The 115,343-nt window shown below is 38.9% G+C and carries 120 protein-coding genes, 2 rRNA genes, 2 riboswitches and 2 other annotated features; of the genes, 107 read left to right on the top strand and 15 right to left on the bottom strand.

Features of this window, described 5'->3' with window-relative positions:
• Nucleotides 1–134: 134 nt before the first annotated feature.
• Nucleotides 135–236, bottom strand: a riboswitch (purine riboswitch).
• A gap of 418 nt (nucleotides 237–654) precedes the next feature.
• A riboswitch (cyclic di-GMP riboswitch) is annotated at nucleotides 655–765 on the top strand.
• A 350-nt stretch (nucleotides 766–1,115) separates the two neighbouring features.
• From MHI10_RS21045 to MHI10_RS21025, 5 genes are all read left to right on the top strand, one after another.
• Nucleotides 1,116–2,966, top strand: a complete 1,851-nt coding sequence (locus tag MHI10_RS21045; RefSeq protein WP_340788976.1) for a methyl-accepting chemotaxis protein — start codon at nucleotides 1,116–1,118, stop codon at nucleotides 2,964–2,966.
• A gap of 264 nt (nucleotides 2,967–3,230) precedes the next feature.
• Nucleotides 3,231–3,917, top strand: a complete 687-nt coding sequence (locus tag MHI10_RS21040) for a response regulator transcription factor (RefSeq protein ID WP_340788975.1) — start codon at nucleotides 3,231–3,233, stop codon at nucleotides 3,915–3,917.
• Complete coding sequence (locus MHI10_RS21035) at nucleotides 3,904–5,955, top strand: HAMP domain-containing sensor histidine kinase (RefSeq protein WP_340788973.1); 2,052 nt, start codon at nucleotides 3,904–3,906, stop codon at nucleotides 5,953–5,955. The genes MHI10_RS21040 and MHI10_RS21035 overlap by 14 nt, the downstream gene beginning before the upstream one ends.
• 172 nt (nucleotides 5,956–6,127) lie before the next feature.
• Nucleotides 6,128–6,991, top strand: a complete 864-nt coding sequence (locus tag MHI10_RS21030; RefSeq protein WP_340788972.1) for a DMT family transporter — start codon at nucleotides 6,128–6,130, stop codon at nucleotides 6,989–6,991.
• A gap of 169 nt (nucleotides 6,992–7,160) precedes the next feature.
• Nucleotides 7,161–8,582 carry an alanine/glycine:cation symporter family protein gene (locus tag MHI10_RS21025; RefSeq protein WP_340788971.1) on the top strand — a complete coding sequence of 474 codons (1,422 nt, stop codon included), beginning with the start codon at nucleotides 7,161–7,163 and terminating at the stop codon, nucleotides 8,580–8,582.
• 59 nt (nucleotides 8,583–8,641) lie between these two features.
• Here the strand turns inward: MHI10_RS21025 and MHI10_RS21020 are convergent, their stop codons facing one another.
• Nucleotides 8,642–9,496, bottom strand: a complete 855-nt coding sequence (locus tag MHI10_RS21020) for a 5'-methylthioadenosine/S-adenosylhomocysteine nucleosidase (protein ID WP_340788970.1) — start codon at nucleotides 9,494–9,496, stop codon at nucleotides 8,642–8,644.
• A gap of 357 nt (nucleotides 9,497–9,853) precedes the next feature.
• Complete coding sequence (locus tag MHI10_RS21015) at nucleotides 9,854–10,333, bottom strand: GyrI-like domain-containing protein (protein ID WP_340789312.1); 480 nt, start codon at nucleotides 10,331–10,333, stop codon at nucleotides 9,854–9,856.
• A 237-nt stretch (nucleotides 10,334–10,570) separates the two neighbouring features.
• Here MHI10_RS21015 and MHI10_RS21010 point away from each other — a divergent pair, with 237 nt between their 5' ends.
• The 7 genes from MHI10_RS21010 to MHI10_RS20980 all read left to right on the top strand — a co-directional run bounded on the left by MHI10_RS21010 (nucleotide 10,571) and on the right by MHI10_RS20980 (nucleotide 17,329).
• Nucleotides 10,571–11,533 carry a helix-turn-helix transcriptional regulator gene (locus MHI10_RS21010; protein WP_340788968.1) on the top strand — a complete coding sequence of 321 codons (963 nt, stop codon included), beginning with the start codon at nucleotides 10,571–10,573 and terminating at the stop codon, nucleotides 11,531–11,533.
• A 97-nt stretch (nucleotides 11,534–11,630) separates the two neighbouring features.
• Nucleotides 11,631–12,371 carry a MerR family transcriptional regulator gene (locus MHI10_RS21005; RefSeq protein WP_340789310.1) on the top strand — a complete coding sequence of 247 codons (741 nt, stop codon included), beginning with the start codon at nucleotides 11,631–11,633 and terminating at the stop codon, nucleotides 12,369–12,371.
• The gene (locus tag MHI10_RS21000) at nucleotides 12,364–14,073 is read left to right on the top strand and encodes an ABC transporter ATP-binding protein (protein ID WP_340788967.1); all 1,710 of its coding nucleotides are present in this window, start codon (nucleotides 12,364–12,366) and stop codon (nucleotides 14,071–14,073) included. The genes MHI10_RS21005 and MHI10_RS21000 overlap by 8 nt, the downstream gene beginning before the upstream one ends.
• Before the next feature lie 50 nt (nucleotides 14,074–14,123).
• Nucleotides 14,124–14,684: a GNAT family N-acetyltransferase gene (locus MHI10_RS20995; RefSeq protein ID WP_340788964.1), complete on the top strand. Its 561-nt coding sequence runs from the start codon at nucleotides 14,124–14,126 to the stop codon at nucleotides 14,682–14,684.
• 191 nt (nucleotides 14,685–14,875) lie between these two features.
• Nucleotides 14,876–15,763, top strand: coding sequence for a pyridoxal 5'-phosphate synthase lyase subunit PdxS (gene pdxS / locus MHI10_RS20990; protein WP_340788961.1), 888 nt, complete (start codon nucleotides 14,876–14,878; stop codon nucleotides 15,761–15,763).
• 164 nt (nucleotides 15,764–15,927) lie between these two features.
• On the top strand, nucleotides 15,928–17,124 hold the full coding sequence (locus tag MHI10_RS20985; RefSeq protein ID WP_340788959.1) for a class I SAM-dependent rRNA methyltransferase: 1,197 nt from the start codon (nucleotides 15,928–15,930) through the stop codon (nucleotides 17,122–17,124).
• A 13-nt stretch (nucleotides 17,125–17,137) separates the two neighbouring features.
• A complete protein-coding gene (locus MHI10_RS20980; protein WP_340788957.1) occupies nucleotides 17,138–17,329 on the top strand; it encodes a hypothetical protein in 192 nt (63 codons plus the stop codon).
• A gap of 46 nt (nucleotides 17,330–17,375) precedes the next feature.
• Here MHI10_RS20980 and MHI10_RS20975 read toward each other — a convergent pair whose 3' ends face one another.
• The 3 genes from MHI10_RS20975 to MHI10_RS20965 all read right to left on the bottom strand — a co-directional run bounded on the left by MHI10_RS20975 (nucleotide 17,376) and on the right by MHI10_RS20965 (nucleotide 18,552).
• Complete coding sequence (locus MHI10_RS20975; protein WP_340788955.1) at nucleotides 17,376–17,705, bottom strand: DUF3147 family protein; 330 nt, start codon at nucleotides 17,703–17,705, stop codon at nucleotides 17,376–17,378.
• The gene (locus MHI10_RS20970) at nucleotides 17,689–18,099 is read right to left on the bottom strand and encodes a MarR family winged helix-turn-helix transcriptional regulator (RefSeq protein ID WP_340788953.1); all 411 of its coding nucleotides are present in this window, start codon (nucleotides 18,097–18,099) and stop codon (nucleotides 17,689–17,691) included. Before MHI10_RS20970 ends, MHI10_RS20975 begins: the two co-directional genes overlap by 17 nt.
• 123 nt (nucleotides 18,100–18,222) lie before the next feature.
• On the bottom strand, nucleotides 18,223–18,552 hold the full coding sequence (locus tag MHI10_RS20965) for a BRCT domain-containing protein (protein ID WP_340788951.1): 330 nt from the start codon (nucleotides 18,550–18,552) through the stop codon (nucleotides 18,223–18,225).
• A gap of 165 nt (nucleotides 18,553–18,717) precedes the next feature.
• On the opposite strand from MHI10_RS20965, the gene MHI10_RS20960 reads away from it, so the two are divergent.
• The 10 genes from MHI10_RS20960 (at nucleotide 18,718) to MHI10_RS20915 (ending at nucleotide 28,300) form a co-directional block, all read left to right on the top strand.
• Entirely contained in the window at nucleotides 18,718–19,620 is a 903-nt protein-coding gene (locus MHI10_RS20960; protein WP_340788948.1) for an ADP-ribosylglycohydrolase family protein, read from the top strand.
• Nucleotides 19,621–19,716: 96 nt separating this feature from the next.
• Nucleotides 19,717–20,214 carry an LURP-one-related/scramblase family protein gene (locus tag MHI10_RS20955; RefSeq protein WP_340788946.1) on the top strand — a complete coding sequence of 166 codons (498 nt, stop codon included), beginning with the start codon at nucleotides 19,717–19,719 and terminating at the stop codon, nucleotides 20,212–20,214.
• A gap of 535 nt (nucleotides 20,215–20,749) precedes the next feature.
• Nucleotides 20,750–22,234, top strand: coding sequence for a malate:quinone oxidoreductase (locus tag MHI10_RS20950; protein WP_340788944.1), 1,485 nt, complete (start codon nucleotides 20,750–20,752; stop codon nucleotides 22,232–22,234).
• A 114-nt stretch (nucleotides 22,235–22,348) separates the two neighbouring features.
• The gene (locus MHI10_RS20945; protein ID WP_340788942.1) at nucleotides 22,349–22,822 is read left to right on the top strand and encodes a methylated-DNA--[protein]-cysteine S-methyltransferase; all 474 of its coding nucleotides are present in this window, start codon (nucleotides 22,349–22,351) and stop codon (nucleotides 22,820–22,822) included.
• A gap of 10 nt (nucleotides 22,823–22,832) precedes the next feature.
• Complete coding sequence (locus tag MHI10_RS20940; RefSeq protein WP_340788939.1) at nucleotides 22,833–23,432, top strand: class I SAM-dependent methyltransferase; 600 nt, start codon at nucleotides 22,833–22,835, stop codon at nucleotides 23,430–23,432.
• A 259-nt stretch (nucleotides 23,433–23,691) separates the two neighbouring features.
• Nucleotides 23,692–24,903, top strand: a complete 1,212-nt coding sequence (locus tag MHI10_RS20935) for an ABC transporter substrate-binding protein (RefSeq protein ID WP_340788936.1) — start codon at nucleotides 23,692–23,694, stop codon at nucleotides 24,901–24,903.
• Between the two features lie 92 nt (nucleotides 24,904–24,995).
• Nucleotides 24,996–25,871: a branched-chain amino acid ABC transporter permease gene (locus MHI10_RS20930; RefSeq protein ID WP_340788933.1), complete on the top strand. Its 876-nt coding sequence runs from the start codon at nucleotides 24,996–24,998 to the stop codon at nucleotides 25,869–25,871.
• Between the two features lie 11 nt (nucleotides 25,872–25,882).
• Entirely contained in the window at nucleotides 25,883–26,821 is a 939-nt protein-coding gene (locus MHI10_RS20925; protein WP_340788930.1) for a branched-chain amino acid ABC transporter permease, read from the top strand.
• Nucleotides 26,818–27,591 (top strand): ABC transporter ATP-binding protein, encoded by a 774-nt coding sequence (locus MHI10_RS20920; protein ID WP_340788927.1) that lies wholly within the window; start codon nucleotides 26,818–26,820, stop codon nucleotides 27,589–27,591. The genes MHI10_RS20925 and MHI10_RS20920 overlap by 4 nt, the downstream gene beginning before the upstream one ends.
• Before the next feature lies 1 nt (nucleotide 27,592).
• On the top strand, nucleotides 27,593–28,300 hold the full coding sequence (locus MHI10_RS20915) for an ABC transporter ATP-binding protein (RefSeq protein WP_340788924.1): 708 nt from the start codon (nucleotides 27,593–27,595) through the stop codon (nucleotides 28,298–28,300).
• A 58-nt stretch (nucleotides 28,301–28,358) separates the two neighbouring features.
• On the opposite strand, the gene MHI10_RS20910 is transcribed toward MHI10_RS20915, so the two are convergent.
• Entirely contained in the window at nucleotides 28,359–29,084 is a 726-nt protein-coding gene (locus MHI10_RS20910; protein WP_340788922.1) for a DUF6904 family protein, read from the bottom strand.
• A gap of 54 nt (nucleotides 29,085–29,138) precedes the next feature.
• Nucleotides 29,139–29,843 carry a 23S rRNA pseudouridine(2604) synthase RluF gene (gene rluF / locus MHI10_RS20905; RefSeq protein ID WP_340788920.1) on the bottom strand — a complete coding sequence of 235 codons (705 nt, stop codon included), beginning with the start codon at nucleotides 29,841–29,843 and terminating at the stop codon, nucleotides 29,139–29,141.
• Between the two features lie 420 nt (nucleotides 29,844–30,263).
• On the opposite strand from rluF, the gene adh reads away from it, so the two are divergent.
• The 4 genes from adh (at nucleotide 30,264) to MHI10_RS20885 (ending at nucleotide 34,410) form a co-directional block, all read left to right on the top strand.
• Nucleotides 30,264–31,808: an aldehyde dehydrogenase gene (gene adh / locus MHI10_RS20900; protein WP_340788918.1), complete on the top strand. Its 1,545-nt coding sequence runs from the start codon at nucleotides 30,264–30,266 to the stop codon at nucleotides 31,806–31,808.
• Nucleotides 31,809–31,824: 16 nt separating this feature from the next.
• Nucleotides 31,825–32,181 carry a DUF779 domain-containing protein gene (locus MHI10_RS20895; protein WP_340788917.1) on the top strand — a complete coding sequence of 119 codons (357 nt, stop codon included), beginning with the start codon at nucleotides 31,825–31,827 and terminating at the stop codon, nucleotides 32,179–32,181.
• Nucleotides 32,182–32,426: 245 nt separating this feature from the next.
• Nucleotides 32,427–33,854 (top strand): aldehyde dehydrogenase family protein, encoded by a 1,428-nt coding sequence (locus MHI10_RS20890; protein WP_340788916.1) that lies wholly within the window; start codon nucleotides 32,427–32,429, stop codon nucleotides 33,852–33,854.
• A gap of 67 nt (nucleotides 33,855–33,921) precedes the next feature.
• On the top strand, nucleotides 33,922–34,410 hold the full coding sequence (locus MHI10_RS20885) for an acyl-CoA thioesterase (RefSeq protein ID WP_340788914.1): 489 nt from the start codon (nucleotides 33,922–33,924) through the stop codon (nucleotides 34,408–34,410).
• Nucleotides 34,411–34,559: 149 nt separating this feature from the next.
• Here MHI10_RS20885 and MHI10_RS20880 read toward each other — a convergent pair whose 3' ends face one another.
• Entirely contained in the window at nucleotides 34,560–35,873 is a 1,314-nt protein-coding gene (locus tag MHI10_RS20880) for a globin-coupled sensor protein (protein ID WP_340788911.1), read from the bottom strand.
• 177 nt (nucleotides 35,874–36,050) lie between these two features.
• Between MHI10_RS20880 and MHI10_RS20875 the strand changes: the two genes are divergently transcribed.
• The 7 genes from MHI10_RS20875 to radA all read left to right on the top strand — a co-directional run bounded on the left by MHI10_RS20875 (nucleotide 36,051) and on the right by radA (nucleotide 43,116).
• Complete coding sequence (locus MHI10_RS20875) at nucleotides 36,051–36,263, top strand: acyltransferase (protein ID WP_340788910.1); 213 nt, start codon at nucleotides 36,051–36,053, stop codon at nucleotides 36,261–36,263.
• A gap of 200 nt (nucleotides 36,264–36,463) precedes the next feature.
• Nucleotides 36,464–36,769 carry a DUF4870 domain-containing protein gene (locus MHI10_RS20870; RefSeq protein ID WP_340788908.1) on the top strand — a complete coding sequence of 102 codons (306 nt, stop codon included), beginning with the start codon at nucleotides 36,464–36,466 and terminating at the stop codon, nucleotides 36,767–36,769.
• Nucleotides 36,770–37,034: 265 nt separating this feature from the next.
• Nucleotides 37,035–37,499 carry a CtsR family transcriptional regulator gene (locus MHI10_RS20865; RefSeq protein ID WP_340788906.1) on the top strand — a complete coding sequence of 155 codons (465 nt, stop codon included), beginning with the start codon at nucleotides 37,035–37,037 and terminating at the stop codon, nucleotides 37,497–37,499.
• 12 nt (nucleotides 37,500–37,511) lie between these two features.
• The gene (locus MHI10_RS20860; protein WP_340788904.1) at nucleotides 37,512–38,054 is read left to right on the top strand and encodes a UvrB/UvrC motif-containing protein; all 543 of its coding nucleotides are present in this window, start codon (nucleotides 37,512–37,514) and stop codon (nucleotides 38,052–38,054) included.
• A complete protein-coding gene (locus tag MHI10_RS20855; RefSeq protein ID WP_340788902.1) occupies nucleotides 38,051–39,148 on the top strand; it encodes a protein arginine kinase in 1,098 nt (365 codons plus the stop codon). The genes MHI10_RS20860 and MHI10_RS20855 overlap by 4 nt, the downstream gene beginning before the upstream one ends.
• Nucleotides 39,145–41,592 carry an ATP-dependent Clp protease ATP-binding subunit gene (locus MHI10_RS20850; protein WP_340788899.1) on the top strand — a complete coding sequence of 816 codons (2,448 nt, stop codon included), beginning with the start codon at nucleotides 39,145–39,147 and terminating at the stop codon, nucleotides 41,590–41,592. The genes MHI10_RS20855 and MHI10_RS20850 overlap by 4 nt, the downstream gene beginning before the upstream one ends.
• 150 nt (nucleotides 41,593–41,742) lie before the next feature.
• Nucleotides 41,743–43,116 carry a DNA repair protein RadA gene (radA, locus tag MHI10_RS20845; RefSeq protein ID WP_340788897.1) on the top strand — a complete coding sequence of 458 codons (1,374 nt, stop codon included), beginning with the start codon at nucleotides 41,743–41,745 and terminating at the stop codon, nucleotides 43,114–43,116.
• 79 nt (nucleotides 43,117–43,195) lie between these two features.
• Here the strand turns inward: radA and MHI10_RS20840 are convergent, their stop codons facing one another.
• A complete protein-coding gene (locus tag MHI10_RS20840; protein WP_340788893.1) occupies nucleotides 43,196–43,843 on the bottom strand; it encodes an acetate uptake transporter in 648 nt (215 codons plus the stop codon).
• Between the two features lie 304 nt (nucleotides 43,844–44,147).
• Here MHI10_RS20840 and MHI10_RS20835 point away from each other — a divergent pair, with 304 nt between their 5' ends.
• The 25 genes from MHI10_RS20835 to tuf all read left to right on the top strand — a co-directional run bounded on the left by MHI10_RS20835 (nucleotide 44,148) and on the right by tuf (nucleotide 70,485).
• Nucleotides 44,148–45,245 carry a PIN/TRAM domain-containing protein gene (locus MHI10_RS20835; protein ID WP_340788891.1) on the top strand — a complete coding sequence of 366 codons (1,098 nt, stop codon included), beginning with the start codon at nucleotides 44,148–44,150 and terminating at the stop codon, nucleotides 45,243–45,245.
• Nucleotides 45,246–45,258: 13 nt separating this feature from the next.
• Nucleotides 45,259–45,942 carry a 2-C-methyl-D-erythritol 4-phosphate cytidylyltransferase gene (gene ispD, locus MHI10_RS20830; RefSeq protein ID WP_340788890.1) on the top strand — a complete coding sequence of 228 codons (684 nt, stop codon included), beginning with the start codon at nucleotides 45,259–45,261 and terminating at the stop codon, nucleotides 45,940–45,942.
• 327 nt (nucleotides 45,943–46,269) lie between these two features.
• On the top strand, nucleotides 46,270–46,746 hold the full coding sequence (ispF, locus tag MHI10_RS20825; RefSeq protein WP_340788887.1) for a 2-C-methyl-D-erythritol 2,4-cyclodiphosphate synthase: 477 nt from the start codon (nucleotides 46,270–46,272) through the stop codon (nucleotides 46,744–46,746).
• A 117-nt stretch (nucleotides 46,747–46,863) separates the two neighbouring features.
• Nucleotides 46,864–48,324, top strand: a complete 1,461-nt coding sequence (gene gltX, locus MHI10_RS20820) for a glutamate--tRNA ligase (protein ID WP_340788886.1) — start codon at nucleotides 46,864–46,866, stop codon at nucleotides 48,322–48,324.
• A 59-nt stretch (nucleotides 48,325–48,383) separates the two neighbouring features.
• Nucleotides 48,384–48,609: a binding site (T-box leader), on the top strand.
• A gap of 75 nt (nucleotides 48,610–48,684) precedes the next feature.
• Entirely contained in the window at nucleotides 48,685–49,329 is a 645-nt protein-coding gene (cysE, locus tag MHI10_RS20815) for a serine O-acetyltransferase (RefSeq protein ID WP_340788884.1), read from the top strand.
• 2 nt (nucleotides 49,330–49,331) lie between these two features.
• Nucleotides 49,332–50,735: a cysteine--tRNA ligase gene (cysS, locus tag MHI10_RS20810; protein ID WP_340788882.1), complete on the top strand. Its 1,404-nt coding sequence runs from the start codon at nucleotides 49,332–49,334 to the stop codon at nucleotides 50,733–50,735.
• Nucleotides 50,736–51,152, top strand: a complete 417-nt coding sequence (locus MHI10_RS20805; RefSeq protein WP_340788880.1) for a Mini-ribonuclease 3 — start codon at nucleotides 50,736–50,738, stop codon at nucleotides 51,150–51,152.
• 1 nt (nucleotide 51,153) lies between these two features.
• Nucleotides 51,154–51,906 carry a 23S rRNA (guanosine(2251)-2'-O)-methyltransferase RlmB gene (gene rlmB, locus MHI10_RS20800; protein WP_340788876.1) on the top strand — a complete coding sequence of 251 codons (753 nt, stop codon included), beginning with the start codon at nucleotides 51,154–51,156 and terminating at the stop codon, nucleotides 51,904–51,906.
• Between the two features lie 4 nt (nucleotides 51,907–51,910).
• Nucleotides 51,911–52,423: an NYN domain-containing protein gene (locus MHI10_RS20795; RefSeq protein WP_340788875.1), complete on the top strand. Its 513-nt coding sequence runs from the start codon at nucleotides 51,911–51,913 to the stop codon at nucleotides 52,421–52,423.
• 69 nt (nucleotides 52,424–52,492) lie between these two features.
• Nucleotides 52,493–53,140 (top strand): RNA polymerase sporulation sigma factor SigH, encoded by a 648-nt coding sequence (gene sigH, locus MHI10_RS20790; protein WP_340788873.1) that lies wholly within the window; start codon nucleotides 52,493–52,495, stop codon nucleotides 53,138–53,140.
• 78 nt (nucleotides 53,141–53,218) lie between these two features.
• A complete protein-coding gene (gene rpmG / locus MHI10_RS20785) occupies nucleotides 53,219–53,365 on the top strand; it encodes a 50S ribosomal protein L33 (RefSeq protein ID WP_340788872.1) in 147 nt (48 codons plus the stop codon).
• Between the two features lie 41 nt (nucleotides 53,366–53,406).
• Nucleotides 53,407–53,592, top strand: coding sequence for a preprotein translocase subunit SecE (secE, locus tag MHI10_RS20780; RefSeq protein WP_340788870.1), 186 nt, complete (start codon nucleotides 53,407–53,409; stop codon nucleotides 53,590–53,592).
• A gap of 278 nt (nucleotides 53,593–53,870) precedes the next feature.
• Nucleotides 53,871–54,410: a transcription termination/antitermination protein NusG gene (gene nusG, locus MHI10_RS20775; RefSeq protein ID WP_340788868.1), complete on the top strand. Its 540-nt coding sequence runs from the start codon at nucleotides 53,871–53,873 to the stop codon at nucleotides 54,408–54,410.
• A 179-nt stretch (nucleotides 54,411–54,589) separates the two neighbouring features.
• Nucleotides 54,590–55,015, top strand: coding sequence for a 50S ribosomal protein L11 (gene rplK / locus MHI10_RS20770; protein WP_340788867.1), 426 nt, complete (start codon nucleotides 54,590–54,592; stop codon nucleotides 55,013–55,015).
• Nucleotides 55,016–55,147: 132 nt separating this feature from the next.
• Nucleotides 55,148–55,843: a 50S ribosomal protein L1 gene (rplA, locus tag MHI10_RS20765; protein ID WP_340788863.1), complete on the top strand. Its 696-nt coding sequence runs from the start codon at nucleotides 55,148–55,150 to the stop codon at nucleotides 55,841–55,843.
• An 80-nt stretch (nucleotides 55,844–55,923) separates the two neighbouring features.
• Nucleotides 55,924–56,068, top strand: a sequence feature (ribosomal protein L10 leader region).
• 31 nt (nucleotides 56,069–56,099) lie between these two features.
• Nucleotides 56,100–56,600: a 50S ribosomal protein L10 gene (gene rplJ, locus MHI10_RS20760; RefSeq protein WP_340788861.1), complete on the top strand. Its 501-nt coding sequence runs from the start codon at nucleotides 56,100–56,102 to the stop codon at nucleotides 56,598–56,600.
• Nucleotides 56,601–56,673: 73 nt separating this feature from the next.
• Complete coding sequence (gene rplL / locus MHI10_RS20755) at nucleotides 56,674–57,033, top strand: 50S ribosomal protein L7/L12 (protein WP_057986328.1); 360 nt, start codon at nucleotides 56,674–56,676, stop codon at nucleotides 57,031–57,033.
• 239 nt (nucleotides 57,034–57,272) lie between these two features.
• Entirely contained in the window at nucleotides 57,273–57,875 is a 603-nt protein-coding gene (locus tag MHI10_RS20750) for a class I SAM-dependent methyltransferase (RefSeq protein ID WP_340788859.1), read from the top strand.
• Between the two features lie 254 nt (nucleotides 57,876–58,129).
• Nucleotides 58,130–61,690, top strand: a complete 3,561-nt coding sequence (rpoB, locus tag MHI10_RS20745; protein WP_340788857.1) for a DNA-directed RNA polymerase subunit beta — start codon at nucleotides 58,130–58,132, stop codon at nucleotides 61,688–61,690.
• Between the two features lie 158 nt (nucleotides 61,691–61,848).
• Nucleotides 61,849–65,529 carry a DNA-directed RNA polymerase subunit beta' gene (gene rpoC, locus MHI10_RS20740; RefSeq protein WP_340788855.1) on the top strand — a complete coding sequence of 1,227 codons (3,681 nt, stop codon included), beginning with the start codon at nucleotides 61,849–61,851 and terminating at the stop codon, nucleotides 65,527–65,529.
• Between the two features lie 289 nt (nucleotides 65,530–65,818).
• Nucleotides 65,819–65,968, top strand: a complete 150-nt coding sequence (locus MHI10_RS21460; protein ID WP_445683235.1) for a ribosomal L7Ae/L30e/S12e/Gadd45 family protein — start codon at nucleotides 65,819–65,821, stop codon at nucleotides 65,966–65,968.
• 103 nt (nucleotides 65,969–66,071) lie between these two features.
• Nucleotides 66,072–66,491: a 30S ribosomal protein S12 gene (rpsL, locus tag MHI10_RS20730; protein ID WP_099425604.1), complete on the top strand. Its 420-nt coding sequence runs from the start codon at nucleotides 66,072–66,074 to the stop codon at nucleotides 66,489–66,491.
• Nucleotides 66,492–66,535: 44 nt separating this feature from the next.
• On the top strand, nucleotides 66,536–67,006 hold the full coding sequence (gene rpsG, locus MHI10_RS20725; RefSeq protein ID WP_340788852.1) for a 30S ribosomal protein S7: 471 nt from the start codon (nucleotides 66,536–66,538) through the stop codon (nucleotides 67,004–67,006).
• A 76-nt stretch (nucleotides 67,007–67,082) separates the two neighbouring features.
• Nucleotides 67,083–69,161 carry an elongation factor G gene (gene fusA, locus MHI10_RS20720; RefSeq protein WP_340788850.1) on the top strand — a complete coding sequence of 693 codons (2,079 nt, stop codon included), beginning with the start codon at nucleotides 67,083–67,085 and terminating at the stop codon, nucleotides 69,159–69,161.
• Between the two features lie 136 nt (nucleotides 69,162–69,297).
• Nucleotides 69,298–70,485, top strand: a complete 1,188-nt coding sequence (gene tuf, locus MHI10_RS20715) for an elongation factor Tu (RefSeq protein WP_340788848.1) — start codon at nucleotides 69,298–69,300, stop codon at nucleotides 70,483–70,485.
• Between the two features lie 168 nt (nucleotides 70,486–70,653).
• On the opposite strand, the gene MHI10_RS20710 is transcribed toward tuf, so the two are convergent.
• Entirely contained in the window at nucleotides 70,654–70,959 is a 306-nt protein-coding gene (locus MHI10_RS20710; RefSeq protein WP_340788846.1) for a hypothetical protein, read from the bottom strand.
• Between the two features lie 297 nt (nucleotides 70,960–71,256).
• Here MHI10_RS20710 and MHI10_RS20705 point away from each other — a divergent pair, with 297 nt between their 5' ends.
• Nucleotides 71,257–73,440 carry a malate synthase G gene (locus MHI10_RS20705; protein WP_340788843.1) on the top strand — a complete coding sequence of 728 codons (2,184 nt, stop codon included), beginning with the start codon at nucleotides 71,257–71,259 and terminating at the stop codon, nucleotides 73,438–73,440.
• A gap of 54 nt (nucleotides 73,441–73,494) precedes the next feature.
• Here the strand turns inward: MHI10_RS20705 and MHI10_RS20700 are convergent, their stop codons facing one another.
• Nucleotides 73,495–74,382, bottom strand: a complete 888-nt coding sequence (locus tag MHI10_RS20700; protein WP_340788841.1) for a LysR family transcriptional regulator — start codon at nucleotides 74,380–74,382, stop codon at nucleotides 73,495–73,497.
• Nucleotides 74,383–74,540: 158 nt separating this feature from the next.
• Here MHI10_RS20700 and MHI10_RS20695 point away from each other — a divergent pair, with 158 nt between their 5' ends.
• From MHI10_RS20695 to rpsI, 40 genes are all read left to right on the top strand, one after another.
• The gene (locus MHI10_RS20695; protein ID WP_340788839.1) at nucleotides 74,541–75,218 is read left to right on the top strand and encodes a response regulator transcription factor; all 678 of its coding nucleotides are present in this window, start codon (nucleotides 74,541–74,543) and stop codon (nucleotides 75,216–75,218) included.
• Nucleotides 75,215–76,210 carry a sensor histidine kinase gene (locus tag MHI10_RS20690; protein WP_340788836.1) on the top strand — a complete coding sequence of 332 codons (996 nt, stop codon included), beginning with the start codon at nucleotides 75,215–75,217 and terminating at the stop codon, nucleotides 76,208–76,210. The genes MHI10_RS20695 and MHI10_RS20690 overlap by 4 nt, the downstream gene beginning before the upstream one ends.
• Before the next feature lie 103 nt (nucleotides 76,211–76,313).
• Entirely contained in the window at nucleotides 76,314–77,075 is a 762-nt protein-coding gene (locus tag MHI10_RS20685; protein ID WP_340788834.1) for an ABC transporter ATP-binding protein, read from the top strand.
• Nucleotides 77,065–79,047 (top strand): ABC transporter permease, encoded by a 1,983-nt coding sequence (locus tag MHI10_RS20680; protein ID WP_340788832.1) that lies wholly within the window; start codon nucleotides 77,065–77,067, stop codon nucleotides 79,045–79,047. The genes MHI10_RS20685 and MHI10_RS20680 overlap by 11 nt, the downstream gene beginning before the upstream one ends.
• A 116-nt stretch (nucleotides 79,048–79,163) precedes the next feature.
• Nucleotides 79,164–80,483: a Na+/H+ antiporter family protein gene (locus MHI10_RS20675; RefSeq protein ID WP_340788830.1), complete on the top strand. Its 1,320-nt coding sequence runs from the start codon at nucleotides 79,164–79,166 to the stop codon at nucleotides 80,481–80,483.
• A 361-nt stretch (nucleotides 80,484–80,844) separates the two neighbouring features.
• Nucleotides 80,845–81,153: a 30S ribosomal protein S10 gene (gene rpsJ, locus MHI10_RS20670; protein WP_008406970.1), complete on the top strand. Its 309-nt coding sequence runs from the start codon at nucleotides 80,845–80,847 to the stop codon at nucleotides 81,151–81,153.
• Nucleotides 81,154–81,207: 54 nt separating this feature from the next.
• The gene (rplC, locus tag MHI10_RS20665; protein ID WP_340788828.1) at nucleotides 81,208–81,837 is read left to right on the top strand and encodes a 50S ribosomal protein L3; all 630 of its coding nucleotides are present in this window, start codon (nucleotides 81,208–81,210) and stop codon (nucleotides 81,835–81,837) included.
• Nucleotides 81,838–81,864: 27 nt separating this feature from the next.
• Nucleotides 81,865–82,488: a 50S ribosomal protein L4 gene (gene rplD / locus MHI10_RS20660; RefSeq protein ID WP_340788826.1), complete on the top strand. Its 624-nt coding sequence runs from the start codon at nucleotides 81,865–81,867 to the stop codon at nucleotides 82,486–82,488.
• Complete coding sequence (gene rplW / locus MHI10_RS20655; RefSeq protein WP_340788825.1) at nucleotides 82,488–82,772, top strand: 50S ribosomal protein L23; 285 nt, start codon at nucleotides 82,488–82,490, stop codon at nucleotides 82,770–82,772. Before rplD ends, rplW begins: the two co-directional genes overlap by 1 nt.
• 38 nt (nucleotides 82,773–82,810) lie before the next feature.
• On the top strand, nucleotides 82,811–83,641 hold the full coding sequence (gene rplB, locus MHI10_RS20650) for a 50S ribosomal protein L2 (protein ID WP_340788823.1): 831 nt from the start codon (nucleotides 82,811–82,813) through the stop codon (nucleotides 83,639–83,641).
• A 60-nt stretch (nucleotides 83,642–83,701) separates the two neighbouring features.
• Nucleotides 83,702–83,980 (top strand): 30S ribosomal protein S19, encoded by a 279-nt coding sequence (gene rpsS, locus MHI10_RS20645; protein ID WP_004233637.1) that lies wholly within the window; start codon nucleotides 83,702–83,704, stop codon nucleotides 83,978–83,980.
• A 22-nt stretch (nucleotides 83,981–84,002) separates the two neighbouring features.
• The gene (rplV, locus tag MHI10_RS20640; protein ID WP_057986287.1) at nucleotides 84,003–84,347 is read left to right on the top strand and encodes a 50S ribosomal protein L22; all 345 of its coding nucleotides are present in this window, start codon (nucleotides 84,003–84,005) and stop codon (nucleotides 84,345–84,347) included.
• A 3-nt stretch (nucleotides 84,348–84,350) separates the two neighbouring features.
• The gene (gene rpsC, locus MHI10_RS20635; protein WP_340788821.1) at nucleotides 84,351–85,007 is read left to right on the top strand and encodes a 30S ribosomal protein S3; all 657 of its coding nucleotides are present in this window, start codon (nucleotides 84,351–84,353) and stop codon (nucleotides 85,005–85,007) included.
• A gap of 1 nt (nucleotide 85,008) precedes the next feature.
• Nucleotides 85,009–85,443 (top strand): 50S ribosomal protein L16, encoded by a 435-nt coding sequence (rplP, locus tag MHI10_RS20630; RefSeq protein WP_340788820.1) that lies wholly within the window; start codon nucleotides 85,009–85,011, stop codon nucleotides 85,441–85,443.
• Entirely contained in the window at nucleotides 85,433–85,633 is a 201-nt protein-coding gene (gene rpmC, locus MHI10_RS20625; protein ID WP_340788818.1) for a 50S ribosomal protein L29, read from the top strand. The genes rplP and rpmC overlap by 11 nt, the downstream gene beginning before the upstream one ends.
• An 18-nt stretch (nucleotides 85,634–85,651) precedes the next feature.
• Entirely contained in the window at nucleotides 85,652–85,915 is a 264-nt protein-coding gene (rpsQ, locus tag MHI10_RS20620) for a 30S ribosomal protein S17 (protein ID WP_340788815.1), read from the top strand.
• A 46-nt stretch (nucleotides 85,916–85,961) separates the two neighbouring features.
• The gene (gene rplN, locus MHI10_RS20615) at nucleotides 85,962–86,330 is read left to right on the top strand and encodes a 50S ribosomal protein L14 (RefSeq protein ID WP_340788814.1); all 369 of its coding nucleotides are present in this window, start codon (nucleotides 85,962–85,964) and stop codon (nucleotides 86,328–86,330) included.
• A 37-nt stretch (nucleotides 86,331–86,367) separates the two neighbouring features.
• Nucleotides 86,368–86,676 (top strand): 50S ribosomal protein L24, encoded by a 309-nt coding sequence (rplX, locus tag MHI10_RS20610; RefSeq protein ID WP_057986278.1) that lies wholly within the window; start codon nucleotides 86,368–86,370, stop codon nucleotides 86,674–86,676.
• Nucleotides 86,677–86,704: 28 nt separating this feature from the next.
• Nucleotides 86,705–87,244, top strand: coding sequence for a 50S ribosomal protein L5 (gene rplE / locus MHI10_RS20605; RefSeq protein WP_057986277.1), 540 nt, complete (start codon nucleotides 86,705–86,707; stop codon nucleotides 87,242–87,244).
• A 21-nt stretch (nucleotides 87,245–87,265) separates the two neighbouring features.
• A complete protein-coding gene (gene rpsN / locus MHI10_RS20600; protein ID WP_008406949.1) occupies nucleotides 87,266–87,451 on the top strand; it encodes a 30S ribosomal protein S14 in 186 nt (61 codons plus the stop codon).
• Between the two features lie 30 nt (nucleotides 87,452–87,481).
• Nucleotides 87,482–87,880: a 30S ribosomal protein S8 gene (gene rpsH, locus MHI10_RS20595; protein WP_340788810.1), complete on the top strand. Its 399-nt coding sequence runs from the start codon at nucleotides 87,482–87,484 to the stop codon at nucleotides 87,878–87,880.
• 31 nt (nucleotides 87,881–87,911) lie between these two features.
• Entirely contained in the window at nucleotides 87,912–88,451 is a 540-nt protein-coding gene (gene rplF, locus MHI10_RS20590) for a 50S ribosomal protein L6 (RefSeq protein ID WP_340788808.1), read from the top strand.
• Between the two features lie 41 nt (nucleotides 88,452–88,492).
• Entirely contained in the window at nucleotides 88,493–88,852 is a 360-nt protein-coding gene (gene rplR, locus MHI10_RS20585; RefSeq protein WP_340788805.1) for a 50S ribosomal protein L18, read from the top strand.
• A 21-nt stretch (nucleotides 88,853–88,873) separates the two neighbouring features.
• Nucleotides 88,874–89,374, top strand: coding sequence for a 30S ribosomal protein S5 (gene rpsE / locus MHI10_RS20580; protein WP_340788803.1), 501 nt, complete (start codon nucleotides 88,874–88,876; stop codon nucleotides 89,372–89,374).
• 11 nt (nucleotides 89,375–89,385) lie between these two features.
• Complete coding sequence (gene rpmD / locus MHI10_RS20575; RefSeq protein ID WP_340789307.1) at nucleotides 89,386–89,568, top strand: 50S ribosomal protein L30; 183 nt, start codon at nucleotides 89,386–89,388, stop codon at nucleotides 89,566–89,568.
• Nucleotides 89,569–89,601: 33 nt separating this feature from the next.
• A complete protein-coding gene (rplO, locus tag MHI10_RS20570) occupies nucleotides 89,602–90,042 on the top strand; it encodes a 50S ribosomal protein L15 (protein ID WP_340788800.1) in 441 nt (146 codons plus the stop codon).
• Nucleotides 90,042–91,337 (top strand): preprotein translocase subunit SecY, encoded by a 1,296-nt coding sequence (gene secY / locus MHI10_RS20565; protein WP_340788798.1) that lies wholly within the window; start codon nucleotides 90,042–90,044, stop codon nucleotides 91,335–91,337. The genes rplO and secY overlap by 1 nt, the downstream gene beginning before the upstream one ends.
• A 61-nt stretch (nucleotides 91,338–91,398) precedes the next feature.
• Complete coding sequence (locus MHI10_RS20560) at nucleotides 91,399–92,052, top strand: adenylate kinase (RefSeq protein ID WP_340788797.1); 654 nt, start codon at nucleotides 91,399–91,401, stop codon at nucleotides 92,050–92,052.
• 420 nt (nucleotides 92,053–92,472) lie between these two features.
• On the top strand, nucleotides 92,473–92,691 hold the full coding sequence (infA, locus tag MHI10_RS20555; RefSeq protein WP_016839390.1) for a translation initiation factor IF-1: 219 nt from the start codon (nucleotides 92,473–92,475) through the stop codon (nucleotides 92,689–92,691).
• 37 nt (nucleotides 92,692–92,728) lie between these two features.
• Nucleotides 92,729–92,842: a 50S ribosomal protein L36 gene (gene rpmJ / locus MHI10_RS20550; RefSeq protein ID WP_000868344.1), complete on the top strand. Its 114-nt coding sequence runs from the start codon at nucleotides 92,729–92,731 to the stop codon at nucleotides 92,840–92,842.
• Nucleotides 92,843–92,867: 25 nt separating this feature from the next.
• Nucleotides 92,868–93,233, top strand: coding sequence for a 30S ribosomal protein S13 (rpsM, locus tag MHI10_RS20545; protein WP_057986258.1), 366 nt, complete (start codon nucleotides 92,868–92,870; stop codon nucleotides 93,231–93,233).
• A 26-nt stretch (nucleotides 93,234–93,259) separates the two neighbouring features.
• Nucleotides 93,260–93,649 (top strand): 30S ribosomal protein S11, encoded by a 390-nt coding sequence (gene rpsK / locus MHI10_RS20540; RefSeq protein ID WP_099425578.1) that lies wholly within the window; start codon nucleotides 93,260–93,262, stop codon nucleotides 93,647–93,649.
• 143 nt (nucleotides 93,650–93,792) lie between these two features.
• Entirely contained in the window at nucleotides 93,793–94,737 is a 945-nt protein-coding gene (locus MHI10_RS20535) for a DNA-directed RNA polymerase subunit alpha (RefSeq protein ID WP_057986254.1), read from the top strand.
• A gap of 54 nt (nucleotides 94,738–94,791) precedes the next feature.
• Nucleotides 94,792–95,169 carry a 50S ribosomal protein L17 gene (gene rplQ, locus MHI10_RS20530; protein ID WP_057986252.1) on the top strand — a complete coding sequence of 126 codons (378 nt, stop codon included), beginning with the start codon at nucleotides 94,792–94,794 and terminating at the stop codon, nucleotides 95,167–95,169.
• A gap of 480 nt (nucleotides 95,170–95,649) precedes the next feature.
• Nucleotides 95,650–96,495: an energy-coupling factor ABC transporter ATP-binding protein gene (locus MHI10_RS20525; protein ID WP_340788792.1), complete on the top strand. Its 846-nt coding sequence runs from the start codon at nucleotides 95,650–95,652 to the stop codon at nucleotides 96,493–96,495.
• A complete protein-coding gene (locus MHI10_RS20520; protein WP_340788789.1) occupies nucleotides 96,471–97,343 on the top strand; it encodes an energy-coupling factor ABC transporter ATP-binding protein in 873 nt (290 codons plus the stop codon). The genes MHI10_RS20525 and MHI10_RS20520 overlap by 25 nt, the downstream gene beginning before the upstream one ends.
• Nucleotides 97,340–98,137 carry an energy-coupling factor transporter transmembrane component T family protein gene (locus MHI10_RS20515; protein WP_340788786.1) on the top strand — a complete coding sequence of 266 codons (798 nt, stop codon included), beginning with the start codon at nucleotides 97,340–97,342 and terminating at the stop codon, nucleotides 98,135–98,137. Before MHI10_RS20520 ends, MHI10_RS20515 begins: the two co-directional genes overlap by 4 nt.
• A 12-nt stretch (nucleotides 98,138–98,149) precedes the next feature.
• Complete coding sequence (gene truA / locus MHI10_RS20510) at nucleotides 98,150–98,899, top strand: tRNA pseudouridine(38-40) synthase TruA (protein WP_340788785.1); 750 nt, start codon at nucleotides 98,150–98,152, stop codon at nucleotides 98,897–98,899.
• Nucleotides 98,900–99,129: 230 nt separating this feature from the next.
• The gene (rplM, locus tag MHI10_RS20505) at nucleotides 99,130–99,567 is read left to right on the top strand and encodes a 50S ribosomal protein L13 (protein ID WP_340788784.1); all 438 of its coding nucleotides are present in this window, start codon (nucleotides 99,130–99,132) and stop codon (nucleotides 99,565–99,567) included.
• Nucleotides 99,568–99,592: 25 nt separating this feature from the next.
• Nucleotides 99,593–99,985, top strand: a complete 393-nt coding sequence (gene rpsI, locus MHI10_RS20500) for a 30S ribosomal protein S9 (RefSeq protein WP_340788781.1) — start codon at nucleotides 99,593–99,595, stop codon at nucleotides 99,983–99,985.
• Between the two features lie 76 nt (nucleotides 99,986–100,061).
• Here rpsI and MHI10_RS20495 read toward each other — a convergent pair whose 3' ends face one another.
• Together MHI10_RS20495 and MHI10_RS20490 are read right to left on the bottom strand one after the other, a co-directional pair.
• Complete coding sequence (locus MHI10_RS20495; protein ID WP_340788779.1) at nucleotides 100,062–101,096, bottom strand: C45 family peptidase; 1,035 nt, start codon at nucleotides 101,094–101,096, stop codon at nucleotides 100,062–100,064.
• A gap of 110 nt (nucleotides 101,097–101,206) precedes the next feature.
• Complete coding sequence (locus MHI10_RS20490; RefSeq protein WP_340788778.1) at nucleotides 101,207–102,031, bottom strand: methyl-accepting chemotaxis protein; 825 nt, start codon at nucleotides 102,029–102,031, stop codon at nucleotides 101,207–101,209.
• A gap of 194 nt (nucleotides 102,032–102,225) precedes the next feature.
• On the opposite strand from MHI10_RS20490, the gene MHI10_RS20485 reads away from it, so the two are divergent.
• From MHI10_RS20485 to MHI10_RS20465, 5 genes are all read left to right on the top strand, one after another.
• Nucleotides 102,226–102,495, top strand: a complete 270-nt coding sequence (locus MHI10_RS20485; RefSeq protein WP_340788776.1) for a 2-keto-3-deoxygluconate kinase — start codon at nucleotides 102,226–102,228, stop codon at nucleotides 102,493–102,495.
• Between the two features lie 18 nt (nucleotides 102,496–102,513).
• Nucleotides 102,514–104,253 carry an ABC transporter ATP-binding protein gene (locus tag MHI10_RS20480; protein ID WP_340788775.1) on the top strand — a complete coding sequence of 580 codons (1,740 nt, stop codon included), beginning with the start codon at nucleotides 102,514–102,516 and terminating at the stop codon, nucleotides 104,251–104,253.
• Entirely contained in the window at nucleotides 104,246–106,051 is a 1,806-nt protein-coding gene (locus MHI10_RS20475; RefSeq protein ID WP_340788773.1) for an ABC transporter ATP-binding protein, read from the top strand. The genes MHI10_RS20480 and MHI10_RS20475 overlap by 8 nt, the downstream gene beginning before the upstream one ends.
• A 56-nt stretch (nucleotides 106,052–106,107) precedes the next feature.
• On the top strand, nucleotides 106,108–106,821 hold the full coding sequence (locus tag MHI10_RS20470) for an N-acetylmuramoyl-L-alanine amidase (protein WP_340788772.1): 714 nt from the start codon (nucleotides 106,108–106,110) through the stop codon (nucleotides 106,819–106,821).
• Nucleotides 106,822–106,894: 73 nt separating this feature from the next.
• Nucleotides 106,895–107,950, top strand: a complete 1,056-nt coding sequence (locus MHI10_RS20465; RefSeq protein ID WP_340788769.1) for an Mrp/NBP35 family ATP-binding protein — start codon at nucleotides 106,895–106,897, stop codon at nucleotides 107,948–107,950.
• A 92-nt stretch (nucleotides 107,951–108,042) separates the two neighbouring features.
• Here the strand turns inward: MHI10_RS20465 and gerD are convergent, their stop codons facing one another.
• Nucleotides 108,043–108,639 carry a spore germination lipoprotein GerD gene (gerD, locus tag MHI10_RS20460; RefSeq protein WP_340788767.1) on the bottom strand — a complete coding sequence of 199 codons (597 nt, stop codon included), beginning with the start codon at nucleotides 108,637–108,639 and terminating at the stop codon, nucleotides 108,043–108,045.
• A gap of 147 nt (nucleotides 108,640–108,786) precedes the next feature.
• On the opposite strand from gerD, the gene MHI10_RS20455 reads away from it, so the two are divergent.
• Complete coding sequence (locus MHI10_RS20455; protein ID WP_340788765.1) at nucleotides 108,787–109,467, top strand: KinB-signaling pathway activation protein; 681 nt, start codon at nucleotides 108,787–108,789, stop codon at nucleotides 109,465–109,467.
• A gap of 147 nt (nucleotides 109,468–109,614) precedes the next feature.
• Here the strand turns inward: MHI10_RS20455 and MHI10_RS20450 are convergent, their stop codons facing one another.
• The gene (locus tag MHI10_RS20450; RefSeq protein WP_340788761.1) at nucleotides 109,615–110,262 is read right to left on the bottom strand and encodes a hypothetical protein; all 648 of its coding nucleotides are present in this window, start codon (nucleotides 110,260–110,262) and stop codon (nucleotides 109,615–109,617) included.
• A 268-nt stretch (nucleotides 110,263–110,530) separates the two neighbouring features.
• Between MHI10_RS20450 and MHI10_RS20445 the strand changes: the two genes are divergently transcribed.
• Nucleotides 110,531–112,086, top strand: a 16S ribosomal RNA gene (locus MHI10_RS20445).
• A 299-nt stretch (nucleotides 112,087–112,385) separates the two neighbouring features.
• Nucleotides 112,386–115,312 (top strand): 23S ribosomal RNA (locus MHI10_RS20440).
• The 16S and 23S rRNA genes sit together here, the layout of an rRNA operon.
• Nucleotides 115,313–115,343: the final 31 nt, after the last annotated feature.

Genomic DNA, 115,343 nt, shown 5'->3' with positions numbered 1-115,343 from the left:
CAAAATAATTCGGTATAAATGTGAGTAAAAAGAGAAAACCCCGGTTAATTAACCAGGGTTTGACATAAAAGAAAAACAAAAAACAAGAAATAGCCCTAAACAAAAGCAATGGATCTGCCTAGTGTTAAGAACATATCGTTTTTGTTATTCCTCATAGTCAAACTATTCACGGTAGTTTGGTAGAAACTTTTGGACCATATCTCCAAATTTATACGAAGAACTCAAAAGGCGAACATTAACGTTGAACTTTATAGTTATCGTTCGCGTGTATATCAATTTACATTCTTTTTATAAGAAAGTCAAAGTCTTTTTGAATCCATTTATAAAATATAAAGCTAATTATTATGAGGCGATAGTTAGTAACTAAATGGATTTGTATGAATTTATTGAAAAAGAGCATGGAAACCACAACATAAGTTAGCGAAACTTTCAGAAATGCATTTCCAAACGCCTACAAACCACTTTAGGTATTTTTTGAATAGTTCGTAACGGTTTTGCTACTACCTTCCTGTGATCTACCAAAAACTATGAATTTGAAATGTGTTCATGAAGAAATTACAAAGAGCTATTAAAGCAATTAGGATTGATCAAAAACCTTGAAGTTTGTTATGCGAAGTGAGATTATAAGTAGGTGTGATTTTAAACTAAAATTATAGAAGATTAGGGCAAACTGTTCCGAAAGGGCAGGACGCAAAGCCTAGGGTCTAAAGTTTAGGGGACTATTAAAAGTCCTGTAATTTAAACAATGATCGCCTGGTTACCGAATTTATGAGTTAATATATAAATTCTTTGGCTACTCTATATTAAATAGAATAGCCTTTTTGAGCGTTTAAAACTATCTGGAATTAGGGAAAGGTCATAGTTAGAAGGGGTTAAGGGATTCTTGAAATTAGTAGCTTTAGCAGCAGGGAATCTACGCTTGATTCACTAGTATGTAAATGGAGAGGATTGTAAAAATGAATAAGAAGAAAATATCGTTTAAGGCAAAGTTATTAGTTTTCTCTTTATTACTATCATTAGTACCGATAGTTTTTATTGGAGTTTTAGTTAACGGAACCGTTAGCAAAAAAACGAAGGACGATTATATTACTTTCAGTGAAAGAGAAATTAAATAAGTGGATAACGGAATTGCTCTATACTTTGAAACGATTAGGGAAAACGTCAATTTATTAGCGAATGACCGTTTCGTTGTAGATGCTGATTCGAGTATTACTTCTTATAAAGACATTGCGGGAGAAGGTTCACTCGATATGACACCTTCAGCAAATGGGGATAAGGAGAAAGCTATTTTTGATGTGTTTTCTCGTTTTAGTGATAGTCATCCTAATGCCCCTTATGTTTATATGGGTACATCGGATGGCGGTTATATTCAATATCCAGAAGGCCCCGTGCCAGCTGGTTTTGATCCGAGAGATCGCCCTTGGTACAGCGCGGGTGTTGAAGAACCAGGAAAAGTAAAATTAACAAGTGCTTATGCAGCAACGGGTATAGAAGGAATTATCGTAAGTAATGTTGTATCGATTGAAAAAGATGGCAAACAAATAGGTGTGTTAGGCTTAGATGTAAGTTTAGACGGCTTAACAGATATTATTAAGGAAGTAAGTATCGGTGAAAATGGGTATGTCATTCTTGCACAAGAAGATGGGACAATCCTTGCACATCCAAGAGATCCTGAATTGAATTTCCAACCAATTTCTTCATTAAATATCCCTTCATTAGAATTTTCCGAAGAGGATGGCATATTTGAAACGAAATTAGATGGAGAAGACTATGTGTTCAATACAATCTCTTCAGAAATTGATGGCTGGAAGTATATTGCTGTCATCGAGAAGGCTGAAATTTTAAGTACAGCGACTTTCATAAGAACAATGCTTTTCGTAATAGGTGGAGTTATTGCAATCCTTGCTGTCATCGCTTCTATTATTATGAGTTTACGTATAACGAATAGAATTAATAGTATTAGTGATTTATCTTTAGCGATGTCTAAAGGTGATTTAACGCAACAAGTTACGGTAAAGGTAAATGATGAAATTGGGGATATGGGTAGGAATTTCAATACGATGTCAAACAGTTTGAAAGAAACGATGCAAAAAATTGCGCATGAATCGCAACAATTATCAGCTACATCTGAGGAGCTAGCAGCGTCTTCAATCCAAAATCAATCAGCTTCTAATGAAATATCTGAATCGATTCAACTTGTTGCGACTGGAACAGATGAACAAGATGCTGCGATGAAAAAAGCAGTTGGTATTATTAATGAAGTATTTAAGCATGTAGATGATGTGACAGTAAGTATGAATAATGTAAAAGATTCGATACAATATTCGACGGAAACGGCTAAACAAGGTAGTGATGTCGTTGAACAAACAGTAAATCAGATGAGTGAAATTGATAAAAATGTAAGTTCTTCTGCTGAAAAGATTAGCATGTTAAATGAAAAATCAAATGAAGTTAGACAAATTAGTTTAATGATACAATCTATTTCAGAGCAAACGAATTTATTAGCTTTAAATGCTGCTATTGAAGCGGCAAGAGCGGGTGAACATGGAAAAGGATTTGCAGTAGTAGCAGATGAAGTTCGAAAACTAGCTGAGCAATCTAGCAACTCAGCATTGCAAATCAATGAAATTATTCAAGATATCGGTCGAGGTATTGAAGATTCAATGGGCCTTGTCAATGAAAGCGGGAAAGCATTTGGAGAAATTAACGAATCCATTCTCGCGGGTACAACAAAAATCACCGAAGCTAGCATAGCAATGGAAAACATGAAAAATCATATAGCTGAAGTAGTCGTTCATATAGAAAAGGTTTCAAAAACGAGTATTGAAGTAAATAATTATTCTCAAAACGTAGCCGCCTCTTCTGAAGAAATGAGTGCCTCCATGGAAGAAGTTTCAGCAGTTTCTCAAGAGCTAGCTAGAATGTCAAATGAATTGGAAATGGCCGTTCAGCAATTTAAATTGTAATCGTGTATATGATTTACAACAGAAAAATATGTAAATCATATAGGGAAGAAAGAAATATATAAATGATTGAGGCTTGTCATAAGGGTTTTATACTTATGACGAGCCTTTTGTATTTCTTATTAACTGTACATACTTAGAGAAAAATAATAAGAAAACATTAAGAATTGATGTGCGTGTTTGTTAAGATTTTATTAGTATCATAACCTTATACGAATCCTATAGGGGTGATCACAGGAACCTAAAGAGTTGGAGGAGTGAGTGGGATTGAACATTTTAGTATGTGATGATGATAAAGAAATTGTAAGAGCAATTAGCATTTATTTAGAAAATGAAGGATACCAGGTATTCAAAGCTTACGATGGGCTTGAGGCAATTGAGCTTGTACGGGATCATACAATCCACCTTATTATTATGGATATTATGATGCCCAAAATGGATGGGATTACGGCGACGATGAAAATTCGACAAGACAATATGATTCCGTTAATTATGCTTTCTGCTAAATCAGAGGATCATGATAAAATACTCGGATTAAATATTGGTGCAGATGATTATATCGGCAAGCCATTCAATCCGTTAGAGCTTGTGGCCAGAGTAAAATCACAGCTAAGAAGGTATACGACATTTGGCAGCCTTGAAGTAAGTAATCATGTCTTTCAATCGGGCGGCCTCACGATTGATGATGAGCAAAAGGTTATTACGGTCGATAATGCTGAAGTTCATTTAACACCGGTGCAATACAAAATTGTAAAGCTCCTTACAGCCAATGCGGGGAGAGTGTTCACCATCGAAGAGATTTATGAAAAAGTGTGGAATGAAAGGGCCGTAAATCCAGAAAATACAGTGGCGGTGCATATTCGTAAGATTCGCGAAAAAATTGAAATTAATCCGAAAGAGCCAAAATATTTAAAAGTTGTATGGGGAGTGGGGTATAAAATTGAGAAATATTAGTCATGCACTTATTACGAAAGTGGTAGTATTTTTATTTGCCGTTGTTTGTATAACAGGTATAGCGAAGACGATAATAAATATGGAAACAAATGAGGTGCATCTTGATAGTATCAATCACAAAAATTATTTTGAAAGTGGAGCATTCGCGGATGAAAGTTACGGCATTATTTCCCCTTTAGCGCAATTAATCGGGAAATATAAAAGTGAAGAGTATATTTTAAGCGGTAAGGTACTAACGGAAGAAGAGATTATAGAAATTGAAGAAAATTTGTATAATGATTTCCGTTATTCAAACAAATATGATCATAGTTTGGGTGAAAGGGATAATAAGCGCATCTATCGAGAAACAGCTGATGATAACATCAATCGTAAAAAAGATGAAGTTATGAGCGCTCAAGTAAGGGAATTTTACCGGTTACTCAGCACATTAAAAGCAAATAAAGGAATCATCTATTATGCAAGTAACGGTGAGCAAGTATTTTCTAATAGCGGATTCGATAAGCAAAAGGATTTTGAAGAGTATAACACGTATATGCTATTTGAGGATTATCAACATAAGATTGTCCCAAATGAAGCGAAAGAAAGCCGGTACTTCGATTACTTTACTGAAGGAGTTAACAGGCTGAATCCACAAACGGATGTCATTTATTTGGCGTACAAAGAACCTTACTTACAAGAGAAAATACAGGAGTGGGAAAAGGAAAAAGTGCTTGCTAAAAAATTGCTTACTGAATTCATTGTATTTTTAGCAGGATTTATTGTATCGATTGTTTATTTAATCATTGTGATTGGCAGAAAGTCATTTAAAGATAAAGAAATCCATTTGAATGTGATTGATAAATTATATAATGACCTCAATATTGCCATTATTGCTAGTTTAATCTTTATGTCGATTGCATTGATGATTGAATTACTCCGGGGTCTTTACATCCTACTTACAGTTCCTATTTTCGCCATTGCATTACTGTTGATTTTATCGCTCGTTAAGCATATTAAGAATCGAACAATATTTTCGCACACACTTATCTATCAAATTTTGAAAAAGGTCTTTCTTGCTGTAAAACAGGTCTTTGATAATGGCAGTATTGGTGTGAAAGTCGTGTTACTTGTTATCGGCTATCCAGTAATTGTTGTAGCAACATTTTTCATATTCCCAATTACGATGGGGGTTGCAGCTTGGCTTGCGCTAAAAAAGGTGAAGTCGTTTAATCGCATTAAAGAGGGCGTAGAGCAAATTAAAAATGGCGACCTCCATCATCGAATTGAAGTAGATGGCAAAGGTGAATTTAGTCGACTAGCAACGAATATTAACAGCATTACCGATGGGTTAAAAAATTCGGTGGATAGTGAAATTAAGAGTGAGCGGTTAAAAACAGAGCTCATTACGAATGTTTCGCATGATATTCGAACGCCATTAACATCCATTATTACGTATGTTGATTTATTAAAAATTGAAAAGGATCCTGAAAAAATTATTGAGTATATAGACGTGTTAGATCAAAAGTCGACAAGGCTGAAGCATTTAACAGATGATTTATTTGAAGCGGCTAAAGCGTCAAGCGGGAGCATACCTGTTCAATTAGAACAAATTGATATTTTATCGTTGTTAACGCAAGGCATAGGAGAAATGGATGAAAAAATTGAAGCATCGGCATTAGACTTTAAGTTAACTCACCCAACAGAAAAGGTGTATGTGAAGGCGGATGGCAAACTTTTATGGCGCTCCGTTGAAAATTTATTCTCGAATATTTTTAAATACGCACAGCCTGCATCAAGAGTATATATTGATGTAGAAGATTTAGGAAATGAAATACGCGTAACCTTTAAAAACATCTCAGCATATGAATTAAATATTTCAGCGGATGAACTAATGGAACGTTTCAAACGCGGAGATGAATCAAGAACAAGCCAAGGTAGCGGATTAGGGTTGTCGATTGCTGAAAGTCTGATCAACATCCAGCAAGGAAAGTTCAGCGTTCAAGTTGATGGTGATTTATTTAAAGTGATGATTAATTTACCGAAATTTCTAATTGAATAATTTAGCGAAGGAATAGGATATCAGTGTCCTATTCCTTTTTCTGTTATTAAATATAGTGTTAAAAAATTAGTACAGGTATGCTCATCATTCTCTTCAAACAAAAATGTATACTATAAACCCTAGTAAGTATAAAATAGGACAGTTAGCATTTGGTGTAGGAAGGGTGATCAATATGTTCAAAGCATATGCTTGGCTAACAATTTGTGTAATGGTGTGGGGAAGTAACTTTGTGTTTGGAAAGATGTTAGTTCAAGACTTTTCTCCATCATTATTAACGATGCTTAGACTGCTATTTATTGTACTATTTTTATTTGGTATCGCTTTATACAAAAAGCACTTTAAACGATTGAATAAATCGGATTTACTTATAATTATTTTACTAGGTGTTATTGGTGTTTTTATAAATCAATGGTCATTCTTTGTTGGATTACAAACAGCTGATCCAACGACATCTGCCCTAATTTTAGCAATGACGCCTATTTTAACGGCTGTTTTAGCTGCTATTTTCTTAAAAGAGAAATTAACAACGCGCATGTTTTTGGGATCAATTGTAGCAATATTAGGTATTTACTTTGTTGTAGCAAAAGGAGACATCTCTTCTTTGCATATTGATAAAGGGCTATTTTGGATTGTTCTAACGATGATAACATTCGCCATTATGATTATTATGACGCGGCTTCTTTCTCATAGAATTGACCCGCTTACGATTACGTTATATTCCAATGTTGTCGGTTTCATTGTGTCGATTCCTTTTGCCTTCACATTAGACAAGCCTTTGCATGTAAGTACACAGGTGTCAGATTGGTTATTTTTGATTGGAACGGCTGTTGTTGTACATGGGATTGCAACATTGATTTGGAATAATAATATTAGACATGTCGATGCTTCAAAGGCTTCAATACTATCCAATCTAGAGCCTTTTGTAGCAATGGTCATGGGATTGATCTTGCTATACAAACCAATAACAGGATCAGAAATTTTAGGGTCATTATTTATAGTTGGCGGTGTAGTGCTGTCGACGTATCAACGAAAGTGAAAAACCATCTCGGGGTAATTTCATTGTTATAGCTCTATTAGGCGATATAGGCCAAAATACGGATAAATATGTTAATATAATAACCTGCATGTTATAATCTTTTTGTTGTAATTTTGTGCCGATGTTTTTAAATGGCAGTTAGTTACTCTTAAATAGAGGAAGTGAATTGATGGATTGGTTTAGCAGTATATTGGGTGAAATAAATACAGTTTTATATTCCTATATATTAATTATTTTATTAGTGGGAACGGGTATATTTGTAACTTTAAAAACAAAGTTTATTCAATTTAGATTACTCCCAGAAATGTTTAAGCTTATTACAGAGGCCGCGCCAACAGATAAATCGGGGAAAAAGGGAATTTCCTCTTTCCAAGCCTTTACAATATCTGCTGCTTCTCGTATCGGAACGGGTAATATAGCGGGCGTTGCGACAGCAATTGCACTTGGTGGTCCTGGTGCGATATTTTGGATGTGGATGATTGCGCTAATTGGTGCGGCATCTGCGTTAATTGAAAGTACATTAGCTCAAGTATATAAAATAAAAGATAAAGATACAGGAGCGTTCCGTGGTGGCCCTGCCTATTACATGGAAAAGGGTTTAAATAAAAGGTGGATGGGTATTCTTTTTGCCATCGCGATTACAATTACTTACGGTTTTATTTTTAATGCGGTACAAGCAAATACAATTTCGATTGCTTTTGAAGATAGCTTTGGTATGAATCGTGTTGTTGTAGGGTTAGTACTAGCTGTCTTAACAGCAATTATTGTCTTTGGTGGATTAAAGAGAATTGTCAGCTTTACGCAAGTGGTGGTTCCAGTTATGGCCATTTTGTACATTGTACTTGCACTTATTGTTGTAGTTTTAAATATTTCTGAACTTCCGGGTGTGTTTGTCCTAATCATTAAATCTGCTTTCGGTTTGGAAGAGGCTTTTGCCGGAATGATAGGGTCAGCTATTATGAATGGGATTAAACGTGGTTTATTCTCCAATGAGGCAGGGATGGGTTCTGCACCGAATGCAGCAGCAACTGCCTCTGTTTCTCACCCAGTAAAACAAGGTTTGATTCAAGCGCTTGGTGTATTTATTGACACATTAGTAGTATGTACGGCAACTGCTGCCATCGTATTACTAGGCGATGCGTATCTTCAATCTGACGCAACTTCTGTCAATTTAACGCAAGCTTCTTTAGTTGGAAATTTAGGTGAGTGGGCAGGAATATTCCTGGCGATTATTGTATTTATGTTTGCTTTCAGTACAGTTATTGGAAATTACTACTATGGCGAATCAAATATTCGATTTATTAAAGAGTCAAAGATGGGCTTATTAGTATTCCGTATAGTTGCCGTATTTTTTGTTATGTTTGGTTCTATTGCAAAAGTACAAATTGTGTGGGATTTAGCGGATTTATTTATGGGTATTATGGCGCTAATCAATTTAATTGCAATTTTATTACTTTGGAAAGTGGCGAAACCTGTTATTGATGACTATTTAAAACAACGTAAGCAAGGTAAAGACCCCGTTTTCTATAAGAAGAACGTACCTAATATGGGGGATGTTGAATGTTGGGGAGACGATGAAGACAATCGCTAAATGAAAGAGAGTGCCCAAGCTTTTGGGGCACTCTCTTTTTAATATCGATTAAATTAGATTTACTTTGCAATTTCCTTTACAACATCGATTGTAAATTCTGCCCCGTAATGACCGGCTTTTTCTAAGTCTTCAATATTGTCATCTGTTACTTCAGAGTTAGAAATTGTTCGTAATGAAAGGAATGGAACATCTAGTAAATGAGCAACTTGAGCTACAGCAAATGCCTCCATCTCTTCACCGCTCGTTCCAAAGTTCTCGTGGAACCATTGGATACGGTCGATTTCTCGATTCCACCAGTCACCACTTCCGATAACTCCTTCTACAACGTTCCCATGTTTATATTTGTCAGCTGCATTTTTAGCGGCTTCAACAAGTTTTGGGTCACTTGGTAATGAAGAATAGTTTTGTGTTTCTCCATTTGCATCTTTAAGTTCTGTTGCCATATGAATCCAGTTTTCTGGTTTCATCCCTTGCCCATCTTCCATACGTTCAGAACGGAAGCTTCCGATATTGATAACTTCTGTAGCAATTACTGTATCGAATACGTGAATATCTGGATCATGTCCTCCAGCTGTTCCTTGATTGATTATTACTTTAGGATTATATTTTTCAATTAATAATGTTGTTGATGCAGCTGCATTAACCATTCCCACTTCTGTTTGGGATACTACAACTGGAATACCTTCAATTTCGCCTATATAAAAGGAATAATTACCGTGTTTCTCCTCTTTATAATCGCCCATTGCTTTTAAAAATTCTGAAACTTCAACAGCCATTGCTCCTTGAACAGCAATTGGTTGTTCTTTTGTCTGTTGCTTGTCTAAATCAGTAGACTTTTCTTCATTGGCTGAACATCCAACCAATAATAAAAGTAAGACAGCAATATTCGCGAATAACTTAAAACTCTTGTTCATTATTTCAATTTCCTCCGTGACATTTGGATAAACACGAACATTAATACGTTTATCCTTATGATAGTTTGCATTTAGGAGTATACTATATTAGAAAAACTTTAACAAGGGAGATTTTCTAATATAATTAATAAAATCTAATAAATTTCTACTTTCTCTTGCTATGAATTATTATTAAGTTTACTTTCAATAATAGAGGGACGTTTTTAGCTGTACTAAAAAAGGGTGTTAAAATTCTTGAGGCATATTAATAAAATTTCAATAGAAAAGAACAGCATCTCTAATTTTGATGAGATGCTGTTCTTTTAATTGGAAAGCTAAATAATAGAGTAAAACGGATAAAAGAGTGTTATTCTCCAGTTATTTTCTAATAACCGGAATCCACATTTCACCAAATACTAAGCCGTCTCGCTGCCCCATTTCAACGACTGTATTTGGCCCACCAACATAGGCGAAATCCTTTGCTTCTGGTAAAGCTTGACCAAAAGCAAGACCAGTAAGCGTATTACCAAGTTCAGCAGAAGTTTTTGCTTCCCCTTTAACAACGAGATATTCACCCGTAGGAAATTCAATAATTCTTGACACTTCTTGTATAGATGATTCAGCCATAACCCCAGCATAATGCATCATTTTATTATTAACAGCTTCGTTCACGGAAAAAATATAGTCATTTGTCGCGATTGCTTTTAAAGCATCAAGTCGTCCATCTTGTGCGATAGCTGACCAAAAATCATTCTTTTCTTTGTTTATGCCCACAAAGTCTGTGTAATCACTCTTTAGTTCAACCCCAATACCTAAAACTGTAAAGCCATCTTTCTTTTCTAACGTATAATTTGTCATATTCAAAACCATCCTCCTTTAAAAAATCTGTGACATCCGCCGGGGCTTAACTTGATTCCGCCGGGGTTTGAACCCCCACGCAAGTAGAACTACCTATTTGGCATTCATCCTCCACTTATTGAAGTACGGGACTTCAGCTGAATTAAGTTAAATTATTCAAGTATTTTTTCTTTTCACTTGATACGTTTATAATAACTTTAAACCATGTCAAGAAATGATACCGTTTAGGAGAACTAGATGAAAAAAGTTGAACGAATTAATACGATCATGCGGTATATCAACAACCGTGCCCACTTTACAATTTCAGAAATCATGCGAGACTTTAACATTTCCCGTTCAACAGCCATTCGGGATATTCGAGAAATCGAAGCGATGGGGATGCCACTTGTCGCTGAAGTTGGGCGAGACGGGGGTTACTTTGTTATGAATAACTCTGTCCTACCTACTGTTCGTTTTACCGACAATGAAATTAAAGCCCTTTTTATTGCATTTATGGCCACTAGAAATCAACAACTTCCATACTTAAAAAGTCGGCAATCTTTAGCTGAAAAGTTACTAGGTCTTATTTCAGAAAACCAGCAAGATGACCTTGTCCTATTAAATAAAATCTTACTTTTTGAAGGGACGAATCCCATTAATCCTGATCTACTGGAGCTATCCGACTTGCCACATCCGATGTTGGAAAAACTTATTCAAATCCTTCTTTTGGATAGTTATTTATTAATTACGATTGAAGAAGAAGGGGCATTCAAATCTTATCCAATTTATCTTATGCACCTTTATCATGAAAAAGGGGTTTGGTTGATTGATGGCTTTATCCTAAAGGATGAAAGTAGAAGGATTTTCCCTGTCGACAATTTGATAGATGTGAAACCATCCCCTACGAAAAATAGAATAAGTAAGAAAAAAATTTTAGAAAAGCTAAGTAATCAGGAAGAAGAAACTAATCTTGTTCTTGAGCTTGGTCCAAAGGCAATAGCCCAGTTCAAAAAGTATCACCCTTTGAATGTTTCCATTTCCTATACGAATCCTTATCAAGCAACAGCCATTGTAAAAACGTTTATCAATGTTAATCATTCAGAAGAACTGGCTGATATAACAAATTGGCTGCTCTTTTTGGGTGAGGATATTAACATAAAGGAAGTGCCGGAAGAAATTTTAAAAGGCTTGCAAGAGAGATCATGCTTATACTGCCCATAATAGGTAGTAGTTAAAACTTTTAAGGCTTTAAGTTTTCCCTTTTGCTTGCATCTAACGTAACGTCAGATTTTATAATGGAGCAAAGGGAGTGAGTTTTATGTATTCGATTGGGCAATTTGCGAAAAAAACAGGATTAACAGTGCGGGCTTTACGATTTTATTCGGATAAGGGGCTACTTGACCCATGTCGTATTTCAGAAGCAGGGCATCGTTATTATAATGACGAAAGCATTGTAAGAGTACAAAAAATAATGACGTTAAAATATTTGGATTACTCACTTGAAGATATAGAGGCGTTATTTTCAAAAGGAGAAACAGGGTTAATTGAATCGTTGCAGTTTCAGCGGAAGCAGTTAGAGAAAAAAAGAAAGCACTTGGATAATATTATTGCGAATTTAGATCAAGCGATTGCAATTGGTGAACGTAGTGAATCTATTGAACCAACAATTTTTTTATCGTTCATTCATAATTTGCTGAAGGAAGAAGAGCAGAAGGAATATTTGCGCCAATATTTTCCGAAAGCACTTATTGACAAAATGTACGATTATTTTGAAGTGAATTTAATTGAGATGAATCATCAATATATTCAGCTAACACATCAACTAAAGCAAGCTTATATAGAGCCCATTCCAGATAAGTATTTGCAGTCAATAATTGAACAGTTTTCGATGATTATTCCTCAGGAAATAGCTATGGAAATTGCAGAAGCACTAAAGGATAGTGATCTTACAGAGATGGATGAGTGGCTATTTCCATCGCCATTTACTAAAGAAGAGGAAGATTGGCTTATAGAGCAAGCAAAACGTTTAGGGTTATATGGAGGTTATGATGATGAATAGTTCTATCAAGGGTATTTGGCAGCTTGTGCAAAATAGTAAGCTTTCGAAAAGGCTTATGATTGGAACGCTGTTATTAAGTATTTTCGAAACATTGATTGGGCTCGGTGTACCGCTCATTACAATGCGCATGATTAATGACTTTTCAACAATTGGTTTTTCATTGCAAGCGATTTTGCTCGTTGGATTATTTCTTATTTTCCAAGCGGTACTTGGTGGTGTGACATTTTATATGATGCGCAAATTAGGTGAGCGTATTGTTGCAAATTTACGTAGCACAGTGTGGGGGCATGTGTTGCGTTTAAAAGTACCTTATTTTGATGAGCATGAATCAGGCGAAACGATGAGCCGTATTACGCAAGATACGAATGTCATTAAGGCGCTTATTACGGATCATTTTATTAGTTTTGTTTCAGGCTTATTTGCGATTGTCGGTGCAGTTGCCATTTTAATTTGGATTGATTGGAAAATGACATTACTTATGTTAGTAGCGGTACCGTTAGCAATCGTTGTATCATTACCACTCGGTCAGCGCATGAATAAAATTGCGAAGGCGAATCAAGATGAACTGGCGAAGTTTAGTGGGCATTTAGGGCGTGTGTTAACGAATATTCGCCTTGTAAAAACAGCACAAACAGAAAGCTTCGAGCAACAAAATGGGGAACAAAAAATCCAGAAGCTTTATTTATTTGGGCTAAAAGAAGCGCGTATAATGGCCGTCTTATCACCAATCATGACGCTGATCATGATGGTTGTATTAATTTTGCTATTTGGTTATGGTGGTGCCAAAGTTTCGACAGGCGCAATTTCAGCTGGGGAACTAGTGGCAATCATGATTTACCTCGTGCAAATTATTATTCCGTTTACACAAATGGCGACATTTTTTACCGCTTTACAAAAGGCGATGGGTGCAACTGAGCGCGTGCAGGAAATTTTACAGCAACCGATTGAGACTGGTGGTAATGCTGTCATGACACAAAGTAATGAATCAATCGTATTTGACCGTGTTGCTTTTGGATACAACGATAAACCGCTTCTTGAGGAAGTATCATTTAAAATCCCAATGGGTAAAACAACTGCCTTTGTTAGTGCAAGTGGCGGAGGAAAAACGACGATGTTTTCATTAATGGAGCGTTTTTACGATACGACAAGTGGGGAGATTCGGTTTGGTCAGCAACGAATTGATCAAATGGAATTGGCCGAGTGGCGTGGTTTGTTTGGCTATGTAACGCAGGAATCCCCTTTGATGAATGGGACGATTCGTGACAATGTTATATATGGTAGTGGGCAAGTTTCAGAAGATGAGATTGAGGCGGCTTTAAAAAACGCAAATGCATGGGATTTTGTGAACCAGCTAGAAAATGGATTAGCAACAGAAGTTGGTGAAGGCGGTATTAAATTATCCGGTGGGCAACGTCAGCGAATTGCGATTGCTCGGGCATTATTAAGGAATCCTGCTATTCTATTACTAGATGAAGCAACATCTAATTTAGATAATGATGCAGAACGTGAAGTACAAAAGGCGCTCGAACAAGTGATGAAAGGGCGTACAACTGTCATTATCGCACATCGTTTATCTACAATTACACATGCCGATCAAATATTAGTATTTGAAGATGGTCGAGTGACAGGTGCAGGTACACATAATGAATTGCTTCAAAATCATGCTTATTATCAGCAACTGATACAACTGATGACTCATTAATTATTAGCTGAATGATTATGGTAAAATATAACTTTGAAGGGGTGTTATGAATGGAACAAACATTTCCATTGCTTGAAACAGAGCGGTTAGTTTTAAAAGAAATTACTGTAGAAGATGCACCGAGTATTTTAAATTATTTATCGGATAAAGAAGTAATGAAATACTATGGATTAGTGCCTTTTCAGACTGTAAATGATGCGTTAGATGAAATTTCATGGTATCAATCAATATTTCGTAATAAAACAGGTATTCGTTGGGGGATAACCGTAAAGGATGAGCAAGTGGTAATTGGAAGCTGTGGCTTTTTAAATGTGGATGCACAACACGCGAGAGCCGATATTGGATTTGAACTGCATCAAGCGTATTGGGGACAGGGTATCGCAAGTGAAACCCTTAAACCAATCATTACATATGGTTTTAATCAATTACAGCTGCAAAGAATACAAGCATTAATTGAACCAGGCAATACAGCATCTCAAAAGTTAGTGGAAAGACACGGATTTGTAAGGGAAGGCTTGTTAAGAAGTTACGAGTATACTTGCGGCAAATATGATGATCTGTATATGTATTCATTATTAAAGCGGGATTTAGAAGCGATAAATAATAAGTGATTTCCCTAATTTATAACAGAAGCTGCTCGAAAACTAATTTTGATTTTTAGTTTTCGAGCTTTTTTAAATCATTTCAATTTGAAGTAATAACTGAAAAATCTGACCCTTCCATTTTTATGTAAATTGGCTATTTAATTAAGGTTAAACATAGCTATACTAAAACTATACTAACCACAAGGAGATGTCGATAAATGAAAATTTCATTAGGGTCAGATGTAGTACAAAGAGGGATGTCACTTATAAAAAATGGCGGTGTCATTATGGATGTAATGAATGCCGAGCAAGCAAAAATTGCGGAAGCAGCAGGGGCAGTTGCTGTTATGGCATTGGAACGCGTGCCATCTGATATTCGTGCAGCTGGAGGGGTAGCTCGCATGGCTGATCCGCGTATTATGGAAGAAGTAATGAATGCAGTTTCTATTCCGGTTATGGCAAAAGCGCGTATCGGTCATATTGTGGAAGCGCGTATGTTAGAGGCGATGGGTGTTGATTTCATAGATGAAAGTGAAGTGTTAACACCTGCTGATGAGGAGTTCCACTTATTAAAAAGTAAATATACAGTTCCATTTGTTTGTGGCTGTCGCGATTTAGGAGAGGCAGCGCGCCGAATTGGTGAAGGTGCGGCAATGCTAAGAACAAAAGGCGAGCCGGGTACAGGAAATATCGTCGAAGCAGTACGCCATATGCGAAAAGTAAATGCGCAAGTACGTGCCGTTGTCGCAATGAATGATGATGAATTGATGACAGAGGCAAAAAATTTAGGTGCACCGTTTGAAGTATTACTTGCGATTAAACAAGCAGGCCGTCTACCCGTTTCGAACTTTGCAGCTGGTGGTGTATCAACACCTGCGGATGCAGCATTAATGATGGAATTAGGAGCGGACGGTGTATTCGTAGGTTCGGGTATTTTTAAAGCAGAAAACCCAGAAAGGTTTGCAACGGCAATCGTTCAAGCGACGACAAATTATCAAGATTACGAGTTAATTAATAATGTTTCACGTGGAATCGGATCACCGATGAAAGGAATTGATATTCGCGGTTTAGCACAACATGAGCGAATGCAAGACCGTGGTTGGTAATAGTAGATAAATAACCTATTATAAGTGTAAATCAAAGCTACCTTGCTACTTTGATTTACACTTTTTTATGATGATAATCATTCGTAAATTTGATACAATCAATTTCGCTTTTCCCCACAAAACATGCCATAATAGATAGATTATGAAACAGTGAGGATGACTCGATGGAACAGATACGTGAATTATATGTAAAACCAAAGTTTATTAAGCAAATGACAAATGGTTATCCGCTTATTTTAAAAGAAGCAATCGATATGCCAGAGGTGGCGATTGCAGAAGGTACGATTGTGCAATTACTTGATGCGCAAGGCGGTTATATTGCGACAGGCTATTATGGTGAGCAAAATAAAGGAATTGGCTGGGTACTATCACGTAAACAAAAAGAAGCGATTGATGTACGTTTCTTTACGAAGAAGATTCGCGAAGCCGCTGAAAAACGTGCAGATTTTTTTGCATCAGAAGATACGACCGCTTTCCGTGTATTTAACGGAGAAGGTGATGGAATTGGTGGCTTAACAATCGATTTCTTCAATGGTTTCTATATGGTGAGTTGGTATAGTGAAGGAATTTATGCATTCCGTGATGTTGTGTATGAAGCATTAAATAAAGCTCTTAACACGCGCGGCATTTATGAAAAATTGCGCTTCAATACGAACGGTCAATATGTGGAACAGGACGATTATGTATCAGGTGAAAAAGGGGAATTCCCATTAATCATTTCAGAAAACGGCATGAATTTTGCGGTTGATTTAAACGATGGGGCGATGACAGGTATATTCCTTGATCAACGTAATGTTCGTAAAGCATTACGCAATCAATTTGCTATGGATAAAACGGTATTGAATACATTCTCATACACAGGGGCATTTTCAGTAGCAGCAGCACTTGGTGGCGCAGCAGGTACAACAAGTGTTGATTTAGCAAAACGTAGCTTGCCAAAAACAATTGAACAGTTTTCAGTGAATGGAATCGACTATGAGTCACAAGATATTAAAGTGATGAACGTATTCGATTACTTTAGTTATGCAAAGCGTCATGATTTGAAGTTTGATGTTGTAGTACTTGATCCACCAAGTTTTGCACGTACAAAGAAAATGACATTTAGTACCGCAAAAGATTATCCAAAGCTATTAACAGACGCGCTTGCCATTACAAATGATGATGGAATTATTATTGCTTCCACGAATAATGCAAGCTTTGATATGAAAAAGTTTAAAACATTTATAGATAAAGCGTTTAAAGATGCAAATACTCAATATAAAATCATAGAACAACATCAGCTGCCAGAGGATTTTGCCGTACCACATAACTTCCCGGAATTTAACTATTTAAAAGTTGTGATCATTCAAGTCATAAACTAAAAGGACGAAATTAATGAAATACAATAAATCAATTATGCTAAAACTTATTAATGAACATCGTGAGTTACATGATGAGTTAAAAAAGTTAAAGGCTGAAATGGGCTTAGAGAAAAGCTTCGCAATCAAAGCATTATACCATTCACATGTTGCAGGAGATGGACCGTATATTCGAGACTATCAAGACCTAGAAAATTTAAAGAAATAATAGTAAGGAGCCGATTCAGAAATTTTGGAATCGGCTTTTTTTCAATTTAAGAGAAAAGCCATCTTTGAATGCCTAAAAACATCCCCCAACAAATAAGCCCAATTGAAATCGCTAATCCAAGATGAAGGTGATTTTTCAACGCGATATAGACAGCACCTAATAGAACAATCGTTGCGGGTAAACCGATGAGTACGCCCCAAGTAAATTGTAGAATTTGTTCATTATTTTGTCCTTGTACAGTGAGCCAAATAATACTGAGTAAACTAATGAGGGGTAATGCAGCAATGATACCGCCATATAACGGAAAGCGTCTTGCTACTTCTGTGACGACCCCGATAATAATGGCGGAGCTTAGTATTTTAATGACCGTGTACATTTTTCGCAACCTCACTTAATAATTGAAAGCTTTCTTCTATCTTTTGCTTTTGCTCCACTGTTAACTTACGGAATACATTTTCTAACTTCTCTGGATCTAACTCCGTATTTACCTTCACCACATCAAGGCCAATAGCCGTTAAGTAAAGGTTTACAATTCGTTGATCATGTTCGTCCCTTTTTTTAATGATCCAGCCGTTATTTTCAAGCTTTTTAATATGTTCGGAAGCAGTGTTATGAGAAATTCGAAACGCTTCTGCAACAAGTCGGACTGTAACGATTCCTTCTTTTTGAATGAATTGCAAAATCCGAACACTTTGATGAGAAATATTTTGTTGTTGTTCAGGGTGTAAATAATAGTAAATTGTTGTGAAATAATCATTTAAGTTCGTCATAGTTAGTAAACTCCTTTACATCTGTCTAGACGATTATATCGTATAAACAGATATAAATAAAGCTTGAATATATTCCGCATCATCTCAGCTAAAAATGGAAAAAGGGAATGTGAATCATATTGTTCACATCCCCGTTTCCATTGAAAGCAACCATAGAAAATCATCTTCAACAAGCAATTGAAGGTCAGTTCCTAGATCAATTAGTTGCTCTGCTTTTTGTTGTTTTGTGCTTATACCACGACGTTTGTTTCCAAGTATTACAAAGTCAGTTTCCGTAGTGACAGCACCTTGTAAAAATCCCCCACAGTTGCGAACTCTTTTCGCAGCTTCCGAACGGGTCATTGTAGAGAGGGCACCTGTAAAAACTAATTGTTTATTATAAAATGGATGTCTAAAACTGCCATAATGATCTTCCAAATGGACGGCTTGTAGGCTGTTATTAACTTTATGCATATGGAGCTTCCCCCTTTTCATTGATGCTACTCTTATTATGACATTTTCAATCGTTCATTGACAAAAGCATCGTATTGAAATACTAATTTTGGTAAAATGAACACAAAAGAAATAAACGGAATACTCAATGCAATATTTTGGAGTAATGAATGGGGGTACATACATATGAATAAACGTAAACGAGCATTATGGGGATTTATTATCGGTGATGCGTATGGTGTACCGATGGAATTTATGGAGCGAGATTCTTTTGAAATTCATGACATGATTGGCTATGGATGCTGGGATGTACCGGCTGGAACATGGTCGGATGATAGTGCGATGACGCTTATTACGATACAGCATTTAATTGAAGATACATCTATTGCTGATTTAAAGCGTGCCTTTTGCAATTGGGTTTATCGTGGGCATTGGTCATACAATGATGAGCCTGCATTTGATGTGGGTATGACGATTGCAGAAGTCATTAATCGATGGGAAACAAAGGGACCTTTTGAAGCAGCAAAAGACGATGAACAATGCAATGGTAATGGTGCCCTTATGCGAATTCTTCCAGTTGCCTTTTATAGCTATGGACGAGCAATTGAAGATCGTTATGTGAAAGATTATGCAACGCTAACACATGGACATATTCGTTCGACGCTTTGTTGTTTCCATTATACATATATGGTGCATGCATTAATGGATGAGTTATCATTGGAGGCGAGTTTAGCGCGTGCGAATGAACAGCTACTTATTAAATTGAATGACTATCCAGAGGAAAAGGTCCACTTTGAGCGCATTTTGAATATAGTTGCGTTATCACGAGAGGATATTCAAAGTAACGGCTATGTCATTCATACACTTGAAGCAGTTTATTGGAGCTTGCTCAATAGTGAAAGTTATTATGATGCTATTTTTAAAGCGGTACATTTAGGCAATGATACGGATACGATTGCCGCCATTACTGGTGGTCTAGCTGGTATTTACTATGAGGAATTAAATATTCCAAACGACTGGATGGCTCTCATTCCAAAGCAAGAAGAAATTGACCATCTCATTAATCGTTTTGTGAAAGTTATTTTTTAAATGTAAATTTTTTGAATCCTTTTATGTTTTCGCTCGTAATTGTATAAAGAGAAAGTAAAGCACGGTGATTTCGTTAAATTGAAGGAGGCGTATTTTATGAAGCAACTTTATATTAAACAAAAGGTGTTCAGTCTTGGTGGTAAGTTTACGGTAAAGGATCAGCAAGAAAGTGATCGATATTACGTGGAAGGTAGCTTTATGCAAATTCCAAAAACGTTTTCAATTTTCAATGCAACTCGGGATGAAATCGCACTTATTACGAAAAAGGTGTTTAGCTTTTTACCGAAGTTTTTTGTTGAGGTAAATGGTCGAGAAGTACTGACAATCCAGAAGGAGTTTTCATTTTTTAAGGCACGCTATAAGATTGAAGCAGCAGGCATCGAGATTAATGGGAATTGGTGGGACATGAATTTTCAAGTGCTGCAGCATGGAGAAGTTATTGGAAAAGTGAGCAAGGAATGGTTCACATGGGGCGATAGTTATAAGGTGGATATTTTAAATGAAGAGATGGAGACTATAATTATTGCGATTGTTGTTGCCATTGATTGTGTGAAAGCGGATCAAGCGGCCTCCTCATCAGCAGCCTCGATGTAAAGGGCATTTAATTCAATGGAAAATAATCTGTACAGGTGAAATATAATGCCCGTACAGTTTTTTTGTGTTGGAAATTTTTTTCATATTACAACCAATTATCAAAATGGACAAAATCGATGATGGATTAGTTGATAAAAAGGGAAACTCAAAGGAAATAGCGTATACAGCATTAATATTATCGATGCAAAATACGCTAATTGAAGGAATTTCAAAATATATAGGTGAAAGGATATAGTGGGAAGTAACGGATATTACGAAGTGATTTTTAATCTTTATTCGAAAATAATTTTTCAAGTATTCTTTTTGGACAAAAAATGCTCACAATTGTAAGGGATTTCTTGAAATTGGTAAACTTCTTAATAGCTTAGTGCTAAGCCATCTGAATATATTTTAATCTTTTAACAATTATGTTACACTACAATGAGTTGAAAAATGATACAGAAAAAATAGGCGCAAATATTTTTTTAGTCGAACATTAAAGTGAGCGCTTACATTATTTCTGCAAATCGTAATATATATATAAGGGAAGGTAAATATGAGTAACAAGCATATTAAATCAGACGTTATTTTAATTGGTGCCGGTATTATGAGTGCGACTTTAGGGACAATGCTTAAAGAATTAGCACCCGATTGGAAAATCACAGTATTTGAGCAGTTAGGTAAAGCAGGCGAGGAAAGCTCTCACGAATTAAACAATGCAGGTACAGGACATGCTGCATTATGTGAGCTTAACTATACAAGTGAAAAGTCAGATGGCTCTATTGATATTACAAAAGCAATTGCAGTAAATGAACAATTCCAAGATTCACTACAATTTTGGTCGCATCTTGTAAAAAAAGAACAAATTAAAAACCCTCAAGATTTCATCATGCCAATACCTCATATGAGTATGGTACAAGGGGAAAAAAATGTTGAGTATTTAAAAAAGCGTCATGAAACAATGATTGGTAATCCTTTATTCGAAGGAATGGAATACTCAGAGGATCCAGCGACATTAAAAAAATGGATTCCATTAATTATGAACGACCGTAAATCAAGTGAACCGATTGCTGCTACAAAAATCGATTCAGGTACGGATGTAAACTTCGGTGCATTAACGCGTATGTTAATCACGAATTTACAAAATCAAGATGCAGATGTGAATTATAACCATAGCGTAAAAGGTTTAAAACGTATGTCAGACGGTTCTTGGGAAGTGAAAGTGCACGATAAAGAAAGCCACAAAATGGAATACCACTCAGCTAAGTTCGTGTTCTTAGGTGCTGGTGGTGGTAGCTTAGAGTTACTACAAAAAACAGGTATTCCTGAAAGTAAGCATATCGGTGGATTCCCTATTAGTGGTCTATTCTTAGTATGTAACAATCAAGAAATCGTCGAACAACATCATGCAAAAGTGTATGGTAAAGCGGCTGTTGGTGCACCACCAATGTCAGTACCTCACTTAGATACACGTTATATCGATGGTAAAAAATCATTATTATTCGGTCCGTTCGCAGGGTTCTCACCTAAATTCTTAAAAACGGGCTCTAATATGGACTTAATTGCAACTGTAAAACCGAATAACTTATTTACATTATTAGCTTGCGGTGCGAAAAATATGGACTTAACAAGCTACTTAATCGGCCAAGTATTATTATCAAAAGAAAAGCGTGTGGAAGAATTACGTAGTTTCGTTCCAGGGGCGAAGAGTGAAGATTGGGAAGTTATCGTAGCTGGTCAACGTGTACAAGTAATTAAAGACACAGACGCTGGAAAAGGTACATTACAATTCGGTACAGAAGTTGTAAGTGCACATGACGGTTCAATTGCTGCATTACTTGGTGCATCACCAGGTGCTTCAACAGCAGTTTCAGTTATGATAAAGGTAATGAAACAATGTTTCCCAGAGGAAATGAAAAATTGGGAACCAAAACTTAAAGAAATGATTCCTTCATATGGTAAGAAGCTGGATGAAAATCCAGAGCTAATTAAACAAGTTCACGCTTCAACGGCTGAAACATTAGGCTTACACAAGTTTTAATTCATAGTAAAATAGAGAGAACCTTTTATCATATAAAGATGAAGGGTTCTCTTTTTTACATTTCAATCGGTATACGAATGTTCAAAATAAACGTGTTTAAATGGAGGAATAGATATGTATAAATTAGATTTCCCATCACCACTAGGCGTAGTTGAAATTATGAGCACAGAGAGCGCCATCAAATCAGTGTATTTTACTAATCGAGAGGTAGCAATTTATGAGCAAACGGCTGAAACACCAGCTGTATTAAAGGATTGCTACGAACAACTCATACAATATTTTAATGGTGAGCGGACAGAATTCACCGTCCGATATGAAATGCATGGCACAGACTTTCAGAAAAGTGTTTGGACCGCTTTAACGACAGTATCTTTTGCCAAAACTGAATCTTATAAAGATATTGCAATTAAAGTGGGCAATGAAAAGGCAGTGCGTGCAGTAGGAACAACGAATGGGAAAAACCCGATAAGTATTATTGTTCCGTGCCATCGTATTATTGGTGCAAATGGTAAATTAACAGGCTATGGAGGCGGCCTATGGCGAAAAGAATGGTTGCTTGAACATGAGAAAAAAACAGCGAAAGAATAGGATTGATTAAATGAACGAACAGCAATATGAAAAGCAATTAAATATTAATACATCAGGATTTCAGTACGGTTTTCCGAAATTAGTAAAATATCACCGCTATGAGCCAACTCCTTATAGCGGTTTAGATCAATTGTTTGAGCATTACACATTGCCTGAAAATGCATGCCTAGTTGATATTGGCTGTGGGAAAGGGCGTGTGCCAATTTACGTGCATTACCAATTTCAAATACCAGTAGTCGGAATTGAAATGGATCAAAAGTTTTTTATAGAGGCCGAGCATAACCGCGAGCAATATTTAAAGAAAAACAAAAAGAATAGTGCATCGATTCAATTTATGAATCAACTAGCAGAAACTTATAAAATAGCGGACAAAGACAATGTGTTTTTCTTCTTTAATCCATTTTCCATTCATGTTTTTCGTCAGGTGATGAATCATATTTTAGATTCATTGGAACAGAAAAAGAGAGTGATCGATGTTATTTTGTATTATCCTGCGCCAGAGTACATGCTTTATTTGCAGCAGGAATTAGCTTTAAATTTCCTTGTAGAAGTTAAATTGGCAGATGAGAAAAATGAAAATGAACGAATTGTTGTATTTAGAATTTCGTAAATAAAATACCGCCATATATTGAAAAGTATACAAAAATAGTAAGAGGAAAATAGTTTTAGTTAGAAAATACTAAATATACAGAAAAATCACACTAGACTAAAAATAAAGTTTCGATTACAATACAGAAGTTAGAATAAATAGATGTCAAAGGTCACGATTCGTGTATTCAGAAAATTGAAAATTTAGATTGTTAAGATGATAGATATTGGGTATAATTATCTGGAATATCTAACAACTCTAGTATTCGGGGGGAATTTTAATGACACACAAAAGCAAAATGAAAAAGTACGGCTCTCTATTTATGGCAACTGCATTACTGACAGGTGCTTTAGCTGGATGTGGTACAAATGAGGATACGAGCTCATCAGGTGGAAGTAGTAATGCTGTATCAGGTGATGTAATTAAAATTGGTGCGAACTTAGAATTATCAGGTGGTGTAGCATCATATGGTTCTTCAATTGGTGATGGTGCCAAACTTGCCGTTGAAGAAATCAATGCAGCGGGTGGTATTGACGGTAAAAAAATAGAATTAATTACAGTCGATAATAAATCAGAGAACGCTGAAGCAACAACAGCGGCGATTCGTTTAGCTGAAAAAGATAAAGTAGTAGCAATGCTTGCACCAGCTACTTCTGGTAACGCTTTAGCGACAGTTGAAATTGCGAATAAATATAAAGTTCCAATTGTAACGGGATCAGGTACTGCACCAAATGTAACGGTAAATGACAATGGTTCGGTAAATGAGTTCGCATTCCGTACATGCTTCATCGATCCATTCCAAGGAACAGTAGCCGCAAACTTTGCAACGAAAGATTTAGGTGCGAAAAATGTAGCCATTTATGCTGATAATGCATCGGATTACGCAAAGGGCTTAGCTGCTTCATTTAAAGAAACGATAGAAGCAAATGGCGGTACAGTCGTTGCTGAAGAGGCATATGTTGCAAAAGATGTTGATTTCAAATCAACATTAACAAATATTAAAGGGAAAAATCCTGACTTTGTTTTCATTCCAGGTTATTACGAAGAGGTAGGCTTAATTGTTAAACAAGCCCGTGATCTTGGTATTGATGTTCCGTTAATGGGGGCAGATGGTTGGGATTCTCCAACATTAATTGATTTAGCTGGTGCGGAAGCATTAAATAACACATACATTACAAATCACTATTCTTCTGAAGATCCTGATGCGAGCATTCAAAAATTCGTTGAAGCATTCAAAGGGAAATATAAAGAAGCACCAAATGCATTCCATGCGCTAGGCTATGATTCGATTTATTTCATTGTTGATGCGATAAAACGTGTAGATGGTGATGTGACAGGCGAAGCGATTCAACAACAACTTGCTGCTACGAAAGACTTAAGCTTAATTACAGGGACTTTCACAGTAGATGAATTCCATAACCCAGTAAAATCTGCCACAGTGTTAGAATTCGTAGATGGTAAACAAGAGTTCAACTCTAAAGTGAATCCATAATTTTTTTACAAGTGGGGGAGGGCAAACGAGCTCTCCTTTTTTAATGGATAAGAACGTATTATATTTCATCATACACATAAGGAGTGAAATTTATGGAATGGATCCAACAACTTGTTAATGGTATTTCACTCGGTAGTATCTATGCGCTTATTGCACTGGGCTATACGATGGTATACGGGATTATTAAATTAATCAACTTCGCACACGGTGACGTATTTATGCTTGGTGCCTTTATTGGCTTTTTTGCCATTGCGCGTTGGGAAATGAACGTCTTTTTAGCCTTAATTTTAGCGATGATTTTATGTGCAATTATTGGCGTTATTATAGAACGTGTTGCTTATAAACGCTTGAGAAATGCAACGCGTATAGCTGCTTTAATTACAGCAATCGGGGTTTCGTTATTGATTGAATATACGGTTATCTTCTTCCGAGGAGCATCTCCATCCGCTTATCCGACTGTTTTTGAAACGAGCAATTTTGAAATTTTAGGTGTAAAGATTAGTACGCAATCTATTTTAATTTTATCTGTATCTATTTTCTTAATGATTTTATTACAATTTATCGTTCACAAAACAAAAATCGGTAAAGCAATGCGTGCGGTATCTCATGATGCGGATGCAGCAAAATTAATGGGTATTAACGTTGATAATACCATTTCAGCAACATTTGCAATTGGTTCTGCATTAGCAGGTGCGGCAGGAGTTATTTTTGGTATTTATTACACGCGTATCGATCCATTGATGGGCGTATTACCGGGGATTAAAGCGTTCATTGCAGCTGTACTTGGTGGAATTGGCATTATTCCAGGTGCAATGGTTGGTGGTTTAGTACTAGGTGTGGTGGAAACAATCGTATCCGCATTAGGCTACTCATTATGGCGCGATGCAGCAGCATTTGTTATTTTAATTCTTATTTTAATTATACGACCATCGGGTATTTTTGGTAAAAATGCTCGAGAGAAAGTGTAGGTGGATAGCGTATGAAAAAATCAAAAGTTTTTTGGAGTTATCTCGCACTAGCGCTAGTAGTCTATGCAGTCGTGCAATTTTTAATTAACGGTAATATGGTGAGTTATGCTAGCCAGAACATGTTAATTACAATGTGTATTAATATTATGCTAGCAGTTAGTTTACATGTTGTAATTGGAATAACAGGACAGTTCTCAATTGGTCATGCAGGATTCCTTGCTGTAGGGGCTTATATTTCAGCAATTTGTACGATGAAGTTAGGGATGCCGTTCGTTACGGCGATTTTAATAGGGGCTGTTGTTGCAGCACTTGCGGGGCTTTTAGTAGGAATTCCAACTTTGCGTTTAAAAGGAGACTATTTAGCAATTGCGACGTTAGGATTTGCCGAAATTATTCGTATTGTATTTTTAAATATTGATTATGTCGGGGGAGCAGCCGGAATGCAAGTGGCGCATCAATCGACATGGACTTATGCCTTCTTTGGTGTATTTATTACGATCTTAGTCATTTCCAACTTCACAAAATCCCGTCATGGACGTGCATGTATAGCGGTACGTGAAGATGAAATCGCGGCCGATGCAATGGGAATTAATACAACATATTATAAAGTTATAGCCTTTGCAATTGGCTCATTTTTTGCAGGCGTTGCAGGTGCGATTTATGCGCATAACTTCTACATTATCCAACCAACTGCATTTGGTTTCTTAAAATCATTTGATATTTTAATTTTCGTTGTATTAGGTGGGTTAGGTAGTTTATCAGGTTCAGTAATTGCGGCCATTTTCTTAACAGCAGTATCGACTTATTTACAAGGGTTCCCAGAGACGCGTATGATTATTTATTCATTGGTATTAATTTTAGTTATGCTTTACCGTCCAAAAGGGTTGATGGGAACGAAAGAAATTACAGACCTCTTTAAGTTCGGTAAAAAAGGAGGGACACGTACATGAGTGCACTTCTTAAAGTAGAAAACTTAGGTATTCAATTTGGCGGATTAAAAGCCGTACAAAATGTGAATTTGCATATGAATCAAGGAGAGCTCATTGGTTTAATCGGTCCGAATGGTGCAGGAAAAACGACAACATTTAATATGCTGACAGGTGTTTATGCTCCGACAGAAGGAAAGGTGCTCTTTGATGGGAAATCGATTGGGGGGTTAGACCCTTATAAAGTGACAAGACAAGGAATTAGCCGGACATTCCAAAATATTCGTTTGTTTAAAGAATTGTCCGTATTAGATAACGTAAAAGTAGCGAACCACGGACTGGCAAAACATAATGTGTTATCAAGTGTTTTCCGTCTGCCAAGCCATTTTACAGGTGAGGCTAAAATGGAAGAAGAGTCATTAGCATTTCTAAAAATATTTGGATTAGATAGTTTCCGTGACGAGCTAGCTAAAAATTTGCCTTACGGGATGCAGCGTCGTTTAGAAATTGCCCGTGCGCTTGCAGCAGGACCAAAGCTACTGTTACTAGATGAGCCAGCAGCAGGGATGAACCCTCAGGAAACACATGATTTAATGGAACTCATCTCCTTCGTGCGTAAGGAATTCAATTTAACAATTTTACTGATCGAACATGATATGAATTTAGTAATGGGGATTTGTGAGCGGATTTATGTGCTGGATCATGGACAATTAATTGCGGACGGGACACCAGCAGAAATTCGTTCAAATCCAAAGGTAATTGAAGCGTATCTTGGTGAGGAGGTTACGGAGTAGTATGCTAAAAGTAAATGACATCGATGTGTATTATGGCAATATTCAAGCGTTAAAAGGAATCTCCCTCGAAGTAAATGAAGGTGAAATTGTCACATTAATTGGTGCGAATGGTGCAGGGAAAAGTACATTACTTCAAACAATTTCCGGATTATTAAAGCCAAAGCGTGGGTCGATTGAATATTTAGGTTCAGCGATTGATGGTAAGGCGGCACAATCGATTGTGAAAGCAGGCATCTCACATGTACCAGAAGGGCGTCGTGTATTTGCCAATATGACGGTAGAGGAAAACTTGGAGCTAGGTGCTTATTTAAGAAATGATCGTGAAGGCATTAAAAAAGACATGGCGCATGTTTACGAGTTATTTCCTCGTTTACTAGAGCGTCGTAAGCAGCTTTCCGGGACATTATCTGGTGGTGAACAGCAAATGGTAGCGATGGGGCGCGCGCTGATGGCTAAGCCGAAGTTAATCATCATGGATGAGCCGTCAATGGGTCTTGCACCGCTTATGGTGAAGAATATCTTTAATATTATTGAAATGGTGAATAAGGAAGGGACGACGGTACTACTTGTTGAGCAAAATGCGAATATGGCATTATCGGTTGCGCATCGTGCTTACGTTTTGGAAACAGGGAAAATCGTCCTTGCAGGAACAGCAAAAGAGCTACAAGAAAGTGATGAAGTAAAAGCAGCTTATTTAGGCGGTTTATAAAAGAAAAATGGCCCTCCATTTTAGAGGGACCACTTTTTTATTTATAAGAACCACTATATTACCATACAACATTCTCTTCATCTGGATAGTGAAGGTTGAGCGGAACTTCATGTAATGCTTGCTTTGTAATAGCAGTAACTTCAAGAAGTTGCTGTTTGAGCGTTACATACGTATTATCTTCTGTTAATAGGCGCAGTGCAAAAGCTGCAAGAAGCTCTTTACGTTGGTCTTTTGAAAGCGCCAAATATTCTAGGTTCAGCACATCAACATACTGTGTTGCATATTGATGAAACAGCGGGGACTTCGTGTGCAATGTTGTCAAAAATACTACATAATGTTCCTCTGTCATAAATACCTCAATACAACGTGCGACCTGTGCTTGAAACTTTCGAATCGTTGTTACCGTGTCATTCCATTCAGAATCATCAATCGTTTCTTTATATAAATCGATAAAGTCATTGAATGAAAGTGCGGCAAATAGTAATTCTGGTAGAAAAATTTCAACTGCAAAATAAATATTCTTTTCAAGGTAAAGCGTTTTCCTATTTTTCATAATGCCTTTATGAATGCCATTAGGGATTTCTTGAATAGTCTTTGTCCCTTTTGAAGCTTGACGTAATTTTAAGCACAGACCCAACAAACGATTGCGGGAGCCTTGAAAATGATAATAGCGCTTTTCATCCCCAATAATTTCATAAATTGCTTGAATGAGCTCTTCTATATCCCAATAATCCCCACTAATTTGAATCCCTGTTAAATGTTCCGTTGGTTGAAGTGATAGCATCGCGTTTCCTCCAAACAGTAAAACTACTTTCGTCTACCGGGAATAGTTATCTCCCTATTGTCTTGGTGTATAGTTTAATAGTTTAAATAGTTCAATTCTTTCTTTATCCGTTAAATCGCGCCATTGTCCAACTTTTAAATTGCCAATCTGAATGTTCATAATACGTATTCGTTGTAGTCGTTTGACAGAATAGCCAAGCGCAGAACACATACGTCGGATTTGACGGTTTAACCCTTGCTCTAAAATAATTTTGAAAACATTTGACGAGATTTTTTCTACACGACATGGCAGTGTTTTTGTATCTAAAATTTCAACACCTGAACGCATTCCGTGGAGGAAGTCTTCTGAAATAGGCTGATCCACTTGGACAACATATTCTTTTTCATGATGATTTTCTGCACGGAGAATTTCGTTGACGACATCCCCATCATTCGTAAGTAATAATAATCCCTCTGAATCTTTATCCAAACGGCCGATATGGAAAACACGCAATGGATGATTTACAAAATCGACAACATTTCCTTGGATATGTTTTTCCGTTGTACTCGTTATGCCGACGGGTTTGTTCAGCACAATATAAACGAGTTGCTCCTCTTTTTTAACCGGTTTCCCGTCTACGCGAACATCATCGCCGTCTGCAATTTGACTACCGATTGTTGCAAGTTTGCCATTAATTGTGATCCGTCCTTCTTCAATCCATTTATCTGCACCGCGACGAGACACGATGCCTGTTTCTGCTAAAAATTTATTGATTCGCATAATTTTCACCTACTATTAGAATATATTCAGTATACAATACATAACGTATAAATTCGCCTCGTTTATGTTTTGCACAAGTTAATCATCCCCACTTTAACGTAATTGTATCTAAATTTTGAATGAAGATATTAGCAAAACTTTAGTTGTTTCATCGTGTGTTTGAACGCCGATTGAGCAAGGTGGATTGTGCATTTCCTTCATTCCTCATTAAGGTAGGGATTTCCTGCCGAACGGAGATAAAAGTTGAGAAAAAACATTTTTTGAAAAAGTGAAGTTAAAAATTGAAATCTTTCTAGTTTTCTGACAATATAGTAATTGAAGATACCTTTTTCATAGAGTCCTCTTTTTAAAGTGAATGACACTCTATATATAATTCAGAAGGTATTGCTCAAAATATGATTGCAAAGGGGAGAATTTTCAATGACAGAGGTTAATGTAATTTCAAACGTTTATGCAAATCCAAATACGGAAGGTGCACTGGTACACTTTAAGGAAAGTTATGACAACTTTATTAATGGGGAATGGGTTGCACCAACAAATGGGGAGTATTTTGACAACGTAACACCAGTAACAGGTAAAGTATTCACAAAAGTTGCTCGTTCAACAGAAGCGGATATTGAATTAGCTTTAGATGCAGCTCATGCAGCAAAGGATGCTTGGGGAGCAACGTCAGCTACTGAGCGAAGCAATATTTTATTAAAAATTGCGGATCGTATCGAAGAAAACTTAGAAATGTTAGCCGTTGCAGAAACTTGGGACAATGGTAAAGCAGTACGTGAAACATTAAATGCAGATTTGCCACTTGCGATTGACCATTTCCGTTATTTTGCTGGAGTATTAAGAGCGCAAGAAGGTTCAATTAGCCAAATCGATGAAAATACAGTTGCCTATCATTTCCACGAACCAATTGGGGTAGTTGGTCAAATTATTCCTTGGAACTTCCCATTGCTAATGGCGGTATGGAAACTAGCACCGGCACTTGCTGCTGGAAACTGCGTTGTTCTGAAACCGGCTGAGCAAACACCGGCTTCTATTTTAGTATTAGCTGAGTTAGTTGGAGATTTATTACCTCCAGGTGTATTAAATATTGTAAATGGTTTTGGCTTAGAAGCAGGAAAGCCATTAGCATCAAGCCCGCGTATCGGTAAAATTGCTTTTACTGGTGAAACAACGACGGGACGCTTAATTATGCAATACGCATCACAAAATTTAATTCCTGCAACATTAGAGCTTGGTGGGAAATCCCCGAATATATTCTTTGAAGACATTATGGATGCAGACGATGCATTTTTAGATAAGGCAGTAGAAGGCTTTGTATTATTTGCACTAAATCAGGGAGAAGTATGTACATGCCCTTCTCGTGCACTTATTCAAGAGTCGATTTATGATAAATTTATGGAACGCGTTTTAAAGCGTGTTGAAGCGATTCAAACTGGTAACCCACTGGATCCAAACACAATGATGGGTGCTCAAGCTTCATCTGAGCAAATGGAAAAAATCCAATCTTATTTACAAATTGGTAAAGAAGAAGGTGCAGAGTGCTTAATCGGTGGTGATAAAAATGATCTTGGTGGTGATTATGCAGAAGGCTATTACATTAAGCCAACTGTATTTAAAGGTCATAATAAAATGCGTATTTTCCAAGAGGAAATCTTCGGCCCTGTTGTAGCGGTAACGACATTTAAAACGAAGGAAGAAGCGTTAGAAATTGCGAACGATACTTTATATGGCTTAGGCTCAGGTGTTTGGACGCGTGATATGAATACAGCGTATCGCTTCGGTCGTGGAATTCAAGCAGGACGCGTATGGACAAACTGTTATCATGCATATCCTGCGCATGCAGCATTTGGCGGCTATAAAATGTCGGGTGTTGGACGTGAAAATCACAAAATGATGCTAAGTCATTACCAACAAACGAAAAACTTACTAGTAAGCTATGATGAAAACCGCTTAGGCTTCTTCTAAGAGAGGAGGGTTAAAATTGGTTGAACGTGTTGTCGCAACCGATGCAGCATTGGCGTTAATTGATAAGTTGAAAGCGCGTCACGGTCCAGTTATGTTCCATCAATCCGGTGGTTGCTGTGATGGCTCCTCACCAATGTGTTACCCAGATGGTGAGTTAATTATCGGCAATCAGGATGTTCTATTAGGCTATATTGGTGAGAGTCCATTTTATATGCACAAAAATCAATATGATTATTGGAAGCATACGCAAATTATTATTGATGTTGTGGATGGACGTGGGGGCATGTTTTCTCTTGAAGGAGTCGAAGGGAAACGCTTTTTATCACGCTCTCGGGCATTTAATACAGCAGAACTAGAACAACTAAAAAGTTAATAGTAAGCACGGAAAAGTAGCAACTAATACTTTTTCGTGCTTTTTTAATGTTAAGAAACGCCACTCACTCCAGAAAAATAAGCGTATAATATTTTTAAGAGCGTGAGACAATGCAAAAAGAAGGGGATATAACCATCTTATGAGATCAATAACAAATCTGATAATTCCGTTTTCACGTGAAACAATTTTACATAAACGATGAATGGAATGAAACCGCTGAAAGAAATTATAAAGGAGCGATTGAAATGAAAGAAACGAAATTATGGATTAATGGCGCTTGGGAACAGACAAAAGAACACTATTCCTTAACCGCGCCTTATACAGGAGAAATCATTGCAAAAGTGGCAAAAGCGACACCAGCAGATGTAAGGCGTGCGATTGAAGGGGCCCACAATGTATTTCAATCATTTAAAAATGTTCCAGCCTATGAGCGTGCTGAAATTTTATATAAAGTTGTTGCGATTATGCGTGAACGAAAACAAGAATTGGCTGAAATTTTAGCAATGGAAGCTGCCAAACCGATTTCCACGGGTTTATCAGAAATCGAACGAACAATTGCCACGTATCAGTTTGCTGCTGAAGCCGCGAAGCAGTTAACGGGAGAGACGATACCAATGGATGCAGCCCCGGGTGTGACGGATCGGATTGGTTATACTAAACGCATCCCTTTAGGTGTCGTTACGGCAATTACACCATTTAATTTCCCCTTTAATTTAGTCGCGCATAAATTAGGTCCTGCCTTTGCAGTAGGAAATACGGTCGTTTTAAAACCCGCTACACAAACACCTTTAAGCTCGATTGTGATGGCTGAAATTTTTAAGGAAGCCGGATTACCAGATGGTGCGTTACAAATTGTTACAGGAAGTGGAAGCGAATTAAGCGATCAATTAGTGACGCACCCTCTCGTTAAAAAGGTAACGTTTACTGGGAGCGGTACAGTCGGCTTAAAACTGAAAGAAAAGGTTGGTTTACGCAAAATGACGCTAGAGCTTGGCTCGAATGCGGGGGTAATTATAGAGCCTTCCACACCACTTGAAAAAATAGTAAAACGCTGTGTAAGTGGGGCATTTGGTTTTGCTGGACAAGTTTGTATTTCTTTGCAACGTATTTATGTGCAACAATCGATTTATGAGGAATTTACGAAGTTATTTGTTGAAGAGACGAAAAAGCTTGTCGTAGGTGATCCGCTTCACGAAAATACAGATGTAAGTGCCATGATTCATCCTGATGAAGTGGTACGTATTAAAAAGTGGATTGAACAGGCGGAAAATGAGGGAGCAGTTGTGGAGACGGGCGCGGAATTTACAGCACGTACATGTACCCCGACAGTTATGACGAATGTACAGCCTCATATGAAAATTGTATGTGAGGAAACATTTGCACCGATTGTTTCGCTTGTCCCTTATGAAACGTTGGATGAAGCAATTGCGTTGATCAATGCATCACAGTTAGGGCTAAATGCAGCTATTTATACAAATGTACTAACAGATGCCATGAAAGCGGCAGAATTATTGGAGGCAGGTACCGTTATTATTAATGATATTCCAACCTTCCGTGTAGACAACATGCCATATGGCGGCGTGAAAATGAGTGGCTATGGTAAAGAAGGAATTAAATATGCAGTGGAAGAAATGACAGATTTAAAATTCATTACAATGAAACTTAACTTTTAAATGCCATTAGGATTATTTGACTAGGAAAATCCGAACATGAAAAAGTGAATAGGAAGGATGTTTTACAATGAATACTGTATTACCAATGAGTTTTTCTCGCACAATTCAAACTCGACTAGTGTTGCCACCTGATACAAATCATCATAATTCTATTTTTGGTGGGAAAGTATTAGCTTATATCGATGAAATTGCGGCAATTACAGCGATGAAACACGCGCAAGGGGAAGTGGTGACGGCTTCTTTTGACTCAGTTGATTTTGTTTCTGCTGCGTATGCTGGGGATATGATTGAGTTGGAGGCGATTGTAACAGGTACTGGACGTACATCGATGGAAGTGTATGTTCGCGTTGTTACCCGAAATATTAAAAATGGTTCTAAAAAACTAACGACCGAATCTTTTGTAACGATGGTTGCGATAGATGAACAAGGTAAACCGAAAGAAGTTCCCGCTGTTGAGCCAAATACGGATTTTGAAAGGCATTTATTTGATACAGGTCCGATTCGCCAAGAGCATCGGAAAGCAAAACGTGCATTATCCAAAAATAGAAGAGGCTAATATCAATTAAGCCACAGCTAACTTTAGTCCAGACTTTTTCGAGCGAGTTCACTAAGGAAGTTGAGGATGAATGCTGAATCAAATTAAATACGTAAAAATCCACCATTTCGTTCAAATGAAGTGGTGGATTTTCGCTTTTGCAACTTATTTTAATCATGTAATTCATGTACAATGCGCAACAAGGAATCCGATGAAGTGGATACAAGTGTAGCGGTTTGCGTTAAGCCAGTTATAACAGTAGAAATCGATTGAATATCTTCTGTCGTATCTTCGTATTTTGATTTAATTCCTGATACTGCTTCGGTAATGGAAGTGAAGGAGTCAGCCAAACTTTTTTGTGTTTCGACACTCATTTTTATTTGCTCATCCACACTCGTAACAGAAGTAGACATTTGTTCAATATTTACTTCGGTTTCTTGAATGAGATGAGAAACATTTTGCACGGCATTTTTTGTTTCCTCTGCTAGTTTGCGTACTTCCTCCGCAACAACTGCAAAACCTTTCCCGTGCTCGCCAGCCCTTGCTGCTTCAATTGAGGCATTTAAAGCAAGTAAGTTTGTTTGATCGGCAATTCCTGTAACGAGACCAACAATTTCAGAGATTTTTTGAGATGAACGACGCAAGTTTACCATGGAAGATTCTAAAATATCTACGCCATCTAATACCGTTGCAATCAAAGCCGTTTGGGTAGCAAGATGGGTTGTACCAACAGTAGATTTATCCTCAGTTTCTGCTACTAAATTGAGCCCTTCTTTTGTAGCGAATGTGATGTCTTCTGTTTGTCCTGCAATTTCTTGAAGGGACGCATTTGTTTCATCACTGATACTATTTAATTCCGTTGCAGTACGTTGAATACGATCGATTAACTTTTGCTTAATAAGCTCCCCTTCATTTCGAATGCGCTGCTCTTCCAGCTCGTACGCTTCAATAACGAGTTGTTGCTCAAAGTTAATAATTTTGGAGAAGGCATTGATCGCACGTCCCATATCTTGTGAAGGCATATTGACCGTTTGGATAAAGTCAATAAATGTCGTCATCAATGATTGGAATGATGCGATATACCATTTGGATTGTAAACCAATTCTTACATGAACGTGCGCAATAATTTTTCGTTCTTCAATGTAAGCAGAATCAATACGACAATTAAATATATCTTCTAAGTGCTTACGCAATGTCACTTTTAATCGTTCAATCTGTGTGGTATTTTTAATAATTTGTACTAAATCTGTGCTTAAACTAATCGCCCCATAAAATTGTTCTACCATGACAGGAATAAGGTCATGTGCATACGGTTGAAGCTGTTTAATAATTGCTAAATCTTCTCGTGTAAATTTTAATAATTGAAGCTGCTTGTTTAATTCAGGATACTTGGAAATGTCTAAATAAACTTCATTAGAATATTTCGCTGGATCAAAAAATGTTTGATTTGAAGCTTTAGATGATTTAGAGAACCAATTAACCATTGTCTTCCTCGTTTCATAATTTTCTCGCTTATAAACATAATACGCTATTTTATTTGAATAATCAGTATCTTTTTACTATATATTGTGAAAAATAGTGACATTTGTATTTTAAATTTAAACATTGTAAAATATAGGGTGAAAACATAACTTATATTGACAAGTAAAGGACGTTGTATGATGAAGTTTCATAAAGGTCGTTTAAAGTTTGTATTACCATTATCTGTTGGAGTTGCGATTGCCTCAAATATTATGTTAGTTAATAATTATCAAGAAGTGCCAGACCAAAGTCGAATATTCATCGTTATTGGTGCGACGCTTTTAACAGCAGTCATCTCGTATTTCTTGTTCCCCCAAGATGGGGATAATCCAGATGATCGCGGTCCTTATTAAAGGTGTAACACCCAAAATCTCGACGAACATAGTCGAGATTTTTTTATCTCAAAATATTGCTGGGACATAGTTAAAATTTATGAATCTTTTTTGAATGTCATACGTAAATAAAGTAGAACATAAATGAGTGTAAGCTATATAGCTTTTCGGAATGTTGAACGAAGCTAATTAATTTAAAAACAAAGTGAGGTTGATTACAAATGGAATCTAAATGGTCAAAAGTAATTATTCATGCGAGTGCATTTTTTGCTCCCTTTTTAGTACCGATTCTATTTTTCTTAATAAGTACGGAAGAAGATGTGAAACGACTTTCGATTCAAGCGTTATTATTCCAAGTGATATTCGGTATTTTAATCGCGATTGCGGGAGTACTGTCATTTATACTAATTGGACTACCATTCTTATTAGTATTCTTAGCGATTTTCTGGATTGCCCCAGTTATCGGTATTCTAAAAGCGTTATCTGACTCGGACTGGAATTACCCAATTGTAGGTCGTTGGATTTAACTTAATTCAGCATTCATTAAAGAGCGGTGAAATCTGTTATAACAGGTTTCGCCGTTTTGTTGTTTTTGAACAGATATCGTTCGAATTGAATAATAAATGTATAAATTTTCAAGGAAATCCCCATAAGTAAAGAGAGAAATTAACTTGTTTCAGCAAATTCCTTTTGTAAAGTAAGCAAGGGTTATAATTTGCATTTCGTTTTTTGTCTATTGTATATTTAAGTCAAAGATAGTCAAAGTCAGTCGGTTGTGAGGTGAGAGACAGCATGAGGAATATATCTGACATTATTGAAGGGTATTTAAAAGAGATTATTGAATTAAAAGGACAAGGACATATTGAAATTAAACGAAGTGAACTTGCCGATAAGTTTCAATGCGTACCTTCGCAAATCAACTACGTCATCAATACACGATTTACTGCTGAACATGGTTATTTAGTAGAAAGTAAGCGTGGCGGTGGAGGTTATATTCGAATTTTGCGTGTTACAATTCACTCCAAAAAGGATTTGTTAGATGAAATGGACACACAAATTGGTGATGACATTGCGCAAACAAATGCAAATCGCATAATATACCGAATGCTTGAAGAATCGATTGTTTCCGAGCGCGAGGCTATGATTATGAGAGCTGCAATGGATCGCGAGACATTGCAATTACCGTTGCCTTTACGCGATCAGCTAAGAGCGCATATTATGCGTTCCATGTTAAAAGTAATTTCGTTTGAGAAGTGAGGGGGCTGTTAGATGATATGTGGACATTGCAAGCAAAGACCTGCCAATGTGACCGTTACACAAGTTCAAAATGATCAAAAAGTTGAACGGTATTATTGCGAAATATGTGCCGCACAATTTCACCCATTTCAATTTGAGGTTAGTGAGGAACCCGTTTCAATTCAACAATTTATTTCTAATTGGCTGAATTTCTTACCAGCTTCGACTACAAAAGAAATTAAACAAGCAACAGAGAAAAAAACAACAAATTGTCCAACATGTGGTTTGACGTACCGGCAATTTTTAAAGCAAGGTAAGTTTGGGTGTGAAAACTGTTATGAAACGTTCAATGCGCAATTACCACAATTACTTGAACGGATTCAAGCAGGTACTAAACATGTTGGCTTTAAAGAACAAACAATTTCTATAGAAAAAATAAAGCACCAAATTGAAGCGCTACGGGAACAACTGCAGCAGGCCATTGTGGCGGAATACTTTGAAGATGCCGCAAAGATTCGAGATGAAATACGGTTACTTGAAAGTAAAGTTTATTCGGGAGGTGAGGAGCAGATATGAATATCGAGCACTTTTTAACGAATGCCAATCCGAGCTGGATGCAAAATGAAGATGATTCGGATATCGTCATCAGTACACGCATTCGATTTGCTCGTAATATTGCTGGGACACGATTTCCGAATAGTTTTACTGAAGAGGAAGCGCAAGGAATAGAGGATCAAGTGATGAATGCTTTATTCTCCATTGAACAGAACCCGTATCGTTTTTCTTATTTTCCTATAAAAGATTTACCGCAATTGCAACGCCAAATTTTAGTTGAAAAACATTTAATTAGCCCTAATTTAGCGAAACGTCAAAAAATTGGCTCCGTTTTTATTACAGAAGATGAAGCATTCAGCATTATGGTGAATGAAGAGGACCATATCCGAATACAATGTTTAGCCTGCGGAATGCACATTGAGGATGCATTTGAGAAAGCACGCAAAATAGACCGTTATTTAAGCCGACATATTAACTTTGCTTATCAAGAGCAATATGGCTATTTAACGAGCTGCCCAACGAATGTCGGTACAGGTTTACGCGCCTCCGTTATGCTCCATTTACCAGCCTTAACCGTTACAAAACAAATGAATGCATTAATACAAATGATGACAAGATTAGGAATGGTTGTAAGGGGTATATATGGAGAAGGAAGTGAAAATTTGGGGAGTGTTTACCAAATTTCTAACCAAATAACGCTAGGGAAATCTGAATTGGATATTTTGCAGGAGTTACGCGATGTTGTTGAACAAGTAATTCGAAAAGAGCAAAGTGCTCGAAAAGCATTACTAATTCGTGCACCATCGACATTAGAAGATCGCTTGAGTCGGTCACTAGGTACTTTAAAATACGCCAAAATTTTAACGAGTGAGGAAGCGGCAAGTTGCTTATCCAATGTTCGTCTCGGTGTAAGTTTAGGGTTATTAAAACCGATTTCTCAAAGTAGACTAAATGAATGCATGTTATTAATTCAGCCAGGATTTATCCAACAATATGTCGGTACAACGTTGCAACCAGCTGAACGCGATATGTATCGTGCCAAGCTGTTACAAGATAAATTACGACAACAAGATGAAAGTGTTAATAATGGGGAAAAAGGGGAGGATTCTATATGATGTTTAATCGATTTACACAACGCGCACAAAAGGTGTTACAACTTGCTCAAGAAGAGGCAATTCGCTGGAAGCATAAAGAAATTGGAACAGAGCATATTTTACTCGGCCTTATTCGTGAAGGTGGAGGAATTGCCGCAAAAGCTTTAGAGGCAATTAATATTAGTCCACAAATGATCGAATCAGGTATTGAAGAGCTTGTAGGAAAAGGAACAGAAGAAGTTGGTCCGATTGTTCATTACACACCAAGAGCTAAAAAAGTAATTGAGTTATCTTTAGATGAATCACGCAAGCTCGGTCATGCTTATGTTGGAACAGAGCATATTTTATTAGCGTTAATTCGTGAAGGGGAAGGCGTTGCCGCGCGAGTGTTAGCTAATACAGGCGTTAGTATTAATAAGGCACGTCAGCAAGTGTTATTACTTTTAGGGAATAACGACTCAACTAACAGCGGCGGCACACCGATGAATCAAACGGTCAATACGCCAACATTAGATAGCCTGGCGCGTGATTTAACAGTGGTGGCGCGTGAAGGTTCCCTTGACCCAGTCATTGGTCGTTCAAAGGAAATTACACGTGTTATTGAAGTGTTATCTCGCCGTACGAAAAACAATCCGGTATTAATCGGTGAGCCAGGTGTTGGTAAAACAGCGATTGCAGAAGGGTTAGCACAGCAAATTGTAAACAACGAAGTACCTGAAATTTTACGTGATAAACGCGTTATGACGTTAGATATGGGGACGGTTGTTGCAGGCACGAAATACCGTGGTGAGTTTGAAGATCGTTTGAAAAAGGTAATGGATGAAATTCGCCAAGCAGGCAATATTATTTTATTCATCGATGAGCTGCATACATTAATTGGTGCAGGTGGTGCAGAAGGTGCGATTGACGCATCAAATATTTTAAAACCATCATTAGCGCGCGGTGAATTGCAGTGTATTGGTGCAACGACATTGGATGAATACCGTAAATATATTGAAAAGGATGCAGCACTTGAACGCCGCTTCCAACCAATTCAAGTAGATGAGCCAACTGTTGAAGAAACAATTTTAATTATTAAAGGGCTACGCGATCGTTATGAAGCACATCACCGTGTAAAAATTACCGATGAAGCAGTAGAAGCGGCAGCGAAATTATCAGACCGTTACATTTCGGATCGTTTCCTACCAGACAAAGCGATTGATTTAATTGATGAGGCGGGCTCAAAAGTACGTTTACGTTCTTATACAGTGCCACCGAATTTAAAAGAGCTAGAAGATAGTTTAGAAAGTATCAAATCTGAGAAAAATGCCGCTGTATCGAGTCAGGAATTTGAAAAAGCTGCCGCACTTCGAGATTCAGAACAAAAAGAAAAAACGAAATTAGAGCAAATGAAAAAAGAGTGGAAAGAGAAACAAGGAAAAGAAGAGTCCACTGTAAATGTAGATGACATTGCACAAGTTGTGGCGATGTGGACGGGAATTCCTGTTTCAAAAATTGCTCAGGAAGAATCCGCTAAACTGTTAAATCTTGAAGAAGAATTACACAAACGTGTAGTTGGCCAAAGTGAGGCAGTAGAAGCAATCTCTCGTGCAATTCGTCGTGCTCGAGCTGGGTTGAAAGATCCAAAACGTCCAATTGGTTCATTTGTTTTCCTTGGTCCAACAGGTGTTGGTAAAACAGAGCTAGCACGTGCGTTAGCAGAGGTCATGTTCGGTGACGAAGACTCAATGATTCGTGTAGATATGTCTGAGTATATGGAAAAACACTCGACTTCTCGTTTAGTTGGTTCACCTCCAGGCTATGTAGGGTTTGATGATGGTGGTCAATTAACAGAAAAGGTTCGTCGTAAACCATATTCTGTTGTGCTTTTAGATGAAATTGAAAAGGCGCATCCAGATGTGTTTAATATTTTATTGCAAGTACTTGAAGATGGTCGATTAACAGATTCGAAAGGCCGTACAGTAGATTTCCGTAATACCGTTGTCATCATGACATCGAACGTTGGAGCAGATGCTCTTAAATTCCAAAAATATGTTGGCTTTAATGTTGGTGATACAACAACGAAAAATAAAGATATGAAAGGGACGATGCTTGCAGAATTGAAAAAGGCATTCCGTCCAGAGTTCTTAAACCGTATCGATGAAATGATTGTGTTCCATTCATTAGAAAAAGAGCACTTAAAGGAAATCGTTACGCTAATGGCGCTGTCTTTAATTAACCGTTTAAAAGAGCAAGATATCGAGTTAGAGCTAACGGATGCAACGCTGCAAAAAATTGTGGAGGAAGGCTATGATCCGCAATATGGAGCTCGCCCATTACGTCGTGCAATACAAAAACACGTAGAGGATCGCTTATCTGAAGAGTTGTTAAAAGGCGAAATTGATAAGACGCAAAAAATCGTGTTGGATTATGTGAATGAGGAATTTGTAGTGCATAGCCAAAAAAGTAGTGTGATTACAAATTAATTTCAAAAAAAATATTACGATATAAATGAAATGTGAGGTAGAATCTTTTCTACCTCGCTTTTTTGTTCAAAAAGAAACTTTAGTGAAAAGAATAGGCACTATGAATGGTTTCATGTACAATATAGGAACAAACATTCGGAGGTTTAGTACATGGCAAAGAAAAAAACAAAATTTATGTGTAATAGCTGCGGTTACGAGGCTGCAAAATGGATGGGGCGTTGTCCTGGTTGCGGCGAGTGGAATACAATGAATGAAGAAGTCGAAGTCATTTCAAAGGGACCGCGTGGGGCTTTTCAGCATTCCTCAACGACGACAAAAGCCATTCCAATAATTAATGTAGACACGCCAGAAGAAACGCGTATTGTGACACAAATGAATGAATTTAACCGCGTACTTGGTGGTGGTATTGTACCGGGTTCATTAGTGTTAATTGGAGGAGACCCCGGGATTGGGAAATCTACTTTACTACTCCAAGTTTCTGCACTGCTTTCTAATCAAGGAAAGCGCGTATTATATATTTCTGGTGAGGAATCTGTTCGCCAAACAAAGCTACGTGCAGAGCGTCTAGGTGTTAAGTCGCCGGAACTGTACATTTATTCAGAAACAAACTTAGAATTTTTAAATCAAACGATAGAAGAAGTTCAGCCGAAATTTGTCATTGTCGACTCCATTCAAACAGTGCACCATCCTGAAGTGACGAGTGCACCAGGAAGTGTTTCGCAAGTAAGGGAATGTACGGCGGAATTGATGCGAATTGCGAAAACAAAAAATATCGCTATTTTCTTAGTAGGGCATGTGACGAAGGAAGGACAAATTGCAGGACCACGTATTTTAGAACATATGGTTGATACCGTGCTTTATTTCGAAGGAGAGCGCCATCACAATCACCGTATTTTGCGCAGTCAAAAAAACCGTTTCGGATCAACAAATGAAATTGCGATTTTTGAAATGTTACATGGCGGATTGAAGGAAGTATTAAATCCATCGGAACTTTTTTTACAGGAACGTTCACAAGGCGCACCGGGTTCAACAATTGTTGCATCAATGGAAGGGACACGTCCGATTCTTGTTGAAATTCAATCACTTGTCACACCGACTAGCTTTAATTATCCAAAACGTATGGCAACAGGAGTAGACCAAAATCGTGTTCAATTGCTGATGGCTGTGTTAGAAAAGCGTATGGGCATGATGTTACAAGCGCAAGATGCGTATATTAAAGTAGCTGGTGGTGTAAAATTAGATGAACCAGCAATTGATTTAGCAGTTTTAACAAGTATTGTTTCAAGTTTTAAAGATCAGGCAGTTCGCCCGACAGATTGCTTTATTGGAGAAGTTGGCTTAACGGGGGAAGTGCGTCGTGTTTCACGTATCGAACAACGTGTACAAGAAGCGGCGAAACTAGGTTTTAAACGAGCGATTATTCCAGCATCTAATATTGGTGGATGGGAGTTTCCAGAAGGAATTCAAGTCGTTGGTGTCGAAACGATAAGTGACTCCTTAAAATCATCGTTTCGTGATTTATAACAAGGATTTTTGTACTGGGGGAATTTCCGCTGAAAAGAGTGAAAGGGAAGTTCACCGAAATGGCGACTTCCCTTTCTATCTAAGCTTTTACAGATGAAGATTTTTTCGCGAATGCATCTCTTGTGAAAATGCCTAGAGGCTTGCCAAGCTTTAAAAATGTAAAGCCTAAATGCTTGTTTAGAACATTTGCACCAGCACCATAAAATGATAAAAGGGCAATGATTAGTTCTGAATAAGCAGCTAGTAAGTGCATGCCATTTTCCATAATGCCAAATGAACTTAAAGCTAAACCAACGAAAAGGAAATCAATCATAATAAAAATAGCAAATAAAACTTTATTCGTTTCTGCTGCTCCAACTGTCATGAACAGAGTAAAGATTAAGTAACCTAAATAAACGACACCTAATTGACGAGTATCAGCAGATGCTTGTAATGCTTCGCCGAATACGCCAGCTTGTACTAACCAACTCATACCAACGCCCATCCAAAACAAACCATATGCACCAAATGCCGTTGTACCAAACGTATTATTATGTTTTGCATCTAATGCAGATGCATAAAACTGCGCGATTCCTCCTAGGAAAATTGCCCAAGGGAGTACAAAGCCTAATCCATCTGTCCATCCAAGCTTTTGAGTAGATGCAACAAATGTTACGATTGCCAATCCAAATAAACCAATGGCTGATGGATCAGCTGTTGAGATTTTTACTTCTTTTATTGTATTCAAAACGCATTCTCCTAACTCATGAAGTATTTATACTGTTATATTGCGGATAATATACTAAAATAATGTAATTAACTACAAAGTGATATAATTTTGAAGGAGGAATGTCATTAAAGAATGAATATAATACAAATTTAACAAAGATATTATCGTTAAAATATCCATTTTTGAGGAATAATAAAGATAGAGTAGCAATTTCTGTTATGAAACAGTTAAATTTGCAATTTTTGTTGTAGTACAATTTCGGGACTTGTTCGTCGCATCAAATGGGTCATACATGTATACTTATTTTTAGGAGGTGAATAGCATGTTAAAGCGAATTATTCAAGTAGCTTTTTTATTTATTGGGGGAGTATTAGGCCTTAATTTCTTACCGCCATTATACGAGTTTATGAATTTATCATCCAGTCCAGCATGGCTTAATAATCCATATATCTCAGTTACGATAGGTGCTGCTTTGTTATTTGTGTTGTCTTTTGTGTTATCCGATTATTTTGTGAGGCTCATTGCATGGTCTGAGGAGAAACTGTTTAAATTACCTGCTGCTGATTTATTATTCGGTACGTTTGGTTTGATTGTCGGATTAAGTGTCGCAACATTAGTTGGAGTGGCGATTAAACAAATGGACCTTATTGCGGTGACAGATTTCCTCGCAGTGATAGCAGTTATTCCAGTGATTTTATCGATTATTTTAGGGTACTTAGGGTTCCGACTTGGCTTTAGTAAGCGTGAAGAGCTTCTGCAAATGTTTACTGGAGGTGCTTCATCAAAGAAAAGATCAGCTGAATCACTTCCAACAGAAGTACGGGAGCTTTATAAATTGCTTGATACGAGTGTCATTATAGATGGGCGAATTGCAGACATTTCTACAACAGGATTTGTTGAAGGGATACTCGTTGTTCCACAGTTTGTGCTAACAGAACTGCAGCATATTGCAGATTCTTCAGATACATTAAAACGCACGCGTGGTCGTCGGGGCTTAGATATTTTAAAGCGTCTACAAGACGAGCGCGCTTCGAAAGTACTAATTACTGAAATTGATTTTGAAGATGTAGCAGAAGTCGATTTAAAATTAGTGCGTTTAGCGAAAAAAATGGATGCGCAAATTTTAACAAATGATTTCAATTTAAATAAAGTTTGTGAGTTACACAGTGTTCAAGTGTTGAATATTAATGACTTAGCCAATGCAGTGAAGCCAGTTGTTATTCCTGGTGAAGATATGCAAGTGGTCGTGATCAAAGATGGGAAAGAGCATAATCAAGGTGTTGCGTATTTAGATGACGGGACAATGATTGTAGTAGAAGGTGGTCGCAGCTATATAGGGCAGGCGATTACAGTAACTGTAACGAGTGTGCTTCAAACGTCAGCTGGGCGTATGATCTTTGCGAAGCCAAAAGAAGATTAGGGAAGTGGAATTTTTGCGTTATGAAGTCGTTTTACCAGCAGCAGGTAGCGGAAAGCGCATGGGTGCTGGGCAAAATAAATTATTTTTACCATTAGCAGGGAAACCGATTTTAGTGCATACATTATCGGTGTTCGAGCAAGATGGAAATTGCGCGGGAATTTGGTTGGCTGTAAAAGACGAGGAACGTGCATACATTCAAACATTGCTTGAGCAATACCAAATTACTAAAGTAAAGGGATTGCCAACAGGTGGTGCGGAACGACAGTATTCGGTTCATTCGTGCATTAAAGAGATGACGGCTGTGGAAGTTGTGCTTGTTCATGATGCAGCTCGCCCTTTTATTACGACACCTACAATTACGAAGCTTGCGCAGGTCGCATTTGAAAAAGGTGCGGCTATTGCAGGTGTTCGTGCGAAAGATACAATGAAAATTGTAAAAGAGGGGCTTATTAAAGAGACGGTAGATCGTGAATCATTATGGATGATCCAAACGCCTCAAGCATTCCGTTTTGATTTAATTGTAGAAGCGCAAGATGTTGCAGAAAAGGTAGGGTTTTTAGGAACCGATGAGGCGATGCTCGTTGAACGTTTAGGACATGCAATTCATATTGTGGAAAGCGATTATGAAAATGTCAAAATGACAACGAAAGAAGATTTGATTTTTGGTGAAGCGATATTAAATCATCGTCACATGTAAACGATTATAAGCATCTTGAGAGATTTAAAACTTTCAAGGTGCTTATATTCGTTTAATTTGCTTCAGCGGGAGTCCTCCCTTCTATAAGTGGGAATTAATACCAAGAATGACCTAAATTCAATGGGGATTCAAACCTCGGCGGATGTCACAGGTTTTAAGAAGAGCTTTTCGAGCGAGCTCGAAAAGAATCTGGATGTAATTACGCCGAGGTGTAATTGATTAAAAAAATTAGTGCTTTTATTGGAAGTTGATTATACTAAGGTTAAAGAGAAAATTAGAAAGAAGGTGAAGGCTAGTTTATCTATACAAGGTAGACTAGCGTGATATATGTTTCGAATTGGACAAGGCTTTGACGTGCACGCATTTGCAGAAGGGCGACCATTAATTATCGGCGGTATTACAATTCCACATGAGCGTGGACTTTTAGGGCATTCAGATGCTGATGTACTATTACATACGGTGACAGATGCAGCACTTGGAGCGATTGGAGAGGGTGATATTGGCCGTCACTTCCCAGATACAGACCCAGAGTGGAAGGACGCAGATTCAGCTAAGTTACTAGCGCATATTTGGAAAATGGTAGAAGAGCGCGGCTATAAATTGGGGAATGTTGACTGCACAATTATGGCGCAGCGTCCAAAGATGGCACCATATATTGTACCGATGCAAAATCGCATTGCGGAATTATTAAATGCAGAGCCATCTCAAGTGAATGTGAAGGCGACAACAACGGAGAAACTAGGCTTTGTTGGTCGTGAAGAAGGAATTGCTGCGATGGTAACGATTTTATTAATCAAAGCGTAAAATGCGAGGGGCGCCAAATTTTGGCTAGCGCAACTTTTATTTAGCTTTTGCAAATGGTAAAATGAACAATGATAAAGATCGAAAATAATTATAGAAGCAATTTTAGGAGGCATAATCATGACTAAACCAGTTCGCGTTCGTTATGCACCATCGCCAACAGGATTTTTACACATTGGTGGGGCACGTACGGCGTTATTTAACTATTTATATGCAAAACATCATAACGGTACTTTCGTAGTACGTATTGAAGATACAGATATCGATCGTAATGTAGAAGGTGGCGAAGCATCGCAACTTGATAATTTACGCTGGTTAGGTATTACGCCAGATGAGTCAATCGATATTGGTGGACCTTATGCACCGTATCGTCAAATGGAGCGTTTAGATATTTACAAAGAACATGCAGAAAAAATGCTTGATGCAGGTCAAGCATATAAATGTTTCTGTTCTTCAGAAGAATTAGAAGCTTCACGTGAAACTCAAAAGGCAAATGGTGTAGCAGCACCTATGTATGATGGTAAATGTCGTCACTTATCAGTAGAAGAAGTCGCACAAAAAGAAGCAGCGGGCATTCCATATACAATTCGTATGCGCGTTCCAGCAAATGTAACGTACAAGTTCACAGACTTAGTTCGCGGTAACGTATCATTCGAATCGAAGGATGTTGGTGACTGGGTATTAGTAAAAGCAAATGGCATCCCAACGTATAACTATGCGGTTGTATTAGATGATCATTTCATGGACATTACACATGTATTCCGTGGGGAAGAGCATTTATCAAATACACCAAAGCAAATGATGGTTTTTGATGCATTTGGTTGGGAATATCCACAATACGGCCATATGACGCTAATCGTAAACGAAGACCGTAAAAAATTATCAAAACGTGATGAATCGATTATTCAATTCGTTACACAGTATAAAGACATGGGTTACTTACCAGAAGCTATGTTCAACTTCTTTGCCCTACTTGGCTGGTCTCCAGAAGGGGAAGAAGAAATCTTTACGCATGATGAGTTCGTTCAATTATTTGATGAAAAGCGATTATCAAAATCACCATCAATGTTTGATAAAACGAAGCTTACTTGGATGAATAACCAATACATTAAAAAGTTGTCTCACGAAGAAGTAGTAGCACTTGCACTACCGCATTTACAAAAAGCGAATATATTGCCAGAAACGTTAACAGAAGAGCAATATGCTTGGGCTTCTGCAGTAATTGGTCTTTACCATGAGCAAATGAGTTTTGGTTCGGAAATTGTAGAACTTTCTAGCCTATTCTTCACGGAAGAAATTGAATATGATGAAGCAGCTAAAGAAGTGTTAGCGGGTGAAATGGTACCGACAGTAATGGCATCATTTAAAACACAATTAGAGGCATTAGAATTATTTGATGCAGCTTCAATTAAGGCAGCGATTAAAGCAGTTCAAAAGGACACTGGGGCAAAAGGCAAAAACTTATTCATGCCAGTGCGTGTTGTCACAACAGGTCAAACACATGGTCCTGAACTAGCAGATGCAATTAGCCTAATTGGCAAAGAAAAAGTAATTGCTCGTGTAGAAAAATTCGCCAATTAGTAATCAAAAACATTGATTTTTCATAAAATAAATGTAAAATGAATTTACATTACACATATTAGAACGCGTTGAGAAGGAGAAGTACGTGGCGCACGCCTTTTAGAGAGGATCATCACCGGCTGAAAGTGATCTAGGTCAGGGCAAAACCGAAATGCACCTTCGAGTATTTAGTTGAACGTTGTAGTAGGCTAAATCGCTTTGTCCACGTTATCGGGCAATTTTAAGCGGAAGAGTCTATGTGCCTCTTCAACCAGAGTGGAACCGCGCGATACAAGCGTCTCTGTCACCTATTTCAGGTGATGGAGGCGCTTTTTTTAGTGGCTAAGAAAACAAGGTTTAAGAAAAAGGGGAGGGATTGGCATGTTTAAAAGAATTAAAGAAGATATTGATAATATTTTTGAGAATGATCCAGCAGCACGAAGCGTGTTTGAGGTTGTTTTAACGTACTCCGGTTTGCATGCGATTTGGTCACATCGTATTGCACATTGGTTTTTCAAAAGAAAGTTATTCTTTTTTGCTCGTGTCATTTCGCAAGTGAGCCGATTCTTTACAGGAATCGAAATTCATCCAGGTGCAAAAATAGGCCGTCGTTTCTTTATTGACCACGGAATGGGTGTCGTCGTGGGCGAGACATGTGAAATAGGGAATGACGTAACGATTTATCAAGGCGTAACACTAGGCGGTACAGGGAAAGAAAAAGGAAAACGTCACCCCACATTAGAAGATGGTGTGCTAGTAGCAACCGGTGCAAAAGTGTTGGGCTCGATTACAGTCGGTGAAAATAGTAAAATTGGTGCAGGCTCCGTTGTATTAAAAGAAGTTCCGCCAAATGCAACAGTCGTAGGGATTCCTGGGAAAGTCGTTATGATTGATGGTGTTCGTACAGGAGCGAAGAAGTTAGATCACCAAAATATCCCGGACCCTGTTGGAGATCGTTGTGATTCATTAGAGAAAACAATCCAAAAACTACAACTAGAAATTTCTAATTTGAAAAAGGAGCAATGACAATGACGATTCAGATTTTTAACTCGCTTACAAGACAAAAAGAAACCTTTCATCCAATTGAGGAAGGGAAGGTAAAAATGTATGTTTGTGGTCCAACGGTTTATAACTATATTCATATTGGAAATTCACGTCCTGTAATTGTTTATGATACAGTTCGCCGTTATTTCCAATATGCAGGTTATGATGTGAAGTTTGTTTCGAACTTTACCGACGTTGACGATAAAATTATTAAAGCAGCCAATGAATTAGGCGAGGAAACAACTGCTTTAACAGAGCGCTTTATTGCAGCGTATTTTGAAGATATTACGGCATTAGGATGCGAAAAGGCAGATGCCCATCCTCGTGTAACGGAGCATATGGAAGACATTATTGAATTTATCAAAGTATTAATTGATAAAGATTATGCTTATGAATCACAAGGAGATGTATATTACCGTACGCGTAAATTTGATGGCTACGGAAAACTATCACATCAATCTGTAGATGATTTAAAAATAGGTGCGCGTATCGAAACGGGTGAAAAGAAAGAAGATCCGCTAGATTTTGCTCTTTGGAAAGCAGCAAAACCAGGCGAAGTGAAATGGGAATCTCCATGGGGCGAGGGGCGACCAGGCTGGCATATTGAATGTTCAGTAATGGCGCGTGAACATTTGGGCGATACAATTGATATTCATGCAGGTGGGCAAGATTTAACATTCCCTCATCATGAAAATGAAATTGCGCAATCTGAAGCGCATAACGATAAAACATTTGCGAACTATTGGATGCATAACGGGTATATCAATATTGATAACGAAAAAATGTCGAAATCATTAGGGAACTTTATTTTAGTTCATGATATTCGTCAACAAATCGACCCGCAAGTATTGCGATTCTTCATGCTATCTGTTCATTACCGTCATCCGATTAACTTTGCGCAAGATTTAGTAGAAGCAGCGAAAAACGGCTTAGAGCGCATTCGTACAGCTTATGCCAATGTTGAACATCGCTTAACAGCAACGGCGGGACTTGCAGAGGAAAGTGAACAGTGGCTTGGGGAAATTGCACAAGTGAAAACGAATTTTGAAGAAGCGATGAATGATGATTTCAATACGGCTAATGCGATTTCGGCTTTATTTGAATTATCACGTATTGCAAATGTTTATTTAAACGAAACAAACACAGATTCAAAAGTACTACAAGCGATTTTAGATACGTTTACAATTATCGGGGACGTATTAGGTATTCAAGTGAAAGTAGAAGCAGGCTTACTTGATGAAGAAATCGAAGCGTTATTAGAAGAGCGTATTGCAGCACGTAAAAACCGAGACTTTGCACGCTCTGATGAAATTCGCGATCAGTTGCTTAGCATGGATATTGTTTTAGAAGACACTCGTCAAGGGACGCGCTGGAAACGAGGTCAGTAAATGCATAATTTAACACAGCAGGATGTAAAACAACTAAATGCTTTAGCGTTAGCCTATATGGGCGATGCCGTGCTAGAGCAAAGAATTCGAGAGCATTTACTATTACTAGGCAAAGTAAAACCAAATACGTTGCATAAAGAGGCAACGAAATATGTTTCAGCGAAAGCGCAGTCAATGATTGTTTACCGTATGATTGAAGAAAATTTCTTAACAGAAGAAGAGCAAGCGGTATTTCGCAGAGGGCGCAATGCCAAATCTGGCTCCATTCCGAAAAATACCGATGTTCGCACTTACCGAAATAGTTCTGGTTTTGAAGCGGTACTAGGTAGTCTTTATTTAAGTAAACAGCATGATCGTGCCAATGAAATTATTGACTACGCAATTCAAATCGTAGAACAGTCAAAAGGAGTGTCGTAACATGACGGAACAAACCGGAGAAATGATTGCAGGAAAGAATCCGATACTAGAAGCATTACGTTCGGGTCGCGAAATGAATAAAATTTGGGTTGCAGAAGGTGTAAAGAAGACAGGTATTAATGAATTGCTTGACTTAGCACGAGAGCGCGGAGTTTTAGTACAATTCGTACCAAAGAAAAAGGTGGATCAATTAACCGATGCAAATCACCAAGGTGTGGTGGCATCGGTTGCTGCTTATGATTATGCAGAACTAGATGATTTATTCAATGCTGCGCAGGCAAAAAAAGAAGATCCGTTCTTTATCATATTGGATGAATTAGAGGATCCACATAATTTAGGGTCAATTATGCGTACGGCTGATGCAATTGGCGTGCACGGCATCATTATACCGAAACGTCGCGCGGTTGGTTTAACAGCGGTCGTTGCAAAAGCTTCAACGGGCGCTATTGAGCATGTTCCAGTTGTGCGTGTTACAAATTTAGCGCAAACGATAGATGAATTAAAAGATCGTGGCATATGGATTGCTGGAACCGATGCAAAAGGTTCAGCAGATTATCGAAAAATGGATGCCACATTACCGCTTGCATTAATTATTGGTAGTGAAGGAAAAGGGATGAGCCGTCTATTAAAAGATAAATGTGATTTTTTATACCACTTACCAATGATTGGACATGTAACATCTTTAAATGCTTCTGTAGCAGCGGCATTACTTATGTACGAAGTGTACCGCAAGCGACAAGAAGTTAACGGATGAGGCGATGCAAAATATATTGCTAGTAGACGGCTATAATATGATTGGTGCGTGGAGTGAGTTACGTCCGTTACGTGAGCCGCATTTTGAGGATGCTCGTAATCGTTTAGTTGAACGTATGGCAGAGTATAAAGCACACACGGGCTGGCGCGTAATTGTTGTATTCGATGCACATCTCGTTCCAGGCACTGAACAGTTATACGTACGACATGCTGTGGAAGTGATTTACACACGTAAAAATGAAACAGCTGACGAACGTATTGAAAAGTTATCGACTGAGCTAAAAGGAAGAAAAATTCAAATTCATGTTGCGACTTCAGATATGACCGAGCAAAATGTTGTATTTGGGCATGGCGCATTACGTAAATCTGCACGTGAATTTGAAATAGAAATGCAAATCATCCAATCAAAAATTTCGACAAAAGTAAAAGAAACGCAAGAAGATATGCCAGCCTCTAGGATTAAACTGTCAAAAGATGTAGAGTTACAATTTGAAAAGTGGCGTAGAGGTCTCAAGTAATAGTTTGCCCATAAATTCCAGTTAAGTTATACTGTTCCTAATGATTCTAGCGTAGCTGAGGTGATGTCATTGCTTAAAAGTGAAAAGATTCAAGTCATACAGCAGTTTGAACAATTAACAGATGAAGCCATTGTTGGACAAGTGCATCTAGGCAATTCTGATGCGTTAGATTTTTTAATTTCGAAATATCGGCTTTTTGTGAAAGCAAAAGCGAGATCTTATTTTTTAATTGGTGCGGATAAGGAAGATATCATCCAAGAAGGAATGATCGGCTTATATAAGGCGATCCGTGACTTTAAGGAGGATAAACTTGCGTCGTTCCGTGCATTTGCAGAATTATGTATTACGAGACAAATTATTACCGCAATTAAAACGGCAACACGCCAAAAGCATATTCCGCTCAATTCATATATTTCATTAGACAAGCCGATTTACGATGAAGAATCGGAGCGTACATTGATGGATGTTATTACGAGCCCAATCTCGGAGGACCCTGAGCATTTAATGATTAATCGCGAAGATTATAGTCATCTTGAGAAAAAAATGGGTGAAGTTTTAAGTGAATTGGAGCAGCAAGTGTTGATACGTTATCTAGAAGGACAATCATATAATGAGATTTCAGAAGAATTGAATCGACATGTGAAGTCAATTGATAATGCATTACAGCGTGTGAAGCGTAAATTAGAGCGTCATATTGAGTTAAAAGAAATGACTTAATGAGTATTGACGCGTGTTGACAGCAAGAAACTTAGGTGTTAGTCTTTAAAAGACAAACTGCCGAAAAGGTGATCGTTAATGGCGAAAAAGATCGTTTTAAGTTGTGAGAAATGCGGTTCAAGAAATTACAATGTACCTGGAAAAGAAGGTACAACAGAGCGTCTTGAATTAAAGAAATTTTGCTCGCATTGCAATGAACATACAGTGCATAAACAAACGTTATAGATGAAGCATAGATAAACAAGTTGTTCGGAGGTTAGGCTAAGATGAGTAAAGTGACAAACTTTTTACAAGAAGTCGGTTCAGAAATGCGTAAAACAAGCTGGCCGAAAAGTAAAGAGCTAACAAAGTATACGGTAGTAGTTATTTCAACGGTTATCGTTATGGCGTTATTCTTTACAGTAGTAGATTTAGGATTCTCAGAATTATTCCGTTGGTTCTTGTCTTTATAAGTTGTATCATGTTAATATTTCGAAATAGCCCGTCCATATTATATAACGGGTTTTTTCATTTGCTTTAACTTCTTTTGGTATTCATCTCCCGCATCTAATAGATGGTGAGGTGAATGCAGATTTTGATTTGCTGTTTTGCGAGTTTTTAAATAGTCGCAAAAAGGACACAATTATGCTGTCGTATAATTGATATAGAATGATGAATTTTTGTGCATAGGGAGTAAAATGCCTAACACATTTTTATGTAAAGGAGGGACGGACGATTTAGTCCTACCTATATGGAGAAAAATTGGTATGTAGTTCATACTTATTCTGGTTATGAAAACCGAGTGAAAGCAAACCTAGAAAAGCGCGTTGAAACAATGGGGATGCAAGATAAAATTTTCCGCGTGATCGTTGCTGAGCACGAAGAAACAGATGTAAAAGAAGATGGTAAGAAAAAAGTAGTAATGCGTAAAGTTTTCCCAGGTTACGTACTAGTAGAGTTAATTATGACGGATGACGCGTGGTATGTTGTGCGTAATACACCGGGTGTAACAGGATTTATCGGTTCATCAGGTGGTGGGGTAAAACCGACACCATTATTACCAGAAGAAGCAGACCGTCTACTTGAACAAATGGGCATGACAGAAACGTTAATTGGTGAGGTTGACATTACTGTTGGTGAAGTTGTTGAAGTATTAGAAGGACCTTTTGCACATTTCCAAGGTCGCGTAGAAGAAGTAGATGTCGAAAACGCGAAGATAAAAGTGCATGTTGATATGTTCGGTCGCGAAACAGTAATGGAACTGGATTTTGCGCAAGTTAAAAAAATATAACATTAATATTACTTGATTAAGCAAATTAAAAGTGTTATTATTTCATAGGTCAGCCTGTCAATTTTTTTGATAGGTGATCATTTTAGTTTTAATGTTATCGGCAAGTTAGCTGACGAACAGATATTTGAGTGGGAGGGGCAACCCAATTACCACATCACGGACTTAAGGAGGTGTGTCTCGTGGCTAAAAAAGTTATTAAAGTTGTAAAACTTCAAATCCCTGCTGGTAAAGCAAACCCAGCACCACCGGTTGGTCCTGCATTAGGTCAAGCAGGTGTTAATATCATGGGATTCTGTAAAGAATTTAACGCTCGTACTGCTGATCAAGCTGGTCTTATTATTCCGGTTGAAATTTCAGTATTCGAAGACCGTTCATTCACTTTTATTACTAAAACTCCACCCGCAGCAGTGTTACTTAAAGTAGCAGCTGGAATCCAAAAAGGATCAGGTGAACCAAATCGTAATAAAGTTGCAACGGTTAAACGTGATAAAGTTCGCGAAATCGCAGAACAAAAAATGCCAGACCTTAACGCTGCTTCAGTTGAAGCTGCTATGTTAATGGTTGAAGGTACTGCACGAAGCATGGGTATTTCTATCGAAGACTAATAACCATCTTCACACTTGATGATGTTTTGTTTTTTAAGAAGGTTGCGGCGCTCCGATAGTGATTGAAGAGTGCGCAACCTTTATTCGTGGGAGGTCAAATCCGTTAAAACCACAATCAAGGAGGAAATTATAATGGCTAAAAAAGGTAAAAAACTGCAAGATGCAGCTAAATTAATCGACCGCGCAGCTCTATATTCTGTAGAAGAAGCAGTAGCTTTAGCGCAAAAAACAAGCACAGTAAACTTTGATGCAACTGTAGAAGTAGCATTTAAATTAGGTATCGATACTCGTAAAAACGACCAACAAATCCGTGGTGCAGTAGTACTTCCACACGGTACTGGTAAAACTCAACGTGTATTAGTTTTCGCTAAAGGTGAAAAACTTAAAGAAGCAGAAGCAGCTGGCGCTGACTATGTAGGCGATGCAGAATTCATCCAAAAGATCCAACAAGGTTGGTTCGAATTTGATGTAATCGTAGCAACTCCTGACATGATGGGTGAAGTTGGTAAACTTGGACGTGTATTAGGACCTAAAGGTTTAATGCCAAACCCTAAAACAGGTACGGTTACTTTTGACGTAACAAAAGCAATCGAAGAAATCAAGGCTGGTAAAGTTGAGTACCGCGCTGAAAAAGCTGGTATCATCCACGCACCAATCGGTAAAGTTTCTTTCGATACTGAAAAATTAGTAGAAAACTTCTTAGCAGTATTTGACGTAGTTCAAAAAGCAAAACCTGCTGCAGCAAAAGGTACTTACATGAAATCTGTAAACCTTACAACTACAATGGGTCCTGCTGTAAAAGTGGACGCTAGCTCAGTAGCTAAATAATTCATTCCGGTTATTAAAACCGTTAATTTAAATTAAATTAATTGACAACACACCGCTTACTTGGTAAGATGGATGCTGTTGTGAATCATCCATTTGTACCGTAGACAGTAGGAGTGACTTGTCACTTAATGATCCTGCCGAGGACATAGGAGTTCGGATTCTTTTTAAGATGATGTACTTTCTGCCTCTATGTCTATTAAGATGTAGAGGCTTTCTTTGTCGGTATAAATGACTCATTCTAATAGGAGGTGTCATCATGAGCAAAGCAATCGAAACTAAAAAAGTTCAAGTTCAAGAAATCGCTGATAAATTTTCAGCTGCTGCTTCTGTAGTAGTTGTAGATTACCGTGGTTTAACTGTTGCACAAGTAACTGAATTACGTAAGCAATTACGTGAAGCGGGTGTTGAGTTTAAAGTTTACAAAAATACTTTATCTCGTCGTGCTGCTGAAACTGTTGGTCTTGAGGGAATCAATGAATTTTTAACTGGTCCAAACGCTATCGCATTCTCTAAAGAGGACGTAGTAGCTCCAGCTAAAATCATCAACGATTTCGCTAAGAAAAACGAAGCGCTTGAAATTAAAGCTGGTATCATCGAAGGTACTGTGGCATCTGCTGAAGACGTTAAAGCTCTTGCAGAACTTCCATCACGCGAAGGTCTATTATCAATGCTTTTATCTGTTCTTCAAGCTCCAGTGCGCAACTTCGCACTTGCAACAAAAGCTGTTGCAGAACAAAAAGAAGAGCAAGGCGCGTAATTTTCGCATCTCAACTTCAAAAAATGGCTTAGCGGCCTAAAAAACATATAACATTCCATAGGAGGAAATTAAAATGAACAATGAGCAAATCTTAGAAGCTATCAAAGCTATGACAGTTCTAGAATTAAACGATTTAGTAAAAGCAATCGAAGAAGAATTCGGTGTAACAGCAGCAGCTCCAGTAGCTGTAGTAGCTGGCGGTGCAGCAGCAGCAGAAGAGAAAACTGAGTTTGACGTTATCTTAACAGCAGCTGGCGCAGAAAAAATTAAAGTAATCAAAGTGGTTCGTGAAATCACTGGTTTAGGTCTAAAAGAAGCTAAAGAGGTTGTTGACAACGCTCCTAAAGCTCTTAAAGAAGGCGTATCTAAAGATGACGCTGAAGCTGTTAAAGCTAAACTTGAAGAAGTTGGCGCTACAGTAGAAGTTAAATAATTTTAGTTTAACTTTCGTTGCTAGGCATATTGCGTAGCTTCATGAGAAAAGCTCGTCACAGTTTTGCGGCGAGCTTTTCTTTATTTCAATTTACATTGCATGAATCGTCCGCGTGTGTAATTGCTAGATAAATGTGAAATGTACATTGAATTCAGTTGGATTTCAAACTCTAGCTGAATCAAATTGAAGCCCAGACGCAATTACGTCGAAGTGTAATTGATTTTTAGGAGGCGTGTAGTATGTCTGAACATTATTATTCCAATAAGCCTCAAACTGATAGTAAACCACGCCAATGGAAGTTTACTTTATTAGGAAATACATTTATGTTTGAAACAGACGCAGGTGTATTTAGCAAAAGCGAAGTAGATTTTGGCTCCCGTGTGTTAATAGATGCTTTTGAGTTGCCGGAAATTGCAGGAGATATACTGGATGTTGGTTGCGGTTATGGACCAATCGGGTTATCGATTGCAAAGGTAAATCCAGAGCGTGAAGTGTTGATGGTTGATATCAATACGCGAGCAGTTGCGTTGTCACAAAAGAACGCACAATTAAACGGGATTCAAAATGTACGTATTTTTGAAAGTGACGGCTTAAGTGCTGTGCCAGCTGAAACGAAAGCAGCGGCTATTTTAACAAATCCACCTATTCGTGCTGGTAAGGATACCGTTTTTAAGTTTTATGATGGTGCCTATGAGTTACTAGTAGAGAATGGTGAGTTATGGGTTGTTATTCAGAAAAAGCAAGGTGCGCCATCGACAGTGGATCGTTTAGAGGAAATGTTTTCAGAAGTAGATGTTGTTGAGAAGAAAAAAGGGTACTGGATCATACGTGCAAAAAAATAAGTAAGATTGGCTCGGAAGATTGACTTGACAAATCGACTATGATAATATAATAAAATGCAAAAATATTATTTTGAGGTAGTGTGCCCTTTTGCATAACATATAGTTTTTTATGGGTATACTTACTAAGAATGAATTTAGTTTAATCAAAAATGAGGCCTTATTAAAAGACTCGTTTTCTTTTCGTCTTTCGAAATCATACACTATTTGTAAGGTTTTGCAAAGACCTATTATCGCTTTATTGAGGGGTGAATGAGTTGACAGGTCAACTAGTTCAGTACGGACAACACCGCCAGCGTAGAAGCTTTGCGCGTATTAGTGAGGTGCTGGAGCTTCCGAATTTAATCGAAATCCAAACAGCATCTTATGAGTGGTTCCTTGAAGAAGGGTTGCGTGAGATGTTCCACGACATTTCTCCAATCGAAGATTTTACAGGTAATCTTTCATTAGAATTCGTCGACTATAAATTAGGGGATCCTAAGTATGATGTTGATGAATGTAAAGAACGTGATGTAACTTATGCTGCACCATTGCGCGTAAAAGTACGTTTGCACAACAAAGAAACAAAAGAAGTAAAAGAACAAGAAGTCTTCATGGGTGACTTCCCATTAATGACAGAAACAGGCACGTTTATTATTAACGGTGCTGAGCGCGTTATCGTTTCGCAATTAGTTCGTTCTCCAAGTGTATATTTCCACGATAAAACGGACAAAAACGGTAAAAAGGGCTTTGGCGCAACAGTAATACCTAACCGTGGTGCATGGCTAGAATACGAAATTGATGCAAAGGATGTTGTATACGTTCGTATTGATCGTACACGTAAACTTCCAGCAACAGTATTGTTACGTGCATTAGGATTCGGTTCAGATCAGGAAATTTTAGATATCATTGGTGACAATGAATACTTACGTAACACGCTTGAAAAAGATAACACAGAAAGTACTGAAAAAGCACTTCTTGAAATCTATGAGCGTTTACGTCCAGGTGAACCACCAACAGTTGACTCAGCGAAGAACCTTTTATATTCTCGCTTCTTTGACGCAAAACGCTATGATTTAGCGAATGTTGGTCGTTATAAAATGAACAAAAAGCTTCACATTAAAAATCGTCTATTTAACCAAACGATTGCTGAAACACTTGTTGATTCAGAAACAGGTGAAATTCTTGTAGAAGCAGGTACATTATTAGATCGCCGTAATTTAGATAAGTTAATTCCTTATCTAGAAGCAGGCACAGGCTTCCGTACATTAACACAAGTTGGTGGTGTACTAGAAGAAGATATTACGATCCAATCAATTAAAATTTTCGCACCAAATGATGAAGCTCAAAAAGAGATTAACGTCATTTCAAACGCGTATATCGATGAAGAAGTGAAAAATATTACACCAGCTGATGTAATTGCTTCTGTATCATACTTCTTCAACTTATTATATGGCGTAGGAAATACAGATGATATCGACCATTTAGGTAACCGTCGTCTACGTTCAGTTGGTGAGCTTTTACAAAACCAATTCCGTATCGGTTTATCTCGTATGGAGCGTGTTGTACGTGAGCGTATGTCAATCAATGACACAGCTGCTATCGTACCACAACAATTAATCAATATTCGTCCAGTAATCGCGTCAATTAAAGAGTTCTTTGGTAGCTCGCAATTATCGCAATTCATGGACCAAACAAACCCACTTGCAGAATTAACGCATAAACGTCGTCTATCTGCATTAGGACCAGGTGGTTTAACTCGTGAGCGTGCGGGTATGGAAGTACGTGACGTTCACTACTCTCACTATGGCCGTATGTGTCCGATTGAAACGCCAGAGGGACCGAACATTGGTCTAATTAACTCACTTTCATCGTTCGCAAAAGTAAATAAATTCGGTTTCATCGAAACACCGTATCGCCGTGTTGATCCAAACACGAGCGCTGTAACGGGAGATATCCATTACTTAACGGCCGATGAAGAAGATAACTATGTAGTTGCACAAGCAAACTCTTTATTAAATGAAGATGGTACTTTCGTGAAGGAAGAAATCGTAGGACGCTTCCGTGGAGATAACACTGTATTTAATAAAGACCGTATTGACTACATGGATGTATCGCCAAAGCAAGTTGTATCTGCAGCCACTGCATGTATCCCATTCTTAGAAAACGATGACTCTAACCGTGCATTAATGGGTGCGAACATGCAACGTCAAGCAGTGCCATTACTTTACCCGAATGCTCCATTTGTCGGTACAGGTATGGAACATGTAGACGCACGTGACTCAGGTGCTGCAGTCATTGCGAAATTTGACGGTATTGTTGAACATGTTGAAGCACGTTCTATTCACATTCGTCGTATTGAAACAATTGATGGCAAAGAAGTTAAAGGTGATTTAACAAAGTACAAATTACAAAAATTCATTCGTTCAAACCAAGGTACTTCATATAACCAACGCCCAATCGTAAAAATTGGCGATCGTGTGAAACCTCGTGATATTTTAGCTGACGGTCCTTCAATGGAAAGAGGCGAATTAGCACTTGGTCAAAACGTACTTATTGCATTCATGACATGGGATGGCTTTAACTACGAAGATGCGGTTATTATGAGTGAACGCCTTGTAAAAGACGATGTATATACATCTGTTCATATTGAAGAATATGAATCAGAAGCTCGTGATACAAAACTAGGACCTGAAGAAATCACGCGTGATATTCCAAACGTTGGGGAAGATGCACTTCGTAATTTAGACGATCGTGGTATCATCCGCATCGGTGCAGAAGTTCGCGACGGTGATATTTTAGTAGGTAAAGTGACGCCTAAAGGAGTTACAGAGTTAACTGCGGAAGAGCGTTTACTACATGCTATCTTCGGTGAAAAAGCACGCGAAGTACGTGACACGTCTCTACGTGTTCCACACGGAGCGGGCGGTATTATCCTAGATGTTAAAGTATTCAATCGTGAAGATGGCGACGAATTACCACCAGGAGTTAACCAATTAGTACGTGCTTATATTGTTCAAAAACGTAAAATCCGCGTTGGGGACAAAATGGCCGGACGACATGGTAACAAAGGGGTTATCTCGCGTATCTTACCAGAAGAAGATATGCCGTTTATGCCAGATGGCACACCGGTAGATATCATGCTTAACCCACTTGGTGTACCATCTCGTATGAACATCGGACAAGTTTTAGAACTTCACTTAGGTATGGCGGCACGTTATTTAGGCGTACACATGGCTACACCTGTATTTGATGGCGCGAACGAAGATGATGTTTGGGAAACAATGGAAGAGGCTGGTATGGATCGTGATGGTAAAACAACGCTTTATGACGGACGTTCAGGTGAGCCATTCGATAGCCGTGTATCAGTTGGTATCATGTATATGATCAAACTTGCCCACATGGTTGACGATAAACTTCATGCTCGTTCAACAGGTCCTTACTCATTAGTAACGCAACAACCGCTTGGTGGTAAAGCACAATTCGGTGGTCAGCGATTCGGTGAGATGGAAGTTTGGGCACTTGAAGCATATGGTGCTGCTTACACATTACAAGAGATTTTAACTGTAAAATCAGATGATGTTGTAGGTCGTGTGAAAACATACGAAGCCATTGTAAAAGGTGAAAGTGTTCCAGAGCCAGGTGTTCCAGAATCATTTAAAGTATTAATTAAAGAACTTCAGTCATTAGGTATGGATGTGAAGATGCTAACAATCAACGACGAGGAAGTAGAACTACGTGACCTTGACGATGAAGAAGAAGTAACTGCACCGGCTCCAGAAATGGAAACGCCAAAACCTACTGATGATAAAGAAGACCCAGTAGAGTCAATTGAATAATTTCAAATTGAATCGGGCAGGTTATGTCCTGCTCGATTCTTCTTTATAAATGGTAATGTATAAAGGCAAATTTCATTATGGCCTAGTATGAAATATTGCAATTGCCGAGCTACAAATAAAGTCATTTAAAGACTTATAACTAAAGGGAGGTAGGCTCCTTGATAGATGTTAATGAATTTGAATATATGAAAATTGGTTTAGCTTCCCCTGATAAGATTCGCTCTTGGTCATATGGTGAAGTAAAAAAACCAGAAACAATTAACTACCGTACATTAAAGCCAGAAAAAGATGGTCTATTCTGCGAACGCATTTTCGGACCAACAAAAGACTGGGAATGTCACTGTGGTAAATACAAACGCGTTCGATATAAAGGTGTAGTTTGTGATCGTTGTGGAGTTGAAGTAACACGTGCAAAAGTACGTCGTGAACGTCAAGGACACATCGAACTTGCAGCACCTGTATCTCATATTTGGTATTTCAAAGGAATTCCAAGTCGTATGGGTCTTCTATTAGATATGTCTCCTCGTGCATTAGAAGAAGTAATTTACTTCGCTTCTTATGTTGTGATTGAGCCAGGTCAAACTTCTTTAGGTTTCAAAGACTTACTTTCTGAGAAAGAATACCGTGCATATCGCGAAAAATTTGGTAAAGATTTTGAAGCGGCAATGGGTGCAGAAGCAATTAAACGCCTATTAGAAAAAATTGATCTTGAAGATGAAACAGCATCTTTAAAAGAAGAGCTTAAATCGGCACAGGGTCAACGTCGTACGCGTGCGATTAAACGTTTGGAAGTAATTGAATCATTCCGTAACTCAGGTAACAAACCAGAGTGGATGATTTTAGATGTACTTCCGGTAATTCCACCAGAGCTTCGTCCAATGGTGCAATTAGATGGTGGTCGTTTCGCAACTTCTGACTTAAATGACCTTTACCGTCGTGTAATTAACCGTAACAACCGTTTAAAACGTTTACTTGACCTTGGTGCTCCAAGCATCATCGTTCAAAACGAAAAACGTATGTTACAAGAAGCGGTAGATGCCCTGATCGACAATGGTCGTCGCGGTCGTCCGGTAACTGGTCCAGGTAACCGTCCTTTAAAATCACTTTCACATATGCTGAAAGGTAAACAAGGTCGTTTCCGCCAAAACTTACTTGGTAAACGTGTAGACTATTCTGGTCGTTCGGTTATCGTAGTAGGTCCAAACTTAAAAATGTACCAATGTGGTCTTCCAAAAGAAATGGCAATCGAACTATTTAAGCCTTTCGTAATGAAAGAATTAGTAGAACGTGGCCTTGCTCATAACATTAAGAGTGCAAAACGTAAAATTGAGCGTTTACACAATGAAGTTTGGGATGTTTTAGAAGATGTGATTCGTGAGCATCCGGTATTACTTAACCGTGCACCGACACTTCACCGTCTTGGTATCCAAGCGTTCGAACCTACATTAGTAGAAGGTCGTGCAATTCGTCTTCACCCATTAGTATGTACAGCTTATAACGCTGACTTCGATGGTGACCAAATGGCGGTTCACGTACCATTATCAGCAGAAGCACAAGCGGAAGCTCGATTATTAATGTTAGCTGCTCAAAATATCTTAAACCCGAAAGATGGTAAGCCAGTTGTAACACCATCTCAGGATATGGTATTAGGTAACTATTACTTAACGCTAGAGCGTGAAAATTCAGTTGGTGAAGGTTCAATTTTCAGCGATGCTAATGAAGTATTAATTGCATACCAAAATGGTCATGTACATTTACACTCACGTATCGCGGTAAAAGCAAACTCTTTCAACAACCCTACGTTTACTGAAGAACAAAATAAAATGTTCTTACTAACAACAGTAGGTAAAGTAATCTTTAATGAAATTTTACCACGCTCATTCCCGTATATTAATGAGCCGACATCTGTCAACTTAGAGCAAAAAACACCTGAAAAGTATTTCGTTGATTTAACGATTACAGAAGAGATATTAAAAGAACTTGAAGCAACTGAAGGCTATGCAGATTTATCTGAAGCAGAGAAAATCCAAGCACAACGTCGTGCTGTATTAGCGAAGCATTTCACAAATGTGCCAGTTGTAGATCCATTCCGTAAGAAGTTTTTAGGTAATGTAATTGCTGAAGTATTTAAAGAATTCCATATTACAGCAACGTCTACAATGCTTGACCGCATGAAGGACTTAGGTTTCAAATATTCTACGCGTGCTGGTATTACCGTAGGGGTATCCGATATCGTCGTATTACCTGATAAAGGTGTCATCTTAGAAGAAGCACAAGAAAAAGTAGATAAAGTAATGATGCAATTCCGTCGTGGTTTAATCACAGAAGAAGAGCGTTATGATCGTGTTATTTCAAGTTGGTCGAATGCCAAAGATATTATCCAAGGCAAGCTGATGAACTCATTACAAAAAACAAACCCAATCTTCATGATGTCTGACTCTGGTGCCCGTGGTAACGCATCGAACTTTACACAGTTAGCTGGTATGCGTGGTCTGATGGCCAACCCGGCTGGTCGTATTATCGAGTTACCGATCAAGTCTTCATTCCGTGAAGGTTTAACAGTATTAGAGTACTTCATCTCTACTCACGGTGCGCGTAAAGGTCTTGCCGATACAGCACTTAAAACAGCCGATTCGGGTTACTTAACTCGTCGTTTAGTAGACGTTGCACAAGATGTAATCGTTCGTGAAGACGACTGTGGTACAGACCGCGGATTATTAATTGGAGCTCTAATGGAAGGTAACGAATTAATTGAAGCGTTAGACGAACGTATTGTTGGTCGATATACGAAGAAAACAATTCGTCATCCAGAAACAGGCGCCGTTATTTTAGGACGTGATGGTTTAATCACTCAAGATGTTGCTCGTGTTATTATTGAGGCAAATATTGAAGAGCTTACAATCCGTTCTGCATTCACATGTAATACAAAGCATGGCGTATGTAAAAAATGTTATGGTATGAACTTAGCAACTGGTGAAGGCGTAGAAGTTGGTGAGGCAGTAGGTATTATCGCTGCTCAATCAATTGGTGAGCCGGGTACACAGTTAACGATGCGTACATTCCATACAGGTGGGGTAGCCGGTAACGATATCACACAAGGTCTTCCACGTATTCAAGAAATTTTCGAAGCACGTAATCCTAAAGGTCAATCCGTTATTTCGGAAATCTCGGGTACAGTTGTTGAAATTGAAGAAATTCGTGAAGGTCTGAAAGAAATTACTGTCCAAGGTGACGTGGAAACACGTAAATATCAAGCGCCATACAACGCACGATTAAAAGTGCAAGAAGGCGACGCGATTATCCCTGGTCAAACATTGACAGAGGGTTCTATCGATCCGAAACAATTACTAAAAGTAAAAGACGTATCGACTGTTCAAGAATATCTGTTAAAAGAAGTACAAAAAGTATACCGTATGCAAGGGGTAGAAATCGGTGACAAACATATCGAAGTAATGGTTCGTCAAATGCTTCGTAAAGTTCGTGTAATCGAAGCGGGTGATACAGACTTATTACCAGGTTCATTACTAGATATTCACCAATTCTCTGAGGCGAACGCTGAGTCTGTATTAAAAGGTAAAAACCCAGCAACTTGCCGCCCAGTCATTTTAGGTATTACAAAAGCTTCTCTAGAAACAGAATCATTCTTATCAGCTGCATCATTCCAAGAAACAACTCGTGTGTTAACGGATGCTGCAATTAAAGGTAAGCGTGATGAACTTCTAGGTCTGAAAGAAAACGTAATTATCGGTAAGCTTGTTCCAGCAGGTACCGGTATGCAACGTTACCGTCAAATCCGTATGGAGCAAGATGGTAAAGAAGAAGTAACAATTACTGAGTAACAGGCTTTCAACATATTAATTCCGGTAGAAGTTAATCCTTCTGCCGGGGTTTTTCTACAAATAACTGTCCATTTATGATGTTTGAAAAGAACAGATATTCTTTAATGATATTGGTTGACAGTGTAAGTTTGAAATGATAATATATTGAAGGTTGATAGTTAACTGTCTGTACTTTGAAGGATATGAAAATGTCCTATAATCAAGTTAAACAGGCTAGTCAAACAATCATAGGTATAAAGCAAGCAGTGAAAGCAATGCATGCTGGACAAGTAACAGCTCTTTTGTTGAAATTAATGCAGACAATTGGGTAACCGATCCGGCCATTCTTCTCGCGAAAGAAATCGGGATACCAGTTTATCTTGTTAATTCAAAAAAGGAACTTGGTAAAGCTTGCGGCATTCATGTTAGAGCTGCGGTTGTTGCGATTACTGCGATGTAGTTTTTGTGTGTATATATGCACAAAGACTTTGTTTTTACCCAAAAAATGAACCACCTGGATGTGTGGTATTGAAAAAAGGAAAAAATGAAGGGAGGACAAATCGATGCCTACAATTAACCAATTAGTACGTAAGCCTCGTCAATCTAATAGCACGAAATCAAAATCTCCAGCGTTAAACAAAGGTTATAACTCTTTCAAGAAGTCTTTAACTAACGTTAAGTCTCCACAAAAACGCGGAGTTTGTACTCGTGTTGGTACAATGACACCTCGTAAACCGAACTCGGCTTTACGTAAATATGCGCGTGTACGCTTATCTAACTTACTTGAGGTTACAGCGTATATCCCAGGTGAAGGTCACAACCTACAAGAACACAGTGTTGTACTTATCCGTGGCGGACGCGTAAAAGACTTAGCTGGAGTTCGTTACCACATCGTTCGTGGTGCACTTGATACAGCTGGTGTTAACGGTCGTTTACAATCTCGTTCTAAATACGGTACTAAACGCCCTAAAGAAAAAAAATAATTTAACTTAAAATATGTAATCACTATTTGAAAGGAGGAAAACACATGCCTCGTAAAGGTCCTGTTTCCAAACGTGACGTGTTACCAGATCCACTTTATAACTCAAAGCTAGTAACTCGTTTAATCAATAAAATGATGGTTGATGGTAAAAGAGGTACTTCTCAAAAGATTTTATACGGAGCTTTCGAATTAGTTCAAGAGCGTTCAGGTCAAAATCCTTTAGAAGTATTTGAAGCTGCACTAAACAATGTAATGCCTGTTCTTGAAGTACGCGCTCGCCGTGTTGGTGGTTCTAACTACCAAGTACCGGTTGAAGTACGTCCAGAGCGTCGTTCAACTTTAGGTTTACGCTACCTAGTTAACTATTCTCGTCTACGCGGTGAGAAAACTATGGAAGAGCGTTTAGCTAACGAAATTTTAGATGCATCTAACAACACTGGTGCTTCTGTTAAAAAACGTGAAGATATGCACAAAATGGCGGAAGCTAACAAAGCATTCGCTCACTATCGCTGGTAATATGTTTTAAGCTCTAGTTATCTAGGGCTTAAATTTTACTTATACAGTTAACCCAATATGGAAGGAGAAATTTCCTATGAAACGCGAATTCTCACTAGAGAATACTCGTAATATTGGGATCATGGCTCACATTGATGCTGGTAAAACAACAACAACAGAGCGTATCCTTTATTACACTGGTAAAATTCACAAAATCGGTGAAACACATGACGGCGGTGCACAAATGGACTGGATGGAGCAAGAGCAAGAGCGTGGTATCACAATCACATCTGCTGCTACAACAGCTCAATGGAAAGGCCACCGTGTTAACATTATCGATACTCCTGGACACGTAGACTTCACTGTAGAAGTTGAACGTTCTTTACGTGTACTTGATGGTGCTGTTACGGTACTAGATGCTCAATCTGGTGTTGAACCTCAAACAGAAACTGTATGGCGTCAAGCTACAACATACGGTGTACCACGTATCGTATATATCAATAAAATGGACAAAACGGGTGCAGACTTCTTATATTCTGTTGGTACTTTACACGATCGTTTACAAGCTAACGCTCACCCAATCCAACTACCAATCGGTGCTGAGGATCAATTCTCTGCAATTATAGACTTAGTAGAAATGAATTGTACGTTCTACGGAAATGACCTAGGTACAGATGTTACTGAAGGCGAAATTCCAGCAGAACATTTAGCGAAAGCTGAAGAATACCGTGAGAAATTAATCGACGCTGTTGCAAGTGTTGATGAAGATCTTATGGAAAAATATCTTGAAGGTGAAGAAATCACTGTTGCTGAGCTTAAAGCGGCTATCCGTAAAGCGACACTTGCAGTTGAATTCTACCCTGTATTATGCGGTACAGCATTCAAACACAAAGGTGTTCGTAAAATGCTAGACGCAGCAATGGATTATCTACCAGCACCAACAGACGTAGCAGCTATTAATGGTACATCTGTTGATGGTGATGAAGAAATCGTTCGTCATTCTGATGATAATGAGCCATTCTCAGCTCTTGCATTCAAAGTTATGACAGATCCTTTCGTAGGTAAATTAACATTCTTCCGCGTATATTCTGGTACATTAGATGCTGGTTCATACGTACAAAACTCTTCTAAAGGTAAACGTGAGCGCGTAGGTCGTATCCTACAAATGCACGCTAACTCTCGTGAAGAAATCGCGAAAGTATTCGCTGGGGATATCGCAGCAGCTGTAGGTCTTAAAGACACTACAACTGGTGATACATTATGTGACGAGAAAAACCTAGTTATTCTTGAATCAATGGACTTCCCTGAGCCAGTAATTTCACTTTCTGTAGAACCAAAATCTAAAGCTGACCAAGATAAAATGGGTCAAGCATTAGTTAAACTACAAGAAGAAGATCCAACTTTCCGTGCTCACACTGACACAGAAACTGGCCAAACAATCATCTCTGGTATGGGTGAGTTACACTTAGACATCCTAGTTGACCGTATGCGCCGTGAATTTAAAGTAGAAGCTAACGTAGGTGCTCCAATGGTATCTTACCGTGAAACATTCCGTGGCTCTGCAAAAGTTCAAGGTAAATTCACTCGTCAATCTGGTGGTCGCGGTCAATACGGTGACGTAACGATCGAGTTCTCTCCAAACGAAGAGGGTAAAGGTTTCGAATTCGAAAACGCTATCGTTGGTGGTGTTGTACCTCGTGAATACATTCCTGCTGTAGAAGCTGGTTTACGTGATTCTTTAGATCGCGGTGTAGTAGCTGGTTACCCACTTATCGACATTAAAGCAAAATTAGTATTCGGTTCTTACCATGACGTTGACTCGAATGAGATGGCGTTCAAAATTGCTGCATCTATGGCTCTTAAAGAAGCTGCGAAGAAATGTGACGCAGTTATTTTAGAACCAATGATGAAAGTTGAAGTTGTAATGCCAGAAGAGTACCTTGGTGATATTATGGGTAACATTACTGCTCGTCGCGGTCGCGTAGAGGGTATGGATGCTCGTGGTAACTCACAAGTAGTACGCGCAATGGTTCCACTATCTGAAATGTTCGGATATGCAACAACTTTACGTTCAGCAACACAAGGTCGCGGTGTATTCTCAATGGTGTTCGATCACTATGAAGAAGTACCAAAATCAATTGCTGAAGATATCATCAAAAAAAATAAAGGTGAATAATTGAAATTTCACCTTGCATGAAGTATAAATAATTTGTAAGCTATGATTGACTGATTATGATTGGGGCCCCTTTTGTAATCAGCAATCTTAGAATAAATAAAAAAACTAAAACATATCTCTGAGGAGGCAATTTCTAATGGCTAAAGAAAAATTTGACCGTTCAAAAACCCATGCTAACGTTGGTACAATCGGACACGTTGACCATGGTAAAACTACTTTAACTGCTGCAATCGCTACAGTTCTTTCTAAAAAAATGGGTGGGGAAGCTAAGTCATATGCTGACGTAGATAACGCACCAGAAGAAAAAGAGCGTGGTATTACAATCAATACATCACACGTTGAATATGAAACTGAAACTCGTCACTACGCACACGTAGACTGCCCAGGACACGCTGACTATGTTAAAAACATGATCACTGGTGCTGCACAAATGGACGGCGGTATCTTAGTAGTATCTGCTGCTGATGGCCCAATGCCACAAACTCGTGAGCACATCCTTTTATCTCGTCAAGTAGGTGTTCCTTACTTAGTAGTATTCATGAACAAATGTGATATGGTTGATGACGAAGAATTATTAGAATTAGTAGAAATGGAAATCCGTGACCTACTATCTGAATATGACTTCCCAGGCGACGATATTCCAGTAATCAAAGGTTCAGCTCTTAAAGCATTAGAAGGCGAGCCTGAGTGGGAAGAAAAAATCGTTGAGTTAATGGACGCTGTAGATTCTTACATCCCAACTCCAGAACGTCAAACTGACAAACCATTCATGATGCCAGTAGAGGACGTATTCTCTATCACTGGTCGTGGTACAGTAGCAACTGGCCGTGTTGAACGTGGTGTTGTTAAAGTCGGCGATGTAGTTGAAATCGTAGGTATTACTGAAGATGCGAAACAAACAACTGTAACAGGTGTTGAAATGTTCCGTAAATTATTAGACTATGCTGAAGCAGGAGACAACATCGGTGCATTACTACGTGGTGTAGCTCGTGAAGATATCCAACGTGGTCAAGTATTAGCTAAACCAGCTTCAATCACTCAACACACTAACTTCAAAGCTGAAGTTTATGTTTTATCAAAAGAAGAGGGTGGACGTCATACTCCATTCTTCACTAACTACCGTCCTCAGTTCTACTTCCGTACAACTGACGTAACTGGTATTTGTAACTTACCTGAAGGCGTTGAAATGGTAATGCCTGGTGACAACATCGAGATGACTGTTGAGCTTATTTCTCCAATCGCTCTTGAAGAAGGTACAAAGTTCTCTATCCGTGAGGGTGGACGTACTGTTGGTGCCGGCGTTGTTGCTACAATCCAAAAATAATATTAGCTTAAGCTAATTTAAAAACCTCTCTACTGGGACGCTAGTAGAGAGGTTTTATATTATATGTAGCCAAATTGAAGTTCTTTTGCAAAGCTACTTTAACATAGTTAATTTTAAAATACATAAAAAGGCATTTTGATTAAATTCAAAATGCCTTTTATTCGTAAGTTACATAAATATTTTTTTTAGTTTTTCTGAAAGTAGCTTGTTTAAAATACGGCTAATCGTAACGATCGCAGCAATTATGATAATAATCGACAAGCCCCATTTAAAATATTTGTTTAATTCAAGTACTAATAACCAATCGTATAGTTGGGCGATTAACCCCAGACTCACGGAATAAATGCCCACATACGTAATGAAACCAAAGATGACTTCGTTTTTAGGAAGTTCTTTTAATTGTTTACGATGATTCAACATTTTAACGACTGCAAAAACAGAAAAAAGTACAACTAATATAATGGATATTTGCAAGATGTCACCTCTAATGTATAGTTCTCATTCTATTATACGGGATATTATTAATAACTTCATGCAGAAGCATCTGTGTAATCAAATCGTTATAGTTAAAGTGCATAATGGTTATGCGAAATATGTATTTCATTTATATGCTATTATCGAATTATAATAATAGACAAGAAGAGGGGATTTCTTTTCTATGTGGATGATTGAATTTATACTTTATGAAAGTCTACATGAGGATGGGCATAATTAAAGGGAATTTGACGTTCAGCTAAGACCAAATAAAGATGTTCAAGGGGGATATTGTTCATGTCAACATATGTACAAGTGGGGAATTTACAAGTAGCATCAACTTTATATGATTTCATTAACGGTCAAGTACTGCCAGGTAGTGAGGTAGAGCAAGCTGCATTTTGGAAGGGCTTTGATCAACTAATTCATGATCTAGCACCAGAAAATCAAGCGTTATTAGCAGAACGAGATTCATTACAAGTGGCGATAAATGAATGGCATAAGGAAAATAAGGGGAATTTTGATTTTGCCGCATATAAAGTCTATTTAGAGGAAATTGGTTATTTAGAGCCGAAAGTAGAACCTTTTAAAGTGACGACTGAAAATGTAGATACAGAAATTGCATTCCAAGCGGGACCACAATTAGTTGTACCAGTAAGCAATGCACGTTATGCCATCAATGCGGCAAATGCACGTTGGGGAAGTTTATATGATGCGCTTTACGGAACAGATGTTATTACGGATGAAGACGGGGCAGAGGCTGGAAAAGGCTATAATCCAGTTCGTGGCGGCAAAGTAATCGCGTATTCGAAACAACTTTTAGATCAAGCAGCTGAATTACAAGGAGCTTCTCATAAAGATGTTGTGAAATATGCGATTGTGGATAGCTTATTGCAAGCGACATTATCAAATGGACAATCGACAGGTTTAGTTCAAGAAGAGAAATTGGTTGGCTATTTAGGGGATACGGCGGAACCAACTGCGGTATTACTTAAAAATAATGATATACATGTGGAAATTCAAATAGACCGCCTTCATCCAATTGGCAAAGATGATGCAGCGGGTGTGAAGGATGTTATTTTAGAATCAGCTATTTCGACAATTATGGACTGTGAGGATTCAATAGCTGCTGTTGATGCAGAGGATAAAGTCGAAGTGTATTCAAACTGGTTAGGTTTAATGAAAGGCGATTTAACAGCTACATTTGCAAAAGGTTCAAAAACGTTAACACGTACATTAAATCCAGATCGAGTTTATACAAGTCCAACAGGTGGAAACGTGACAATTAATGGACGTTCATTAATGTTCATACGTAATGTGGGACACTTAATGACGAATCCTGCAATTTTATATAATGATGGCCAAGAAGTGCCTGAAGGAATTATGGATGGTGTCATTACAAGTTTAATTGCAAAACATGAGTTGCTTGGTAACGGACAATACAGAAATTCGCAAACTGGTTCAGTTTACATCGTAAAACCGAAAATGCATGGCTCAAAAGAAGTTGCATTTGCTAATAAGTTATTCGGACGTGTAGAAGATATCATTGGTGTAAGTCGAAATACATTAAAAATCGGCGTAATGGATGAAGAACGCCGTACATCTCTTAACTTAAAAGCATGTATTCAAGAGGTAAAGGAACGTATTGTGTTTATTAATACAGGTTTCTTAGACCGCACTGGTGATGAAATTCATACATCGATGGAAGCGGGTCCAATGGTTCGAAAAGGCGAAATGAAAACATCAACTTGGTTAGCGGCCTATGAAAAGTCGAATGTTGTAGTTGGTTTAGATGCAGGCTTACAAGGACGCGCTCAAATTGGAAAAGGGATGTGGGCAATGCCAGATTTAATGGCAGAAATGCTGAAGCAAAAAATTGCGCATCCACAAGCAGGAGCGAATACAGCTTGGGTACCATCTCCAACAGCAGCGACGTTACATGCGATGCATTATCATGAAGTGAATGTAAAAGACATTCAGAAAGGCATCGCAACTTCAGAAGATTTACAAGATGAGATTTTACAAATTCCTCTAGCGCCATCAACAGACTGGACGCCAGAAGAAATTCAACAAGAGCTAGATAATAATGCACAAGGGATTTTAGGTTATGTTGTGCGCTGGGTAGAGCATGGTGTAGGGTGTTCGAAAGTTCCTGATATTAACGATATCGGTTTAATGGAGGACCGCGCGACGTTACGTATCTCAAGTCAACACGTAGCTAACTGGTTACATCATGGAATTTGTACAGAAGAGCAAGTGCAAGAAACGATGGAGCGCATGGCGAAAGTAGTGGACGAACAAAATGCAGATGATCCAGAATATGTTGCAATGGCGGCGAATTATGATGATTCTGTAGCGTTCCAAGCAGCTTGTGATTTAGTGTTCAAAGGATATGAGCAGCCAAGCGGTTATACAGAGCCAATTTTACACAAAAGACGTTTAGAAGCAAAAGTAAAATTTGCTCAAAAAGTAAACGCGTAGTCAAATTATACAGGGCGATTTTGATTGATTAAACTCAGTCAAAATCGCTTTTTTTTATTCAGGCATAAAATCACGTGCAAGTTCAATGAATTCCCGTACAGCAAATGGTAAGTACTTATTTTTCTTCCACGTAATACCGAGCTCTAAATGAATGACTTGTTCTTTTAAGGGGATTGTTTGAATCGTATCGTATGTAATCTTTTCAGCAATTTTTTTCGGGAGTAAAGCAATACCGAGTTTAGCTTGCACCATTTCGATAAATAAATCCTTTTGGGATGTTTCACAAACGATTGTTGGAAAATAGCCGAATTTTGAGCATTCCTCAATAATGCGATCATATAAAATGAAATCATTACGGTAAATGATAAATGCCTCGGATTGTAAATCGGCTAGTTCAATAAATTTCTGCTTCGCTAGTGAATGATCTTGATGAACGATTAAAACAAGTGGATCTTTTATAAATCGAATTGTTTCTAATTGCTCATTCGTTGAGCAAACGCTACATACTAAGCCGATATCTAGTTCCCCAGCTTCAATCCCCTGTCGAATGCGTTTTGTGCCCACTTCGGTTAATAAAATTTCAATGTATGGATATTTCTCTTTATAATAGCTAATTAACTTCGAAAAAAATTCTGCACCGACAATTGGTGGAATGCCAATTCGAATTTGTCCTTTTTTTAATTCCATTAAATCGGTTAGTTCGGAGCGTAGATTATGGAAAGACTCCAATACTTGTAAGGCATTGATTAAAACAGCATGCCCAGCGTCCGTTAATTCAAGTTGCTTGGAAGAACGATAAAATAGCGGTACACCAAGTTCAGATTCTAAATTTTGAATTGCTTTGCTTATAGAAGGCTGCGATACGTGTAGTGTAGTAGCAGCTTTCGTAAAACTTAATTGTTTTGCCACTTCAACAAAATATTCAATTTGACGAATATCCATGAATTCAAACCTCCTGTACGAACGTTTGAATTCATTATAACAAACATAATTACTAGCGGTTGTCACAGATTTTGAATTGTGCCAAGATGAAGTTATGGGAATAGTTGTAAGTTTATCGTTCGTGTATAATATAATAGCATTTAAAGGAGCTGGTAAATTTGAAGATTATGCTAATAGAAGATGACCCGTCAATTTTTGAATTAATACGTGAGCGCTTTGCACAGTGGGATATTGAAGTGGTGGGGCCTACAAATTTCCAACAAGTAATGGATACATTTGAGAAAGAACAGCCGGAGCTTGTCCTCATCGATATTCAATTACCAGCATTCGATGGCTTTCACTGGTGTCGCGAAATTCGTTTTGTATCAAAAGTGCCGATTATCTTTCTATCCTCACGTGATCACCCGATGGATATGGTGATGGCGATGCAAATGGGGGCAGATGATTTTGTGCAAAAGCCCTTTCATATGGAAGTATTGATTGCGAAAATACAGGCATTGCTACGACGAACATATACGTATCAAGAGCAAGCTCCAAATATTATCCAGTGGAATGGAGCGCAAGTAGATTATAGTCGTAGTGAAGTTAGCTTAAACGGAGAAAAAATGGCGTTAACTAAAAATGAACTTTTTATATTACGTTTTCTGTTATCTCAAACGGATAAAATCGTGTCACGTGACGAATTAATGCGTAAATTATGGGATGATGAGCGTTTTGTCAATGACAATACGCTAACGGTGAACGTAAATCGTTTACGTCAGCGATTGGAGGAAATCGGATTAGCGGAGGTCATTTTAACGAAAAAGGGACTTGGCTATATGGCGGTTACTTTATGATCTGGCTATTTTTAAAGGAGCATGCACAGTGGTTTCTGTTTTACGTTTTATCATTAATTAGTTTGAATGGTTTGCTAGTGCTAGACAGTGGGTTTTATAATGTGTCGATACTTTATTTAAATAGTGTGTATAGTGTACTTTTCTTTTTCTTTATTGGTTGGCGATTTTTAAAGGATTGGTCATATTTAAAGAGAGTGGAAAATCAAAGCTTTGAAGACTTAGATCGCATGCAGAGTCCCTATATGTCACATTTAGTTGAACGTTTTCAAAGGGAGTATGCACAGCAAACGAATGAACTCAATCAGATGAAAATTCAATTGTTAGAGGAACGAGATGATTTGCTTGCATGGGTACATGAAGTGAAAACACCTTTAACCGCAATGAAAATCATGCTTGAGCAAATGGAAGTTGGAAAGCTACAGACGCGTCTTGAACATGAATGGCTTCGTTTATACATGCTTGTTGACCAACAGCTTCATCAAACACGCCTTCAAACGATGGAACAGGATAATCGTTTAGAGCGTGTGGAATTACGCAAAGTGATTGCTAATGAAATTCGTTCATTGAAAGCTTGGTGTATGGAAAAGGGGATTGGTTTTGAAGTAGAAGAGTTGGAGCTAGAAATCGTGACGGATACGAAGTGGCTATCATTTATTTTGCGTCAAATTTTATCGAATGCAGTGAAATATAGTCATGCAAATTCGGAAGTGCATATTACTATGTCTCAGCAACAAGGGAATTGGGCATTACATATACGAGATTGTGGGATTGGAATTGCACCGGAGGATTTACCGCGTATTTTTCGGAAGTCATATACAGGATCAGTTGGCAGAGAATCCACTACTGCAACAGGGATGGGGCTTTATTTAGCGCAAAATGCTGCGACAAAGCTTGGTATAAAGCTCTTGGTAAATTCAAAAGTCGATGAAGGCTCAACTGTTACACTAGTATTTCCTAAACAAAATGAATACATGAAACTTTACGGTATGTGACGAAATTGTCATGTACCGCTTCTTTTTGTCATGCAAATCAAACGATTATTACGTATGAACCTTGTAAAATTAAGGACATAAGGAAGCAGAGGGGAGCACAATGATGAGCATTTTAATTGGACGTAAAATTAAGAAGACATATGGTAAGAAACAGATGGCCTATGAAGTATTAAAGGGCATTGACTTAGAAGTAGAAAAAGGAGAATTTGTCGGAATTATGGGTTCTTCAGGATCAGGTAAGACGACACTTTTAAATGTTCTTTGTTCCATTGACCGTGTAACAGAGGGGCTTGTAGAAATTGATGGACAGCAATTACAAAAAATGAAGGAGCATGAGTTGGCAAAATTCCGTCGAGATCAACTAGGCTTTATATTCCAAGACTATAATTTACTTGATACGTTAACGGTAAAAGAAAATATTTTGCTGCCACTATCCATTACAAAAATTCCAAAAGCTGCGGCAGAGGCACGATTTGCAGAACTTGTGAAAATATTAATGATTGAAGACATTGCAAATAAATACCCGAATGAAATTTCAGGTGGTCAAAAGCAACGAACTTCTGCGGCACGTGCTTTAATTTCTAACCCGTCAATTGTGTTTGCAGATGAACCAACTGGTGCATTGGATTCAAAATCAGCAACAGCACTACTGAGCAACTTAGTAAATATTAATGAGCAAAAAAATGTAACGATTATGATGGTGACACATGATGCAGTAGCTGCGAGTTTTTGTTCACGAGTATTGTTTTTAAAAGACGGGCAACTGTATACGGAGTTATATAAAGGTGAAAAAAGCCGCAATGACTTTTTCCAGCAAATTTTGCATACGCAAAGTGTGCTAGGTGGTGACGGTCATGAAGCTTAATCAATTAGTTTTTAAAAGTATGCTAAAAAATATAAAACATTATTATTTATACTTCTTTGCCTTAATTTTTAGTGTAACTTTGTATTTTTCATTTGTGACGTTGCAATATAATGACTCGGTTATGCAAACGGCAGCGAATAGTGGATCGGCAGCAGCTGGTTTAAAAGCAGCAACGTATATTTTGTATTTTATCGTATTATTTTTCGTGCTTTATGCAAATCATTTATTTATGAAACGTCGAAGTAAAGAAATTGGGCTGTATCAATTAATCGGGATGACGAAAGGTTTAATTATTCGTCTTGTTGCACTTGAAAACATTGTCCTGTTTGCGGGGGCAGTGCTCGTTGGTATGTTATTTGGATTTTTAAGTTCACGATTGTTTGCGATGGTATTGTTAAAAGTTCTTGAGCAAGATACGGTTGTGGCGATGACATTTAGTTTAGAAGCCGTAAAACAGACAGTGCTCCTGTTTGCGATTTTATTAGCAATTATTTTAGTACAGATGACCTTGATGATTCGCCGTGTATCGTTATTATCGCTTTTCACCGCCTCAAAACAAGCGGACGAACGTGTGAAGCGCTTTAGCCCGCTCCAAATGATGATGGGCGCTATCGGGATTGGATTGATTAGTTACGGCTATTACGCATCTACACAACTCTTTTCAGAGGATTCAGCGACTGATTTGTTTCTAAATATGTTAATTATTTTAGCTACGACAATCGGCGGCACGTTTTTTGTATTTCGTTTTTCAATCGCCTTCGTATTGAACTTAGTGCGTATGAAGAAAAACGGGCATTTATCACCTGTTGATGTCCTTGCTTTAACACCGATTATGCATCGTATGAAAGGTAATGCGAAGTCACTTACATTAATTACGGTACTGACAGCTGTATCCCTTGCGATTACAACACTATCTTATATTTCATATTATTCTGCGGACGAAAAGGCATTTTCAACATCACCAACAGATTACACATTGTATGAAGATAATGGCAAGGAATTTTTAGCTGCGCTCGATGCGGAAGGAATTGCTTATGATACAGTGGAGTTGAGTCTACAAAAGATGGAGTTTTCACTCGAACAATTAGTAGCCGAGCATATGAAAAATAATGAATTGTGGAATATGGACATGGAGATTTACGCTGTGCCCTTGTCGGATTATATAAAACGTTATCCAGGACTAGAGCTAGCAGAAAATGAGGCAATTATTACGGGATATAATAATGTCTTATCAGAGATGATTCCATTAGAAGCAGGAAATGTGATAATGAAAGCTGAGGGTCAAAGCTATCCAATCGAGGTCATAGAAGTTAAGGATGAGTATTTACTTGGTAATATCGTTGTAGGTGGTGGGCCGGTATTAATCGTAAAGGATGCATTCTTTGAAAAGTTGGCCCAGCATAAAGACATTTCGGTTTGGCATAAACAAACATCGATTTCATTACATGACAAAGGTGATTTAGCCCGTGCAGAAACGCTTTATAAAGAAACAAATGCCGATCATATTGAATTTTATATGGCAGATGAAGATGGTGAATTACAATTAAAAACGCGAAATCAAGTAAGTAAGGAAAAATCACGTACAGATTATATTAGCGTGATGGGCGTTACCATATTCACGACAGCATTTTTAGGGTTAGCATTCTTGCTAGCAACGGGTAGCATATTGTATTTCAAACAAATGACGGAAGCGGAAGAAGAACGTGAAGCTTACACTATTTTACGCAAAATTGGTTTTTCACAGCAGGAGATTTTGCGTGGTATTTATAGGAAGCAGGCGTTTAATTTCGGTTTACCGCTGGCAATTGGTTTATTGCATAGTTATTTTGCAGTTAAATCAGGTTGGTTCTTATTTGGATCAGAGCTTGTTACACCACTACTTATCACGATGGGACTTTATATCGTAATGTATATTATTTTTGCATTACTTTCTATTAGTTATTATAAAAAAGTAATTAAAGAGTCATTATAAGGATAGGGACTGTTAATTTAATATGAATTGACAGTTTCTTTATATTGACAGCAAATAAGTAAAATATTATACTTTAACACATTAGTGATTTAGCATACGAAAGTGAAGTGTAATAGATGAATGCGGTTTTAGTGGCAGTAGGAATCATGCTTATATTAAGTTTAATGCGTATTAATGTGGTGCTCTCTCTAACTGTAGGGGCCATTTTAGGAGGACTCGCAGGTGGACTGAATGTGTTAGATACAATCGATGCTTTTGTAGGTGGCTTAGGTGGAGGAGCTACGATTGCGCTTAGCTACGCCTTACTTGGAGGTTTTGCACTCGCGATTTCTCGTACAGGTATTCCAGAAGTGTTAGTAGGCCTAATTTTAAAGATTGTGCAGCGCGAAGGCGAGTCGCAAAAGAAAGGGTTAGCGAAGGCGTTAATTATTTTTGTGTTATTAGCGCTAGCGATTATGTCACAAAACGCGATCCCAGTGCATATCGCGTTTATTCCTTTAATTGTTCCGCCAATGATCAAGTTAATGAATATGTTAGAAATTGATCGTCGTTTAATCGCGACTGTTTTAACATTTGGTTTAATTATGCCGTATATGTTTTTACCATTTGGATTTGGTTTAATCTATCAAGATTTAATCGTGACACAGATGGGCTTAGCGGGTATGGATGTTGCGCTTTCCGATGTTCCTAAGGCGATGGCGATTGTTGCACTAGGGATGGTTGTCGGGCTTGTTACAGCGTTTTTTGTGTATCGTAAGCCACGTAAGTATAAAATGATTGAGGTAACGGCTGAAGATCAATTGAAAGTCGATGTGAAGCCACGCAATATTTTATTCGCTGCCATCGCATTAATCGCGTCACTAGCAGTTCAAATTCCAACAGGTTCAATGATTATCGGTTCTTTAGTAGGGATAGGTATCCTGTACATTACAGGTGCGTTGAAGGTGAAAGAAGCGGATGAAGTGCTAACAGATGGGATGCGTATGATGGCATTTGTCGGCTTCGTTATGATTGCAGCAAACGGTTTTTCAGCTGTAATTAATACAACAGGGGATGTTGAGTCACTTGTAGCAGGTGCTATGGAAATATTTGGTGGCAATGTAGCAGTTACCGTATTCGCTATGTTAGTAGTAGGACTTATCGTTACGATGGGGATCGGTTCTTCATTTGCTACAATTCCAATTATTGCAGCCATTTTTGTCCCACTTGCGATGGAGCTTGGGTTAAGTGAGTTAGCAATTATTTGTTTAATTGGTACAGCTGGGGTACTTGGAGATGCAGGATCGCCCGCTTCCGATTCCACACTAGGTCCAACAGCGGGGCTGAATGTGGATGGACAACATAATCATATTTGGGATACATGTGTTCCTACTTTCGTATTTTATAATATTCCACAAATCATTTTCGGATGGTTAGCAGTGGTTTTCTTCCTATAATAGGGGCATCACTTTCTGTATTTAGAGAGTGATGTTTTTTTATGTGAATAAGTGAAGTAATGCGCTGCTTTAGTAATTATATAAATTTGAATTCGTTTGGGTTGATTTCGAATTAATAATCTTATATACTAATAAACGGCTCAAAGAGAGCGAATGTAATAAATAAGAATAAAACATTATTAAAAAGAATTTTGCTCAACCACTTGCGAACTTCTTTTTTATTGTGTATAATGTTTAATGTTGGTCTTTGACTGCGATGAAGCGAGAGGTTGCCGACACACCCGGCCGCTTTGCCATGGCGGTGTGTAGGAGAAATTTTCGTGGAGAATGTCTAGAAAATAGGCGAGAAGGAGGGAAAGTAATGGCAAAACAAAAAATTCGTATTCGTTTAAAAGCGTATGATCACCGTATCCTTGATCAATCTGCTGAGAAAATCGTTGAAACTGCGAAACGTTCAGGTGCTGGAGTATCAGGTCCGATTCCACTACCTACTGAAAGATCTGTTTATACAATCTTACGTGCGGTTCATAAGTACAAAGATTCTCGTGAGCAATTTGAAATGCGCACACACAAACGTCTTATCGACATCGTTAACCCGACACCACAAACTGTTGATGCGTTAATGAAGCTTGATTTACCATCTGGCGTTGATATCGAAATCAAACTTTAATGGTAAAAACAAATATACAAAACTTTTTCTTAAAATTAACAGGAGGTGTGACAAATGACTAAAGGAATCTTAGGTAGAAAAATTGGTATGACTCAAGTTTTCGCTGAAAACGGTGATTTAATTCCCGTAACAGTTATCCAAGCTACTCCAAACGTAGTTTTACAAAAGAAAACTGTTGAAACTGATGGCTACGAAGCAGTTCAAATTGGTTTTGAAGACAAGCGCGTTAAGCTTTCTAACAAACCACAACAAGGACACGTAGCAAAAGCGAACACTGCTCCTAAGCGCTTCATCCGTGAGTTCCGCAACTTAGACGTAGCGGCTTACGAAGTTGGTCAAGAAGTCAAGGTTGAAATTTTCGCTGAAGGCGATGTAATCGATGTAACAGGTGTAACAAAGGGTAAAGGTTTCCAAGGTGCTATTAAGCGTCACGGACAATCTCGTGGTCCAATGTCTCACGGTTCTCGTTACCACCGTCGCGTAGGTTCTATGGGCCCAGTTGCTCCAAACCGCGTATTCAAGCAAAAGAAATTACCTGGTCAAATGGGTGCTGTTGTTGTAACAATCCAAAACCTTGAAATCATCAAGGTGGATGTTGAACGTAACCTATTATTAGTAAAAGGTAATGTCCCTGGTTCTAAAAAAGCATTAATAACAGTTAAGTCTGCTATTAAATCAAAATAATTCTCTTAAAGAAAGGAGGAAACAGGAATGACAAAAGTATCTTTACTTAGTCAAACAGGTGCTTCAGTTGGTGAAATCGAATTAAACGATGCGATTTTCGGAATCGAGCCAAACGAAGCTGTATTATTCGACGCAATCGTTGCTCAACGCGCATCTTTACGTCAAGGTAATCACAAAGTAAAAAACCGTTCAGAAGTTGCTGGTGGTGGTCGTAAGCCATGGCGTCAAAAAGGAACTGGTCGTGCACGTCAAGGTTCGATCCGCTCTCCACAATGGCGTGGCGGTGGTGTTGTATTCGGTCCTACTCCACGTAGTTACGCTTACAAATTACCGAAAAAAGTTCGTCGCTTAGCTCTTAAATCGGCTTTATCAGCTAAAGTATTAGAACAAAAATTAGTAGTTCTTGATGCATTAACTTTAGATGCACCAAAAACAAAAGATTTCAAAGCAGTACTTGCTGCATTAGAAATCAACAAAAAGGCGTTATTCGTTACTGCTGAAGTAAATGAAAACGTAGCATTATCTGCTCGTAACATCCCTGGTGTTACAGTGTTAGCGGCTGAAGGAATCAACGTATTAGACTTAGTAGGTCACGATAAAGTTGTATTCACTCAAGACGCTGTAAAAAAAGTTGAGGAGGTGCTTGGATAATGGAAGCACGTGATATCTTAAAACGTCCGGTCATTACTGAGCGTTCTTCAGAAATTATGGCAGAGAAAAAGTATACTTTCGAAGTAGACACTCGCGCTAACAAAACTCAAGTTAAACACGCAGTTGAAGAAATCTTCGGCGTTAAAGTTGAGAAAGTAAACGTTATGAACTACAAAGGTAAGTTCAAACGCGTTGGTAAATTCGGTGGCTACACTAACAAACGTCGTAAAGCGATTGTTAAATTAACTGCTGATTCAAAAGAAATCGAATTATTCGAAATCTAAACTTGATATATTGAACTTTTAAGAAGGAGGGAAAACAAATGGCGATTAAAAAGTATAAGCCAACCTCAAATGGTCGACGTAACATGACGTCACTGGACTTTGCAGAGATCACAACTAATAAACCAGAGAAATCTTTATTAGCTCCAAAAACTCGCAAAGCCGGCCGTAATAACCAAGGTAAAATTACTGTTCGTCATCACGGTGGTGGTCATAAGAAACAATACCGTGTTATCGATTTCAAACGTATTAAAGATGACATTCCAGGACGCGTTGCTACAATCGAGTACGATCCAAACCGTTCTGCAAACATCGCATTAATTAACTATGCTGATGGTGAAAAACGTTATATCCTAGCTCCGAAAGGCCTTGAAGTTGGTCAAACAATCGTTTCAGGTCCAGAATCGGACATTAAAGTAGGTAACGCGTTACCACTAATCAATATCCCAATGGGTACAACTATCCATAACATCGAAATGAAACCTGGTAAAGGTGGACAATTAGTACGTTCTGCTGGTACTTCTGCACAAGTACTTGGTCGTGAAGGTAAATATGTAATCGTTCGTTTACAATCGGGCGAAACTCGTTTAATCCTTGCTACTTGCCGCGCTACAATCGGTCAAGTAGGTAACGAACAACACGAACTAGTTAACATCGGTAAAGCCGGTCGTTCTCGTTGGTTAGGTAAGCGCCCAGCGGTACGTGGTTCTGTAATGAACCCTAACGATCACCCACACGGTGGTGGTGAAGGACGTTCTCCAATCGGACGTAAATCTCCAATGACACCATGGGGCAAACCAGCTCTTGGTTACAAAACTCGTAAAAAGAAAAATAAATCATCTAAATTTATTATTCGTGGACGTAAAAAATAATGTGGTAACCCTACGGTTCGATTCGCGGGCCGTGGTTGTATCACGGAGGGAGGTTCCAAAATGGGCCGCAGCTTAAAGAAAGGACCTTTTGTTGATGACCACCTAATGAAAAAGGTGGAAGCACAAGAGGCTTCTGAGAAAAAGCAAGTTATTAAAACTTGGTCTCGCCGTTCTACTATCTTCCCGAACTTTATCGGATTAACAATCGCTGTATACGATGGTCGTAAACACGTTCCAGTATACGTGACAGAAGATATGGTAGGTCACAAACTTGGGGAGTTCGCACCAACTCGTACTTATAAAGGTCACGGTGCAGACGATAAAAAAACAAGACGCTAATTTTGAGAGGAGGTAAATCCTAATGACACAAGCTAAAGCTATCGCTCGCACAGTTCGTATCGCTCCTCGTAAAGTACGTCTAGTAGTAGACTTAATTCGAGGCAAGCAAATTGGTGAAGCAGTTGCAATTTTACGTCATACTCCAAAAGCGGCGTCTCCAGTCGTTGAGAAAGTATTAAAATCTGCAGTTGCTAACGCTGAACACAACTATGAGTTAGATATTAACAATCTAGTTGTATCTGAAATCTTCGTTGATGAAGGTCCAACTTTAAAACGTTTCCGTCCACGTGCACAAGGTCGTGCATCGGCAATCAATAAACGTACAAGCCACATCACTATCGTGGTATCTGAGAAGAAGGAGGGGTAATCCGTGGGTCAAAAAGTACATCCAATAGGACTACGTGTTGGTATTATTCGTGACTGGGAATCAAAATGGTTCGCTGAAAAAGACTACGCTGATCTATTACACGAAGATATCAAAATTCGTAAATATATCGAAACTAAACTTAAAGATGCATCTGTATCTAAAGTAGAAATCGAACGCGCTGCAAATCGCGTGAACGTTACAATTCACACTGCGAAGCCAGGTATGGTAATCGGTAAAGGTGGTACGGAAGTAGAAAACTTACGTAAACACTTAACTGAAGTAACTGGTAAACGTGTACACATTAACATTATTGAAATTAAACGTGCTGATCTTGATGCGAAATTAGTAGCTGAAAACATCGCTCGTCAACTTGAGAACCGCGTATCATTCCGTCGTGCTCAAAAACAATCAATCCAACGCACAATTCGCGCTGGTGCAAAAGGTATTAAAACACAAGTATCTGGTCGTTTAGGTGGCGCTGACATCGCGCGTGCTGAACACTATAGTGAAGGAACTGTTCCGCTTCATACATTACGTGCTGACATCGATTATGCACATGCTGAAGCAGACACAACATACGGTAAACTAGGCGTTAAAGTTTGGATCTACCGTGGTGAAGTCCTTCCTACTAAAAAGAACTCTGTGGAAGGAGGCAAATAATATGTTATTACCAAAACGCGTAAAATATCGTCGTGAACACCGTGGTAACATGCGTGGTGAAGCGAAAGGCGGTAAAGAAGTATCTTTCGGTGAGTGGGGCTTACAAGCTACTACAGCATCATGGATTACAAACCGTCAAATCGAATCTGCCCGTATTGCAATGACACGTTACATGAAACGTGGCGGTAAAGTTTGGATTAAAATTTTCCCACACAAGCCTTATACGAAAAAGCCTCTAGAAGTCCGCATGGGTTCTGGTAAAGGTTCTCCTGAAGGTTGGGTAGCAGTAGTAAAACCAGGAAAAGTAATGTTCGAAATCGCTGGTGTATCTGAAGAGATCGCACGTGAAGCACTTCGTTTAGCATCACACAAACTTCCTGTGAAAACTAAAATTGTAAAACGTCAAGAAACTGGTGGTGAATCTAATGAAAGCTAATGAAATCCGTGACCTTGCCACTGCTGAAATTGAATTAAAAGTGAAATCACTGAAAGAAGAGCTTTTCAACCTTCGCTTCCAATTGGCGACTGGTCAATTAGAAAACACAGCTCGCATTCGTGAAGTTCGCAAAGCGATCGCACGTATGAAAACTGTGATTCGTGAAAGAGAAATCAGTGCAAATAACTGATAAAGGAGGTTTTCAAGTATGACTGAGCGTAACCAACGCAAAGTTTACACAGGCCGCGTTGTTTCAGATAAAATGGATAAAACTGTTTCTGTTTTAATCGAAACACACAAAAAGCACAAGCTTTACGGTAAACGTGTAAAGTACTCTAAAAAGTTTAAGGCTCATGATGAGCTAAACACAGCGAAAATCGGTGATATTGTACGTATCATGGAAACTCGCCCGCTATCAGCTACTAAGCGCTTCCGTTTAGTTGAAATTGTTGAAAAAGCGGTTATTATCTAATAACACATTTCGGAATAAAACTAATTTCCGAAGGGAGGTAACCTAAGTGATCCAACAAGAAAGTCGTATGAAAGTTGCTGACAACTCAGGTGCACGTGAAGTTTTAACAATTAAAGTACTTGGTGGTTCTGGACGTAAAACTGCTAACATCGGTGATATCGTTGTTTGTACAGTCAAGAAAGCAACACCAGGTGGCGTTGTCAAGAAAGGTGACATTGTTAAAGCTGTTATCGTTCGCACAAAATCAGGTGCTCGTCGTAAAGACGGTACGTACATCAAATTTGACGAAAACGCTTGCGTAATCATCAAAGATGATAAATCACCACGCGGAACTCGTATTTTCGGACCAGTCGCACGTGAATTACGTGATGGCAACTTCATGAAAATCGTTTCTCTAGCTCCAGAAGTTCTTTAATTTCATGACAGTACCAATCAAGGAGGTGCGACACATAATGCATGTTAAAAAGGGCGACAAAGTAAAAGTAATTACTGGTAAAGACAAAGGTAAAGAAGGCGTAATCTTAGCTGCTTTCCCAAAACAAGACCGTGTTCTTGTTGAAGGTGTAAACATCGTTAAGAAACACGTTAAACCTAACCAACTTAACCCACAAGGTGGAATTGTATCTCAAGAAGCTGCAATCCACGTTTCGAACGTAATGCTAATCGATCCTAAATCTGGCGAGCCGACTCGTGTAGGTTATGAGATCAAAGATGGCAAAAAAGTTCGTGTTGCAAAAAAATCAGGTGTAGTAATCGACTAATAAGTAAATTGAGAAGGGAGGTACACACATGAGCCGCCTAAAAGTAAAATATTTAAACGAAGTTTCACCTGCTCTTATGAGCAAGTTCGAATATAAATCAGTAATGCAACTACCTAAAGTTGATAAGATCGTAATCAACATGGGTGTTGGTGATGCTGTTCAAAACTCTAAAGCTCTTGATGTAGCTGTAGAAGAATTAACAATTATCACTGGTCAAAAACCAGTTGTAACGAAAGCTAAAAAATCTATCGCTGGTTTCCGTTTACGTGAAGGTCAAGCGATCGGTGCTAAAGTTACATTACGCGGTGAGCGTATGTATGAATTCCTGGATAAATTAATCTCTATCGCACTTCCACGTGTACGTGACTTCCGTGGTGTTTCTAAAAAAGCATTTGACGGTCGCGGTAACTACACACTAGGTGTTAAAGAACAATTAATTTTCCCGGAAATCGATTACGATAAAGTTTCAAAAGTACGCGGTATGGACATCGTTATCGTAACAACAGCGAATTCTGACGAAGAAGCTCGCGAGTTATTAACACAGTTCGGTATGCCGTTCCAAAAGTAATAAAACAAGGAGGGCGAAAACGTGGCTAAAAAATCAATGATCGTTAAACAACAACGAACGCAAAAATTTAAAGTGCAAGAATATACACGTTGTGAGCGCTGTGGGCGTCCACACTCAGTATATCGCAAATTTAAACTTTGCCGTATTTGTTTCCGTGAACTTGCATATAAGGGACAAATTCCTGGCGTTAAAAAGGCCAGCTGGTAATCCCCTAAATTGGGAAGGAGGTAAATTTTCATGACAATGACTGATCCGATTGCAGATATGCTGACTCGCATTCGTAATGCGAACATGGTTCGTCACGAGAAGTTAGAGGTTCCTGCTTCTAACGTAAAGAAAGAGATCGCTGAAATTTTAAAGCGTGAAGGTTTCGTACGTGACGTAGAATATGTAGAAGACAACAAGCAAGGTATCATCCGTATTTTCTTAAAATATGGTAAAGATAACGAGCGCGTAATTACTGGTCTTAAACGTATCTCTAAACCAGGTCTACGTGTATATGCTAAAACTAACGAAGTACCTAAAGTATTAAACGGTCTTGGTATCGCTTTAGTATCAACTTCACAAGGTCTATTAACTGACAAAGAAGCGCGCGCTAAACAAGCAGGCGGCGAAATCTTAGCATACATTTGGTAATAAGTAAGAAAAGAACGGAGGTGCAACATAAATGTCTCGCGTAGGTAAAAAAATTATTGAAGTACCAGCTAACGTAACAATTGAATTCAAACCTGAAAACGTTGTTACAGTAAAAGGTCCAAAAGGTGAATTAACTGATCAATTCCACCAAGATATGAAGATCGTACAAGAAGGCAACACACTTACAGTTGTTCGTCCTTCTGACTCTAAAGAACACCGTACTAACCACGGTACAACTCGTGCGTTATTAGCTAACATGGTAACAGGTGTTTCTGAAGGTTTCTCACGCTCTCTAGAACTTATCGGTGTAGGTTACCGTGCACAATTACAAGGCAATAAACTTGTATTGAACGTTGGTTACTCTCATCCAGTAGAGTTTACACCTGAACAAGGTTTAGAGGTTGAAGTTCCTTCAAACACAAAAGTTATCATTAAAGGTATCTCTAAAGAGCGTGTTGGTGCTTTAGCATCTAACATCCGCCAAGTGCGTCCACCAGAGCCGTATAAAGGTAAAGGTATTCGTTACGAAGGTGAATTCGTTCGCCGCAAAGAAGGTAAAACAGGTAAATAATGCAGCCTAATACTGCATTAATCTAGAAAGGAGTGACCTCTGTGATTACGAAACAAGACAAAAATCAAGTTCGTAAAAAACGTCATGGGCGTGTTCGTTCTAAAATTTCGGGTACTGCACAACGTCCTCGTTTAAACGTATTCCGTTCTAATAAGAACATTTATGCACAACTAATCGATGATGTAGCTGGCGTAACTTTAGTTTCTGCAAACACTCAAGAAAAAGCTTTCGAAGGTGCTGCTGCAAACGTAGAAGCTGCTGCTAAAATCGGTGAAACAATCGCTAAACGCGCTGCTGAAAAAAATATTACTAACGTGGTATTTGACCGTAGCGGTTACTTATATCATGGACGTGTAAAAGCTTTAGCTGAAGCTGCACGTGAGAACGGCTTAGAATTTTAAGAAGAAGGAGGGACATACTTCATGAGTCGCATTGACGCAAACAATTTTGAACTTGAAGAACGCGTAGTTACAATTAACCGTGTTGCTAAAGTTGTTAAAGGTGGTCGTCGCTTCCGCTTCACTGCATTAGTTGTAGTTGGAGATAAAAACGGTCATGTAGGTTTCGGTACTGGTAAAGCCCAAGAGGTTCCAGATGCGATCCGTAAAGCTGTTGAAGACGCGAAGAAAAACTTAATCGAAGTACCACGCGTGGGTGGAACTACTCCACACTTAGTGCAAGGTCGCTTCGGTGCAGGTTCAATCTTAATTAAACCTGCAGCTCCTGGTACAGGAGTTATCGCTGGTGGTCCAGTACGTGCTGTACTTGAACTTGCTGGTATTACTGATATTCTTTCAAAATCTCTTGGTTCAAACACACCAATTAACATGGTGCGTGCAACTGTAGCAGGTTTAACTGAATTAAAACGCGCAGAGGACGTTGCAAAACTTCGCGGTAAATCAGTGGAAGAGTTATTAGGATAAGGGGGGGAATTATAATGGCTAAATTACAAATCACCCTTATTAAGTCTGTAATTGGTTCTAAACCGGGTCAACGTAAAACTGTTGAAGCTTTAGGCCTACGCAAAACTAACCAAACTGTTGAACACGCTGACAACGCAGCTATTCGCGGAATGTTAACAAAAGTAGCTCACTTAGTTACAGTTAAAGAAATTTAATTTCAATTATATGAACAAGGAGGTGCCACCCAAATGAAACTTCATGAGTTAAAACCAGCAGAAGGTTCACGTAAAGTACGTAACCGCGTTGGTCGTGGTATCGGTTCTGGTAACGGTAAAACTTCTGGTAAAGGTCATAAAGGACAAAACTCTCGATCTGGCGGCGGCGTTCGCCCAGGATTTGAGGGCGGTCAAAACCCACTTTTCCGTCGTTTACCTAAACGAGGCTTTACGAATATTAACCGTAAAGAATACGCGATCGTTAACCTTGATGCGTTAAACCGTTTTGAAGATGGTGCAGAAGTAACACCTGCATTATTATTAGAAATTGGTGTCGTGAGTAATGAAAAAGCTGGAATTAAAATTCTAGGTCATGGTACGTTAAACGTTAAGCTTAACGTCAAAGCTCACAAATTCTCTGCTTCAGCTAAAGAAGCAATCGAGAATGCTGGCGGAACAACTGAGGTGATTTAATGTTTCAGACGATCTCTAACTTTATGCGCGTTCGAGATATACGAAATAAGATCATCTTTACTTTATTAATGTTAATCGTTTTCCGTATCGGGACATTTATCCCGGTACCAAACGTTAACGCAGATGTATTAAAGGCGACTGATGAGTTTAACTTAGTAGGTTTCCTTAATACGTTTGGCGGGGGTGCTTTGGCAAACTTCTCAATCTTTGCGATGGGGATTATGCCTTACATCACAGCCTCAATTATTGTTCAGTTACTACAAATGGATGTAGTACCGAAGTTCGCAGAATGGGCGAAACAAGGTGATGTAGGCCGACGTAAGTTAGCTCAATTCACACGTTATTTCACAATTGCACTAGCATTTATTCAATCTTTCGCAATGTCGTTCGGGTTTAACCAGTTCTACGGTGGATCATTGATTTTAGATACGAGTGTTCAATCGTACTTAACAATTTCGATTGTTCTTACAGGTGGTACAGCATTCCTATTGTGGCTATCTGAACAAATTACTGCTTATGGTGTTGGTAATGGTATTTCAATTATTATCTTCGCTGGTATCGTAGCTGCGTTACCTAACTCAGTAAACCAAATTTATGCACAACAAATTCAAGGTGCAGGAGATCAACTTTTCATTAAGATTGTTATCCTAACACTATTAGTTTTAGTGCTACTTGCTGTTGTAGTTGGTGTTATTTACGTTCAACAAGCGTTGCGTAAAATTCCAATTCAATATGCAAAACGAGTTGCTGGTAATTCGCCTAAAGTGGGCGCACAACAAACGCACTTACCGTTAAAAGTAAATGCTGCAGGGGTTATTCCGGTAATCTTCGCAGTAGCGTTCATTGTAACTCCTCAAACTTTAGCGACATTCTTCGGTGATAACAAAGTAACTGCATTCATTACAAACACTTTTGATTATTCAAAACCTGTTGGGATGATCATTTACATTGCGTTAATCGTGGCATTCACATATTTCTATGCATTCATTCAAGTGAATCCAGAAAATGTGGCCGACAACTTGAAAAAGCAGGGTGCTTATATTCCGGGCATTCGTCCAGGTAATGACACACAAGCTTACTTAACAAAAGTTCTTTATCGTTTGACATTTGTTGGTGCGCTATTCCTTGTCGCAATTTCAGTCATGCCAATTCTCTTCATTAACTTTATGAACCTGCCTGCTTCGGCTCAAATCGGGGGAACAAGTTTAATAATCGTAGTTGGTGTTGCACTTGAAACGATGAAACAATTAGAGTCTCAACTCGTTAAGCGTCATTATAAGGGCTTTATGAAATAAAGCAGGTTTAGGAAACATCAAAGTTTCCTGAGCCAGCGCTATTTTAAAGGGGAGCATTCGTATGAATATCGTTTTAATGGGTCTTCCTGGTGCTGGTAAAGGTACTCAGGCTGACAAAATTGTTGAGAAGTACGCAATCCCTCATATTTCTACAGGTGACATGTTCCGTGCTGCCATTAAAGAAGGTACAGAACTAGGTTTACAAGCAAAATCGTTTATGGATCAAGGAGCATTAGTTCCGGATGAAGTAACGATTGGTATTGTTCGAGAGCGTCTTGCACAAGCAGATTGCGAAAAAGGATTCTTATTAGATGGATTCCCACGTACAGTTCCTCAAGCTGAAGCTTTAGATAGCATCCTTGAAGAGTTAGGTCGTCCAGTTGAGCATACGATTAATGTTCAAGTCGAAAAAGATGAATTGATTGCACGCTTAAGCGGCCGTCGTATTTGTAAAACTTGTGGCACATCTTACCACTTAATTTTCAATCCTTCAAAAGAGGAAGGGAAATGTGATAAAGATGGCGGCGAATTATACACACGTGCGGATGACAATCCAGAAACAGTTGCAAACCGTCTGGAAGTAAATATGAACCAAGCACAACCTTTACTTGATTTTTATCAAGCAAAGGATGTACTGACAAACATTAATGGACAGCAAGAAATTTCAAAAGTATTTGCTGAACTTGATGCTCTATTACAGGGCAGCCGCAGCTGATACCCGTCCGGGCGCTAGACAGCTTCCGCGGGAGGCGTGCGGAGGCAACAACGAAACATAATTTTTTGAGAGTTGCAAAAGCATATTATGCCCGGTATATACTGTAAGGATTGAGCACATTTATCGTGTGATGAGATCTATTTAAGGTATAATGGGTTTCGTGGAAGCATCTGTGTAACGGGTATGAATCTCTCATCCAAGACATTCCGGCTATCGTGTTAACATAAGGGATACAGTTCCTTTATAGGGTACTGTACATTCCATGGATTGTGTGAAGCGAAACCAGACAAGCGTCTTATTGAACATCTCTCATGCAATCCAGAACATATGTTGAAACGAGTTGCTTCTTTAATAGGAGAAAACAGTTGCAAGAGCTCGCTTGAGTTTTTTGATATTTGCATATAGAAGGGAGACGAGAAGATGGCGAAAGACGATGTTATTGAAGTCGAAGGAACAGTTGTTGAGACTTTGCCAAACGCGATGTTTAAGGTAGAATTAGAAAATGGGCACACTGTGCTCGCACACGTATCTGGAAAGATTCGTATGCACTTTATCCGTATCCTACCTGGAGATAAGGTTACTATTGAGTTATCTCCATATGATTTAACTCGCGGTCGTATCACATACCGTTTTAAATAATCTTTTGCACTCCGGACTACTAAGGAGGTTAGGTTAGATGAAAGTGAGACCATCTGTGAAACCGATCTGCGAAAAATGTAAAGTAATTCGCCGACGCGGTAAAGTAATGGTAATCTGTGAAAATCCTAAACACAAACAAAAACAAGGGTAATTAAACAAGGAGGTGCACAACGTATATGGCACGTATTGCTGGTGTTGACATTCCTCGCGACAAACGCGTGGTAATTTCATTAACATACATTTTCGGTATTGGTAAAACGACTTCTCAAAAAGTATTAGCTGCAGCAGGTATCGACGAAAGTACTCGCGTTAAAGACTTAACAGAAGATCAATTAAACCAAATTCGTGAACAATTAGACTCATACAAAACTGAAGGTGATTTACGTCGTGAAGTTTCTTTAAACATCAAACGTTTAATGGAAATTGCTTCATTACGTGGTATCCGTCACCGTCGTGGTTTACCTGTTCGTGGTCAAAATACGAAGAACAACGCTCGTACGCGTAAAGGTCCTCGTAAAACTGTAGCGAACAAGAAAAAATAATTAAGTAAAGGAGGTTCCTTCTTAACATGGCTCGTAAACAACAAACTCGTAAACGTCGTGTGAAAAAGAATATCGAAGCTGGTATCGCTCACATCCGTTCTACATTTAACAATACAATCGTAACAATTACTGATATGCAAGGTAATGCTTTATCTTGGTCTTCAGCTGGTGCATTAGGTTTCCGTGGTTCACGTAAATCAACACCATTCGCAGCTCAAATGGCTGCTGAGACAGCTGCAAAAACGTCAATTGAACATGGTATCAAAACTTTAGAAGTTACTGTTAAAGGTCCTGGTTCAGGTCGTGAAGCTGCAATCCGTGCACTTCAAGCTGCTGGTTTAGACGTAACTGCTATTAAAGACGTTACTCCAGTTCCTCATAACGGTTGCCGTCCGCCAAAACGTCGTCGTGTATAATGGTTGCAGCTTAGAAGTTTAATTTCTGAGTACATCATTTTACTTTGTGCAATAGTCTTGTGCATATATAATGTCTATCTAAGATCGACAACTATGATGGTATGAACCTATACATTAGATGTTTTGAAGGAGGGTAAATTGGAATGATCGAAATTGAAAAACCAAAGATTGAAACAGTGGAGATCAGCGAAGCTGCCAAATATGGCAAGTTTGTTGTAGAACCGCTAGAACGCGGATATGGAAACACTTTGGGTAATTCTTTACGTCGTATCCTTCTGTCTTCATTACCTGGAGCTGCTGTAACGTCAATTCAAATTGACGGCGTACTACACGAATTCTCTACTGTAGAAGGCGTTGTAGAAGATGTTGCTTCAATTATCTTACACGTTAAAAAGCTAGCTTTAAAAATCTACTCTGACGAAGAAAAAGTCATTGAGATTGATGTGAAAGGTGACGGAACGGTTACTGCTGCTGACATTACACATGACAGTGATGTAGAAATTTTAAATCCAGATCTATATATTGCAACAATCGCTAAAAACGGTCATTTACGTATGCGTATGTACGCACAACGAGGCCGTGGTTACACTCCTGCTGATCAAAACAAACGTGAGGATCTTCCTATCGGCGTGATCCCGATCGACTCTATTTACACTCCAGTTTCACGCGTCAACTTCCAAGTTGAAAACACTCGTGTTGGGCAAAACTCTGACTACGATAAGTTATCACTTGATGTTTGGACAGATGGTAGCATCGGTCCAAAAGAAGCGATTTCACTTGGAGCTAAAATTTTAACAGAGCATTTAAATATCTTTGTGGGCATGACGAACGAAGCACAAACTGCTGAAATCATGGTCGAAAAAGAAGAAGATCAAAAAGAAAAAGTATTAGAGATGACTATCGAAGAGCTTGATCTTTCTGTTCGTTCTTATAACTGTTTAAAACGCGCTGGTATCAATACGGTATTAGAATTAGCGAATAAATCAGAAGACGATATGATGAAAGTACGTAACTTAGGGCGTAAGTCTTTAGAAGAAGTTAAAGCGAAGTTAGAAGAGCTTGGTTTAGGATTACGTAATGAAGACTAAGCGAAAACTTAAATATTAAGCTAGATCAGATATAAATAAAGGAGGGAAACGTCCATGGGTTACAGAAAACTTGGTCGTACAAGTTCTCAACGTAAAGCATTATTACGTGACTTAGCTACTGACTTAATCATCAACGAGCGTATCGAAACTACTGAAGCTCGCGCTAAAGAAACACGTAAAGCTGTTGAAAAAATGATTACTTTAGGTAAACGCGGTGATTTACATGCACGTCGTCAAGCGGCAGCATTCATCCGTCGTGAGTTAGTAACAGTTGGCGAAGGCGAAGAAGCAAACACTGTTTTCGCACTTCAAAAACTATTTGACGATATTGCACCACGTTATGCAGAGCGTCAAGGTGGTTACACTCGTATTCTTAAAGTAGGTCCTCGTCGTGGTGACGGCGCACCTGTAGTAGTTATCGAATTAGTTTAATTCTAACGAAATGGTGAAGAGGGGTGTCCGGTTCACCGGTTGAACCCGCACCCCTCTTTTGTTTTATCTTTAAATTGGATTTATACGACAATAATTAAGCTGAGCGTTATGATGAGCGGGGCAATTTTGCTGGCGACTCGTTTAGCTCTCCGCACCTCATTCATTGGATGATTAGGCTTGAGCACCTAATCACCCTGAAAATGTTACGACAAGCGCATTTCTGTGAATGAGGTGCGCGCTTTTTTATTTAACACTGTAAGAAAGTGTAAATTACTTATGGGGTTTTGATTTGAGCATCAAAATTCTCCATATACATATGCAAACATAAAGTACGTTTAATGGAGGGCATGTTGTCTTACTATTGCAAAACGTGCTTTATTTTTATATAGGTATACGTTATTTCCTGGGAAAAGGTAGCATCTATTTCTTAAAACGTGTAACGTATTAGTAGAGCAGAGTGAAGAGAGGAGTTGAGCAATCATGTCTGAAATTTTATCGTTTAATCATATAACATTTTCCTATACACCGGAAAATCCAGAAGCAAGAAAAGCAGTTCAAGATGTATCCTTTTCGGTAGACAAAGGAGAGTGGATTGCGATTGTTGGACATAATGGCTCCGGCAAATCAACAATGGCTAAATTAATGAGTGGCTTGTTATTTCCAGAGCAAGGAGAAGTACGGATTAAACGAGATGTATTAACTGAGGAAAACTTATGGGAAATACGTTCTCAAATTGGTATGGTTTTTCAAAACCCAGACAATCAATTTGTAGGGGCAACGGTTCAAGATGATGTTGCGTTTTCTTTAGAAAATAATGGCGTTCCATATGAGGAAATGGTCATTCGGGTAAATGAAGCGTTAGAGCAGGTAAAAATGGCAGGCTTTATTAACCATGAGCCACATCACTTGTCAGGTGGGCAAAAACAGCGTGTTGCGATTGCTGGAGCGCTTGCGATGCATCCACAAATTTTAATATTAGATGAAGCGACTTCCATGCTTGATCCACAAGGGCGAGAAGAAGTTTTAAAAACGGTACAAGCATTGCGTGAAAAAATTGGTTTAACGGTTTTATCGATTACGCATGATTTAGAAGAAGCACTATTAGCTGACCGCATTATTTTTATGAATGATGGAAAGAAATATGCAGAAGGTACACCGGCAGAAATATTCGCGCTTGGTGAACAACTCGTTGATTTTGGACTGGATTTACCATTTGCAACAAAGATGACAAAACTTTTACAAGCACAAGGTGTGCAGCTTGTAGGACAACATATGACAGAAGAAGAGCTGGTGAATGATTTATGGACATCAAACTTCAACAAGTAAGCTATGCCTATTCAAAAGGTACACCATTTGAAAAGTACGCATTGCATGATGTAGAATTAACGATTTCGAGTGGGACATATGAAGCAATCATTGGTCACACAGGTTCAGGGAAGTCGACAATTTTGCAACATTTTAACGGACTTTTAAAGCCGTCTAGTGGTACGGTTCATATTGGTGAACGTGTAATTGAAGCGGGGAAAAAAGCAAAAGAATTAAAACCTGTTCGTCAAAAAGTAGGCATTGTTTTTCAATTTCCAGAGCATCAATTATTTGAAGAAACGGTGCTGAAAGATATTATGTTTGGACCGATGAATTTTGGCGTCTCTGAAAAAGATGCGGAAAAGCGGGCACGTGAATTAATTTCACTCGTTGGTTTGCCGGATAATATTTTAGAAAAATCGCCATTTGATTTATCTGGAGGTCAAATGCGTCGTGTTGCGATTGCGGGCGTACTGGCGATGGAGCCAGAAGTGATTGTATTAGATGAGCCGACTGCCGGACTTGATCCAAGAGGGCAAAAGGAAATTATGGACTTATTTTATACGTTACACAAGGAAAAAGGGCTTACGACAATTCTTGTCACGCATAGTATGGAAGATGCGGCACGTTATGCGGACCGAATCGCTATTATGCATGAAGGGAAATGTGTGTTAACGGGTGAGCCTCGTGCATTATTTGCGGATAGCGAAACATTGGCGAAATACCGTTTAGAACCACCACGTGTCGTACGTTTCCAGCATAAAGTAGAGCAGATGATTGGTAAGAAGCTATCAAAAGTGTGCTTAACTGAAGAAGAGCTAGCCGTAGAATTGGGGCAAGCGATTCGAGAGGGGCGTGCTGAGCAATGATGGAGAAAATGATCTTTGGTCGTTACATACCTGGTAACTCCTTTGTACATCAACTAGATCCACGTTCAAAATTAGTTTTTGTGTTTGCTTTTATCGTCATCGTTTTTTTAGCAAATAACATTGTAACATATGCGATTTTATTAGCATTTACGTTGTTCGTTATTTTAATGTCTCGTATTCGCTTATATTTTTTAGTGAATGGCTTAAAACCCGTTATCTTTTTAATGGCGTTTACATTTATATTGCATATTTTGATGAACAAAGAAGGCGCAGTGTTACTTGATTTAGGTTTTATGAAAATTCATGAAGAAGGATTAAAGCAAGGTATCTTTATTTCGATGCGATTTTTAGTGCTTGTGTTTATGACATCGATTTTAACATTGACAACATCACCGATTTCGATAACGGATGGGTTAGAAACATTATTAAATCCGTTGAAGAAAATCAAGTTACCTGTACATGAACTGGCACTTATGATGTCAATTTCTTTACGTTTTATTCCTACATTAATGGATGAAACAGATAAAATTATGAAGGCGCAGATGGCACGTGGCTCAGACCTAAGTGCAGGGCCGCTTAAAGATCGTTTAAAGGCGGTTGTTCCGTTACTCGTGCCGTTATTTGTGAGTGCTTTTAAACGTGCGGAAGATTTAGCCACAGCAATGGAAGTACGTGGCTATCGCGGTGGTGAAGGACGTACAAGATATCGTCAGCTAAAATGGGATTTAAAAGATACTGTGAGCTTAGTATTGCTTTTAGCAGTCGCTGCTACGTTGTGGCTGTTACGCAACTAAAGGAGTAAGGAAATGACGAGAATAAAAGCGATTATTAGTTATGATGGGACGCAATTTGCAGGCTATCAAGTACAGCCAGGAAAGCGTACCGTACAACTTGAAATTGAAAAAGTGCTAGCCAAAATGCATAAGGGCGCAGATGTAAAGATTACAGCAAGTGGACGAACAGATGCGCGTGTCCATGCAACAGGGCAGACGATTCATTTTGATACGTCATTGGATATTCCCTCTGCTAGCTACATGAAAGCGTTAAATGTGCAGTTACCGCGTGATATTCGTGTACTTCAGCTTGAACAAGTAGCGGATGATTTCCATGCACGCTTTGATGCGGTAGGAAAGCGTTACCGGTATATTTGGGATTGTCGTACAGTTCAAAGTCCGTTTCGTCGTCACTATGCAGTGGAGACAAATGGAGTGAAGCCAAATGTTATGGCGATGAGTGATGCAGCAAGGGCGATTGTCGGGCAACATGATTTTAGCTGTTTTTGCGCGGCTAATACGAGTGTAGTGGATAAAGTACGTACAGTAAGTGCTCTCGATTTCGAATGGCGTCAAGATGAGCTTCATATGACCATTACAGGAGATGGATTCCTTTATAATATGGTACGCATTATTGCGGGGACATTGTGGGAAGTCGGTATAGATAGACGGGAAAGTGCATCCGTTGCTCAAACGGTTGCCTCACAAGATCGAAATCAAGCAGGCAAAACAGCACCAGCGCATGGCTTGTATTTAGAAGAAGTTTTTTATAGCAAAAAGTAATTTTTTTATAGTAAAAAGGCAATTATTTTTGGTGAATTTAATTGAAAAACCCATTCTAAAAGGGTTTAACAACCTCTCCAGGTGTTCAATTAAAATTCTTGACTTATAACGCAATACATTATATGATGATGTATGGTATTTTCATTACCACCACAAAATAAGCCCCGAAACTTATAAGTGTATAATAATGAAAAATAACGGTAATCAATATCGATTAGGAGGATACAAATATGCGCACAACATTCATGGCTAAAGGTCACGAAGTAGAACGCAAATGGTTAGTAGTTGACGCAGAAGGCCAAACGTTAGGTCGTTTAGCTTCTGAAGTAGCTGCTATCTTACGCGGTAAACATAAACCAACTTTCACACCAAACGTTGATACAGGTGATCACGTAATCATCATCAACGCTGAGAAAATTGAGTTAACTGGTAACAAATTACAAGGTAAAATTTACTACCGTCACACTCAATTCACTGGTGGTTTAAAACAACGTACAGCTGGTGAAATGAAAGAAAAATACCCAACTCAAATGCTTGAGTTAGCGATTAAAGGGATGCTTCCAAAGAACTCTTTAGGTCGTCAAATGTTCTCTAAACTTAACGTTTACACAGGTTCAGAGCACCCACACGCAGCACAAAAACCAGAAGCTTACGAGCTACGCGGTTAATATACAATAATAGGAGGAAATAACCTTGGCACAAGTTCAATACATCGGCACAGGTCGCCGTAAAAGTTCTACAGCTCGCGTACGTTTAGTACCAGGCGAAGGCAAAATCGTAATCAACAACCGTGATGTTGCTGATTACCTACCATACGAAACTTTATTATTAATCATCAACCAACCATTAGAAGCTACTGAAACTAAAGGTTCTTATGATGTACACGTTAACGTAAACGGTGGTGGATTCACAGGTCAAGCTGGTGCAATCCGTCACGGTATCGCTCGTGCATTATTACAAGTTGATCCTGATTTCCGTTCAGCGCTTAAATCTGCGGGTCTATTAACTCGTGATTCACGCATGAAAGAACGTAAAAAACCAGGTCTACGCGGCGCTCGTCGTGCACCTCAGTTCTCAAAACGATAATCTTTCCGATTATACTCTTTTGCGAATTGCAAAACCCTTTCTTGGAATTTTTCCGAGAAAGGGTTTTTTGGTGCTATTATTCATTCGCAAAGCCATCTTTTGCGTCGAGAGCACCTTTTAATTTTGTCAGTGCCAAGCGCTTGCCCTGTATCCAAGCTTCAAAATCGATGAGTACGGGTAATGTGTCGCCACCAAGTGCAAAAATGGCCTTGCGCTCGCTTGGTATATAGCCAGCCGTATGCAGTGTACCGTCCCAAGCGCCATACTTTGTTGCAAAAACTCCACGCTCTACCCCGTTCAATAATTCAAATGCCTCTTTTATAGACAGTGTCTGTTGTTGTGCATCTGAAATCACTTGTTCGCGTGCAAGTGAATCTTCCATTCGATAGCGATTTTCTTCCGTTAAAATATTGAAATGATTGGTACATGCTGTCGCTTCACGTACTGAAATTTGACGCGGTGATGCCTCTACAATTTTAGAATTTCTTTCAGCATCCAGCAGCACATAATTAAAAGAATGTTTGTGCGGAATATCACGGAGTAACTGAATGGCCTCATCAGTATTTTGACAACGTTCAAGTAAGAGGCGACCAATCATATTACATACAAAACCATCGCGGTTATTTCTAGTATTTACAAAATTATAGCCAATAGCTAGCCCCTTTTCGTTTAAGCCATCCATTCGTCCAGTAACTTGCATGGAAGGTCCCATGGAGGAAAATCCACTATCTGTTGGTGAAAATAACACGAAGCGACCATCATACGTATCAGGTGCATTGTCGTAATTTCGAATCATGTAGCTTGGACGTGTTGTAATCGAGCAACCACTTTTTGGGCTAGCGTAATAGCCTGCAAAATGAAGAAATGCCTTTTCCATTGTAAAACTTAGCGTCTGTGCAAGTCCCTCAATTTCATTGATTAGATGGGGGGCATACGTATTTAATAACTGCGTAATAAACGGTACATCAACTGTAAATTTTTGCGTGAAACGATGGTACATTGCTTCTTGATTGCGCATAAGTGGTGAATTTTTTAAAAGTTCTCCTTGATACATACCAAAATCAAAATGTGTACCTTTGAATTGAATGACGTCGCTATATACTTTTTTCATAATGAACTCCTTTACCTAACAGTTGCTATCATCGTATCGATGTTTTTGCTATAAACATAATAAAAAGCACTTTCATTATGAATGTGCTTTCAAAAGGTTACATAATAAAGTTAATCTTCAACTTCACCAAGCTCTAATAATCTTTGCCCAATTTGATTAATACTTACATAGCCTTCGCTCATTTCGTGCATGCTCGCTGTATATTCCTCGGTAAATGAAGCGATTTGTTTTGTAGAAGCATTAATATGCTCAATAGAATCCGCAATCGTTAATAATTGGGTTTCGATACTATTAGCGCTATCGGTACTATTGTGCGCCATTTTTTGAATTTCGTTTGCGACAACAGCAAAGCCTCTGCCATGTTCGCCTGAACGAGCTGCTTCAATTGATGCGTTCAATCCTAAAATTTTAGAATGCATCGCAATATCTTTTACAGCCCCAACTATGGAATTAATCTGTTTGATATTGTCATTCATTTGTTCGGCATACTTCGATAATTCTTCGATACGTTTGGAAACATCGGTACTTGCCATCGCCAGTTGCTCTGTCGTCGCAGACATTTCCTGGACAGAGTCAGACAGCTCATTTGCTACGGTGCGCATATTGCTTACACGGCTATTTGAAATAACACCTGTCACAACGCCGACGATTGCTCCGTTATCATATACTGGGACAGAAGAGGCGATGTATGGAAAACCGAATGCTTCCTCGTTACGTTCCTCACGTAAAAACTTTCCGCTCTTCATTGCACGAACGCTTGTCGTAGTGCGGTGTTGGTCAACTGTTTCGCCAAGTGTAATTTTTAAATCCACTATCTTGCCACGTTTATAACCGACAACCTTTTCGGTATCAAAAATCAAAATGCAGGCGTCCTCGGGATAAGTAGATTGATAAAAGTCAATAGATTCAACGATAACCTGTAACTTTTGATTCACTAAAAAAACCCCTTTTTCTCATTATTTATAACTGATGTATTAATATTTAGAAGTTAAAAGTATCACTTCAACTATATAGTAAATAGTTCTAATAAGAAATACCTAGTCAAAACTTCCGAAATAATATAAAGATTAACTAGTAACATTGTATACAAAAGTATACAATAGTATTCAAAATAATAGAGGTGAATCGTATGTATTCTGAAGGTAAAGATAGGCACCAGCGAGAACATGAACAATGTAATAGAGAGGGACGTCGAAAAGGAGCTCAAACATTTCGAAGAGGGCGCGCATTAGAGTTTTATCGACAGTTAGGAACGAAACGCGAAACATTGAAAAAACAATTGGAATCCAAAGAGCTTCAATCGATTCATCCTATAATCGCTGGCGAGCTAAAGGCAACAGAAGCTATTATGGATGAATTTATCGTTACATTTCAATTAACTGAAACAATTGAGGAATAGAGGAAGTGGTACTTCAACATGCAAGCCGTATTAAAACTTACAAAGTATATTAGACCATATCTCGTTTTTGCGATTATCGCACCAGTCATGATGCTTATCGAAGTGGGAATGGATTTACTCCAACCAACGATATTACAGCATATTATTGATGATGGGATTTCACAAGGAGATACATCCTACATACTAAAAATGTTTGGTCTGATGATAGGAACGTCTATAATCGCTCTAATTGGTGGAATAGGCTGTTCGGTGTATGCCTCAAAAACAGCTGTTAATTTTGCTACTGATTTGCGCCAAGATTTATATGAAACGATTACGTACTTTTCGAATAATAGTAAAGATAAATTTACGTTAGGTAAACTGATTACGAATTTAACAAGTGATGTAGAAATGCTACAGCGTGCTGTCACGATGCTTCTTAAAATTTTCGTGCGCGGACCAATGATGTTCATTGGTGCGGTTGTGATTGTTTATGTAACAGCACCCGAGCTCTTTCCGATTTTATTAGTCGTTGTGCCGATACTCGCTTTTGCTATGTACTTTTTTACATCACTATCAGGCAAGCTATTTCACAAAGTGCAGCGCGTTGTCGATCAAATGAACACAAAAGTACAGGAAAACTTAGCAGGTATTCGTGTCATTAAAGCATACAATCGAAAAAATCACCAAATTGCACAGTTTACAAATGTAAATACGCAATTAATGAAACGCAGTATGACAGCGGATCAAATTATTGGCGTATTAGCACCATTAACGATGTTTGTCGTGAATTTAGGGATTGTCGCTGCACTTTGGCTTGGAGCGATTCAAGTTGAAAGTGAAACAATTCAAGTAGGGGTCATTCTCGCTTTTATCAACTATTTAATGATGGTTATGCAAGGGTTAATGAGTTCATCCATGGTACTTGTGCAATTAGCGCGTGCTATTCCAAGTGCAGGGCGTATTGTTGAAGTGTTAGATGAAAAAGCAGAGATTCAAAGCCCAACTCAACCAGTAAAGCAGTCTGTGCGCGGAGAGGTTGAATTTAAACAAGTAAGCTTTTCTTATATGAAAGGTACAGAACCGGTTTTAAAAAATGTGAGCTTCCATGCAAAAGAGGGGGAAACAATCGGCATTATCGGTATGACGGGTAGTGGGAAATCAACGCTTGTCAAAATGATTTCGCGTTTGTTTGATGTCGACCAAGGTGTGGTCAAGGTTGATGGTGTGCCGATTCAACAATATGATGTCGAGCAATTACGTCAATCGATTGGCTTTGCGCCACAAAAAGCGACGTTGTTCTCGAAAACAATAGCTGGAAATATCCGTTACGGTAATGAAATAGCATCCGATGACCAATTAGAAGAAGCATTGCTAGCGGCTTGTGCAACAGAATTTATAGAAAAGCTTCCATCTGGGACGGAGCATTTGTTAACACAAGGTGCAACAAATTTATCTGGTGGTCAAAAGCAACGCCTTGCAATGGCGCGGGCATTTATTCGCAAGCCGGCAATTTTAGTGTTAGATGATGTGACGAGTGCAGTAGACAGTATTTCAGAAAAGAAAATTCAAGAAGCGATTGAAAAGCAATTTGGTCAAGCAACAAAATTCATTGTATCTTCAAAAATATCTTCCATTCGCCATGCTGATCAAATTCTTGTGATGGATGATGGTCGTATTGTAGCGTGTGGATCGCATGAGGAATTATTGAAAACAAGTTCACTCTATAAAGAAATTGCTAAAACTCAAGAGGAAAAAGGAGGTACCCTACATGTCTAAACATCCAAGTGGGCCTCCGTCACCAATGGGACATCCTGGTGGTCGGTTTGCAGGACCAATCGTAAAACCGAAAAATCAAAAACAAACATTGTTGCGTATTTGGAGCTACTTACGCTTACAAAAGGTCGAGCTCATAAGCGTCATCGTCTTTGTCGTTATTAGCACGCTGTTAAGTTTAGTTGGCCCATTTTTAATAGGGAAAACAATCGATGATTATATTGTCAAATTAGATGTTAATGGCGCGGTGAAAATGGCCCTTGTGTTAGCTGGGGTTTATATTACATCTTCTGTATTAACATGGGTGCAAACGTTTGTAATGATACGTATTTCGCAAAAAACAATTCACCGATTACGACAGCAACTATTTGAACAATATCAATCATTGCCGCTTGCGTTTTTTGATCAACGTAAGCAAGGTGATTTAATGAGTCGTATGACGAATGATATTGAAAATTTAAATGCAGCACTTTCGCAAAGTGTCATTCAAATTGTTTCGTCCTTTTTGACGATTATTGGAACAGCATTTGCTTTATTTTATTTAGATTGGGTACTCGCGCTTGTGACGCTCATTATTATTCCGTTAATCGTTTGGGCAACAAAGCAAATTATTAAGCGAAGTAGTGTGAATTATAAAGAACGTCAACGTAATTTAGGTGCGTTAAATGGTTATATAGAAGAAACGATTTCAAATGCGGATATTATTACGCTCTTCGGTAAGGAAAAGCAAAGTATTGAAGAGTTCCGGGAAGATAATGAAAAATTGCGTATATCAGCTATGCGCGCGGATACCATTTCAGGCTTCATGGGCCCAATTAATAACTTTATGAATAATTTAGGATTGAGTTTAGTTATTGGAGTTGGAGCGATTATGGCTGTAACAAGTGGTCTTTCCATTGGTGTTATCGCATCGTTTGTCACGTATACCCGTCAATTTTTCCGCCCGATCAATCAGCTATCCAATTTACTCAATACATTCCAGTCAGCGATTGCCGGTTCAGAACGTGTTTTTGAAATACTTGATGAAACGCAAGAAATCGCGGATGTTACAAATGCAAAGATTAAAAATACTTTTGCGGGGGATGTGACATTTCAAAATGTTGAATTTGCTTATGAACAAGGAAAACCGATTTTGCATAGTATTGATTTTCATGCCCAAGCGGGAGAAACGATTGCCATTGTTGGCCCAACTGGCTCTGGGAAAACGACAATTATTCAGTTGCTGACGCGTTTTTATGATGCTACTTGTGGGCGGATATTGCTAGATGGTGAGCCAATCGAGCATTATCAAATGAGCAATGTACGCGATCATGTCGGTGTTGTATTGCAGGATACGTACTTATTTTCTGGAACAGTCCGTGAGAATATCCGATTTGGTAAGCTCGATGCCACGAATGAAGAAGTGGAAGAAGCAGCCAAAATTGCGTATGCACATAATTTCATTAAATACTTACCGGAACAGTATGAGACTGTATTGACAAGTGGTGGATTAAATTTAAGTCAAGGACAGCGCCAATTAATTGCTATTGCTCGTGCTATTTTAGAAGATCCGGATTTGTTAATTTTAGATGAAGCGACTTCAAGTGTAGATACAATGACCGAAGTGCACATTCAAAAGGGATTAACAAATTTAATGGAGGGGCGCACAAGCTTTGTCATTGCCCATCGTTTAAAGACAATCGAAAATGCCAATCAAATTCTCGTTCTCAAGGAAGGGCGTATAATAGAGCAAGGAAATCATCAAACTTTAATGAACAATCAAGGTTTTTATGCGGCTTTGCAACGTCAGCATATGGCTTGATAGGGAATAATCCATCGTCCATTTGCGTATAGTAGGCAAAAAGGGCGGTGGTTTTTTTGAGGCGTTGGCTTGCATTAATTTTTGTTATATTTTGCTCGATGATGGTCGTTGTTTATGAGACGAGTGCATCGGATAAGCGATTTTTCTTACCCGAGCCTTTAGGTGGGGTGAAAATCGTATTAGATGCAGGACATGGAGGAATGGATGGGGGCGCTTCTGGGGGAGAAGTAATTGAGAAAGAAATTACACTAGCAATTACTAAAAAGGTCGAACGTCAGCTAACGCGTTTGGGCGCAGAAGTTGTTTTAACGCGTACAACAGATGGTGATGTGATTAGTGAACAACCATCAAAGGGACAAAACCTAACAAACCGAGAGCGAAAAAAACAAGATATCTTTTTAAGGGAATCACTCGTACAGTCGCATGAACCCGATTTATTTGTCACGATTCATGCAAATGCGATTCCCAATGCAAAGTGGCGAGGTGCGCAAGTATTTTTCCATAAGGATGGACACCCAAATAGCGAGTTATTAGCGAAAGCTTTACAGCAAACATTACGCGAAACATTAGAAAATACAGATCGTGAAGCGCTATCAATTAAACAAGTGTATTTACTGAAAAAAGTAGAGGCACCAGCAGCTTTAGTTGAAACAGGTTTTATTAGTAATGAAGAAGAGAGAAAATTACTAGCAACAGATAGTTATCAAGAAAAGATCGCCTTTGCCATTGCGCGCGGAATTGAAAACTATATCCACCTCAATATAGACTAAGCAACCTATAACCGTAATACGAAATGAGTGTGATATACTAACATTGAATATTCAATTTAGGGGAGTGTTTGATGTGTTAAACGTGCAAAAAGTTCAAGAACTAGTAGGACAATTACAAGATCCGTTTTTACATAAACCTTTAGCAGAAACAAACGGAATAACTAACGTTTCAATTAAAGAAGAAAAAATGCATGTCAGCGTTCGTCTTGCCATTGCAAAAACGAATACGCCAGAACAAATGACGCTTCAAATGAAAGTTGTTGAAGTATTAAAAGCAAATGGCGCGGCTTCTGTCGGCATTCGCTTTGAAGAATTATCACAAGAAGCATTACAAGCATTCCGCGGACAAGCGACAGAAGCGGAAGCACAAGATATTTTATCACCATTATCTAGCGTGCAATTCATTTCAATCGCTTCAGGTAAAGGTGGCGTAGGGAAGTCAACTGTTTCTGTAAACTTAGCAGTTGCGCTTGCTCGTTTAGGTAAAAAGGTTGGCTTAATCGATGCTGATATTTACGGTTTCAGTGTGCCAGACATGATGGGTGTTACTGAAATGCCTGTTGTCAAAGATAATCGTATTTATCCAGTAGAACGCATGGGTGTAAAAGTTATTTCAATGGGCTTCTTCGTTGAAAATAATGCACCGATTGTATGGCGTGGCCCGATGCTTGGAAAAGTATTAGATCAATTCTTCCGCGATGTGGAGTGGGGCGATTTAGACTATCTACTATTAGACTTACCACCAGGCACAGGTGATGTAGCGTTGGATATTCACCAAATGTTACCGTCATCAAAAGAGATTGTTGTGACAACTCCACACCCAACAGCAGCTTTCGTAGCAGCTCGTGCAGGTGCGATGGCGTTACAAACAGATCATGAAATTTTAGGTGTTATTGAAAATATGGCTTGGTATGAAAATAAAGACGGCGAGAAAGAATATATTTTCGGCCAAGGCGGCGGCCCTAAGTTAACAGAAGAATTACGTACGAAGTTATTAGGACAAATTCCACTAGGCCAGCCAGACTGGACAGAGGAAGATTTTGCCCCGTCTATTTATGCAGCACATCATCCGACAGGTAAAATATATTTAACGATTGCAGAAGAAGTAATTGCACAGTTAAAGAAATAATATAAAAACGATTGCTTATGGACTTACGTAAGCAATCGTTTTTTCTTTAGCTCTTTAGCATTTGGAAAGGCAATTGGAGTTAAAGTAAGAAGCTATTGTGGTTTTTCATCTTTTCCACTATCTTCTTTAGCTTTAGAATCTGGCTTCTCTTCAGATGGAGGCGCTTCTACACTTTGTCTAATGAGCTCTTGCCATTTAGATTGGAGAAGTGGATTTTCAATTGTGTCCATGACGGACTTTTCAATTTCCTTTTTCATTTTGGAACCCTTTAAAATGGACTCCAACTGTTTTTGCATTTCAGGTTGATTGAAAAAGGTGATCAAATCTTCTTGATAGGAGGCATCTTTTAGTAAGCCCTTCATTAAATCTTCATGCTGTTTTTTCATACCTTTTGCAAAGGCTTCCTTAAATTTAGGATCCTCAAATGTTTTTTTCCAAAACTCCTCCGCTTCTTTAGAAAGTAATGTATCCTCTGTTGCCTTCTTTACTTCTTCCGTATTTAAAACGAGTAGTTCACGAAAGCTCTTTTCTTCAAATAATTGACGAATTGCCTTCTTTCCTTCCTCAGTTTGTACTGCATCGACCATAATTTTCTTCACTTCATCATAAGAAAGGGTGGTTGTTTTTGCATCACTACAGCTAACGAGAAACAATACCATTAGACTAAGGAATAAATAACGCCGTATCATCTTTATCAATCCTTTCTGCAACTAAGCGCTTTCATTTATTGTTCACAATTTTACAGATAATATGTAAGAACCTATAACATCGGTCGCTTTTTTTAATTACGATTGGTAAAATAAACAAATATATTAAAAGTTGGGGGACGTTATACCGTGACAATACGAAATTGGTTTAAATTTTCCTTTTGGGCATTATTAATTGGAGGCGGAGTAAATGCGATTGCCTCATTAGTAATACGTTGGAGCTTCTTTCAACCTTACTTAGCAAATGGAGAAATTGGAGAATTTCTTGCTGCATTTGTTTGGATGATTTTCCTCGGCATTACAATGAGTGTAATGGCACAAGCGGGCTTCTTTGCTTATTTAACATTGCATCAAGTAGGTGTAAATATTTTCCGTACTTTAACATTATGGAACTGGATACAAATGTTATTAATCATCATTGTACTTGCTGATATTATTATTTTCCGTTTTGCACCAGGCGCGGAAACAATAGGAGATTGGGTTATTTATGGATTTTTACTTGTTGTTTTAGTCGGTTCAGCAATTGCGACAGGTTTGAAAAAAGTAAAAATGACGCAAAAACCACATGTCTTAATTTCTACAATCTTCTTTATGATTGTTGTTACTTCGTTAGAATGGATTATCGCGTTAATGGGACGCCAAGATAATATTGATGTTTATGTTGCGTTATTATTATTCCCACTTGTTGCGGTAAATGCATTCCAAATTTTAATGTTGCCAAAATACAATACACAATCCGAAAAAGATCGAGAAAAATTAGAAGCACGTCGAAAAGCACGTAAAGAATCGGTAAAAACAGCAAAGGTATAAAATAAGTAAAAGTGGAGTCAATTTCATTATGTATAAATGGATAAAAGACAGAGGTGTTGTAATTTAACACTTCTGTCTTTTATTATTTTAAGATTATCTACTATGAATAGAAGGTAGCGTATTTATATCTCTATTGAATGTCTATGATTATTGAGGATATCGCTTTGTAGAAATTTTATAACCAAATATGTTTTCTTCTATAGAAACAAGGGTATGCTTATTTATAAATTCGTCAATGACTTCAAAAGAGAGCGATTGTTGCCGATGCAGGGGAACGCTTATGAAATCGCCATCAGCGATTGCCATATCTAGTGTGCTTAAAGAATTCGTTGGGGCTATGATATTTATTTTTTTCGCAAATAGTTGTTCTTGCATCGCGGGCTCTACAATATAATCAGTAGTAGCAAACCAAAGCGGCAATTGTCCAAAGGTATTTTGGAAAGTAGTGAGTTGCTCTTTTAACAAAGTAGAATCTTGATAATCCACACTAGAATGCCCAAGTAATCCGACGTTGAGTTTTTTATCTTTCAATAGTTGTACTAATTCAGGGCTACGTTGTATCCATTCACTATTCACTAAAAACAATATAGAAGGTTCTGCAAGAGCTTCAATCCATTCTGCTAATCCTTTATGAGAATAGCTTAGTTCAACAATTAAAGATTGACCATATTGCCCTTTTGTAATGACATTAGGAGAGTCAGTCATCTGAAAGGTAGATAAAATAGAAGTTTTTCCGTTAAAGTAAAACAGTACTAAAAATATACACAAAGCCAGTGATACCAAGTGTTTTAACATAATATTATTCCCTCTTTCTAATAGTTTTATACGTGAAAAAAAGCTTTTCTTAAAAAAACTTATGAAATAGTGTTGACGGATATAACAAATAGGTGTTATTATAAGTGAGTCGCCAAGAGATGACGCGACAAACGAAATAACATGAACCTTGAAAACTGAACAAGCAAACGTTAATGATTTAAACGTTTAAGTGATGAACTTAAACAAAAAAATAGATATCAACTTTATGTTGATACGCTAGCAAAGCAAATGAGCTTTCAAACTAACTTTTATGGAGAGTTTGATCCTGGCTCAGGACGAACGCTGGCGGCGTGCCTAATACATGCAAGTCGAGCGGACTTTCATTGGTGCTTGCACCTTTGAAAGTTAGCGGCGGACGGGTGAGTAACACGTGGGTAACCTACCCTGTAGATTGGGATAACTCCGGGAAACCGGGGCTAATACCGAATAACACTTTTGAACTCATGTTCGAATGTTAAAAGACGGCATCTCGCTGTCACTACAGGATGGGCCCGCGGCGCATTAGCTAGTTGGTGAGGTAACGGCTCACCAAGGCAACGATGCGTAGCCGACCTGAGAGGGTGATCGGCCACACTGGGACTGAGACACGGCCCAGACTCCTACGGGAGGCAGCAGTAGGGAATCTTCCACAATGGACGAAAGTCTGATGGAGCAACGCCGCGTGAGTGAAGAAGGATTTCGGTTCGTAAAACTCTGTTGCAAGGGAAGAACAAGTAGCGTAGTAACTGGCGCTACCTTGACGGTACCTTGTTAGAAAGCCACGGCTAACTACGTGCCAGCAGCCGCGGTAATACGTAGGTGGCAAGCGTTGTCCGGAATTATTGGGCGTAAAGCGCGCGCAGGTGGTTTCTTAAGTCTGATGTGAAAGCCCACGGCTCAACCGTGGAGGGTCATTGGAAACTGGGAAACTTGAGTGCAGAAGAGGATAGTGGAATTCCAAGTGTAGCGGTGAAATGCGTAGAGATTTGGAGGAACACCAGTGGCGAAGGCGACTATCTGGTCTGTAACTGACACTGAGGCGCGAAAGCGTGGGGAGCAAACAGGATTAGATACCCTGGTAGTCCACGCCGTAAACGATGAGTGCTAAGTGTTGGGGGGTTTCCGCCCCTCAGTGCTGCAGCTAACGCATTAAGCACTCCGCCTGGGGAGTACGGTCGCAAGACTGAAACTCAAAGGAATTGACGGGGGCCCGCACAAGCGGTGGAGCATGTGGTTTAATTCGAAGCAACGCGAAGAACCTTACCAGGTCTTGACATCCCATTGACCACTGTAGAGATACAGTTTTCCCTTCGGGGACAACGGTGACAGGTGGTGCATGGTTGTCGTCAGCTCGTGTCGTGAGATGTTGGGTTAAGTCCCGCAACGAGCGCAACCCTTATTCTTAGTTGCCATCATTTAGTTGGGCACTCTAAGGAGACTGCCGGTGACAAACCGGAGGAAGGTGGGGATGACGTCAAATCATCATGCCCCTTATGACCTGGGCTACACACGTGCTACAATGGACGGTACAAACGGTTGCCAACCCGCGAGGGGGAGCTAATCCGATAAAACCGTTCTCAGTTCGGATTGTAGGCTGCAACTCGCCTACATGAAGCCGGAATCGCTAGTAATCGCGGATCAGCATGCCGCGGTGAATACGTTCCCGGGCCTTGTACACACCGCCCGTCACACCACGAGAGTTTGTAACACCCGAAGTCGGTGGGGTAACCTTTATGGAGCCAGCCGCCGAAGGTGGGATAGATGATTGGGGTGAAGTCGTAACAAGGTAGCCGTATCGGAAGGTGCGGCTGGATCACCTCCTTTCTAAGGATATTTTCGGAATCATTCCTTCGGGAATGAAACATTAACGTTTGCTGTTCAGTTTTGAAGGTTCATCTTTTTGATGAAACACTTCATATATACTTGCTCCTGACGCTAGCGCTTACGTCGCAAAGCTTCATGTAGCAAAAACAGCGAAGTCATTCACGATGTGATTGAAGTCAGCTGCTTTGTTCTTTGAAAACTGGATAAAACGACATTGAAAGCAATAAACAAACAAATGATCAAGAAATTGATCGTGCAATCTTTTAAAATCTTACTCATTTGAGTAAGTGTAACTTATTGGTTAAGTTAATAAGGGCGCACGGTGGATGCCTTGGCACTAGGAGTCGATGAAGGACGGCACTAACACCGATATGCTTTGGGGAGCTGTAAGTAAGCTTTGATCCAGAGATTTCCGAATGGGGGAACCCACTATGTTTAATCGCATAGTATCTTCACGTGAATACATAGCGTGTTGAGGACAGACGCAGAGAACTGAAACATCTAAGTACCTGCAGGAACAGAAAGAAAATTCGATTCCCTGAGTAGCGGCGAGCGAAACGGGAAGAGCCCAAACCAAAGAGCTTGCTCTTTGGGGTTGTAGGACATTCTATACGGAGTTACAAAAGAATGAGATAGTTGAAGCGGCTTGGAAAGGCCCGCCATAGAAGGTAAAAGCCCTGTAAGTGAAACCTCATTCCCTCTTGAATGTATCCTGAGTACGGCGGAACACGTGAAATTCCGTCGGAATCTGGGAGGACCATCTCCCAAGGCTAAATACTACCTAGTGACCGATAGTGAACCAGTACCGTGAGGGAAAGGTGAAAAGCACCCCGGAAGGGGAGTGAAATAGATCCTGAAACCGTGTGCCTACAAGTAGTTAGAGCCCGTTAATGGGTGATAGCGTGCCTTTTGTAGAATGAACCGGCGAGTTACGATTACGTGCGAGGTTAAGTTGATGAGACGGAGCCGCAGCGAAAGCGAGTCTGAATAGGGCGAATTAGTACGTGGTCGTAGACCCGAAACCAGGTGATCTACCCATGTCCAGGGTGAAGGTGAGGTAACACTTACTGGAGGCCCGAACCCACGTACGTTGAAAAGTGCGGGGATGAGGTGTGGGTAGCGGAGAAATTCCAATCGAACCTGGAGATAGCTGGTTCTCTCCGAAATAGCTTTAGGGCTAGCCTCGTGATTGAGAATACTGGAGGTAGAGCACTGTTTGGACTAGGGGGGCATCTCGCTTTACCGAATTCAGACAAACTCCGAATGCCAGATATTTATACACGGGAGTCAGACTGCGAGTGATAAGATCCGTAGTCAAGAGGGAAACAGCCCAGACCACCAGCTAAGGTCCCAAAGTAATCGTTAAGTGGAAAAGGATGTGGCGTTGCTTAGACAACCAGGATGTTGGCTCAGAAGCAGCCATCATTTAAAGAGTGCGTAATAGCTCACTGGTCGAGTGACGCTGCGCCGAAAATTTATCGGGGCTAAACGATTCACCGAAGCTGTGGATGCATCCGTATGGATGCGTGGTAGGAGAGCGTTCTAAGGGCGTTGAAGTCAGACCGGAAGGACTGGTGGAGCGCTTAGAAGTGAGAATGCCGGTATGAGTAGCGAAAGACGGGTGAGAATCCCGTCCACCGTATGACTAAGGTTTCCTGAGGAAGGCTCGTCCGCTCAGGGTTAGTCGGGACCTAAGCCGAGGCCGATAGGCGTAGGCGATGGACAACAGGTTGATATTCCTGTACCACCTCCTCACCGTTTGAGAAATGGGGGGACGCAGTAGGATAGGGTAAGCAGAGCGTTGGTTGTCTCTGTTCAAGCAGTAAGGCGTGTGTGTAGGCAAATCCGCACACTAATACGTTGAGCTGTGATGACGAGTCCGTATGGACGAAGTTCCTGATTTCACACTGCCAAGAAAAGCCTCTATCGAGGTGAGAGGTGCCCGTACCGCAAACCGACACAGGTAGTCGAGGAGAGAATCCTAAGGTGTGCGAGAGAACTCTCGTTAAGGAACTCGGCAAAATGACCCCGTAACTTCGGGAGAAGGGGTGCTCTTGAGCGTGCAAGCGCATGAGAGCCGCAGTGAATAGGCCCAGGCGACTGTTTAGCAAAAACACAGGTCTCTGCAAAACCGTAAGGTGAAGTATAGGGGCTGACGCCTGCCCGGTGCTGGAAGGTTAAGAGGAGTGGTTAGCGCAAGCGAAGCTACGAATTGAAGCCCCAGTAAACGGCGGCCGTAACTATAACGGTCCTAAGGTAGCGAAATTCCTTGTCGGGTAAGTTCCGACCCGCACGAAAGGCGTAACGATCTGGGCACTGTCTCAACGAGAGACTCGGTGAAATTATAGTACCTGTGAAGATGCAGGTTACCCGCGACAGGACGGAAAGACCCCGTGGAGCTTTACTGTAGCCTGATATTGAATTTTGGTACAACTTGTACAGGATAGGTAGGAGCCAGAGATCTCGGAGCGCCAGCTTCGAAGGAGGCGTCAGTGGGATACTACCCTGGTTGTATTGAACTTCTAACCCATGCCCCTTAACGGGGTAGGAGACAGTGTCAGGCGGACAGTTTGACTGGGGCGGTCGCCTCCTAAAGAGTAACGGAGGCGCCCAAAGGTTCCCTCAGAATGGTTGGAAATCATTCGTAGAGTGTAAAGGCATAAGGGAGCTTGACTGCGAGACCTACAAGTCGAGCAGGGTCGAAAGACGGGCTTAGTGATCCGGTGGTTCCGCATGGAAGGGCCATCGCTCAACGGATAAAAGCTACCCCGGGGATAACAGGCTTATCTCCCCCAAGAGTCCACATCGACGGGGAGGTTTGGCACCTCGATGTCGGCTCATCGCATCCTGGGGCTGTAGTCGGTCCCAAGGGTTGGGCTGTTCGCCCATTAAAGCGGTACGCGAGCTGGGTTCAGAACGTCGTGAGACAGTTCGGTCCCTATCCGTCGTGGGCGTAGGAAATTTGAGAGGAGCTGTCCTTAGTACGAGAGGACCGGGATGGACACACCGCTGGTGTACCAGTTGTTCTGCCAAGAGCATCGCTGGGTAGCTATGTGTGGACGGGATAAGTGCTGAAAGCATCTAAGCATGAAGCCCCCCTCAAGATGAGATTTCCCATTACGCAAGTAAGTAAGACCCCTGAAAGACGATCAGGTAGATAGGTTCGAGGTGGAAGTGTGGCGACATATGGAGCTGACGAATACTAATCGGTCGAGGACTTAACCACAATTTATTGCACAATTTCAATGAAACGTTTA

Origin of the sequence: Solibacillus sp. FSL K6-1523 (genome assembly GCF_038005225.1) — a bacterium.
Classification (GTDB): Bacteria; Bacillota; Bacilli; order Bacillales_A; family Planococcaceae; genus Solibacillus.
Note: the sequence above shows the minus strand (reverse complement) of the source record. Positions and strands in the feature narration are given on the sequence as shown.

What these genes read in the sequence shown, in the direction of transcription:
- MHI10_RS20915 (WP_340788924.1), top strand. Translation starts at nt 27,593, where the DNA reads ATGCTAAAAGTAAATGACATCGATGTGTATTATGGCAATATTCAAGCG.
- ispF (WP_340788887.1), top strand. Translation starts at nt 46,270, where the DNA reads ATGTTTCGAATTGGACAAGGCTTTGACGTGCACGCATTTGCAGAAGGG.
- rpsL (WP_099425604.1), top strand. Translation starts at nt 66,072, where the DNA reads ATGCCTACAATTAACCAATTAGTACGTAAGCCTCGTCAATCTAATAGC.
- rpsQ (WP_340788815.1), top strand. Translation starts at nt 85,652, where the DNA reads ATGACTGAGCGTAACCAACGCAAAGTTTACACAGGCCGCGTTGTTTCA.
- rplM (WP_340788784.1), top strand. Translation starts at nt 99,130, where the DNA reads ATGCGCACAACATTCATGGCTAAAGGTCACGAAGTAGAACGCAAATGG.
- tuf (WP_340788848.1), top strand. Translation starts at nt 69,298, where the DNA reads ATGGCTAAAGAAAAATTTGACCGTTCAAAAACCCATGCTAACGTTGGT.
- MHI10_RS20975 (WP_340788955.1), bottom strand. Translation starts at nt 17,705, where the DNA reads ATGTACACGGTCATTAAAATACTAAGCTCCGCCATTATTATCGGGGTC.
- MHI10_RS20995 (WP_340788964.1), top strand. Translation starts at nt 14,124, where the DNA reads ATGGAACAAACATTTCCATTGCTTGAAACAGAGCGGTTAGTTTTAAAA.
- rplF (WP_340788808.1), top strand. Translation starts at nt 87,912, where the DNA reads ATGTCTCGCGTAGGTAAAAAAATTATTGAAGTACCAGCTAACGTAACA.
- MHI10_RS20525 (WP_340788792.1), top strand. Translation starts at nt 95,650, where the DNA reads ATGTCTGAAATTTTATCGTTTAATCATATAACATTTTCCTATACACCG.
- MHI10_RS21020 (WP_340788970.1), bottom strand. Translation starts at nt 9,496, where the DNA reads ATGAACAAGAGTTTTAAGTTATTCGCGAATATTGCTGTCTTACTTTTA.
- MHI10_RS20930 (WP_340788933.1), top strand. Translation starts at nt 24,996, where the DNA reads ATGGAATGGATCCAACAACTTGTTAATGGTATTTCACTCGGTAGTATC.
- MHI10_RS20870 (WP_340788908.1), top strand. Translation starts at nt 36,464, where the DNA reads ATGGAATCTAAATGGTCAAAAGTAATTATTCATGCGAGTGCATTTTTT.
- rpsM (WP_057986258.1), top strand. Translation starts at nt 92,868, where the DNA reads ATGGCACGTATTGCTGGTGTTGACATTCCTCGCGACAAACGCGTGGTA.
- MHI10_RS20965 (WP_340788951.1), bottom strand. Translation starts at nt 18,552, where the DNA reads ATGCATAAAGTTAATAACAGCCTACAAGCCGTCCATTTGGAAGATCAT.
- rpsE (WP_340788803.1), top strand. Translation starts at nt 88,874, where the DNA reads ATGAGTCGCATTGACGCAAACAATTTTGAACTTGAAGAACGCGTAGTT.
- rplW (WP_340788825.1), top strand. Translation starts at nt 82,488, where the DNA reads ATGGAAGCACGTGATATCTTAAAACGTCCGGTCATTACTGAGCGTTCT.
- pdxS (WP_340788961.1), top strand. Translation starts at nt 14,876, where the DNA reads ATGAAAATTTCATTAGGGTCAGATGTAGTACAAAGAGGGATGTCACTT.
- rplA (WP_340788863.1), top strand. Translation starts at nt 55,148, where the DNA reads ATGGCTAAAAAAGGTAAAAAACTGCAAGATGCAGCTAAATTAATCGAC.
- MHI10_RS20940 (WP_340788939.1), top strand. Translation starts at nt 22,833, where the DNA reads ATGAACGAACAGCAATATGAAAAGCAATTAAATATTAATACATCAGGA.
- MHI10_RS20980 (WP_340788957.1), top strand. Translation starts at nt 17,138, where the DNA reads ATGAAATACAATAAATCAATTATGCTAAAACTTATTAATGAACATCGT.
- MHI10_RS20450 (WP_340788761.1), bottom strand. Translation starts at nt 110,262, where the DNA reads ATGTTAAAACACTTGGTATCACTGGCTTTGTGTATATTTTTAGTACTG.
- MHI10_RS21030 (WP_340788972.1), top strand. Translation starts at nt 6,128, where the DNA reads ATGTTCAAAGCATATGCTTGGCTAACAATTTGTGTAATGGTGTGGGGA.
- MHI10_RS20970 (WP_340788953.1), bottom strand. Translation starts at nt 18,099, where the DNA reads ATGACGAACTTAAATGATTATTTCACAACAATTTACTATTATTTACAC.
- MHI10_RS20690 (WP_340788836.1), top strand. Translation starts at nt 75,215, where the DNA reads ATGATCTGGCTATTTTTAAAGGAGCATGCACAGTGGTTTCTGTTTTAC.
- rpmJ (WP_000868344.1), top strand. Translation starts at nt 92,729, where the DNA reads ATGAAAGTGAGACCATCTGTGAAACCGATCTGCGAAAAATGTAAAGTA.
- rplX (WP_057986278.1), top strand. Translation starts at nt 86,368, where the DNA reads ATGCATGTTAAAAAGGGCGACAAAGTAAAAGTAATTACTGGTAAAGAC.
- MHI10_RS20535 (WP_057986254.1), top strand. Translation starts at nt 93,793, where the DNA reads ATGATCGAAATTGAAAAACCAAAGATTGAAACAGTGGAGATCAGCGAA.
- rplV (WP_057986287.1), top strand. Translation starts at nt 84,003, where the DNA reads ATGACACAAGCTAAAGCTATCGCTCGCACAGTTCGTATCGCTCCTCGT.
- MHI10_RS20685 (WP_340788834.1), top strand. Translation starts at nt 76,314, where the DNA reads ATGAGCATTTTAATTGGACGTAAAATTAAGAAGACATATGGTAAGAAA.
- MHI10_RS20920 (WP_340788927.1), top strand. Translation starts at nt 26,818, where the DNA reads ATGAGTGCACTTCTTAAAGTAGAAAACTTAGGTATTCAATTTGGCGGA.
- MHI10_RS20910 (WP_340788922.1), bottom strand. Translation starts at nt 29,084, where the DNA reads ATGCTATCACTTCAACCAACGGAACATTTAACAGGGATTCAAATTAGT.
- rplB (WP_340788823.1), top strand. Translation starts at nt 82,811, where the DNA reads ATGGCGATTAAAAAGTATAAGCCAACCTCAAATGGTCGACGTAACATG.
- MHI10_RS20885 (WP_340788914.1), top strand. Translation starts at nt 33,922, where the DNA reads ATGAATACTGTATTACCAATGAGTTTTTCTCGCACAATTCAAACTCGA.
- MHI10_RS20850 (WP_340788899.1), top strand. Translation starts at nt 39,145, where the DNA reads ATGATGTTTAATCGATTTACACAACGCGCACAAAAGGTGTTACAACTT.
- MHI10_RS20950 (WP_340788944.1), top strand. Translation starts at nt 20,750, where the DNA reads ATGAGTAACAAGCATATTAAATCAGACGTTATTTTAATTGGTGCCGGT.
- nusG (WP_340788868.1), top strand. Translation starts at nt 53,871, where the DNA reads ATGGAGAAAAATTGGTATGTAGTTCATACTTATTCTGGTTATGAAAAC.
- secE (WP_340788870.1), top strand. Translation starts at nt 53,407, where the DNA reads ATGAGTAAAGTGACAAACTTTTTACAAGAAGTCGGTTCAGAAATGCGT.
- MHI10_RS20945 (WP_340788942.1), top strand. Translation starts at nt 22,349, where the DNA reads ATGTATAAATTAGATTTCCCATCACCACTAGGCGTAGTTGAAATTATG.
- MHI10_RS20705 (WP_340788843.1), top strand. Translation starts at nt 71,257, where the DNA reads ATGTCAACATATGTACAAGTGGGGAATTTACAAGTAGCATCAACTTTA.
- gerD (WP_340788767.1), bottom strand. Translation starts at nt 108,639, where the DNA reads ATGATACGGCGTTATTTATTCCTTAGTCTAATGGTATTGTTTCTCGTT.
- MHI10_RS21005 (WP_340789310.1), top strand. Translation starts at nt 11,631, where the DNA reads ATGTATTCGATTGGGCAATTTGCGAAAAAAACAGGATTAACAGTGCGG.
- rplE (WP_057986277.1), top strand. Translation starts at nt 86,705, where the DNA reads ATGAGCCGCCTAAAAGTAAAATATTTAAACGAAGTTTCACCTGCTCTT.
- MHI10_RS20935 (WP_340788936.1), top strand. Translation starts at nt 23,692, where the DNA reads ATGACACACAAAAGCAAAATGAAAAAGTACGGCTCTCTATTTATGGCA.
- rplP (WP_340788820.1), top strand. Translation starts at nt 85,009, where the DNA reads ATGTTATTACCAAAACGCGTAAAATATCGTCGTGAACACCGTGGTAAC.
- MHI10_RS21010 (WP_340788968.1), top strand. Translation starts at nt 10,571, where the DNA reads ATGAAAAAAGTTGAACGAATTAATACGATCATGCGGTATATCAACAAC.
- rpsH (WP_340788810.1), top strand. Translation starts at nt 87,482, where the DNA reads ATGACAATGACTGATCCGATTGCAGATATGCTGACTCGCATTCGTAAT.
- gltX (WP_340788886.1), top strand. Translation starts at nt 46,864, where the DNA reads ATGACTAAACCAGTTCGCGTTCGTTATGCACCATCGCCAACAGGATTT.
- infA (WP_016839390.1), top strand. Translation starts at nt 92,473, where the DNA reads ATGGCGAAAGACGATGTTATTGAAGTCGAAGGAACAGTTGTTGAGACT.
- rpsK (WP_099425578.1), top strand. Translation starts at nt 93,260, where the DNA reads ATGGCTCGTAAACAACAAACTCGTAAACGTCGTGTGAAAAAGAATATC.
- MHI10_RS20485 (WP_340788776.1), top strand. Translation starts at nt 102,226, where the DNA reads ATGTATTCTGAAGGTAAAGATAGGCACCAGCGAGAACATGAACAATGT.
- MHI10_RS20875 (WP_340788910.1), top strand. Translation starts at nt 36,051, where the DNA reads ATGAAGTTTCATAAAGGTCGTTTAAAGTTTGTATTACCATTATCTGTT.
- MHI10_RS21015 (WP_340789312.1), bottom strand. Translation starts at nt 10,333, where the DNA reads ATGACAAATTATACGTTAGAAAAGAAAGATGGCTTTACAGTTTTAGGT.
- MHI10_RS20860 (WP_340788904.1), top strand. Translation starts at nt 37,512, where the DNA reads ATGATATGTGGACATTGCAAGCAAAGACCTGCCAATGTGACCGTTACA.
- rpsJ (WP_008406970.1), top strand. Translation starts at nt 80,845, where the DNA reads ATGGCAAAACAAAAAATTCGTATTCGTTTAAAAGCGTATGATCACCGT.
- truA (WP_340788785.1), top strand. Translation starts at nt 98,150, where the DNA reads ATGACGAGAATAAAAGCGATTATTAGTTATGATGGGACGCAATTTGCA.
- MHI10_RS20520 (WP_340788789.1), top strand. Translation starts at nt 96,471, where the DNA reads ATGGACATCAAACTTCAACAAGTAAGCTATGCCTATTCAAAAGGTACA.
- rpmG (WP_340788872.1), top strand. Translation starts at nt 53,219, where the DNA reads ATGGCGAAAAAGATCGTTTTAAGTTGTGAGAAATGCGGTTCAAGAAAT.
- rplO (WP_340788800.1), top strand. Translation starts at nt 89,602, where the DNA reads ATGAAACTTCATGAGTTAAAACCAGCAGAAGGTTCACGTAAAGTACGT.
- rluF (WP_340788920.1), bottom strand. Translation starts at nt 29,843, where the DNA reads ATGCGAATCAATAAATTTTTAGCAGAAACAGGCATCGTGTCTCGTCGC.
- rplL (WP_057986328.1), top strand. Translation starts at nt 56,674, where the DNA reads ATGAACAATGAGCAAATCTTAGAAGCTATCAAAGCTATGACAGTTCTA.
- MHI10_RS20955 (WP_340788946.1), top strand. Translation starts at nt 19,717, where the DNA reads ATGAAGCAACTTTATATTAAACAAAAGGTGTTCAGTCTTGGTGGTAAG.
- MHI10_RS20805 (WP_340788880.1), top strand. Translation starts at nt 50,736, where the DNA reads ATGCATAATTTAACACAGCAGGATGTAAAACAACTAAATGCTTTAGCG.
- MHI10_RS21000 (WP_340788967.1), top strand. Translation starts at nt 12,364, where the DNA reads ATGAATAGTTCTATCAAGGGTATTTGGCAGCTTGTGCAAAATAGTAAG.
- rplQ (WP_057986252.1), top strand. Translation starts at nt 94,792, where the DNA reads ATGGGTTACAGAAAACTTGGTCGTACAAGTTCTCAACGTAAAGCATTA.
- rplJ (WP_340788861.1), top strand. Translation starts at nt 56,100, where the DNA reads ATGAGCAAAGCAATCGAAACTAAAAAAGTTCAAGTTCAAGAAATCGCT.
- MHI10_RS20675 (WP_340788830.1), top strand. Translation starts at nt 79,164, where the DNA reads ATGAATGCGGTTTTAGTGGCAGTAGGAATCATGCTTATATTAAGTTTA.
- MHI10_RS21025 (WP_340788971.1), top strand. Translation starts at nt 7,161, where the DNA reads ATGGATTGGTTTAGCAGTATATTGGGTGAAATAAATACAGTTTTATAT.
- rlmB (WP_340788876.1), top strand. Translation starts at nt 51,154, where the DNA reads ATGACGGAACAAACCGGAGAAATGATTGCAGGAAAGAATCCGATACTA.
- MHI10_RS20960 (WP_340788948.1), top strand. Translation starts at nt 18,718, where the DNA reads ATGAATAAACGTAAACGAGCATTATGGGGATTTATTATCGGTGATGCG.
- MHI10_RS20480 (WP_340788775.1), top strand. Translation starts at nt 102,514, where the DNA reads ATGCAAGCCGTATTAAAACTTACAAAGTATATTAGACCATATCTCGTT.
- MHI10_RS20795 (WP_340788875.1), top strand. Translation starts at nt 51,911, where the DNA reads ATGCAAAATATATTGCTAGTAGACGGCTATAATATGATTGGTGCGTGG.
- rplD (WP_340788826.1), top strand. Translation starts at nt 81,865, where the DNA reads ATGACAAAAGTATCTTTACTTAGTCAAACAGGTGCTTCAGTTGGTGAA.
- fusA (WP_340788850.1), top strand. Translation starts at nt 67,083, where the DNA reads ATGAAACGCGAATTCTCACTAGAGAATACTCGTAATATTGGGATCATG.
- MHI10_RS20855 (WP_340788902.1), top strand. Translation starts at nt 38,051, where the DNA reads ATGAATATCGAGCACTTTTTAACGAATGCCAATCCGAGCTGGATGCAA.
- rpsS (WP_004233637.1), top strand. Translation starts at nt 83,702, where the DNA reads ATGGGCCGCAGCTTAAAGAAAGGACCTTTTGTTGATGACCACCTAATG.
- MHI10_RS20515 (WP_340788786.1), top strand. Translation starts at nt 97,340, where the DNA reads ATGATGGAGAAAATGATCTTTGGTCGTTACATACCTGGTAACTCCTTT.
- radA (WP_340788897.1), top strand. Translation starts at nt 41,743, where the DNA reads ATGGCAAAGAAAAAAACAAAATTTATGTGTAATAGCTGCGGTTACGAG.
- adh (WP_340788918.1), top strand. Translation starts at nt 30,264, where the DNA reads ATGACAGAGGTTAATGTAATTTCAAACGTTTATGCAAATCCAAATACG.
- MHI10_RS20700 (WP_340788841.1), bottom strand. Translation starts at nt 74,382, where the DNA reads ATGGATATTCGTCAAATTGAATATTTTGTTGAAGTGGCAAAACAATTA.
- MHI10_RS20880 (WP_340788911.1), bottom strand. Translation starts at nt 35,873, where the DNA reads ATGGTTAATTGGTTCTCTAAATCATCTAAAGCTTCAAATCAAACATTT.
- MHI10_RS20560 (WP_340788797.1), top strand. Translation starts at nt 91,399, where the DNA reads ATGAATATCGTTTTAATGGGTCTTCCTGGTGCTGGTAAAGGTACTCAG.
- rplC (WP_340788828.1), top strand. Translation starts at nt 81,208, where the DNA reads ATGACTAAAGGAATCTTAGGTAGAAAAATTGGTATGACTCAAGTTTTC.
- MHI10_RS20835 (WP_340788891.1), top strand. Translation starts at nt 44,148, where the DNA reads ATGTTAAAGCGAATTATTCAAGTAGCTTTTTTATTTATTGGGGGAGTA.
- MHI10_RS20680 (WP_340788832.1), top strand. Translation starts at nt 77,065, where the DNA reads ATGAAGCTTAATCAATTAGTTTTTAAAAGTATGCTAAAAAATATAAAA.
- rpsG (WP_340788852.1), top strand. Translation starts at nt 66,536, where the DNA reads ATGCCTCGTAAAGGTCCTGTTTCCAAACGTGACGTGTTACCAGATCCA.
- MHI10_RS20750 (WP_340788859.1), top strand. Translation starts at nt 57,273, where the DNA reads ATGTCTGAACATTATTATTCCAATAAGCCTCAAACTGATAGTAAACCA.
- MHI10_RS20865 (WP_340788906.1), top strand. Translation starts at nt 37,035, where the DNA reads ATGAGGAATATATCTGACATTATTGAAGGGTATTTAAAAGAGATTATT.
- MHI10_RS20495 (WP_340788779.1), bottom strand. Translation starts at nt 101,096, where the DNA reads ATGAAAAAAGTATATAGCGACGTCATTCAATTCAAAGGTACACATTTT.
- MHI10_RS20985 (WP_340788959.1), top strand. Translation starts at nt 15,928, where the DNA reads ATGGAACAGATACGTGAATTATATGTAAAACCAAAGTTTATTAAGCAA.
- MHI10_RS20890 (WP_340788916.1), top strand. Translation starts at nt 32,427, where the DNA reads ATGAAAGAAACGAAATTATGGATTAATGGCGCTTGGGAACAGACAAAA.
- rpmC (WP_340788818.1), top strand. Translation starts at nt 85,433, where the DNA reads ATGAAAGCTAATGAAATCCGTGACCTTGCCACTGCTGAAATTGAATTA.
- cysS (WP_340788882.1), top strand. Translation starts at nt 49,332, where the DNA reads ATGACGATTCAGATTTTTAACTCGCTTACAAGACAAAAAGAAACCTTT.
- MHI10_RS20925 (WP_340788930.1), top strand. Translation starts at nt 25,883, where the DNA reads ATGAAAAAATCAAAAGTTTTTTGGAGTTATCTCGCACTAGCGCTAGTA.
- secY (WP_340788798.1), top strand. Translation starts at nt 90,042, where the DNA reads ATGTTTCAGACGATCTCTAACTTTATGCGCGTTCGAGATATACGAAAT.
- cysE (WP_340788884.1), top strand. Translation starts at nt 48,685, where the DNA reads ATGTTTAAAAGAATTAAAGAAGATATTGATAATATTTTTGAGAATGAT.
- MHI10_RS20475 (WP_340788773.1), top strand. Translation starts at nt 104,246, where the DNA reads ATGTCTAAACATCCAAGTGGGCCTCCGTCACCAATGGGACATCCTGGT.